Source organism: Streptosporangium lutulentum (assembly GCF_030811455.1).
GTDB classification, from domain to species: Bacteria; Actinomycetota; Actinomycetes; order Streptosporangiales; family Streptosporangiaceae; genus Streptosporangium; species Streptosporangium lutulentum.
Genome location: NZ_JAUSQU010000001.1, coordinates 4,638,122 through 4,753,464 on the forward strand (window position 1 = coordinate 4,638,122; position 115,343 = coordinate 4,753,464).

102 protein-coding genes and 1 riboswitch (1 of these 103 cut by a window edge) are annotated in these 115,343 nt (G+C 70.7%); of the genes, 23 read left to right on the plus strand and 79 right to left on the minus strand.

Annotated features, from left to right (window positions below; translation table 11 throughout):
* A protein-coding gene (gene gltB, locus J2853_RS20725; RefSeq protein ID WP_307560364.1) for a glutamate synthase large subunit crosses the window boundary here: on the minus strand, nt 1-3,527 show its 5' portion. It extends 979 nt beyond the left edge of the window; 3,527 of the gene's 4,506 nt are visible here — the first part of the coding sequence; the start codon lies at nt 3,525-3,527; its stop codon lies beyond the left edge, outside the window.
* Nucleotides 3,528-3,729: 202 nt separating this feature from the next.
* Between gltB and J2853_RS20730 the strand changes: the two genes are divergently transcribed.
* Nucleotides 3,730-5,343: a bis-aminopropyl spermidine synthase family protein gene (locus J2853_RS20730; RefSeq protein WP_307560366.1), complete on the plus strand. Its 1,614-nt coding sequence runs from the start codon at nt 3,730-3,732 to the stop codon at nt 5,341-5,343.
* A gap of 45 nt (nt 5,344-5,388) precedes the next feature.
* On the opposite strand, the gene J2853_RS20735 is transcribed toward J2853_RS20730, so the two are convergent.
* From J2853_RS20735 to J2853_RS20810, 16 genes are all read right to left on the minus strand, one after another.
* Nucleotides 5,389-6,006, minus strand: a complete 618-nt coding sequence (locus J2853_RS20735) for a hypothetical protein (RefSeq protein WP_307560367.1) — start codon at nt 6,004-6,006, stop codon at nt 5,389-5,391.
* Between the two features lie 39 nt (nt 6,007-6,045).
* Nucleotides 6,046-6,918 carry a hypothetical protein gene (locus J2853_RS20740; RefSeq protein ID WP_307560369.1) on the minus strand — a complete coding sequence of 291 codons (873 nt, stop codon included), beginning with the start codon at nt 6,916-6,918 and terminating at the stop codon, nt 6,046-6,048.
* 3 nt (nt 6,919-6,921) lie between these two features.
* A complete protein-coding gene (locus tag J2853_RS20745) occupies nt 6,922-7,626 on the minus strand; it encodes a VIT1/CCC1 transporter family protein (protein ID WP_307560371.1) in 705 nt (234 codons plus the stop codon).
* On the minus strand, nt 7,623-8,834 hold the full coding sequence (lgt, locus tag J2853_RS20750; RefSeq protein ID WP_307560373.1) for a prolipoprotein diacylglyceryl transferase: 1,212 nt from the start codon (nt 8,832-8,834) through the stop codon (nt 7,623-7,625). The genes J2853_RS20745 and lgt overlap by 4 nt, the downstream gene beginning before the upstream one ends.
* Before the next feature lie 27 nt (nt 8,835-8,861).
* Nucleotides 8,862-9,614 (minus strand): DsbA family protein, encoded by a 753-nt coding sequence (locus J2853_RS20755; protein ID WP_307560375.1) that lies wholly within the window; start codon nt 9,612-9,614, stop codon nt 8,862-8,864.
* The gene (locus J2853_RS20760; RefSeq protein WP_307560376.1) at nt 9,614-10,123 is read right to left on the minus strand and encodes a MauE/DoxX family redox-associated membrane protein; all 510 of its coding nucleotides are present in this window, start codon (nt 10,121-10,123) and stop codon (nt 9,614-9,616) included. The genes J2853_RS20755 and J2853_RS20760 overlap by 1 nt, the downstream gene beginning before the upstream one ends.
* Before the next feature lie 377 nt (nt 10,124-10,500).
* Nucleotides 10,501-11,295 (minus strand): tryptophan synthase subunit alpha, encoded by a 795-nt coding sequence (gene trpA / locus J2853_RS20765; protein WP_307560378.1) that lies wholly within the window; start codon nt 11,293-11,295, stop codon nt 10,501-10,503.
* 68 nt (nt 11,296-11,363) lie between these two features.
* Nucleotides 11,364-12,608 carry a tryptophan synthase subunit beta gene (gene trpB / locus J2853_RS20770; RefSeq protein ID WP_307560380.1) on the minus strand — a complete coding sequence of 415 codons (1,245 nt, stop codon included), beginning with the start codon at nt 12,606-12,608 and terminating at the stop codon, nt 11,364-11,366.
* 3 nt (nt 12,609-12,611) lie between these two features.
* Nucleotides 12,612-13,421, minus strand: coding sequence for an indole-3-glycerol phosphate synthase TrpC (gene trpC / locus J2853_RS20775; RefSeq protein ID WP_307560382.1), 810 nt, complete (start codon nt 13,419-13,421; stop codon nt 12,612-12,614).
* A 168-nt stretch (nt 13,422-13,589) separates the two neighbouring features.
* Nucleotides 13,590-14,066, minus strand: coding sequence for a DUF2752 domain-containing protein (locus J2853_RS20780; protein WP_307568749.1), 477 nt, complete (start codon nt 14,064-14,066; stop codon nt 13,590-13,592).
* Between the two features lie 36 nt (nt 14,067-14,102).
* Entirely contained in the window at nt 14,103-14,483 is a 381-nt protein-coding gene (locus tag J2853_RS20785; RefSeq protein ID WP_307560384.1) for a DUF4190 domain-containing protein, read from the minus strand.
* Between the two features lie 109 nt (nt 14,484-14,592).
* Complete coding sequence (locus tag J2853_RS20790; RefSeq protein WP_307560386.1) at nt 14,593-15,207, minus strand: TIGR02234 family membrane protein; 615 nt, start codon at nt 15,205-15,207, stop codon at nt 14,593-14,595.
* Entirely contained in the window at nt 15,204-15,551 is a 348-nt protein-coding gene (gene hisI / locus J2853_RS20795) for a phosphoribosyl-AMP cyclohydrolase (protein WP_307560388.1), read from the minus strand. Before hisI ends, J2853_RS20790 begins: the two co-directional genes overlap by 4 nt.
* A 158-nt stretch (nt 15,552-15,709) precedes the next feature.
* Nucleotides 15,710-16,690, minus strand: a complete 981-nt coding sequence (ppk2, locus tag J2853_RS20800; RefSeq protein WP_307560390.1) for a polyphosphate kinase 2 — start codon at nt 16,688-16,690, stop codon at nt 15,710-15,712.
* Nucleotides 16,691-16,905: 215 nt separating this feature from the next.
* The gene (locus tag J2853_RS20805) at nt 16,906-18,678 is read right to left on the minus strand and encodes an ABC transporter ATP-binding protein (protein ID WP_307560392.1); all 1,773 of its coding nucleotides are present in this window, start codon (nt 18,676-18,678) and stop codon (nt 16,906-16,908) included.
* Nucleotides 18,675-20,450 (minus strand): ABC transporter ATP-binding protein, encoded by a 1,776-nt coding sequence (locus J2853_RS20810; RefSeq protein WP_307568751.1) that lies wholly within the window; start codon nt 20,448-20,450, stop codon nt 18,675-18,677. Before J2853_RS20810 ends, J2853_RS20805 begins: the two co-directional genes overlap by 4 nt.
* Nucleotides 20,451-20,613: 163 nt before the next feature.
* Here J2853_RS20810 and J2853_RS20815 point away from each other — a divergent pair, with 163 nt between their 5' ends.
* Nucleotides 20,614-21,243 carry a TIGR03085 family metal-binding protein gene (locus J2853_RS20815; RefSeq protein WP_307560394.1) on the plus strand — a complete coding sequence of 210 codons (630 nt, stop codon included), beginning with the start codon at nt 20,614-20,616 and terminating at the stop codon, nt 21,241-21,243.
* A 20-nt stretch (nt 21,244-21,263) separates the two neighbouring features.
* Here the strand turns inward: J2853_RS20815 and J2853_RS20820 are convergent, their stop codons facing one another.
* From J2853_RS20820 to J2853_RS20835, 4 genes are read right to left on the minus strand one after another with little or no spacing between them, the layout of a single operon-like run.
* Nucleotides 21,264-22,079, minus strand: a complete 816-nt coding sequence (locus J2853_RS20820) for a DUF1295 domain-containing protein (RefSeq protein WP_307560395.1) — start codon at nt 22,077-22,079, stop codon at nt 21,264-21,266.
* A 52-nt stretch (nt 22,080-22,131) separates the two neighbouring features.
* The gene (locus J2853_RS20825) at nt 22,132-23,367 is read right to left on the minus strand and encodes a class I SAM-dependent methyltransferase (RefSeq protein ID WP_307560398.1); all 1,236 of its coding nucleotides are present in this window, start codon (nt 23,365-23,367) and stop codon (nt 22,132-22,134) included.
* On the minus strand, nt 23,364-24,038 hold the full coding sequence (locus tag J2853_RS20830) for a DUF1365 domain-containing protein (RefSeq protein WP_370879308.1): 675 nt from the start codon (nt 24,036-24,038) through the stop codon (nt 23,364-23,366). Before J2853_RS20830 ends, J2853_RS20825 begins: the two co-directional genes overlap by 4 nt.
* Nucleotides 24,032-25,270, minus strand: a complete 1,239-nt coding sequence (locus tag J2853_RS20835; RefSeq protein ID WP_307560403.1) for an NAD(P)/FAD-dependent oxidoreductase — start codon at nt 25,268-25,270, stop codon at nt 24,032-24,034. The genes J2853_RS20830 and J2853_RS20835 overlap by 7 nt, the downstream gene beginning before the upstream one ends.
* Nucleotides 25,271-25,838: 568 nt before the next feature.
* On the opposite strand from J2853_RS20835, the gene J2853_RS20840 reads away from it, so the two are divergent.
* The 3 genes from J2853_RS20840 to J2853_RS20850 all read left to right on the plus strand — a co-directional run bounded on the left by J2853_RS20840 (nt 25,839) and on the right by J2853_RS20850 (nt 29,066).
* Entirely contained in the window at nt 25,839-26,021 is a 183-nt protein-coding gene (locus tag J2853_RS20840) for a hypothetical protein (protein ID WP_307560405.1), read from the plus strand.
* A 142-nt stretch (nt 26,022-26,163) separates the two neighbouring features.
* Complete coding sequence (locus tag J2853_RS20845; RefSeq protein WP_307560407.1) at nt 26,164-27,558, plus strand: glutamine synthetase family protein; 1,395 nt, start codon at nt 26,164-26,166, stop codon at nt 27,556-27,558.
* Nucleotides 27,559-27,899: 341 nt separating this feature from the next.
* On the plus strand, nt 27,900-29,066 hold the full coding sequence (locus J2853_RS20850; RefSeq protein WP_307560409.1) for a winged helix DNA-binding domain-containing protein: 1,167 nt from the start codon (nt 27,900-27,902) through the stop codon (nt 29,064-29,066).
* A gap of 20 nt (nt 29,067-29,086) precedes the next feature.
* Here J2853_RS20850 and J2853_RS20855 read toward each other — a convergent pair whose 3' ends face one another.
* Entirely contained in the window at nt 29,087-29,668 is a 582-nt protein-coding gene (locus tag J2853_RS20855) for a TetR-like C-terminal domain-containing protein (protein WP_307560410.1), read from the minus strand.
* A gap of 90 nt (nt 29,669-29,758) precedes the next feature.
* Here J2853_RS20855 and J2853_RS20860 point away from each other — a divergent pair, with 90 nt between their 5' ends.
* Nucleotides 29,759-30,784 (plus strand): alpha/beta hydrolase family protein, encoded by a 1,026-nt coding sequence (locus J2853_RS20860; protein ID WP_307560412.1) that lies wholly within the window; start codon nt 29,759-29,761, stop codon nt 30,782-30,784.
* Nucleotides 30,781-31,512: a VC0807 family protein gene (locus tag J2853_RS20865; protein ID WP_307560414.1), complete on the plus strand. Its 732-nt coding sequence runs from the start codon at nt 30,781-30,783 to the stop codon at nt 31,510-31,512. Before J2853_RS20860 ends, J2853_RS20865 begins: the two co-directional genes overlap by 4 nt.
* A 55-nt stretch (nt 31,513-31,567) precedes the next feature.
* On the opposite strand, the gene J2853_RS20870 is transcribed toward J2853_RS20865, so the two are convergent.
* The 3 genes from J2853_RS20870 to J2853_RS20880 form a co-directional block, all read right to left on the minus strand.
* Nucleotides 31,568-32,737, minus strand: a complete 1,170-nt coding sequence (locus J2853_RS20870; RefSeq protein ID WP_307560416.1) for a zinc-dependent alcohol dehydrogenase — start codon at nt 32,735-32,737, stop codon at nt 31,568-31,570.
* Nucleotides 32,738-32,747: 10 nt separating this feature from the next.
* Nucleotides 32,748-33,404, minus strand: coding sequence for an SRPBCC family protein (locus J2853_RS20875; protein WP_307560418.1), 657 nt, complete (start codon nt 33,402-33,404; stop codon nt 32,748-32,750).
* A 91-nt stretch (nt 33,405-33,495) separates the two neighbouring features.
* On the minus strand, nt 33,496-34,761 hold the full coding sequence (locus J2853_RS20880; protein ID WP_307560420.1) for an APC family permease: 1,266 nt from the start codon (nt 34,759-34,761) through the stop codon (nt 33,496-33,498).
* Between the two features lie 217 nt (nt 34,762-34,978).
* Between J2853_RS20880 and J2853_RS20885 the strand changes: the two genes are divergently transcribed.
* A complete protein-coding gene (locus J2853_RS20885; RefSeq protein ID WP_307560422.1) occupies nt 34,979-35,806 on the plus strand; it encodes an oxidoreductase in 828 nt (275 codons plus the stop codon).
* Nucleotides 35,807-36,177: 371 nt separating this feature from the next.
* Here J2853_RS20885 and hisF read toward each other — a convergent pair whose 3' ends face one another.
* The 8 genes from hisF to hisD form a co-directional block, all read right to left on the minus strand.
* Nucleotides 36,178-36,948: an imidazole glycerol phosphate synthase subunit HisF gene (hisF, locus tag J2853_RS20890; RefSeq protein ID WP_307560424.1), complete on the minus strand. Its 771-nt coding sequence runs from the start codon at nt 36,946-36,948 to the stop codon at nt 36,178-36,180.
* An 84-nt stretch (nt 36,949-37,032) separates the two neighbouring features.
* Nucleotides 37,033-37,755, minus strand: a complete 723-nt coding sequence (priA, locus tag J2853_RS20895; protein WP_307560426.1) for a bifunctional 1-(5-phosphoribosyl)-5-((5-phosphoribosylamino)methylideneamino)imidazole-4-carboxamide isomerase/phosphoribosylanthranilate isomerase PriA — start codon at nt 37,753-37,755, stop codon at nt 37,033-37,035.
* Between the two features lie 4 nt (nt 37,756-37,759).
* On the minus strand, nt 37,760-38,101 hold the full coding sequence (locus J2853_RS20900; RefSeq protein ID WP_307560427.1) for a hypothetical protein: 342 nt from the start codon (nt 38,099-38,101) through the stop codon (nt 37,760-37,762).
* A 55-nt stretch (nt 38,102-38,156) separates the two neighbouring features.
* The gene (gene hisH, locus J2853_RS20905; protein WP_307560429.1) at nt 38,157-38,789 is read right to left on the minus strand and encodes an imidazole glycerol phosphate synthase subunit HisH; all 633 of its coding nucleotides are present in this window, start codon (nt 38,787-38,789) and stop codon (nt 38,157-38,159) included.
* Between the two features lie 7 nt (nt 38,790-38,796).
* Nucleotides 38,797-38,952: a CG2302 family histidine operon protein gene (locus J2853_RS20910; RefSeq protein WP_307560432.1), complete on the minus strand. Its 156-nt coding sequence runs from the start codon at nt 38,950-38,952 to the stop codon at nt 38,797-38,799.
* A gap of 148 nt (nt 38,953-39,100) precedes the next feature.
* Entirely contained in the window at nt 39,101-39,718 is a 618-nt protein-coding gene (hisB, locus tag J2853_RS20915) for an imidazoleglycerol-phosphate dehydratase HisB (protein ID WP_307560434.1), read from the minus strand.
* Entirely contained in the window at nt 39,715-40,785 is a 1,071-nt protein-coding gene (locus tag J2853_RS20920; RefSeq protein ID WP_307560436.1) for a histidinol-phosphate transaminase, read from the minus strand. Before J2853_RS20920 ends, hisB begins: the two co-directional genes overlap by 4 nt.
* The gene (gene hisD / locus J2853_RS20925; protein WP_307560438.1) at nt 40,782-42,089 is read right to left on the minus strand and encodes a histidinol dehydrogenase; all 1,308 of its coding nucleotides are present in this window, start codon (nt 42,087-42,089) and stop codon (nt 40,782-40,784) included. Before hisD ends, J2853_RS20920 begins: the two co-directional genes overlap by 4 nt.
* Nucleotides 42,090-42,383: 294 nt before the next feature.
* Between hisD and ybaK the strand changes: the two genes are divergently transcribed.
* Nucleotides 42,384-42,896 carry a Cys-tRNA(Pro) deacylase gene (ybaK, locus tag J2853_RS20930; protein ID WP_307560439.1) on the plus strand — a complete coding sequence of 171 codons (513 nt, stop codon included), beginning with the start codon at nt 42,384-42,386 and terminating at the stop codon, nt 42,894-42,896.
* 179 nt (nt 42,897-43,075) lie between these two features.
* The gene (locus J2853_RS20935) at nt 43,076-44,467 is read left to right on the plus strand and encodes an amidase (RefSeq protein ID WP_307560441.1); all 1,392 of its coding nucleotides are present in this window, start codon (nt 43,076-43,078) and stop codon (nt 44,465-44,467) included.
* A gap of 64 nt (nt 44,468-44,531) precedes the next feature.
* Here the strand turns inward: J2853_RS20935 and J2853_RS20940 are convergent, their stop codons facing one another.
* A complete protein-coding gene (locus J2853_RS20940) occupies nt 44,532-45,080 on the minus strand; it encodes a hypothetical protein (protein ID WP_307560442.1) in 549 nt (182 codons plus the stop codon).
* A gap of 99 nt (nt 45,081-45,179) precedes the next feature.
* Here J2853_RS20940 and murA point away from each other — a divergent pair, with 99 nt between their 5' ends.
* Both murA and J2853_RS20950 read left to right on the plus strand, forming a co-directional pair.
* Entirely contained in the window at nt 45,180-46,496 is a 1,317-nt protein-coding gene (gene murA, locus J2853_RS20945) for a UDP-N-acetylglucosamine 1-carboxyvinyltransferase (protein ID WP_307560444.1), read from the plus strand.
* A 52-nt stretch (nt 46,497-46,548) separates the two neighbouring features.
* A complete protein-coding gene (locus tag J2853_RS20950; RefSeq protein ID WP_307560446.1) occupies nt 46,549-48,765 on the plus strand; it encodes a transglycosylase domain-containing protein in 2,217 nt (738 codons plus the stop codon).
* 61 nt (nt 48,766-48,826) lie between these two features.
* Here J2853_RS20950 and J2853_RS20955 read toward each other — a convergent pair whose 3' ends face one another.
* On the minus strand, nt 48,827-49,771 hold the full coding sequence (locus J2853_RS20955) for a chorismate mutase (protein WP_307560448.1): 945 nt from the start codon (nt 49,769-49,771) through the stop codon (nt 48,827-48,829).
* A 317-nt stretch (nt 49,772-50,088) separates the two neighbouring features.
* On the opposite strand from J2853_RS20955, the gene J2853_RS20960 reads away from it, so the two are divergent.
* A complete protein-coding gene (locus J2853_RS20960) occupies nt 50,089-52,200 on the plus strand; it encodes a serine/threonine-protein kinase (RefSeq protein WP_307560450.1) in 2,112 nt (703 codons plus the stop codon).
* A 47-nt stretch (nt 52,201-52,247) separates the two neighbouring features.
* Nucleotides 52,248-54,374: a serine/threonine-protein kinase gene (locus J2853_RS20965; RefSeq protein ID WP_307560452.1), complete on the plus strand. Its 2,127-nt coding sequence runs from the start codon at nt 52,248-52,250 to the stop codon at nt 54,372-54,374.
* A gap of 40 nt (nt 54,375-54,414) precedes the next feature.
* On the opposite strand, the gene J2853_RS20970 is transcribed toward J2853_RS20965, so the two are convergent.
* Nucleotides 54,415-55,266, minus strand: a complete 852-nt coding sequence (locus J2853_RS20970; RefSeq protein ID WP_307560454.1) for a transporter substrate-binding domain-containing protein — start codon at nt 55,264-55,266, stop codon at nt 54,415-54,417.
* Nucleotides 55,267-55,661: 395 nt separating this feature from the next.
* On the opposite strand from J2853_RS20970, the gene J2853_RS20975 reads away from it, so the two are divergent.
* Complete coding sequence (locus tag J2853_RS20975) at nt 55,662-57,308, plus strand: serine/threonine-protein kinase (protein ID WP_307560456.1); 1,647 nt, start codon at nt 55,662-55,664, stop codon at nt 57,306-57,308.
* A 78-nt stretch (nt 57,309-57,386) separates the two neighbouring features.
* Here the strand turns inward: J2853_RS20975 and J2853_RS20980 are convergent, their stop codons facing one another.
* The 3 genes from J2853_RS20980 to J2853_RS20990 are packed head-to-tail and all read right to left on the minus strand — an operon-like array spanning nt 57,387 to nt 59,285.
* Nucleotides 57,387-58,316 carry an RluA family pseudouridine synthase gene (locus tag J2853_RS20980; protein WP_307560458.1) on the minus strand — a complete coding sequence of 310 codons (930 nt, stop codon included), beginning with the start codon at nt 58,314-58,316 and terminating at the stop codon, nt 57,387-57,389.
* Nucleotides 58,309-58,914: a signal peptidase II gene (locus J2853_RS20985; protein WP_307560460.1), complete on the minus strand. Its 606-nt coding sequence runs from the start codon at nt 58,912-58,914 to the stop codon at nt 58,309-58,311. The genes J2853_RS20980 and J2853_RS20985 overlap by 8 nt, the downstream gene beginning before the upstream one ends.
* Complete coding sequence (locus J2853_RS20990; protein ID WP_307568753.1) at nt 58,878-59,285, minus strand: TraR/DksA family transcriptional regulator; 408 nt, start codon at nt 59,283-59,285, stop codon at nt 58,878-58,880. Before J2853_RS20990 ends, J2853_RS20985 begins: the two co-directional genes overlap by 37 nt.
* A 471-nt stretch (nt 59,286-59,756) precedes the next feature.
* Here J2853_RS20990 and ileS point away from each other — a divergent pair, with 471 nt between their 5' ends.
* Nucleotides 59,757-62,921: an isoleucine--tRNA ligase gene (gene ileS, locus J2853_RS20995; protein ID WP_307560462.1), complete on the plus strand. Its 3,165-nt coding sequence runs from the start codon at nt 59,757-59,759 to the stop codon at nt 62,919-62,921.
* A 269-nt stretch (nt 62,922-63,190) separates the two neighbouring features.
* On the opposite strand, the gene J2853_RS21000 is transcribed toward ileS, so the two are convergent.
* The 18 genes from J2853_RS21000 to mraZ all read right to left on the minus strand — a co-directional run bounded on the left by J2853_RS21000 (nt 63,191) and on the right by mraZ (nt 84,282).
* Entirely contained in the window at nt 63,191-64,939 is a 1,749-nt protein-coding gene (locus J2853_RS21000) for a hypothetical protein (RefSeq protein WP_307560464.1), read from the minus strand.
* A 44-nt stretch (nt 64,940-64,983) separates the two neighbouring features.
* Nucleotides 64,984-65,844: a DivIVA domain-containing protein gene (locus J2853_RS21005; RefSeq protein WP_307560466.1), complete on the minus strand. Its 861-nt coding sequence runs from the start codon at nt 65,842-65,844 to the stop codon at nt 64,984-64,986.
* Nucleotides 65,845-65,956: 112 nt separating this feature from the next.
* The gene (locus J2853_RS21010) at nt 65,957-66,244 is read right to left on the minus strand and encodes a YggT family protein (RefSeq protein WP_307568754.1); all 288 of its coding nucleotides are present in this window, start codon (nt 66,242-66,244) and stop codon (nt 65,957-65,959) included.
* An 82-nt stretch (nt 66,245-66,326) separates the two neighbouring features.
* Nucleotides 66,327-66,830 carry a cell division protein SepF gene (locus J2853_RS21015; protein WP_307560468.1) on the minus strand — a complete coding sequence of 168 codons (504 nt, stop codon included), beginning with the start codon at nt 66,828-66,830 and terminating at the stop codon, nt 66,327-66,329.
* Nucleotides 66,831-66,950: 120 nt separating this feature from the next.
* Nucleotides 66,951-67,655 carry a YggS family pyridoxal phosphate-dependent enzyme gene (locus J2853_RS21020; RefSeq protein ID WP_307560469.1) on the minus strand — a complete coding sequence of 235 codons (705 nt, stop codon included), beginning with the start codon at nt 67,653-67,655 and terminating at the stop codon, nt 66,951-66,953.
* A gap of 90 nt (nt 67,656-67,745) precedes the next feature.
* Nucleotides 67,746-69,146 (minus strand): cell division protein FtsZ, encoded by a 1,401-nt coding sequence (gene ftsZ / locus J2853_RS21025; RefSeq protein ID WP_307560471.1) that lies wholly within the window; start codon nt 69,144-69,146, stop codon nt 67,746-67,748.
* A gap of 226 nt (nt 69,147-69,372) precedes the next feature.
* Nucleotides 69,373-70,041: a cell division protein FtsQ/DivIB gene (locus J2853_RS21030; protein WP_307560473.1), complete on the minus strand. Its 669-nt coding sequence runs from the start codon at nt 70,039-70,041 to the stop codon at nt 69,373-69,375.
* A gap of 40 nt (nt 70,042-70,081) precedes the next feature.
* Nucleotides 70,082-71,488 carry a UDP-N-acetylmuramate--L-alanine ligase gene (gene murC, locus J2853_RS21035; RefSeq protein ID WP_307560476.1) on the minus strand — a complete coding sequence of 469 codons (1,407 nt, stop codon included), beginning with the start codon at nt 71,486-71,488 and terminating at the stop codon, nt 70,082-70,084.
* A 102-nt stretch (nt 71,489-71,590) separates the two neighbouring features.
* Nucleotides 71,591-72,682 carry an undecaprenyldiphospho-muramoylpentapeptide beta-N-acetylglucosaminyltransferase gene (gene murG / locus J2853_RS21040; protein WP_307560478.1) on the minus strand — a complete coding sequence of 364 codons (1,092 nt, stop codon included), beginning with the start codon at nt 72,680-72,682 and terminating at the stop codon, nt 71,591-71,593.
* A 14-nt stretch (nt 72,683-72,696) separates the two neighbouring features.
* Nucleotides 72,697-73,977, minus strand: a complete 1,281-nt coding sequence (ftsW, locus tag J2853_RS21045) for a putative lipid II flippase FtsW (protein ID WP_307560480.1) — start codon at nt 73,975-73,977, stop codon at nt 72,697-72,699.
* Nucleotides 73,974-75,377: a UDP-N-acetylmuramoyl-L-alanine--D-glutamate ligase gene (gene murD, locus J2853_RS21050; protein WP_307560482.1), complete on the minus strand. Its 1,404-nt coding sequence runs from the start codon at nt 75,375-75,377 to the stop codon at nt 73,974-73,976. The genes ftsW and murD overlap by 4 nt, the downstream gene beginning before the upstream one ends.
* A gap of 51 nt (nt 75,378-75,428) precedes the next feature.
* Nucleotides 75,429-76,484, minus strand: coding sequence for a phospho-N-acetylmuramoyl-pentapeptide-transferase (gene mraY / locus J2853_RS21055; RefSeq protein ID WP_307560484.1), 1,056 nt, complete (start codon nt 76,482-76,484; stop codon nt 75,429-75,431).
* Nucleotides 76,481-77,947 carry a UDP-N-acetylmuramoyl-tripeptide--D-alanyl-D-alanine ligase gene (locus tag J2853_RS21060; RefSeq protein WP_307560486.1) on the minus strand — a complete coding sequence of 489 codons (1,467 nt, stop codon included), beginning with the start codon at nt 77,945-77,947 and terminating at the stop codon, nt 76,481-76,483. Before J2853_RS21060 ends, mraY begins: the two co-directional genes overlap by 4 nt.
* Before the next feature lie 12 nt (nt 77,948-77,959).
* The gene (locus J2853_RS21065; RefSeq protein ID WP_307568756.1) at nt 77,960-79,504 is read right to left on the minus strand and encodes a UDP-N-acetylmuramoyl-L-alanyl-D-glutamate--2,6-diaminopimelate ligase; all 1,545 of its coding nucleotides are present in this window, start codon (nt 79,502-79,504) and stop codon (nt 77,960-77,962) included.
* Nucleotides 79,505-79,544: 40 nt separating this feature from the next.
* On the minus strand, nt 79,545-81,275 hold the full coding sequence (locus J2853_RS21070) for a peptidoglycan D,D-transpeptidase FtsI family protein (RefSeq protein WP_307560488.1): 1,731 nt from the start codon (nt 81,273-81,275) through the stop codon (nt 79,545-79,547).
* Nucleotides 81,276-82,147: 872 nt separating this feature from the next.
* Complete coding sequence (gene ftsL, locus J2853_RS21075) at nt 82,148-82,576, minus strand: cell division protein FtsL (protein ID WP_307560491.1); 429 nt, start codon at nt 82,574-82,576, stop codon at nt 82,148-82,150.
* Nucleotides 82,577-82,634: 58 nt separating this feature from the next.
* Nucleotides 82,635-83,627: a 16S rRNA (cytosine(1402)-N(4))-methyltransferase RsmH gene (gene rsmH, locus J2853_RS21080; protein ID WP_307560493.1), complete on the minus strand. Its 993-nt coding sequence runs from the start codon at nt 83,625-83,627 to the stop codon at nt 82,635-82,637.
* Nucleotides 83,628-83,850: 223 nt separating this feature from the next.
* Nucleotides 83,851-84,282: a division/cell wall cluster transcriptional repressor MraZ gene (gene mraZ / locus J2853_RS21085; protein WP_307560495.1), complete on the minus strand. Its 432-nt coding sequence runs from the start codon at nt 84,280-84,282 to the stop codon at nt 83,851-83,853.
* A 474-nt stretch (nt 84,283-84,756) separates the two neighbouring features.
* On the opposite strand from mraZ, the gene J2853_RS21090 reads away from it, so the two are divergent.
* The 3 genes from J2853_RS21090 to J2853_RS21100 are packed head-to-tail and all read left to right on the plus strand — an operon-like array spanning nt 84,757 to nt 89,509.
* Nucleotides 84,757-85,806: an AAA family ATPase gene (locus J2853_RS21090; protein ID WP_370879311.1), complete on the plus strand. Its 1,050-nt coding sequence runs from the start codon at nt 84,757-84,759 to the stop codon at nt 85,804-85,806.
* Nucleotides 85,803-87,059, plus strand: coding sequence for a DUF58 domain-containing protein (locus J2853_RS21095; protein WP_307560499.1), 1,257 nt, complete (start codon nt 85,803-85,805; stop codon nt 87,057-87,059). The genes J2853_RS21090 and J2853_RS21095 overlap by 4 nt, the downstream gene beginning before the upstream one ends.
* On the plus strand, nt 87,056-89,509 hold the full coding sequence (locus tag J2853_RS21100) for a transglutaminase TgpA family protein (RefSeq protein WP_307560501.1): 2,454 nt from the start codon (nt 87,056-87,058) through the stop codon (nt 89,507-89,509). The genes J2853_RS21095 and J2853_RS21100 overlap by 4 nt, the downstream gene beginning before the upstream one ends.
* Nucleotides 89,510-89,647: 138 nt before the next feature.
* Here J2853_RS21100 and J2853_RS21105 read toward each other — a convergent pair whose 3' ends face one another.
* From J2853_RS21105 to J2853_RS21135, 7 genes are all read right to left on the minus strand, one after another.
* Nucleotides 89,648-90,046 carry an SCO2097 family morphological protein gene (locus J2853_RS21105; RefSeq protein WP_307568757.1) on the minus strand — a complete coding sequence of 133 codons (399 nt, stop codon included), beginning with the start codon at nt 90,044-90,046 and terminating at the stop codon, nt 89,648-89,650.
* 147 nt (nt 90,047-90,193) lie between these two features.
* Nucleotides 90,194-91,432: a DNA polymerase IV gene (gene dinB / locus J2853_RS21110; RefSeq protein WP_307560503.1), complete on the minus strand. Its 1,239-nt coding sequence runs from the start codon at nt 91,430-91,432 to the stop codon at nt 90,194-90,196.
* A gap of 37 nt (nt 91,433-91,469) precedes the next feature.
* Entirely contained in the window at nt 91,470-92,228 is a 759-nt protein-coding gene (locus tag J2853_RS21115; RefSeq protein ID WP_307560505.1) for a methyltransferase domain-containing protein, read from the minus strand.
* Between the two features lie 444 nt (nt 92,229-92,672).
* Complete coding sequence (nusB, locus tag J2853_RS21120; protein ID WP_307560507.1) at nt 92,673-93,083, minus strand: transcription antitermination factor NusB; 411 nt, start codon at nt 93,081-93,083, stop codon at nt 92,673-92,675.
* Nucleotides 93,083-93,643 carry an elongation factor P gene (gene efp / locus J2853_RS21125; RefSeq protein WP_307560509.1) on the minus strand — a complete coding sequence of 187 codons (561 nt, stop codon included), beginning with the start codon at nt 93,641-93,643 and terminating at the stop codon, nt 93,083-93,085. Before efp ends, nusB begins: the two co-directional genes overlap by 1 nt.
* Before the next feature lie 25 nt (nt 93,644-93,668).
* On the minus strand, nt 93,669-94,736 hold the full coding sequence (locus J2853_RS21130) for a M24 family metallopeptidase (RefSeq protein ID WP_307560511.1): 1,068 nt from the start codon (nt 94,734-94,736) through the stop codon (nt 93,669-93,671).
* 145 nt (nt 94,737-94,881) lie between these two features.
* On the minus strand, nt 94,882-95,922 hold the full coding sequence (locus J2853_RS21135) for an LLM class F420-dependent oxidoreductase (protein ID WP_307560512.1): 1,041 nt from the start codon (nt 95,920-95,922) through the stop codon (nt 94,882-94,884).
* A 172-nt stretch (nt 95,923-96,094) separates the two neighbouring features.
* On the opposite strand from J2853_RS21135, the gene J2853_RS21140 reads away from it, so the two are divergent.
* Entirely contained in the window at nt 96,095-96,982 is an 888-nt protein-coding gene (locus J2853_RS21140; RefSeq protein WP_307560514.1) for an endonuclease/exonuclease/phosphatase family protein, read from the plus strand.
* Nucleotides 96,983-97,017: 35 nt separating this feature from the next.
* On the opposite strand, the gene J2853_RS21145 is transcribed toward J2853_RS21140, so the two are convergent.
* From J2853_RS21145 to J2853_RS21160, 4 genes are read right to left on the minus strand one after another with little or no spacing between them, the layout of a single operon-like run.
* The gene (locus J2853_RS21145) at nt 97,018-97,590 is read right to left on the minus strand and encodes a nucleotidyltransferase family protein (RefSeq protein WP_307560516.1); all 573 of its coding nucleotides are present in this window, start codon (nt 97,588-97,590) and stop codon (nt 97,018-97,020) included.
* A 33-nt stretch (nt 97,591-97,623) separates the two neighbouring features.
* A complete protein-coding gene (locus J2853_RS21150) occupies nt 97,624-98,730 on the minus strand; it encodes an XdhC family protein (protein ID WP_307560518.1) in 1,107 nt (368 codons plus the stop codon).
* Nucleotides 98,723-99,871, minus strand: coding sequence for a vWA domain-containing protein (locus J2853_RS21155; RefSeq protein WP_307560520.1), 1,149 nt, complete (start codon nt 99,869-99,871; stop codon nt 98,723-98,725). The genes J2853_RS21150 and J2853_RS21155 overlap by 8 nt, the downstream gene beginning before the upstream one ends.
* Entirely contained in the window at nt 99,855-100,721 is an 867-nt protein-coding gene (locus tag J2853_RS21160) for an AAA family ATPase (RefSeq protein ID WP_307568759.1), read from the minus strand. Before J2853_RS21160 ends, J2853_RS21155 begins: the two co-directional genes overlap by 17 nt.
* A gap of 212 nt (nt 100,722-100,933) precedes the next feature.
* On the opposite strand from J2853_RS21160, the gene J2853_RS21165 reads away from it, so the two are divergent.
* Both J2853_RS21165 and J2853_RS21170 read left to right on the plus strand, forming a co-directional pair.
* Nucleotides 100,934-102,274, plus strand: a complete 1,341-nt coding sequence (locus J2853_RS21165; protein ID WP_307560522.1) for a TrkH family potassium uptake protein — start codon at nt 100,934-100,936, stop codon at nt 102,272-102,274.
* A complete protein-coding gene (locus J2853_RS21170) occupies nt 102,267-102,935 on the plus strand; it encodes a potassium channel family protein (protein ID WP_307560524.1) in 669 nt (222 codons plus the stop codon). The genes J2853_RS21165 and J2853_RS21170 overlap by 8 nt, the downstream gene beginning before the upstream one ends.
* 111 nt (nt 102,936-103,046) lie before the next feature.
* On the opposite strand, the gene J2853_RS21175 is transcribed toward J2853_RS21170, so the two are convergent.
* From J2853_RS21175 to rpe, 7 genes are all read right to left on the minus strand, one after another.
* Nucleotides 103,047-103,439 (minus strand): PH domain-containing protein, encoded by a 393-nt coding sequence (locus J2853_RS21175; RefSeq protein WP_307560526.1) that lies wholly within the window; start codon nt 103,437-103,439, stop codon nt 103,047-103,049.
* Nucleotides 103,440-103,744: 305 nt separating this feature from the next.
* Complete coding sequence (gene ribH / locus J2853_RS21180) at nt 103,745-104,215, minus strand: 6,7-dimethyl-8-ribityllumazine synthase (protein ID WP_307560528.1); 471 nt, start codon at nt 104,213-104,215, stop codon at nt 103,745-103,747.
* Nucleotides 104,212-105,426 (minus strand): bifunctional 3,4-dihydroxy-2-butanone-4-phosphate synthase/GTP cyclohydrolase II, encoded by a 1,215-nt coding sequence (locus J2853_RS21185; protein ID WP_307560530.1) that lies wholly within the window; start codon nt 105,424-105,426, stop codon nt 104,212-104,214. Before J2853_RS21185 ends, ribH begins: the two co-directional genes overlap by 4 nt.
* Nucleotides 105,423-106,085, minus strand: a complete 663-nt coding sequence (locus tag J2853_RS21190) for a nicotinamide mononucleotide transporter family protein (protein ID WP_307560532.1) — start codon at nt 106,083-106,085, stop codon at nt 105,423-105,425. Before J2853_RS21190 ends, J2853_RS21185 begins: the two co-directional genes overlap by 4 nt.
* Nucleotides 106,082-106,690, minus strand: a complete 609-nt coding sequence (locus tag J2853_RS21195) for a riboflavin synthase (RefSeq protein ID WP_307560534.1) — start codon at nt 106,688-106,690, stop codon at nt 106,082-106,084. The genes J2853_RS21190 and J2853_RS21195 overlap by 4 nt, the downstream gene beginning before the upstream one ends.
* A 385-nt stretch (nt 106,691-107,075) precedes the next feature.
* A riboswitch (FMN riboswitch) is annotated at nt 107,076-107,206 on the minus strand.
* A 177-nt stretch (nt 107,207-107,383) separates the two neighbouring features.
* Nucleotides 107,384-108,199: an oxygenase MpaB family protein gene (locus J2853_RS21200; RefSeq protein WP_307560536.1), complete on the minus strand. Its 816-nt coding sequence runs from the start codon at nt 108,197-108,199 to the stop codon at nt 107,384-107,386.
* Between the two features lie 162 nt (nt 108,200-108,361).
* The gene (rpe, locus tag J2853_RS21205; protein WP_307560537.1) at nt 108,362-109,018 is read right to left on the minus strand and encodes a ribulose-phosphate 3-epimerase; all 657 of its coding nucleotides are present in this window, start codon (nt 109,016-109,018) and stop codon (nt 108,362-108,364) included.
* Between the two features lie 401 nt (nt 109,019-109,419).
* Between rpe and J2853_RS21210 the strand changes: the two genes are divergently transcribed.
* Complete coding sequence (locus J2853_RS21210; RefSeq protein WP_307560539.1) at nt 109,420-110,031, plus strand: helix-turn-helix domain-containing protein; 612 nt, start codon at nt 109,420-109,422, stop codon at nt 110,029-110,031.
* Between the two features lie 54 nt (nt 110,032-110,085).
* Here J2853_RS21210 and asnB read toward each other — a convergent pair whose 3' ends face one another.
* The 4 genes from asnB to def all read right to left on the minus strand — a co-directional run bounded on the left by asnB (nt 110,086) and on the right by def (nt 115,263).
* Nucleotides 110,086-111,939, minus strand: coding sequence for an asparagine synthase (glutamine-hydrolyzing) (asnB, locus tag J2853_RS21215; protein WP_307560541.1), 1,854 nt, complete (start codon nt 111,937-111,939; stop codon nt 110,086-110,088).
* Between the two features lie 212 nt (nt 111,940-112,151).
* Nucleotides 112,152-113,771, minus strand: a complete 1,620-nt coding sequence (locus J2853_RS21220) for an RsmB/NOP family class I SAM-dependent RNA methyltransferase (protein ID WP_307560543.1) — start codon at nt 113,769-113,771, stop codon at nt 112,152-112,154.
* 5 nt (nt 113,772-113,776) lie between these two features.
* Nucleotides 113,777-114,706: a methionyl-tRNA formyltransferase gene (gene fmt / locus J2853_RS21225; RefSeq protein ID WP_307560544.1), complete on the minus strand. Its 930-nt coding sequence runs from the start codon at nt 114,704-114,706 to the stop codon at nt 113,777-113,779.
* Between the two features lie 5 nt (nt 114,707-114,711).
* Nucleotides 114,712-115,263: a peptide deformylase gene (gene def, locus J2853_RS21230; protein WP_307560546.1), complete on the minus strand. Its 552-nt coding sequence runs from the start codon at nt 115,261-115,263 to the stop codon at nt 114,712-114,714.
* Nucleotides 115,264-115,343 lie beyond the last annotated feature (80 nt).

Genomic DNA, 115,343 nt, shown 5'->3' on the forward strand with positions numbered 1-115,343 from the left:
TCGAGGCTGCGGAAGCCCAGCGCGGCGAGGTGCTCGCGGATCTCCTCGGCGACGAACTCGAAGAAGGTGACCACGAACTCGGGCTTGCCGGTGAACCGCTTGCGCAGTTCGGGGTTCTGGGTGGCGACGCCGACCGGGCAGGTGTCCAGATGGCACACGCGCATCATCACGCAGCCGGAGACGACCAGCGGGGCGGTGGCGAAGCCGTACTCCTCCGCGCCGAGCAGCGCGGCGACGACCACGTCCCTGCCGGTCTTGAGCTGGCCGTCCACCTGCACGGTGATCCGGTCGCGCAGGCCGTTGAGCAGCAGCGTCTGCTGGGTCTCGGCCAGGCCGAGCTCCCAGGGTGCTCCCGCGTGCTTGAGCGAGGTCAGCGGGGAGGCGCCGGTGCCTCCGTCGTGGCCGGAGATGAGCACGACGTCCGCGTGGGCCTTGGACACGCCCGCCGCGACCGTGCCGACGCCGACCTCGGCCACGAGCTTGACGTGCACCCGGGCGGCGGGGTTGGAGTTCTTGAGGTCGTGGATGAGCTGGGCGAGGTCCTCGATGGAGTAGATGTCGTGGTGCGGCGGCGGCGAGATGAGGCCGACGCCGGGGGTGGAGTGCCTGGTCTTGGCGATCCACGGGTAGACCTTGTGGCCGGGCAGCTGGCCGCCCTCACCGGGCTTGGCGCCCTGGGCCATCTTGATCTGCAGGTCGTCGGCGTTGACGAGATACTCCGAGGTCACGCCGAAGCGGCCGGAGGCCACCTGCTTGACGGCGGAGCGCCGGGCGGGGTCGTTGAGCCGCTCGGAGTCCTCGCCGCCCTCGCCGGTGTTGGACTTGCCGCCCAGCTGGTTCATCGCGATGGCGAGGGTCTCGTGCGCCTCCATCGAGATGGAGCCGTAGGACATCGCGCCGGTGGAGAACCGCTTGACGATCTCGCTGACCGGCTCGACCTCGTCGATGGGGACCGGCTCGCGGACGCCTTCCTTGAATGTGAACAGGCCGCGCAGCGTCATCAGCCTCTCGGCCTGGGAGTCCACCAGGCTGGTGTACTCCTTGAAGACCTCGTAGCGGCGTGAGCGGGTGGCGTGCTGCAGCTTGAAGACGGTCTCGGGGTTGAACAGGTGCGGCTCGCCCTCGCGGCGCCACTGGTACTCGCCGCCGACGTCCAGGCGGCGGTGGGCGTTCTCGGCCCGCGGGTAGGCCCGCTGGTGGCGGAGCGCGACCTCCTGGGCGAGGATGTCGAAGCCGACGCCGCCCAGGCGGGAGGTCGTCCCGGCGAAGCAGCGGTCGATGACGTCCTGGCCGAGGCCGAGCGCCTCGAAGATCTGCGCGCCGGTGTAGGAGGCGACCGTGGACACGCCCATCTTGGACATGACCTTCAGCACGCCCTTGCCGTACGCCTTGATGAGGTTGCGCACGGCCTTGTGCCTGTCGATCGCCAGGACGCCGGAGGTGACCATGTCCTCGACGGTCTCGATGGCGAGGTAGGGGTTGATCGCGGCCGCGCCGTACCCGACGAGGAGCGCCATGTGGTGCGCCTCGCGGGCCTCGCCGGTCTCGATGACCAGGCCGACCCTGGTGCGGGTCTTCTCGGCGATCAGGTGGTGGTGGACCGCGCCGGTGAGCATCAGCGACGGGATCGGCGCCAGGACGTCGGAGGAGCCCCGATCGGAGAGCACGAGGACCCGCGCCCCGCCCCTGATCGCCTCGGAGGCCTCGGCGCAGATCTCCTCGATGCGGTGGAGCAGTGCCTCGCCGCCGCCCCTGACCTCGTACAGGCCGGAGATCACATGCGGGTGGAAGCCGGGCAGCGCGCCCTCGTCGTTGATGTGGATGATCTTCGCGAGCTCGTCGTTGTCGATCACCGGGTAGGGCAGCACGAGCTGGCGGCAGGAGACCGGCCCCGGGTCGAGCAGGTTTCCCTCGGGGCCGAGGGTGCTGGCCAGGGAGGTGACGAGCTCCTCGCGGATGGCGTCCAGCGGCGGGTTGGTGACCTGCGCGAACAGCTGGGTGAAGTAGTCGAACAGGAGCCGGGGCTTCTCGCTGAGCACCGCGACGGGACTGTCGGTGCCCATCGAGCCGATCGGCTCGGCGCCCACCTTGGCCATCGGCGACAGGATGATGCGCAGCTCCTCCTCGGTGTAGCCGAAGGTCTGCTGGCGCTTGATCAGCGCCTCGTGGGTCGGGATCTCGTGCGCGCGGGCGGGCAGTTCCTCGAAGCGGACCAGCCCGGCGTGCAGCCAGTCGGCGTAGGGCAGCTCGGCGGCCAGCTCGGCCTTGATCTCGTCATCTTCGATGATCTTGCCGAGTTCGGTGTCGATCAGGAACATCTTGCCGGGCTGCAGGCGGCCCTTGCGGACCACGTTCTCCGGCGCGATGTCGAGCACGCCCGCCTCGGAGGCCAGCACGACCAGGCCGTCCGCGGTGACCCAGAAGCGGCCGGGGCGCAGCCCGTTACGGTCGAGGACCGCGCCGACCAGGGTGCCGTCGGAGAAGGTGATCGAGGCCGGGCCGTCCCAGGCCTCCATGAGCGTGGAGTGGAACTCGTAGAACGCCCGCCGCGCGGGGTCCATCTCGGTGTGGCCCTCCCACGCCTCGGGGATCATCATCAGCACGGCGTGCGGCAGCTTGCGCCCGGCGAGGTGGAGAAGCTCCAGCGTCTCGTCGAAGGAGGCGGTGTCGGAACCGCTCGGGTCGCAGATCGGGAAGAGCCGCGACAGGTCGCCCGGGATGTTGGCGGTTTCCAGCATCGCCTCGCGGGCGCGCATCCAGTTGCGGTTGCCCTTGACGGTGTTGATCTCGCCGTTGTGGGCGATGAAGCGGTACGGGTGCGCCAGCGGCCAGGAGGGGAAGGTGTTGGTGGAGAAGCGCGAGTGGACCAGTGAGATCGCGGTCTCATAGCGCTCGTCGCTCAGGTCGGGGAAGAACGCCTCGACCTGCAGCGGGGTGAGCATGCCCTTGTAGACGATCGTCCGGGAGCTCAGCGAGGGGAAGTAGACGTCCACCTCGTGCTCGGCGCGCTTGCGCAGGCAGAAGGCCAGCCGGTCGAGTTCGAGGCCGCTCTCGCCGTTCGGGGAGGTCACGAACAACTGCCGGAAGAACGGCATCACCGCGCGGGCGCTGGGGCCGGGAAGCGTCTCCTCGATCGGGACGTCGCGCCAGCCGAGGACCGTCAGGCCCTCCTCGGCGGCGATCTCCTCGATCATCCGCACGCCGGTCTCGCGGGCCTCGGGGTCGCTGGGCAGGAAGGCCATGCCGACCGCGTAGGCGCCCGCCGGGGGCAGAGGAAGGTCCACCACCGCGCGGAGGAAGGTGTCGGGGATCTGCGTCAGGATCCCGGCTCCGTCGCCGGTGTCCGGTTCGCTTCCCTGGGCCCCTCGATGATCGAGATTGCACAGCGCGGTCAAGGCCTTCGCGACGATGTCGTGACTACGGCGTCCGGCGACATCCGCGACCATGGCGACACCGCAGGCGTCATGCTCGTGCGAGGGGTGGTACAGGCCCTGAGGCTCGGGAAAGCCGAGGTGGGCAGCAGGCATTGAATCCCTCCCGTCGTCTTGCTTCTTTGGAACAAGCAAAGGGACGACGTTGGCCCTGCTGCGTGGTGGGTAGACATTACCGTACCCTGCCGGAAACCTGCCTACCCGGTCCGAATCGCACGAATTTAGTGCGGGTTCGCCCCAGCTCATTGAACGCCGCAGCGTGGTGAGGCATTCCGGATAGGGGCTTTAGGGTGGCCCAATGGAACCGAGTGGCCCGATGGACCCGTTGACGGCGCTCGTCGCGCGCGCGGGAGTGGACGGCAGGCGACTGCGAAACGCGCTGGCGGCGCTGGGCGACGGACGCTGGTGGACACTGGCGGATCTGGTCCGGGAGACCGCGACGTCGCGGCGGACCGTCGAGGCCCTGCTGCGCGAGGTCGAACTGGAGCGGTCCGGCGACCGGTTCCGGCTCCCCGCGCCCCCGGCGGACCTCACGGGCCCAGCCGGTCTCACGGGTCCCGCCGGTCTCACTGTGAGCAGGGCCGTACCGGCCGATCCGGTGGCGCACCTGCTCCCGGACCACGCCGACCTGGTCGCGCGGATGGACGAGCTGATCGCCAAGGCGCCTCGCGGCCGCCACACGCTGGATCACGTGGCCGCGACCGGCGACACCGTGGTCAGGCGGGCGCTGCTGCTGGACGTCCGGTTCTGGCTGGACGGCGCCCGGCTGCTGTGCGTGGGCGACCACGACCTGACCTCGCTGGCGACCGCGATGCTGCGTCCCGGGGTCGAGGTGACCGTCGTGGACCTCGACGAGCGCATCCTCGCCTACATCGCCGAACAGGCCGACCGGCTCGGGCTCGACGTACGGACCCGCTGGGCCGACCTCCGCCTCGGCCTTCCCGCGTCGGCCCGGGCCTGGGCCGACCTGGCGATCACCGACCCTCCCTACACTCCGGAGGGCGTCGGGCTGTTCGTCGCCCGCGGCGTGGAGGGGCTCCGCGACCGCGAGCAGGGCAGGATCCTGCTGGCCTACGGCGCGAGTGAGCGCACCCCGGCCCTCGCCCTCAAGGTGCAGAACGCCCTGTCCCAGCTCAACCTCGTCAACGAGGCGATCTATCCCGATTTCAACCGCTATCTCGGCGCGGAGGCCATCGGCTCGGCCGCCGACCTCTACGTCCTGCGTCCCACCACCAAGACCTGGCCCGCGGCCGCCGCCCGTGTCGACGGCTACGGCCCCGCCATCTACACCCAGGGCCCGCAGTCGGTGGAGTCCACCGGCTCCGGCCCCGCCGGCCCCTCTGAGTCCGCGCCGGCCTCCTCCCTCGGTGAGTTCACCCCCGAGGTGCTGGTCGGCGAGTGGCCGGGGGACGTGTTCCCCAAGGCCCCCAGGGCGCGTCTGACGACCTGGCTCGCCAAGCCGTACGCCAGCGACCCCTCCCGGGTGGCGATGGCCGTCCCCGCCGGGCTGGAGGCGGCGCTCCCCCGGCTCCTGCTGGCCACCCGCGCCCAGGACGTCAGGGTCACGCTGGCCGCGCCGCCCAAGGACCTGCCCGCCGACCCGCTCTCCACCGTCTACGAGCTCACCGCCGACGGATGCGCCGTCCACGCCGTACGGCTGCCGCCTCCCACCACGGACATGGGGCGGATCCTGCGCCGCATCCTGGACAACGCCCACGGCAAGCTCGCCAACACCTGGCGCGAGGCCCTCATCAGGGCCAGGGGCGATCTGACCAAGAAGCAGGCCCGGGCGATCGTCACCGCCGTCGCCCCCTGGGCCGACGACGTCACCGTCCTCGAACTGCCCGCCCACCGCCTCCAGGAGCTCCCCGCCGCGGTGGCGAGCTCGCTGACCGTGCCGTGTGAGACCTGACGGAGCCGCCGGCCGTACCGGGCGGGACGGTGGAACCGCGTTCCCTCAGAGCAGCAGCCGCCGCTGAACGGCCAGGCTGGGGCTGTCCACCGCCACCTGCGAGTAGGTCAGGTCCACCCGCTCTCCGGCCGCCGCCGGGCCGACCCAGCTCAGGGTGACGTAGTGCCCCAGGGCGCGCGCCTGGGCCCAGCTGTGGGCGCCGTCGAAACCGGCGGGCGTTCCGGGGGCGAGCCGGACGAAACCGCCGCTCTTGAAGGCGGTCACGAGCTTGTCGGCGGCGACGGAGTCGGCCAGGTTGAAGATGAGGAACTGCCCGGAGATCCTGCCGTCCGGGGTCGCGTAGTGGGCCCGCAGCACCTGGGTGCACCCGGCGACCGCCTCTTCGGCGCTTCCCCACACCGCCTGGGCGCAGTCGGTCAGTGTCTCGGTTCCCTTGACCGTGAGCGTGACCTCGCCCGCGGTCACCGACCCGCTGGGGAAGATCTCGGCGACGGTCAGCGGCTCGGGGTCGAGGGCCCGGGTGGCGATGGGGTCGTAGTGGGCCGAGGTCGGCTCGCCGCGGAAGACGGCGGCGCGCGGCTCGGGCGCGCCGCCCCGCAACCACAGGAACGCCGCCGCCCCGGCGACCACGACCAGCACGACGGCGGCGATCCACTTTCGCATGACAGACGACCCTACTGGGACAGGCGGTGCGGTGGGGGCCTAGGGGGCCGGAACCGCCTCGGGATCGGCCGCGACGACCCGGCGGAACACCGCCTTCTCCGCGCCCCTGACCGTCAGTCCCAGGGAGAGGAAGTCGTCCTTGGGACCCGGATCGGCGCCGTCCGCGCGGCCGAACCAGACCAGGCCCGCGTAGTGGCCCATGGCGTGACCGCTGCCCTCGGTGTGGCCGCCGACGGGGAAGGGGGCCTTGTCCGCCTCCAGGATCTGGGTCCAGCCGCCCCGGTGCAGGGTGGTCAGTTCCTGGACGAGCGCGTCGGCGGAGGCGGTGTCACGCAGGTTGAGCAGGGTGTACTGGGCGACGTAGCGGCCGTCGGCGCTGGCGTAGACGCCCCGGGCGGCCTGGGTGCACCCTCCCTGGGCGAGCAGGTCCACCAGCTCCTGGCCCCAGACGGCCGCCGCGCAGTCGGCGTCGAGATGGGTGCCGGCCAGCTGCAGCGTGATCCCGTCTCCCTTGAGGGTCTTCTCGGCGAAGACGTCCTTCAACGTCAGGGGCTTGGGGTCGTCCTCGCTCCGCGCGATCGGCGCGAACAGCTTGGGCGAGACCCAGCCCTTGTAGGTGTCGGGCCGGGGCTGGCCGCCGATGGCCGAGCTGGTGGCCTGTTCGGGAACGTAGCCGTTGCCGATCGCGCCGACCGCCAGGATGAACCCGAATGTGGCGACCAGCACACCGGCCACCGACCCGGCGACCACCACCAGCCGCTGCTGGAACCGGCTCAGACCCCACTCGTCGAGCAGGGGGATGCTCCAGGGCTCCGACCTGGACCTGGACCTGGACCTGGCCTTGGGTTTGGCCGGGACCGGCGCCGGGGCCGGGGCCGAGCCACGGCGGCGCTTGCGTGTGGACGTGCTCATCGGTCAGCTCCCTCCCAGGAGGTTGCCCAGAGTGAAGGTCAGGCCGGCCGCGATCACACCGACGACGAGCTGGCGCAGCCCGCTGTACCACCAGCTTCGCGCGGTCACCCGGGAGACCAGCGCGCCCGCGCCGAACAGGGCCACGCAGGAGACCACCGCCGAGGTCACCAGGCCGGTGACCCCCAGCAGGTACGGCAGGAGCGGCAGGAGCGCGCCCACGCTGAAGGCCAGGAACGAGGAGAGCGCGGCGGTCTTCGGCGAGGGCAGGTCTTCGAGGGTGACACCGAGCTCGGCGCTGGCATGTGCCTCCAGCGCCTTCACCGGGTCCAGAGAGATCTGCCTGGCCACCTCGGCCGCCACGACGGGATCGACGCCGCGGCCCTCGTAGAACTTGGCCAGTTCCTCCTGCTCCGCCTCGGGGTGGCGCTCGATCTCGCTCCGCTCGACGTCGATCTCGGCCAGGGCGAGCTCCCGCTGGCTGGCCACCGAGACGTACTCGCCGCCGGCCATGGAGAACGAGCCGGCCGCCAGGCCGGCCACCCCGGCCAGCACGATGACCCTGGTGCTGGTCGTGCCGCCGGCGACCCCCGCGATCAGGGCGAAGTTCGAGACGAGCCCGTCCATCGCGCCGAACACCGACGGCCGCAGCCAGCCGCCGTTGACATCACGATGCTCGTGATGGATCTCGGCTCGGCCCCCGGGGCTCATCGCCGCTCTTTCTCTCCTCCGGACACGGCGTCGGCCGTGACGTCTTCCTGGAGAGCGCCGTCCTTCGCGGGCACGGTGCTCTCCTTCGCCGGCGCGTCGTCCTCCGCCGGTTCGGTCACGACGACGCTCTGAGGCGTGCCTTCGGGCTCATTGGCGAGGACGTCGTGCGTTCCGGCGTCCTCGTCGGCGGGACCGGGCTCGTCGGCCTGGTCGGACGGATGCGCCGGGTCGACGGAGTTCGCGGCGCCCGGCGCGCTCGCGATCGTCTCCGGCCCCTCGTCTCTCGCCGTCCCCTCGCCGTCCTCGGGCGTGTCGGCCTGGTCGGACGGGTGCGCCGGGTCGGCGGCGGAACCCTCGATGTCCGGCGAGCCCAGGGTGGGCTCCGGCGTCGCGCCGACCGGCTCGTCGTTGGTCTTGTTCCTGGCGTACCAGAAGTAGATCATCGCGCCGATGAACACGACGATCGAGGTCCACTGGTTGAGCCGCAGGCCGAGGATGTGGTGGGCGGTGTCCACCCGCAGTCCCTCGATCCAGAACCGGCCCACGGTGTAGCCGGCGAGGTAGAGCGCGAACACCCGGCCGTGGCGCAGGGCGAACTTGCGCCCGATCCAGATCAGGGCCAGGCCCAGCGCCAGGTCCCAGAGCGATTCGTACAGGAACGTGGGGTGGTAGGTGTCCACGCCCGGCACCGTGCCCGGCCTGTCGGGGTCGATCTCCAGGCCCCACGGCAGGTCGGTGGGCCTGCCGAACAGCTCCTGGTTGAAGTAGTTGCCCCAGCGGCCGATGGCCTGGGCGATCACGATGCCGGGAGCGATGGTGTCGGCCACCGCGCTCAGGGAGATTCCCCGGTTGCGGCAGCCGAACCACACGCCCAGGGCGCCGAGCGCGACGGCGCCCCAGATGCCCAGACCGCCGTTCCAGACGTACAGCGCCTCGATCGGCTCATTGGGTGCGTTGGGACCGAAGTAGAGTTGCCAGTCGGTGATGACGTGGTAAAGACGACCACCGACCAGGCCGAACGGCACGGCCCAGACGGCGAGGTCCACGATCGTGCCGGGCTCACCGCCCCGGGCGCGCCAACGGCGCTCACCGATGACGACCGCGACGATGACGCCGAGCACGATGCACAGTGCGTAGGCCCGGAGCGGGACCACACCGAAGAGATGCCAGACCCCCTGGGAGGGGCTGGGAATCGAGGCGAGGGGCATGTCAGGTGACGTTACCGTGTTCGCAGACTACTTGGCGGCATCCAGCACGGCCTCTCGCAGCGAGGCCGGTTTGAAGGCCACATCTTCTCCCAGTTCGGTGCCGTTGAGTTTCAGTGTCGGGGTGCCCTTGAGGTTCTGGGTATCCAGGATCTTGGTGCTGTACGCGGCGTGATCGGCTGCCTTTTCCTGGCCGGTGACGCATTTCTCGAAGTCCGGGGCGGTGACCCCTGCCTCCTTGCCCCAGGCGACCAGATCGTCGATCTTGAAACCTTCCGCGGTCTCCGAAGGCTGTCCCTTGAACAGCCTGTCGTGGAATTTTATCCACGGGGTCCCGCCGGGGACGCAGCGGATCGCCGCCCCTGCCCGGACGGAGTTGCCACGCGTGACGGTCGCGGTGAAGATCGTGATCGGGTGGTAGACCACCTTGGCCTTGCCCTCGGCCGCCAGATTCTTGATCGTGGCGCCGGTGGTCTCCTCCAGCCCCTTGCACGCCGGGCACTGGAAGTCTTCGAAGACGTCCAGGACCGGCTTCTCCACGCCCGCCTTGGCCATGACGAAGGAGCCGTCCGCGGCCGCGGTGATCGGCGCGATCGCCGTGGTGGCCTGCTCGGACTCGCTGCCCTTGGCCGCGACCCACCAGCCGGCCCCCACCGCGGCCAGTGCGACCACCGCCGCCGCCGTGATGGTTACCACGCGCCTCACCCGCTCCTTCTGCCGCTGCTCCTCGCGCTGTGCCTTGACGCGGTCACGCGTCGACTGATCCCGCGCGGCCTTGCCCATCAGTGGTTCTCCTTTTCATGGGACTCCTCTCCGCCGCCCTCGATGTCGTCGTATGGTTCCTGCCCGGGGACCAGCCCCAGCGCGGAGTCGAGCGCGAACCGCCCTGGTGCGAACCAGGCGATGAGCGCGCCGAGCACGAAGAAGCCGAAGTCCCGCACGATGTCGAAGAGATAGTTGGGCTCCACTCCCGCTTTGAGCGGACCTCCGCCGCCGAAGCAGCCGCAGTCGATCCGCAGCCCGCGGGCCCACGCCGAGGCGATGCCGATGACGAAGGCCAGCATGAGCAGTGCCGCGACGATGCCCGCGACCCGAGTGAGCAGCCCGACAATCAGCAACACCCCTAGGACGATCTCCAGGATGGGCAGGCCGTAGCCGACCACCGTGGCGAGAGAGTATGGAAGTAGTTCGTATGCCTTGACCGCCTGGACAGAAAGCACCGGGGTGCCGATCTTGCCCCAACCAGCGACGATCAGCACACCCGCCAGCAACAGACGCGAGACGGTCGTCACCCAGAGTAGCGTCGAACTCACCGCACGCGACCGAAGAGGCGCGAGCTTATCGGAAGTCACAAGCACCTTCGTCTCCTATCCCGGGCGCCCGGCGCCGCCGTCCTCTGCGGGTGCCCGCTGTATCTGAAGGAAACCTCATCATGAGCTGAGTAAGCGTCGGATAAACCGGTCGGCCTAAAACAGAAGGGAGAGTGACGATGGACGGAGTACCACGATAGCAATCTGAGCACTCCAACACGTGGGGAGGGCGGAACGACACCGCCGATTCGGCCACTCAGCGTACTCGGACGCATTCCGGAGGTGACGGAAAACGGTCACTCCGCGGGAACGAAAAAATGCGGCCGTCCCGCTGGACGGCCGCATTCTCAGAGGAACGGTCAGCCGCGAACGCCCGCCGCCAGCTCGGCGCCCAGCTCGCGGACCGCGGCCAGGCCGGAGGCCTCGTCAGGGGCGTCCAGGATGCGGCGGATGAACGCCGAGCCCACGATGACGCCGTCGGCGTAGCCCGCCACCTCCGCGGCCTGCTTGCCAGTGCCGACGCCCAGCCCGACGCAGATCGGCAGCCCGGTGTGGGCGCGGGTCCGCTCGACCAGGCCCTTCGCGGCCGAGCCGACCGACTCGCGGGCCCCGGTGACGCCCATCAGCGAGGCCGCGTAGACGAAGCCGGTGCAGCTGTCGATGACGGCCTTGATGCGCGTCTCCGGAGAGCTCGGCGCGACCAGGAAGACCGTGTCGATCCCGGCCGCGGCGCTGGCCGCGCGCCAGGGCTCGGACTCCTCGGGGGTCAGGTCGGGCGTGATCGTGCCCGTCCCGCCCGCGTTCGCCAGGTCACGGGCGAAGCGCTCGGCGCCGTAGCGGTCGATGGGGTTCCAGTACGTCATGACCAGCGTGGCGGCGCCCGTCTTGGCGACGCCCTCGACCGTGCGCAGCACGTCGGCGATGCGGGTGCCGTTGGTCAGCGCCCTGTGCACGGCGTCCTGGATCGTCGGGCCGTCCATGAGCGGGTCGGAGTACGGCAGGCCGATCTCGATCACATCGCAGCCCGCCTCCACCATGGCGCTGGCGGCGGCGATCGCACCGTCCTTCGTGGGAAATCCGGCGGGCAGATAGCCGATGAGGGCGGCGCGGTCGTCCGCCTTCGCCTTGGCGAACACCGTCTGAAGAGTCGTCATCGTTGAGTTCCGTTGCGGTTCGTGGCCTCCGTCCCCTCCGGGTGGCCGGAGGGGAAGCAAGTCGGTCGTCAGAGGTTGAAGTACTTCATGGCGGTGCCCATGTCCTTGTCCCCGCGACCCGAGAGGTTGACCAGGATGGTCGCCTCCGGGCCCATCTCGCGCCCGAGCTTGAGGGCTCCCGCCAGCGCGTGCGAGGACTCGATCGCGGGGATGATGCCCTCGGTGCGGGCGAGCAGCGAGAAGGCGTCCATCGCCTCGGCGTCGGTGATGCCGTGGTAGGAGGCGCGGCCGCTGTCCTTGAGCCAGGCGTGCTCGGGGCCGACACCGGGGTAGTCGAGGCCCGCGGAGATCGAGTGGGACTCGATCGTCTGGCCCTCGTCGTCCTGCAGGACGTAGGTGCGCGAGCCGTGCAGGACCCCGACGGAGCCCGCGGTGAGCGTGAGGGCGTGCTCACCGCTCTCCAGCCCTCGGCCTCCGGCCTCATATCCGTGCAGCTGGACGCCCTCGTCGTCGAGGAAGGCGTGGAAGATGCCGATCGCGTTGGAGCCGCCGCCGACCGCCGCCGCGATCGCGTCCGGCAGCCTGCCGGTGAGCTCCAGCATCTGGCGGCGGGCCTCGACGCCGATGATGCGGGCGAAGTCGCGGACGATCTCCGGGAAGGGGTGCGGCCCGGCGATGGTGCCGAAGAGATAGTGCGTGTGGTCGACGTTGGCGACCCAGTCGCGGAAGGCCTCGTTGATCGCGTCCTTGAGGGTCTGGCTGCCGTTGGTGACCGGGACGACGGTGGCTCCGAGCAGCTTCATGCGGGCCACGTTGAGCGCCTGGCGCTCGCAGTCGACGGCCCCCATGTAGATCACGCACTCCAGGCCCATCAGGGCGGCGGCGGTCGCGGTGGCGACGCCGTGCTGGCCGGCACCGGTCTCGGCGATCACCCGGCTCTTGCCCAGCCGCTTGGTCAGCAGGGCCTGGCCGAGCACGTTGTTGATCTTGTGTGCGCCGGTGTGCGTCAGGTCCTCGCGCTTGAGGATGATCCGGGCGCCGCCCGCCTGCTCGGCGAAGCGGGGCACCTCGGTCAGCGTGGTCGGCCGCCCGGCGTAGGTGCGCAGCAGGTGATCGAACTCGCGGAGGAACGCGACGTCGTTCTTGGCCTTGTCGTATTCGGCCGCCACCTCGTCCAGCGCCGGGATGAGCGCCTCGGGCACGTATCTTCCGCCGAAGATGCCGAACTTGCCGTGAATGTCCGGGTCGTTGCCGTGGGCGCCGTTCCCGGCGAGGTCGGCGGTGCTGAGAACGGTTCCTTCTTGCGCTGTCACTGCTTACTGCCCCTCGGGTCGGGATGCGGGGTGGGCACCGGCGGTGACCAGGTCGACCACGGCGGCCCGCGGGTCCTTGCCTGTGACCAGGCTCTCGCCGACCAGGACGGCGTCGGCGCCGGCCCTGGCGTAGGCGAGGAGGTCGTGGGGCCCGCGCACGCCCGACTCGGCGATCTTGATGATGCCTTCGGGAATCTTGGGCGCCAGCTTGGCGAACACCTCGCGGTCCACCTCAAGGGTCTTGAGGTCTCGCGCGTTGATGCCGATGATCTTAGCTCCGGCGGCGAGCGCCCGGTCGAGCTCCTCTTCGGTGTGCACCTCGACCAGCGGGGTCAGCCCGATCGACTCGGCCCGCTCGATGAGCGAGACCAGCGCGTTCTGGTCCAGCGCGGCCACGATCAGCAGTGCCAGGTCCGCGCCGTAGGCACGGGCCTCCCAGAGCTGGTAGGAGGTGACGACGAAGTCCTTGCGCAGCACCGGGATGTCGACGACGGCGCGCACGGCGGCCAGATCGTCGAGGCTGCCGCCGAAGCGGCGTCTCTCGGTCAGCACACTGATGACGTGGGCGCCGCCCGACTCGTAGTCGGCGGCGAGTGCCGCCGGGTCGGCGATCGCGGCCAGCGCCCCCTTGGACGGGCTCGAACGCTTGACCTCGGCGATGACCGCCACCTGGTCGCCGCCCAGCGCCGCGTAGGCGTCACGGGGTGCGGGGGCCCGCTCGGCCCGCTCCTTGAGCTCGGCCAGCGATACGCTCTTCTGCCGCTCGGCGAGGTCGGCCCGAACCCCTTCGAGGATCTCCTCCAGCACGCTCACTTGTCCTCCTCGCGAAGCTCGGAGGTCAGGTCCGCGAACGTTGCCGTGATCATGGTTCGCTCGCTCCGCTCGCTCACGAGTAAGGTCCCTCCCGGTCGATTGCCCTGTCCCGCCGATGGTATCGGCCCAGCCGAGGTCGCCCCACCACCGGGTAACGCCTATAGGCGACTACGGAGCCAGAAATTCCCCAAAGGGAACATTTCGCACTATCCAAAATGCGATCATTAAAGTGAGAAATATCCATATATAGGCAGTACGTATAGATTTGCCGTTAAATGGCGCTCCGCGCCAGGAACGCAGTACCCAGCGTCCCCAGAGAACGGCCAGCACCGGCACCATGACCACGAGGAGCGGATTGAGCCCCAGGGCCGCGACGGGGTCGCCGTGGGCGAGGGCGTACACGCTTCGCAGCCCGCCGCAGCCGGGGCAGTAGAGCCCGGTGAGCATGAGGAACGGGCAGGTGGGGTAGTGACCGGGCTCGTTCGGGTCCACCGCGCTCACGAACGCCGTCGCGGCGAGCACCGCCGCCGCGACGCCGAGCGGCGCCAGCAGGGCCCGCGCCCGCGTCCCCCGCGACCCGGCGGCCTTCTCCGTCACCATGGCTCGGCCCAACCCCTTACGCGGCGACGACCTCTCACGGGCCACGATACCCAAGACGGGCGGGGCTCCTCCCCCGACGCCCTACAGGCTGCCCAGCCAGACCAGTCCCGCCAGCACGGCCAGCCAGCAGGCGATGCCGAAGTAGGACAGGACCAGGCCGGCGACGGCCATGCCCCGCCCCTCCTCGCCGCTCCGCTTGATCTGGCCCAGCGAGATGTGGCCGAGCACGGCGCCCACGATCGAGGTGGTACCGCACGCGAACAGCCCGGCGATGCCCATGACCAGCGCGGCGATGGCCATGCCGTTGTTGCCTCGGGGAGGCGGTGCGCCGTAGCCGTAGCCGCCATAGGGATCATGACCGCCGGGTGGCGGGCCGTACCCGCCGGAACCGTATCCACCGGGGGAGCCGTAGCCGCCACCCTGAGGTGGTCCGTAACCACCCGGCTGATTCCCATAGCTCATGAATAGCTCCCCTATATACAAGTTGCGGGCGAAATCCTAGCGAAAACATGCCGTGGACGAGGAGCCCCGCCAACCTTGTGAGGAAGTTGTGGCCGGAAAGGAAACGTCGTCAGCGCTGTTCGCCGTTCTTCGGTTCGGCGTTCTCCGATTCGGCCGTGGGATCGACGCCGTGATCGATGGCGTCCCACAGCGCGCGCTCGCTGGGAGCGCTCTGGTCGAGGGTGCCTCCCGCACCCTCGGCACGCGAGCCGGGGCGGTCGTAGCGGTCGGACATGCCGGGCCAGCGACCGCCTCTGAGAGCCGCCGTCACCCCACCGGCCAGCAGGAGCAGCCCTCCGGCCGCGGCGAGCAGCGGCCAGGCGACGACGGAGGCGACCTGCGGAGTGCCGCCCCCGACCATCGGCGCCCGATCGGCCGCGATCCGCAGCGCCTCGCCCGTGCCGCTCCCCCACCAGGCCGCGGCGATCACTCCGGCCCCGCAGAGCGCCATCACGCCCCCGATGAGTCTGCGCCACACGCCCCTGGTCGCGAGCACGGCGACCACCGCGGCGAGCGCGGCCCAGGCCGCCGGGCCGAGCACGGGAGCGAGTTCGGCGGCGGAGACCGCCACGTTCCGCGTGCCGTACGTCACGGTGAACCAGTTGCGCCCGGCGGTGAGCAGCACGAGCGCGGCGCCCGCCACGCACACGACCACCCAGGTCCACAGCGCCCGCCTGGCCGTCACGCCGTGGTCACCTCCAGCTCGTCGGCGTCGAAGCAGGTCCGGTCACCGGTGTGGCAGGCGGCGCCCGTCTGGTCGACCTTGAGCAGGATCGTGTCGCCGTCGCAGTCGAGGGCGGCGGACTTGACGTGCTGGACGTGACCGGAGGTGTCGCCCTTCACCCAGTAGGCTCCGCGGCTGCGCGACCAGTAGGTGGCCCTGCCGGACGTGAGCGTGCGATGCAGCGCCTCGTCGTCCATCCAGGCGAGCATCAGCACCTCGCCGGTGTCGTACTGCTGGACGACGGCGGGCACCAGCCCGTCGCCGGTGCGCTTCAGTCGTGCCGCGATGGCTGGGTCAAGGGACATGCCGCAATTGTGCCGCAACCAGGGAGAGGGCCGGCGTCCGGCATGGCCGGACGGGCGGATCGGGGCTCCGGGAAAACCCGCCCCGCGAGCCGCCGGGCGGCGGCGGAGGGCTACCGCCCGGCCGGGCGCGCCGGCCGAGGGCGCGATCGGCGGGTCGATCAGGCCGGCGGCGCGGACGACGATCCGGGCGCGCGGTCGTCGTCGAGCAGGTCGGTGGCGTGGACGACGATCCGGGGGTCGGGAGAGCCCACGATCTCGTGGTCCTTGTTGTCGTACTCGAACAGGCTGAGGAGGTGGCGCATGGCCTCGATCCTGGCCCGCTTCTTGTCATTGCTCTTGATCACCGTCCACGGCGACTCCTCCGTGTCGGTGTGCAGGAACATGTCCTCCTTGGCCTCGGTGTACAGCTCCCACTTGTCCAGCGACTCCAGATCCATCGGCGACAGCTTCCACTGCCGTACCGGATCGACCTGGCGGATCACGAACCGGGTGCGCTGCTCGGAGCGGGACACCGAGAACCAGAACTTCACCAGGTGGATGCCGTCACGGACGAGCATGCGCTCGAACTCGGGGGCCTGCTCCATGAACTCCAGGTATTCCTCCGGCGTGGCGAAGCCCATCACCCGCTCGACCCCGGCGCGGTTGTACCAGGACCGGTCGAAGAAGACCATCTCCCCCGCGGCCGGCAGGTGCGAGACGTAGCGCTGGAAGTACCACTGCGTGCTCTCGCGCTCGCTCGGCTTCTCCAGCGCGACCACGGTCGCCCCGCGCGGGTTGAGGTGCTCCATGAACCGCTTGATCGTGCCGCCCTTGCCCGCCGCGTCGCGCCCCTCGAACAGGACCACCAGCCGGCCGCCGGTGTCCTTTATCCAGTACTGCAGCTTGAGCAGCTCGATCTGGAGCAGACGCTTGAGCCGGTCGTACTCCGACCGGTCCATCCGCTCGTTGTAGGGATATTTCTCCCGCCAGGTGTCGACCACGCTGCCGTCCAGCCGCACCAGGACGGGATCGTCGTCGTCATCGTCCCTCACCCGCAGATTCGGCAACTCGCTGAGCAGGTCGCCGCGAGCCACGGCGGAGCGCACGTCAAGGATCGGAAACTCTCTGTCCACCGGTTCATCACCCAGCACGTTTGTCATGATTCCCACCCCTGAGACAGAATTTAGCGCTCACTTCCATGCTCTGCCTCCCCTGGGGCTCCCTAATCCTCGGCGAGGAAAGCCCATGGGAACCCCTCGGGACCGTCATGACAAAAACCTACTGAACAAGCAGGTACCGGCGAAATCGCGGGCCCCGCGCCACGACGTGGGGGCCGATCCCGGGACATCGGCCCCCGTCCCGTCGAAGACCTCCTCTAGGAGCTGCGGGCCGAGACCCAGGAGGCGTGCATGTCGGCGTAGACGCCGGGCTCCCGGACGAGCTCGGCGTGCGGGCCGCGCTGCACGATCCGGCCCCGGTCGAAGACCAGCACCTCGTCCGCCGCCTCGGCGGTGGACAGCCGGTGGGCGATGGAGACCGCGGTACGGCCCCGCGTGACGCCCTCGAGCGCCCGGGCCAGCCGCACCTCCGTCGCCGGGTCCACCGCGGAGGTGGCCTCGTCCAGCAGGAGCAGGTCCGGGTCGGCCAGGTAGGCACGGGCCAGCGCGACGAGCTGGCGCTCACCCGCCGACATCGACTCGCCGCGCTGGCCGACCCGGGTGGAGAGGTCGGCGGGCAGGCCTTCCAGCCAGTCGGTGAGCCCCAGCTCGGTCAGGGCCAGCCGGATCTCCTCGTCGGTCGCCGAGGGGCGGCCGAAGCGGATGTTCTCCGCCAGGGTGCCGTCGAACAGGAAGCCGTCCTGCGGCACCATGACGATCCGCTCGCGCAGCGAGGAGAAACGGACGGTCCGCAGGTCCTCCCCGTCCACGGTGACCCGGCCCGAGACCGGGTCCATCAGCCGGGTCAGCAGCTTGGCGAAGGTCGTCTTGCCCGAACCGGTCTCCCCCACCACGGCGATCCTGGAGCGCGGCGGGATGTTCACCGACACCTCGTGCAGCACCGGCGCGCCGCCGGGGTAGGCGAACCCGACGTCCTCGAAGGAGACCGAGATGGGACCGCGCGGCAGCTCGACGCCCTCCGTGCCCGGGTCGACGACGTCGGGCGGGGTGTCGAGCACGCCGAGGATGCGCCGCCACCCGGCGATCGCGTTCTGCGCCTCGTTGAGCACCTCGGTGGCGATCTGCAGCGGCGAGACGAACAGCGTGATCAGGAACAGGAAGGCGACCAGCCGCCCGACGGTGATGTCACCGTCAAGGCCCAGTTTCACCCCGAGCAGCACCACCCCGGCCACGGCCACCGCCGCGACGATCTCGGTCAGCGGGAAGACGGTCGCGACGATCTTCTGGGTGCGGGCCTGGGCGGCCTTGTTGGCGTCGATCGCGACGTCGAGCCGCTCCGCCGTCCGGGCCTCCGAACCGTGGGCCCTGATCACCGCCGCGCCCACGACCGACTCGCTGACCGCGGAGAGCATGTCGCCGGCACGCTCGCGGACCCGCGTGTAGGCGCCCGAGAGCCACCGCTGGAAGCGCGGCAGCGCCACCAGGAGCGGCAGGAAGCAGAGCCAGACCAGCAGGGCGAGCTGCCAGGAGTAGACGAACATCAGCACGGTGGCGACCATGAGCTGGCCCAGGGCGATGATGATCATCAATCCGCCCGACTGCATGAACACGCTGATCTGGTCCACGTCGCCGGTGACCCGGGAGACCAGGGCGCCGCGGCGCTCGGCGTTCTGGGTGAGCACCGACAGGTCGTGCACGTGCCGGAAACCGCGCACCCTGAGTGTGGCGAGGGAGGACTCGCTCACCTTGTAGAGGCGGACGTTCATCAGGTACGCGCACAGCGCGGTGAACACCACGGCCACCGCGCACAGCAGGACGGCGGTGCGGATGTAGGCCAGGTCGGGGCCCTCCCCCTTGAGCCCCGTGTCGATGGTCTGCTGGACGGCGATCGGCACGATCACCTTGCCCAGCGTCGCCACCACGGCCAGCGCGAGCGTCCCCGCCATCCCCCTGCGGAACTCCGGCGTGAGCGACAGTCCATGCCGGACGGTGGCGAGCGCCGACCGTTCGACCCCCTGCAACGAACTCACGCGCTGACCTCTTCCTCTGCGCCGAGCGCCTCGCGCTCGGCCTCTTGACGTTCGTAGGCGGTGACCAGGTTGCGGTAGCCCTCGCAGCGGAGCAGCAGCTCCTCGTGGGAGCCGCGGTCGGCGACCCGGCCCTGCTGAAGGTAGACGACCTCGTCGGCCAGGGCGATGGTGGCCATCCGGTAGGCGACGACGATCACGGTCGCGGCCTGGGCCGCGTCCCGCAGCCCGTACAGGATCCTGGCCTCGACCTGCGGGTCCACGCTGGAGGTGGCGTCGTCCAGGACAAGCAGCCGCGGCCGGCGGACCAGCGCGCGGGCCAGCGCCAGCCGCTGCCGCTGGCCGCCGGACAGCGTCGTGCCGCGCTCGCCGACCTTGGTGTCGAGCCCCGAGGGGAGCCCGCTGACGAATCCCTCGGCCTGGGCCAGGCGCAGTGCCGCCCAGACCTCCTCGTCACCGACCGGCAGGCCGAGGGTGATGTTGCCGCGCACGCTGTCGTCGAACAGGAACGTCTGCTGGGGCACCAGCGCCACCGCGTCGCTGACCCCGCCGCGCGCGACCTCGCGCAGATCCACCCCGTCCACCAGCACGGCCCCCTCCTTCGGGTCCACCAGGCGGACGAAGGTCTGGGTGAGCGTGGACTTGCCGGAACCGGTGGGGCCGACCAGCGCGACGGTGCTTCCCGGCTCGACCTTCAGGCTCACCTCGTGCAGGACGGGGAAGTCCTCGTAGGAGTAGCCGAGGTCGCGGACCTCCAGCCTGACCGGGGACGTTCCGCGCAGTGTGGCGGTGCCGTACTCCATGGAGCCCGTCGCGGCGAGCACGCCCTCGATCCGCTCGTAGCCGACGACCGCGCGGGGCAACTCGCCGAGCACCCAGCCGAGCGCGCGGATCGGGAAGGCCAGCAGGGTGAACAGGTAGGCGACCTGGACCAGGACGCCCGAGCTGATCGCGCCGCTCTCCAGCCGGAGCGCGCCGATCAGCAGCACCGCGAGCACGCCCAGCGTGGGCAGGGCCTCCAGCATCGGGTCGAACAGGCCGCGGACCCTGCCGACGGCGATGTTGGCGTCACGCAGCTCGTGGGCCTTGGCCTGGAACCTGGCGGTCTCCTCACTCTCGCGGCCGAGGGTCTTGACGACCAGGGCGCCGTCGAAGCTCTCGTGCGCGATCTCGCTGACCTCGGCGCGGAGCTGCTGGGCCCGGGTGGCCAGGGGGCTGAGCCGGCGCTGGTAGACCAGGTTCAGCACGGCGATCAGCGGGAAGATCAGGAAGCCCACCAGGGCGAGGATCGGATCGGTGATCACCATCGCGACCGCCGCGGTGACCAGCATGACGATCACGCCGACCGCCATCGGCAGTGGGGCGAGCGGCGCCCAGGCGGCCTCGGCGTCGGCACTGGCGTTGGACAGGAGCTGGCCGGTGGGATGTCTGTGGTGCCAGGCCAGCGGGAGCTTCAGGTACTGGCGGGTGACGGCCCGGCGGGAGTGGGCCTGCATCCGGTACTGCATGACCCCGGCGAGGAACCGCCGTCCGGCCACGCCCGCCGCCTTGAGGAGGGCGACGCCGAGGATGAGGGCCGTGCCGAGGGTGAGCGTGCCGGTGGTGGCCTCTCCCCGCTCGAACGCGGGCAGCACGACGTTCTCCGTGGCCCAGCCGAGCGCCCACGCGGACGCGACCGTCATGCCTCCGTACAGGGCGCTGAAGACGACGGCCGCGGTGAAGACCACCTTCTCTGTCCGGATGGCGACGCCGAGGACCCGAAGCCCTCGGCGCATGACGGCGGGAGTCACCTTGCTCGCCACTCGGGGGGTGTCCTTTCAGAGGGGGATGTTTCTACCTAAGTGACTATCACTATGGATCAAGCGCTTATTCCCGAACTCGTTACACCAAGAGCAATTCGCTCCCCGGCCGTCCGAACGACCTTGGTAAGATCGACATATGACATACGCGCGTGCCGAGCGCGCCGCGCTCGGCGACCTGCTCGCCCGGCTGGGCCCCGACGCTCCCACGCTCTGCGAGGGCTGGACCACCTTCGACCTCGCCGCCCACCTGGTTCTCCGCGAACGCCGCGTCGACGCCGCCGGCGGCATCCTGCTCAAGCCACTGGCCGGATACACCGCCAAGGTGCAGGAGTCGCTGAAGGCCACGCACGGATACGCGGGCCTCGTCGACCTCCTGCGCTCCGGCCCTTCCGGGCTCTACCGCCTGCCCGGCCTGGACCGGGCGGCCAACACCGTCGAGTTCTTCGTCCACCACGAGGACGTACGGCGCGCGCAGCGGGTCTGGGAACCGCGCGAGCTCCCCGCCGACCTCGAAGAGACCTTCTGGAAGCAGGCCCGCGGCGGCATCCGCCTGTTCCTGCGCAGGTCACCGGTCCGCGTCGCCCTGCACCGCCTCGGCGGCGGCGTCGCCGTCGGCGGCCCGAAGGACGCGCCCCAGGCCGAGGTGACCGGTACGGCGGGCGAGCTCCTGCTGTTCTGTTTCGGCCGCCAGTCCCATGCCAGGGTCGACGTCACCGGCGACGACGAGGTGGTGGCCAGGCTGATGGACGCCCCGCTGGGCGCCTGACCCGCCGGGCCCGCCCCGGCTCACCCGTCGCGCGAACGCCCCCGGTCCTCACGCGCGCCCCTGGGCGGGAGCGGGAGGAATCCGCTCGTACGGCGAACGTAGTCGGCGTAGCCGGGACGGGATTCCGACAGCTGCGCCTCCAGCAACGGCTTGCCGGTCCTGGCCACCAGGAAGTAGGTCATGAGCACCGGGGAGAGCACCGTCAGCACGCCCGGCCACCGGTCGGCGGCGATCAGGAACAGGCCCCACCACACGCAGGCGTCGCCGAAGTAGTTGGGATGGCGGGTGTAGCGCCACAGGCCGGTGTCCAGGACCTCGCCCCTGTTGCCCGGATCGGCGCGGAAGCGGGCGAGCTGCCGGTCGCCGACCGTCTCGAACACGAACCCGACCAGCCACAGGGCCGTCCCGCTCCAGACGAGCCAGGAGCTCCGGCCGAGGGCGGCCGTCTCGGACAAGGCCACCTGGACCGGAAGCGAGACGAGGAGCAGGACGACGCCCTGGGTCACGTAGACGGCGCGGATCGCGTACAGAGTGCGGCTGCCGGGGGCGCGGGCGAGCATCCGCTCGTAGCGCGGGTCCTCGCTCTCCCCGATGTTGCGCCGCCCGATGTGCAGCGCCAGCCGTACTCCCCACACGGCGGTGAGCGCCGGCACCAGCAGCCGCCTGGCCGGGTCGCCGTCGGACATCAGGAAGGACACCAGCGCGACGACCGTGAACCCGAGCCCCCAGGCCACGTCGATCACCGAGTGACGGCCCACTCTGAGCGCCACCGCCAGGGTCGCCGCGAGCAGTGCGGCGAGGGCGGCCGCGGAGGCGAGCAGGGACCACCAGGACATCACGGCCTCCTCGGCGCGGGGGGACGGGCGCGACCACGGCGAACGGGCGCGGTCACGATTCCCGCCCGAGGGTGAACTGCCAGACGTCCAGGTAGCGTGAGCGGAAACCCGCCTCCGAGTAGGCGAGGTAGAACGTCCACATGCGGTGGAAGACCTCGTCGAAGCCGAGCGCGCTCACGGCGTGGACACGCTCCAGGTAGCGTTCGCGCCAGAGCCGGAGCGTCTCGGCGTAGTCGTCGCGCAGCGAGAGCCTCCGCATGATCCGCAGCCCGCCGAGGTTCTCCTCGATCGCGGTCACCGAGGGCAGCATGCCCCCGGGAAAGATGTACTTCTGGATCCACGTGTGGGTGTTCAGGGTGGCCCTCATCCGCTCGTGCGGCATGGTGATCGTCTGGATCGCGATCCGGCCGCCGGGGGCGAGCAGTTCCTCCAGCGCGCGGAAGTAGACCGGCCAGTAGCGGGCGCCGACCGCCTCGATCATCTCGGCGCTGACGATCGCGTCGTAGACGCCGTCCACCTCCCGGTAGTCGGCCAGCAGGATCTCCACCCGGTCCGACAGCCCGGCGTCGGCGACCCTGGCGACGGCCAGCGCCCACTGCTCCTGCGACAGGGTGACGGAGGTGACCTCCGCGCCCCGCGACGCCGCCCGCAGCGCCAGTTCGCCCCAGCCGGTGCCGATCTCCAGCAGCCGGGTGCCCTGCCCCACCGCCGCCTGGTCCAGCAGCCGGTCGATCTTGGCCCGCTGGGCGCCGGCGAGCGTCTCCCACGACGCGGGCCCCTCGAACAGCGCGGCGGAGTAGGTCATGGTCTCGTCCAGGAACTCGGCGAACAGCTCGTTGGACAGGTCGTAGTGACGCGAGACGTTGCGCCGGGCGCTCTCCTCGCCGCCCAGCTCGTCCCGCGGCATCCCGCGCACGGCCAGCCGCCGCAACCGCTGCGACCACGGAGGGACGAGCGTGGGCAGCCGCTCGGCCATCACCGTGAGCACGCCGGGCAGGTCGTCGGCCTCCCAGTCGCGCGCCATGTAGGCCTCGCCGAACCCGATGAGCCCCGCGGCTCCGATCCGGCGGTAGAACGCCTCGGGGCGCGCCACCCGCATCACGGGGCCACCGGTGCCGAGCGACCGCCCGCCCGGCAGTTCCACGGTCAGGGGCAGCCGCCGTACGGCGCGCAGGAAGAGCCGTCGCGCGAGCGCGCCGCGCAGTCGTGAGGCGGGCACGGTGCCGGCGTCGGGCCAGACGGCGGCCACCCGCTCGGTCGTCGAGGTCGTCGAGGTCATCGAGGTCATCGGGGTCCTTCCGGGGGAACTGTTCTCAAACCGCGCAGATACAGGCCGATGCCCTGGCGGCGGATCCTGGCGCTGCCCACGAGGGGGGCCAGCGGGTACCTGACGGCCATCCGGTGGAGCCAGGGCCCGGTCGCCGGCCTGCGGCGTCCCCGGACTCCGGCGACGAAGGGGGGCCGTCCCGGCCTGTGCAGGACGACGGTGAGGGTGAGGCGCTCGCCGGGTTCGGGAAGGCTGAGCCGGTAACGGCCCTCCACCTCGTTGAACGGCGAGACACGGAACTCCTTGGCCACCTCGTGCTCGCCGGGGCGCAGCAGGTAGCGGTGGCGCCCGCCGTAGGTGTTGTGCACCTCGGCCACCACGGTGACGCCGTCGGCGGTGTCGCACCAGTAGACGGTCAGCGGGTTGAACACGTGGCCGAGCACGCGGGCGTTGGCGAGCATCGTGATCCGGCTCGCGGTGATCCCGTGCCCGGCGAGGAAGGCGTCGACGTTCTGCCTGATGCTCAGCGCGGGATCGCCCGCGTGGTCACGCGCGTGGAAGGCGGCCAGCAGGCGGTTGCGGGGCAGCCGGTCCAGGTCCACCAGCCACAGGTAGGAGCCGTAGCTGAAGTCGTGGCGGATCGGCGCGGCCCTGACATGCGTGATCACGCATTCGTACAGTGCGGTCACCACCGCACCCCGAGCGCCTCGGCCGCGCGGACGCCGGAGCGGCAGCCGTCCTCGTGGAATCCCCAGCCGTGGTAGGCCCCCGCGTAGACGATCACGCCGTCGTCGAGCGCGGGCAGCCGTCTCTGGGCGGCGACCGACTCGGGGGTGTAGACCGGGTGCTCGTAGGCCGTCCGGGCGATCGCGTGCTCGTCGGAGATCTCGGTGCCCAGGGTGACGAGGTGGGGCCGTGAGGTCTCCAGCCGCTGCAGGCGGTTCATGTCGTAGGTGATCCGGACCCCGGCGGCGTCCGCCGTACAGGACTCCATCCGGCAGTTCCACGAGGCCCGCGCGCGCCGCGCCCGGGGCAGCACCGACGGGTCGGTGTGCAGGACGGCGAGGTTGCGCGAGTAGCGGAACGCGCCGAGCACCTCCCGTTCGGCGGGGGTGGGCTCGGCGAGCAGGCGCAGCGCCTGGTCGGGGTGGGTGGCGACGACCGCCGCGTCGAAACGGCGGACGCCGTCGGCGTGGAGTTCCACCCCCTCCCCCGTACGGCGCAGCGCCCGGACCGGAGTGGAGGTGTGCACGGCGGTGAGGGTCTTGGCGATCTTCTCGACATAACCGCGCGAACCCCCGGTGACGGTCCGCCACCGGGGGGAGCCGGAGACGGCGAGCATCCCGTGATTGGCCAGGAACGCGAACAGGTAGCGCGCCGGATAGCGCCCGGCGACGGAGGGAGGGCACGACCAGACCGCCGACACCAGCGGGGTCGTGAAGTGGGCCGCGAAATAGGGCGAGAAGCCCGCGACGAACTCCCCCAGCGTCCGGTCGTCGTCGCGCTCCAGCGCCTCGCGCGCCAGCCGGTGGAAGCGCGGCACCTCGGCGAGCATCCTCAGGTACGGCGCGCGGGTCAGGCTGGAGGGCCGGGCGAACAGGCCCCGGGCTCCCCTGCCCCCGGCGTATTCGAGGCCGCAGCCCCCGCACGAGACCGACATGCTCATGTCGGAGGGCTGGGTCCGCACGCCCAGTTCGGCGAAGAGCCGGATGAGGTGCGGGTAGGTCCGCTCGTTGTGGACGATGAACCCGCTGTCGACCGCCAGCGTCCGGCCGCCCGCCGACGCCACGTCGTGGGTGTGGGCGTGCCCGCCGACGCGGTCGTCCGCCTCGAAGAGGACGACGTCGTCATACCTTCCCAGCACGTACGCCGCGGTGAGGCCGGCCACCCCGCTTCCGACGACGGCGATCCTGCGCCTTCCCACCTGCTCGCGCCCTCTCACGGCGCGGGCCGGGACGGCCCGCCGGCGGCCTCGCGGGAGGCGTTCCGGTGTCCCACCCGGCGGCCGGGCGAAAGGAAGGGAGCCTTCGTCTCCGGGCCGCGCCGGAGGGCGGTCCCGCGGAGCCGGGCCGGCGGCGCGGGTTCGCGGCGGGTGGAGCGACCGCCGAGGAGGGGAAGGGCGGAGGCAGATCGGGTCATTCGGGCCCCTTGGGTCGATTTGACCTCTTATTCGGAGCCTCTTGGTGTTTGGATGCCGCGGGATGGCGAGTTCTTGGGATTTTTCACATCAAGGCACGTCCGCGCGACGGGGCCGTGCCGCCGCGACCCTTCCCATGCCCGCCCGTAACGGCCGGAGCCTAGCCCTATCGGTACATCTGACAGTAAAGGTTGGACAGAAGCCCCCGGCGACCTCACGATGACGGTGTGACCTATGCCAATCCGCGCTCAGGCCATGGATCGCGGCTGCAAGACGGGTATGATCACCAGAATCCGGGAGCCACTCGGGCCGCACATGTCAAAGATCGGTAAAATATGGGTACATACGGCTGGGAATGGAACTGCGGGAGGCCCCCATGCAGGTCAAGAAGGTCCTCACCTACCTCGCGGTAGCGTTCGTGGTCTTCTATCTGTTTACCAGGCCCGCCGAGGCGGCGAGTGCGGTCAACGGAGTCTTTGATGGGATCGTGAGAGGAGCCGATCAGCTGGCTCTGTTCTTCACTCGAGTGCTCACCTGACCAGCCGGCGGTGGTTTGCCCCGCCCTGATTTGATTTATTCGGCGCTCCCGCCCGAGCCACGGGGGAGCGCGGGATCCTCCCGATGCCGAGCGACCGTGCGATGTGCTTCCACTGTCCCCATGGACGTGTTAGGCAGAGAGCATGGGCGATCGTCACGACCTCACCGGAGCTCACACTCTCGGCCCCGCGGCGGGGCGCGTCGTCGAACGCGCCGACACCGAGGGCGTCGAGCTGATCCGTTTCCTCTACGCCGACCACGGCGGTGTGATCCGGGGCAAGGCCGTCTCGCGTCCCCTGCTGGCCGAACGGCTCGACACCGGCATCGGGCACACCGTGGCGATGATGGCGATGAACATGCTCGACGAGCTTCAGGACGTCGAGCATCTCGGCCCGGTCGGCGAGGTCCGCATCGTCCCCGACCCCACCACGTTCGTCCGCCTGCCCTACGCTCCCGGCGCGGCGGCCATGCTGTCGGACCTGCGCATGCCGGACGGCTCCCCCTGGGCCGCCTGCCCGCGCACCTTCCTGCGTGAGGCCGTCGCCGCCCTGGCCGGCGCGGGTCACGCCCTCGTCGCCGCCTACGAACCCGAGTTCACCCTCGGCCACCGCGTCCCCGACCCGGCGGGCGGCCCGGACCGGCTGGTCCCCGTCGACGACAGCCTGTGCTACGCCACCACCGGTTTCAACCAGACCCACGACTACACGATGTCCCTGGTCCGCGCTCTGGAGAGCCAGGGGCTGCGGACCGAGCACTGCCACCCCGAGCTCGGCCACGGCCAGCAGGAGCTCTCGATCCACCACGCCCCCGCCCTCCGCGCCGCCGACAACCAGATGATCTACCGCGAGACGGTCCGGGGCGTCGCCACCCGGATGTCCATGTGGGCGTCCCTCGCTCCCAAACCCCTCGCCGATCAGCCGGGCAACGGCGCCCACATCCACCTCTCCCTCTGGGACCCCGAGCTCGGCGCCAACGCCTTCAGCGACCCCTCCGGCCGCTACGGCCTGTCGGCCACGGCGTACCGCTTCATCGGCGGCCTGCTCGCCCACCTTCCCGCGCTCACCGCGTTGACCTGCGGCTCGGTGAACGGCTTCCGGCGCCTGGCGCCGAGGATGTGGTCGAGCGCCCACGCCTGCTACGGCATGGACAACCGGGAGGCGGCGGTGCGGATCTGCTCCCCCACCGGCAAGGACGCCGCGGCGTCCACCAACCTGGAGTTCAAGCCCTCCGACTCCTCGGCCAACCCCTACCTGTCGCTCGGCGCCGTCATCCACGCCGGCCTGGACGGCATCCGCCGCGAGCTCGACCCCGGCGAGCCGGTCGACGTCGACCCCGCTACCCTCCCCGAAGGCAGCGTCCCCCGCCTTCCCGGCTCCCTGGACGAGGCCCTGGACGCCCTGGAGGCCGATGACGTCCTCATGAACGCCCTCGGCCCCCTCCGCGCCTCCGCCTACCTGGCCGTCAAACGCTCCGAGGCCAGGTCCTTCGCGGCCCAGGACGTCGCCTACGAGCTGTTCCACCACTTCAAGGCCTTCTGATCCCGGATGCTCGGGAGCGTCCCGGGCTCACCGCTCCGGCGAGCCCGGCGATCGATGCCGGTCGACGGCCCCCGGGCGCCCGGCCGACCCGCTGCCGGGCCACTCGCGAGGGGTCCGCGACCGGGACGGCAGTTCTCGCGCGGGGCCCATGACAGGGACGGCAGTTCGAGCAATCGCGTGAGGCGTCACCCACGGGATCCACCACGCGCGGCCATATAGGACAGAAATCGACCTGAACGGTCCCTACTCTCGATCACGTCACCCCGACGCCGCCCACCCCGGGGCGACGTGGCGGGCACACCCGCCGATCCCCCTCGTCCCCCGCCAAGGAGCCGCGCCCGATGCCCGACCACTCGACGGAAGTCCCGCGCCTCTCCTGGGCCGAGGTGTGCGCCCGGCGCCTGGAACGGCACGCGCTGTCCGCCCCCTCCGAGGACACCGGCCCCGCCGGCATCGTGGGGGCCATGGCCGGCACGCACGCGCAGGTCATGTCGGCCGCCGAACTGGCCGTCGGGCTGCGCCTCGCCGGCGCGACGCGCACCGATGTCCGTGAGGCCCTCTGGACCGAGCACAGCCTGATCAAGACGTTCGGTCCGCGCGGCACCGTTCATCTGCTCCCCGCCCGGGACCTGCCCCTGTGGATCGCGGCGCTGTCGGCCCTCCCGGTATCCCAGGTCGGCTTCTCCGACGACGTGCGAATGACCCCCGGCCAGACCGAGGAGGTCCTGGCCGCCATCGGGGACGCGTTGCGGGACGCCGAACTCACGATCGACGAGCTCGGCGAAGCGGTCGTCCGCCGTACGGGACCGTGGGCCGGAGATCTCGTCATGCCCGCGTTCCAGGGGATGTGGCCGCGCTGGCGCCAGGTCATGCACCTGGCCGGCATGCGGGGCGCCCTGTGCTTCGGCCCCGGCCGGGGGCGCAAGGTCACCTACACCGGTCCGGATCGATGGCTGCCCGGTTTCGTACCCGCCGACACGCGGGCCGCCCTGACCCATGTGGTGAAGAGCTACCTGCACGCGTACGGACCGGCCACACCACAGCGGTTCGCGCACTGGCTGAACGCCCCGGCCCGCTGGGCGAGCGATCTCTTCGCGTCACTGGCCGGCGAGCTCCAGAGGGTCGAGGTCGAAGGAGCCGCCGCGTGGGTGACGGCCGGTGACACCGCGGCGCCCTCCACCCCGCCGCGGGGCGTGCGGCTGCTCCCGTACTTCGACGGGTACGCCTACCGGGTCGGCAACCAGCCACCCGGGCTGCTCTATCCCGGCCGCGCCGCCGAACGCGTGCTGCGCGGGAACTTCCAGACCCTCCTGGTCGACGGCGTCGTCGCCGGCCTGTGGCACCAGCGCCGCTCGGGCCGCCGGATCGACATCACCGTCGAGCCTCTCGTGGACCTCACCGCCGCACAACGCGACGAGCTCGATCATCAGGGGGAACGCGTCGGAGAGATCCTTGAGGCCAGGCCGCGGCTGACCATCGGCGTCGTGACCGTGGGGGGCCATGCCTGACCCTCCGCGGCGGGTCAGGCTCACGTCTTCGCCACGAGGCTGAGCAACCTGTCGACCAGCCCTCGCGCGTGGTCGGCGCCGGCCGGGCTGTTGAAGAAGATCACGTGGAAGTAGAGCGGCGCCAGCACGACCTCCAGCAGTTCCAGCAGGGTGGGCGGGCTCTCCCCCCGGTCCCTGGCGCGGTCGAGCATGGCCTGCAGCTGCATGCCCCGTTCCAGAAGGTAGATCTGCCGGGGTTGCTCCTCTCCCTCGGCACGTGTGCCGACCATCGCGGCACGAAGGAACACCGCCCCCAGGGGACTGGCCACGTCCTCCGCCACCTGGACCGCGTAGGCCTCCAGGTCGCCTCGGAGCGTCCCGGTGTCCGCGACGGGCGACGAGGACGTCAGCCGCTCGGTGACCACGTCGTCGATCAGCGCGGCCAGGGTGCCCCAGCGCCGGTAGATCGTCGTCTGATGGACGCCGGACCGATCGGCCACCAGGGCGATGCTCAGGTCGTCCCATTCCTCCTCGCCGAGCAGGTCGACGACGGCCTGATGCACCGCCGCGCGAACGCGGGCCGTACGGCCTCCGGGGCGGCGAGCTGGTTGTTCTGCTGTCACGGTCACATACTAACGCAAAGATTCTTGCATTTAATGTGCCATCACCCTATGCTCCACCTGACGCAAGAAAACTTGCATTAAGGGGAGAGTATGCATCCGCTGGTCTTCGAGAAGGACGCCGTCTTCTGGTACGAGACGCTGCGCTCGTTCGGCCACATCGCCTACGGAGGCGCGGACTTCGGGGAGGTGGTGACGACCGCGCGACGCATCACCGAGGGTGATTACGACAGCTGGCACGACGAGTGGCGGGCCACCGCCGACAGGGTCGCCGCCCAGGCGGAACGCAGCCTGGCGGCGGGTCACGAGGTCAGCGCCCGGGACGGATTCCTGCGGGCGTCCACCTACTACCGTTCGGCCGGGTTCTTCCTGCACGGCGACCCGTCCGACCCGCGCGTCGACAGCGCCTACCTGCGCGGGGTGGAGTGCTTTCGCGCGGCGGCCGAGCTGTTGGAGATCACGGTGGAGCCGGTGTCGATCCCCTACGAGCACACCACCCTCCCCGGCTACCTCTACAGCGCGGGCGACGGCCGGACCCCCGGTCCCACGGTCGTGATGCACAACGGCTTCGACGGCAGCGCCGAGGAGATGCACTTCGTCGGCGCGGCGGCGCTGGTCGAGCGGGGATATCACGTCCTGACCTTCGACGGCCCCGGGCAGCCAGGGCCGATGCACCGCGAGGGACTGGTGTTCCGGCCGGACTGGGAGAACGTGGTCGGCCCGGTGCTCGACCACCTCCTCACGCTCCCCCAGGTCGATCCGGAGCGCGTCGCGCTGCTGGGCAACAGCATGGGAGGCCTGCTGGCGCCGCGCGCGGCGGCGTTCGACCCCCGGATCAAGGCGCTCGTCTCCCTCGACGGCGTCTACGACATGGGCATGACCGTCACCGGCGGCTTCGGCGGTGACCGCGACCGGGCGGGTGCCGTGCTGCGGGCCGAGGGGGACTTCGCCTTCCAGGGCCAGCCGGAGGCTCTGTACGAGCACCTCACCTGCCCGAAGACCTTCCTGGAGTTCACCGACGAGGAGGGAGCCGGCGCCCACTGCCAGGCGGGCGCCCAGCGGCTGGCGATGACCCGCGTCGGCGACTGGCTGGACGAGACCTTCGGGAGCGCCCGATGAGCCGGCCCGTCAGGCAGGACCACCAGGAGAGCACAATGAACCAGCCCGGCACGCGAACCCCCCAGGAGAAGGAAATGAACCGGTCCGGCAGAAGCGGGATCATCTCGGTCGTGCTGTGGGACGTCGCACCGATGATCGTCGTGTACTACGGATGCCGCGCGCTGGGCGTGAGCGAGTACGTCTCCATGCTGACGGCGGCGAGCGCCGGGTTCCTGCGCGTGGCCTACGTCGCCCTCCGGCAGCGCCGCTTCGACGGCTTCGCCGCCTTCATGGGAACCCTCTTCGGCGTGGGACTCGTCCTGTCCCTCCTGGCCGGGGACGAGAGATTCCTGATGGCCGTCAAGTCCGTCACCACCTCGGTCGCCGGTCTGATCTTCCTGGGCACCTGCGTCGCCGGCCGTCCCGCCGCCTTCGCCGTGGCCAAGCTCTTCGGCGCCGAGAACGCGGACACCGTACGGCGCTGGGAGGCCCTGTACGCCGCGGAGCCCGCCTTCCGCCGCGTCTACCTGGTGATGACCGTGGTGTGGGGCGTCGTCCTCCTCGCCGAGTCGGCCGCCCGCATCCCGCTGATCTACCTGCTGCCGGCCGACGTCATGGTCGGACTGTCATCGATCCTCCTGATAGGGACCATCGGGCTGCTCGCCCTGTGGAGCTCCTGGTACGGCAAGCGCGGCGAGCAGGCGGCGCAGCGCTTCCACTCCGGCCCGGAGGCGGTCGGCATTCCGTGAGCACGACCCCGCGGACGTCCGCCGCGGGGCCGGGATCGAGCACGTCCTGACCTCGCTACGGGGTCAGGACGATCTTGTTGCACTCGTCCTGCTTGTTCTTGAACATCTCGTAGCCGCGCGGGGCGTCCTCCAGCCTCATGCGATGGCTGATGACGAAGCTGGGATCGATGTCGCCGTTGCGGATCCGGCCCAGCAGGGGCTTCAGATACCGCTGCACGTGGCACTGGCCGCCCCTCAGTGTCAGTGACCGGTTCATCAGCGAGCCCATCGGGAACTTGTCGAGCAGGCCGCCGTAGACGCCGATCACGGAGACGGTCCCGCCGTTGCGGCAGGCCATGATCGCCTCGCGCAGGGCGTGCGGCCGCTCGGTCTCCATCCGGGTCGCCTGCTTGACCCGGTCGTAGGCGTGCACGGGGCCGGTGGGGTGGTGGGCCTCCATGCCCACCGCGTCGATGCACCCGTCCGGGCCGCGGCCCGCGGTGAGGTCCCGCAGCGCGTCGAGGACGTCGACCTCCTCGTAGTTGAGCGTCCGCGCGCCCGCCCGTTCGGCTCTCTTCAGCCGGTACGGAAAACGGTCGATGGCGATGACCTGCTCGGCCCCCATCAGGAACGCGCTGGCGACCGCGAACTGACCGACGGGTCCCGCTCCCCACACCGCGATGACGTCACCGGGCTTGATGTCGCACATCTCCGCGCCCATCCAGCCGGTGGGCAGGATGTCGGACAGGAACAGCACCTGCTCGTCCGGCAGGTCGCCCTCGATCTTGATCGGTCCCACGTCGGCGAACGGCACGCGCGCGTACTCCGCCTGGCCCCCCGGGTAGCCGCCGAGCATGTGGGAGTAACCGAAGATGCCCGCGGGGGCGTGGCCCATGAACTTCTCCGCCAGGCCCGCGTTGGGATTGGAGTTCTCGCACACCGAGAACATCTCGTGCCGGCAGGCGACGCAGTTGCCGCAGGCGATCGGAAAGGGGACGACCACCCGGTCGCCGACCCGCAGGGTCGACACCCTCGGGCCCACCTCCACCACCTCGCCCATGAACTCGTGGCCGAGGATGTCGCCCTTCTTCATGGTCGGGACGTAGCCGTCGTACAGGTGCAGGTCGGAGCCGCAGATCGCGGTCGAGGTGATGCGGACGATAGCGTCGTGGCCGTTCAGGATCCCGGGGTCGGGAACCTCCTGGACCTCGACGGTGTTCCGGCCCATCCAGCAGTTGGCCTTCATGGAATTCTCCTTACCTCACGGGCTGGGCGGGACGCTGCCTGACCTGGCGCGACGCACGGGTGCCCTCGGGGCTGCCCTCGGAACGGACCACCTCGCCGGTCTCCATGACCTGCTTGAACCGGCGCAGGTCGTCTCGCACCTGCTGCTCGGGGTGCTCGCCCAGCAGCCTGGCGAGGGCGAGGCCGGCCCTGCCGCCCGGCGGGTCGTAGATGAGGCGCACCCGCACCTCCGTACCGCGCCCGCCGGGAGCGTCGGAGAAACTCACGAAACCGCGGTTACCGGCGAGGACGCCCTTCGTGGAACGCCAGGAGATCAGCTCGCCGGAGCAGTCTTCGACGATCTCCGCCTCCCACTCGACGGTCCTCTTCAGCGGTGCTCTCGCCTTCCAGCGCGAGTGCCCGTCGCCGATCGTCTCCACCGACTCCAGGTGCGTCATGAAGCGGGGAAGTTTCTCGAAGTCGCGCCAGTACAGGTACACCTCCTCGCGAGGGCGGTTGATCGTGATGGCCGCGTGAAGATTCATCCTGCGCTCCCTCATTCCGTGCTCACGGCTCCGGTTCGCGCGTAGCGCGGTGTACAGGTCGACGGCGGCGATGCCGGCGACCGCCATCGCGACGGCGGCGACAGGCGATGTCCCACCGATTTCATAACCACACAAAGTACTCAAACAATCACATTAAGTACCCAATGCGCCCAGAACAACACCGACTATCCGAATTCTTTGGATACTCCACACCCGTCTCCCATTGGGCGACGGGTCATCGGCGGCTCAGCAGTCGCCGGGTCCCGTACAGGATCGCGCCGGCCGCGAGAACGGCGCCGCCGGAGAGCACCGCGTCCGGCGGGAGGCTGAACGCCAGCGCCACGCAGCCGGCGAGGCCCAGGACGGGAACGGCCCGGGGCGGGCGGCCTTCGCCGGGAGGCAGGGTCCAGGCGGAGGCGTTGGCGATGGCGTAGTACACCAGCACGCCGACGGAGGAGAATCCGATGGCACCACGCAGGTCACCGGCCAGCACGAGCACGGCGACGACGGCGCCGACGGCGAGCTCGGCCCGGTGCGGCACCTTGAAACGCGGATGCACGGCGGCCAGGACGGGCGGCAGGTAGCGGTCCCTGGCCATGGCCAGGGTGGTGCGGGAGACGCCGAGGATCAGCGCCAGCAACGACCCGAGGGCGGCGATCGCGGCGCCGGCCTGGACCACCGGGACCAGAGCCGGCACACCCGCGACACCGACCGCCTCGGCCAGCGGGGCGGTCGTCTCGCCCAGCCTCCGGGGGCCCAGGACCGCCAGGACGCTGACGGCCACGGCCGCGTAGACGACCAGGGTGATGCCGAGGGCGACGGGGATCGCGCGCGGGATCGTCCGGACCGGGTCGCGCACCTCCTCACCCAGGGTGGCGATGCGGGCGTAGCCGGCGAAGGCGAAGAACAACAGGCCCGCGGCCTGCAGCACCCCGCGCACGCCCGTGTCGAGGGAGATGTCCAGTCCCGCCGCCCGGGCCTGCCCGCCGGCCACGCTCGCCACCACCACGGCGGCCAGAACCAGGAGCACCACCGCGACGATCGTGCGGGTCAGCCACGCGGCCTTCCGCACCCCGGTGTAGTTCAGCGCGGTCAGGGCCACCACCGTGGCCGCGGCCACCTCCCGCTGGTGCCCCGGCCACACGTAGGCGCCCACGGTCAAGGCCATCGCCGCGCAGGAAGCGAGCTTGCCGACCACAAAACTCCAGCCGGCCAGGTAGCCCCAGAAGGGGCCCAGGCGCATCCGGCCGTAGACGTAGGTGCCGCCGGAGTCGGGATAGCGCGCCGCCAGCCGGGCGGAGGAGGTGGCGTTGCAGTAGGCCACCACCGCCGCGAGGCCCAGTCCCGGCAGCAGTCCCGATCCGGCCGCCGCCGCGGCCGGGGCGAGCGCGGAGAAGACCCCGGCGCCGATCATCGACCCCAGGCCGATCACCACCGCGTCCGCCAGGCCCAGCCGGCGCTCCAGCCTCGGCAGCCCGGGATCGGCAGATGTCCCCGCCACGGCGCCCCCCGCACTTCCAGACAGACCGGAACTCGATACCGGGCCACGATAACGGGCCGCGACGCGCGGACATCGTCCGGGACCGGCCGTGCGGGCCCCGCTCAGCGGAGCCCGCACCTATCCATAACCACCGGTTATGACCTCAGGTCTTGGACAGGCCGTCGACGCCTCCGGCAGGGTTGATCGAGCACCGAGACCGCACAACGAGGGAGAACCGATGAACAAGGTCTGGCTGATCACTGGAGCCGGCAGCGGCTTCGGCCAGGCGATCACTCAGGCGGCGGTCGCCGCCGGCGACGTCGTCATCGCGACCGCCCGCCGCGTCGCGACATTGAACGACCTGGTCACGGCGCACCCGGGCCAGGTCGAGGCGCTGCCGCTCGACGTCACCGACACCGCCGCCATCGAGGCCACGGTGCGGGACGTCGTCGACCGCCACGGACGGATCGACGTACTGGTCAACAACGCCGGCCGCAGCCACGTCGGCGCGGCCGAGGAGACCACCGACGCCGAGCTGCGCTCGCTGTTCGAGGTCCACGTCTTCGGGCCCGCCTCGCTGATCCGCGCGGTGCTGCCGCACATGCGCGACCGCCGGTCCGGGGCGATCGTGCAGTTGAGCAGCATGGGCGGCCAGATGTCCTTCGCCGGGTTCTCCGCCTACAGCGCCACCAAGTTCGCGCTTGAGGGGATGTCCGAGGCGCTGGCGGAGGAGGTTCGCCCGCTCGGCGTCAAGGTGCTGGTCGTGGAGCCGGGCGCCTTCCGCACCGCCCTGTTCGGCAACATCAGCGCCAGTGCGCAGATCTCCGACTACGCGGACACCGTCGGCCCGACCAGGCGGATGGTCGAGACCGGGCACGGCACGCAGCCCGGCGACCCGGCCAAGGCGGCGGCCGCCATCCTCACCGCGCTGGAGACCGACGAGACCCCACTGCGCCTGCCCCTGGGAGACGACGCCGTCGACGCCATCCTCGGCCACCACGACACCGTCCGCGCGGAGATCTCCGCCTGGGAGAAGGTCGCCCGCGACACCCGCCACGCGGACTGAAACCCTCCCTGCCCTGAACTCCTTTCCGCAGGGCCGCTTCAGCGACGGCGACCAACCCTCAGCCGGACCGCACGGAGGCTTCAGCGTCGGGACGCGTTCTGAGCGGCCCGAAACGGAGCGGCTACGGCTCGCACGCCGTACGGCGGGGCAGAGGGGCGCGGAGGCGGGCCGGTGTTCCGGGCGGCGTATGAAAAAGCGCAACCGCCACGCCCGCGCAGGCCGGAGGCCTGAATCACAGGACAGCAACCGAGACGGCCGCCCGGAACACCGGCCCGCCGCAGCGCAAACCACGCCCAACCACCCCCGAATCACCCGGCCGCACCCAAAACGCACCTGACCGTACTCGGCCGCGTCTCCGTACGGCGGCGAAATCAGCGGACGGGGTGGCCCGCCTGGCGGAGGGTCTCCTTGACCTCGCCGATCTTGAGCTGGCCGAAGTGGAACACCGACGCCGCCAGGACCGCGTCGGCCCCCGCCTCGACGGCCGGGGGGAAGTGCTCCAGCGAGCCCGCGCCGCCGCTGGCGATCACGGGGACCGACACGGCCCGCCGTACGGCGCGGATCATCTCCAGGTCGTAGCCGTCGCGGGTGCCGTCGCCGTCCATGGAGTTGAGCAGGATCTCCCCCGCGCCGAGCTCCTCGCCCCTGCGGGCCCACTCGACCGCGTCGATGCCGGTGCCCCGGCGACCGCCGTGGGTGGTCACCTCGAACCCGGACGGGGTCGGCGGGCCGTCCACGACCCGGCGGGCGTCCACCGACAGCACGATGCACTGCGCGCCGTACCGCTGCGACGCCTCGGTCAGCAGCTCGGGCCGGGCGATCGCCGCGGTGTTCAGGCCCACCTTGTCCGCACCCGCGCGCAGCAGCCTGTCGACGTCCTCGACCGAGCGCACGCCCCCGCCCACGGTCAGCGGGATGAACACCTGCTCGGCCGTCCGGCTGACCACGTCGTACATCGTGGACCGGTCGGAGCTGGAGGCCGTGATGTCGAGGAACGTCAGCTCGTCGGCCCCCTCGGCGTCGTAGCGGCGGGCCAGCTCCACCGGGTCTCCGGCGTCACGGAGGTTCTCGAAGTTGACGCCCTTGACCACCCGCCCGGCGTCCACGTCCAGGCAGGGAATCACTCGTACCGCGACACTCATCTACAGCTCCTCAACCACGGCAGGCCTCCGCCTCCGCCTCGACCGGCAGCGGCGGGTCACCGCGACGTCCCCTCATCACGCAACCTACGACCTCACCGCGGCGAGAGCCTCCTCAAGGGTGAACTCCTGCGCGTAGAGAGCCTTCCCCACGATCGCCCCCTCGACGCCGATCGGGACCAGCCCGGCCAGGGCACGCAGGTCGTCCAGGGAGGAGACGCCCCCGCTGGCGACCACCGGCTTGTCGGTACGGGAGCAGAACTCGCGGAGCAGCTCCAGGTTGGGGCCGAGCAGCGTGCCGTCCTTGGTGACGTCGGTGACGACGTAGCGGGGGCAGCCGTCGGCCTCAAGACGTTCGAGGACCTCCCACAGGTCGCCGCCCTCCTGGGTCCAGCCGCGGGCGGCGAGGGTGGTGCCGCGCACGTCGAGGCCGATCGCGATGCTGTCGCCGTACTCAGCGATGATCTTGGAGCACCAGGCCGGGTTCTCCAGGGCCGCGGTGCCGATGTTCACCCGGCGGCAGCCGGTGGCCAGCGCGGCCTCCAGGGAGGCGTCGTCGCGGATCCCGCCGGACATCTCCACCTTGACGTCGAGCGCGTCCACGACGGTGGCGAGCAGGTCCCGGTTCGTACCGCGGCCGAAGGCGGCGTCGAGGTCGACCAGGTGGATCCACTCGGCGCCGGCCTCCTGCCACATGAGCGCCGCGGAGAGGGGGTCGCCGTAGGAAGTCTCGGTGCCGGCCGCGCCCTGGACCAGGCGAACCGCCCGGCCGTCGGCGACGTCCACGGCGGGGAGCAGCTCTAGCGACATCTGATCAAGACCTCCGGTCGAAGACAAGGGTGACGAGAAGCGGTACAAAAAGCAGCGACAGGACGAGGACTCCGAACCGCGCGCTCCACGAGGACCACAGCAGCCAGGCGATCACTTGGACGATCATGAAAAGCACCGCCACGCCGCCGTTCTGCGCGCGGCGGCGGCGGGCGATGATGCCGCCCTGGGAGGCGATGCGAACGGGCCTGCCGGGCAGGAGGGCCGTGATCCTGCCGATCCGCCGGCGGCGCCGTGCCAGTTTGGCCTCGCGCTCGGCCTGCAGGACCGCCTGACGTGCCTGCTCGGCCTCGCGTTCGGCCCTGCGGCGGGCCCGTTCCTTGCTCATGGGGGATCCAATGGGGGGGTCGGTAAGGGAACCGCCGAAAGATCCGATCGAGGGCTCACCTTACGGTTCCGAGCCAGTTCGTGAGCAGCTGGGCTCCGGCGTCGCCCGACTTCTCGGGGTGGAACTGGGTGGCCGTCAGCGGGCCGTTCTCCACCGCCGCCACGAACGGGACGTTGTGCTCCGACCAGGTGACCAGGGGGTCGTCGAAGCCCGGTCCCGCCTGGAGCTCCCAGGTCCGCACGCCGTACGAGTGGACGAAGTAGAAGCGCGTCTCCGGATCGATCCCGGCGAACAGCACGGTGTCGGCGGGCGGCTTGACGGTGTTCCAGCCCATGTGGGGCAGGACCGGGGCGTCGAGACGCTCCACCGTGCCCGGCCACTCGCCGCAGCCCTCGGTCGTGACGCCGTGCTCGACGCCCGTCTCGAAGAGGATCTGCATGCCGACGCAGATGCCGAGAACCGGCCGCCCCGCCGCCAGGCGCCGCCCGATGACGCGCTCGCCTCGTACGGCGCGCAGCCCGGCCATGCAGGCGGCGAACGCCCCGACACCCGGGACGACGAGGCCGTCGGCCTCCATCGCCGCCGTGTAGTCGGAGGTCACCGTGACGTCGGCGCCGACCCGGGCCAGGGCCCGTTCCGCCGAGCGGAGGTTGCCCGAGCCGTAGTCGAGAACGGTTATGTTCACCATCGGAGCCTCACCACCAGAGCACCGCCGCCGTCGCCGCCAGGGCCGCGAGGGCGCCGAGCAGCAGCGCGCCCTTCTTCAGTCCCTGCTTGAAGAACGAGAAGATCCCGCCCACCAGGAAAAGGGCGATGAAGGCCATCGCCGTGGCCGCCCAGTTGCTGCTCATGCCGCCTCCCCCACCCGAAGGGACGGCCCGCCGCTCCACGGTGCGCCGCTCCACGGTGCGCCGCTCCACGGCGCGCGCGGGGACGGCCCGCCGTTCGGCGTGGCCTCCCTCGCCACCCGGAAGCCGGCGGCCCGCTCGTCGCGGCCGCTCACAGCACGCCCTTCGTGCTCGGCACGCCGGTGGCGCGGGGGTCGAGCTCGGACGCCTCGCGCAAGGCCCTGGCCAGAGCCTTGAACTGGGCCTCCACGATGTGGTGGGCGTTGCGGCCGTAAGGGACGTGGACGTGCAGGCAGATGGCGGCCTGCGCGACGAACGACTCCAGGATGTGCCTGGTCATCGTCGTGTCGTAGTCGGGGCCGATCATCGGGGCCATGCCCTCGGGCTCGCTGTGCACGAGGTACGGGCGGCCGGACAGGTCGACGGTGACCTGGGCGAGAGCCTCGTCCAGCGGGCAGGACGCGTTCCCGAACCTCCGGATGCCCGACTTGTCGCCCAGAGCCTCGCGGAACGCGGCCCCCAGGGCGATCGAGGTGTCCTCGATCGTGTGGTGGGAGTCGATGTGGAGGTCGCCCTCGGTCTTCACGGTCAGGTCGAACAGTCCGTGCTTGCCGAGCTGGTTCAGCATGTGGTCGTAGAACCCGACACCCGTGGACACGTCGACGTTTCCGGTGCCGTCGAGGTCGACCTCGACCAGCACCGAGGTCTCCTTGGTGCCACGCTCGACACGACCGCGACGCGGCGCGAACTCACCGGCGGTACTGCTCACAGGGTTCCCTCCAGGGCGGCGCGGAACGCCGCCATCTCCTTGGCCGTTCCGATGGACACTCTCAGCCATTCCGGCGGGCCCACCTCACGGATCAGCACTCCGTGCTCAAGCATGCCCTCCCAGACCGCGTGCCTATCCGGGAAACGGCCGAACAGCACGAAGTTGGCGTCCGAGTCGGCGACCGTCAGCCCCTTGCCGCGCAGCCACTCCACCGTCTCGTCCCGCTCGGCCCGCAGCATGTCGACGGTGCCGAGCAGCTCGGCCTGGTGGGCGAGCGCGACGCGCGCCGCCGTCTGGGTGAGCGTGGACAGATGGTACGGCAGGCGCACCAGGAGCAGCGCCTCGATCACCGCCGGGTCGGCGGCGAGGTAGCCGAGGCGGGTGCCCGCCATGGCGAACGCCTTGGACATCGTCCGGGTGACGATGAGCCGGGGGTTGTCCGGCAGCAGGACCAGCGCCGACGGGGTGCCGCCGCGCGCGAACTCGAAGTAGGCCTCGTCCACGACGACCATGCCAGGCGCGGCCTGGACGACCTTGGCGATCACGTCCGGGGCGAGCGCGGTGCCGGTCGGGTTGTTGGGCGAGGTGAGGAAGACGATGTCGGGCCGGTGCTCCTCGATCGCGGCGACGGCCTTGTCCGGGTCGAGCCCGAAGTCCTCCTCGCGCGCCCCGGAGATCCACTCGGTCGAGGAGCCGCCGGTGATGATCGGGTGCATCGAGTAGGACGGCTCGAAGCCCATCGCGGTGCGGCCGTGACCGCCGAAGGCCTGCAGGATCTGCTGGAGCACCTCGTTGGAGCCGTTGGCGGCCCAGACCCGCTCGACGGTCAGGTCGTGGCCGAGATAGGCGGCCAGGTCCCGGCGGAGCGCGACGGCGTCACGGTCGGGGTAGCGGTTGAGCCCCGCCGCGCCGTGCCGCACCGCCTCGGCCAGGTCGGTGACCAGGGAGGCCGAGGGGCCGTAGGGGTTCTCGTTGGTGTTGAGCCTGACCGGGACGTCGATCTGCGGGGCGCCGTACGGCGTGCGCCCCCGAAGGTCGTCCCTGATCGGCAGGTCTTCGAGCCTCACGAGGGGATCTCCCAGTCGAAACGCGCGCGGACGGCGGCGCCGTGCGCGGGAAGGTCTTCGGCGTCGGCGAGCACGCACACGTGGGCGGCCGCCTCGGCGAGGGCCTCACGGCTGTAGTCGACGACGTGGATGCCCCGCAGGAAGGTCTGCACCGACAGCCCCGAGGAGTGGCAGGCGCAGCCGCCGGTGGGCAGCACGTGGTTGGACCCGGCGAGGTAGTCGCCGAGCGAGACCGGCGCGTAGGCGCCGACGAAGACGGCCCCGGCGTTGCGCACCCTGGCGGCCAGCGCGGACGCCCCGGCGGTGTGGATCTCCAGGTGCTCGGCGGCGTAGGCGTCGACGACGCGCAGCCCGGCCTCCATGTCGTCGACGAGGAGGATGCCGGACTGGCGCCCGGCCAGGGCCTCGGTGATCCGCTCGCCGTGCTTGGTGGCGGCGACCTGGCGGGGCAGCTCCCGCTCGACGGCCTCGGCCAGCTCCTCGGAGTCGGTGACGAGGACGGCGGCGGCGATCGTGTCGTGCTCGGCCTGGCTGATGAGGTCGGCGGCGAGGTGCACCGGGTCGGCGGTGGAGTCGGCGAGGATCGCGATCTCGGTGGGGCCGGCCTCGGAGTCGATGCCGATGCGGCCCTTGAGCAGGCGCTTGGCGGCGGCGACCCAGATGTTGCCGGGGCCGGTGACCATGTCGACCGGGGCGCACTCCTCGGTGCCGTAGGCGAACATCGCCACGGCCTGGGCCCCGCCGACGGCGTGGACCTCGTCCACCCCGAGCAGCGCGCACGCGGCCAGGATGGTCGGGTGCGGCAGCCCGCCGAACTCCCGCTGCGCGGGCGAGGCGACCGCGAGGGAGGAGACCCCGGCCTCCTGGGCGGGGACCACGTTCATGACCACGCTGGAGGGGTACACCGCCCGGCCGCCGGGGACGTACAGGCCCACGCGCTCGACGGGGACCCAGCGCTCGGTGACGGTGCCGCCGGGCACGACCTGGGTGGTGACGTCGGTGCGCCGCTGGTCGCGGTGGACGAGACGGGCCCGGCGGATCGACTCCTCAAGGGCCGCCCGGATCCTCGGGTCGAGCGCCTCCAGCGCCTCGGTGACCGCCTGGACGGGGACGCGGGTGGACTCCAGCTCCACGCCGTCGAACCGGGCGGTCCACTCTCGTACGGCCGCGGCCCCGCGATGACGCACGTCGTCGCAGATCGACCGCACCTTCTCCAGGGCGGCTTCGACGTCGAGCTGGGCACGGGGCAGCACGCCGTGGAGATCCTCGGGGAGGGCTCCACGCAGGTCGGTACGGGAAATCACCCGTCCAGTCTACGGAGGGTTGGCACCCGGTCCCATCGTGTCCACCATCCGGACGCTTCATCCTTTCGTTAAACAGCGGAAAATACGGAGGGTACTCAGGCGAAGCCGTATAGTCAGCTTCGACGTTTCCTCGCCTCGCGAAATGCTCCGACGTCACGGGCACCCCAGACCGGACATTCCGTGCGACGGAGTCCCCCCTCCGTCCTGAGCGGCCGCTCGACACACGAGCGCGCTTCTTTACGTTGTAGATTCGTTCGACGTCCTACGCCGCCGGTCGTGAGTAAGCTTCGGATCGTGAGTAAGTCGAAGCGCACCGGTGGTCAGGGGACCCCGGCGACGGTGACGTTGACCCAGGCCGACGTGGATTTCACCCTTCACCCCTACGACCACGACGCCGACGCGCAGGCCTACGGCGAGGAGGCGGCCGACGCCCTCGGCGTGCCGTACGGGCAGATCTTCAAGACGCTCGTCGCCGAGGTGGAGAGCGGACTGGCCGTCGCGGTCGTGCCGGTGGCGGGCAAGCTCGACCTCAAGGCCTTCGCGGCGGCGCTGAAGAGCAAGCGGGCCGCGATGGCCGACGCGGCCAAGGTGGAACGCGTCACCGGTTACGTGGTGGGCGGCATCAGCCCGCTGGGGCAGCGCAAGCGCCTGCCGACCGTGATCGACGCCTCCGCCCTGGACTTCGAGACGATCTACTTCTCCGCCGGGCGGCGCGGGCTGCAGATCGAGACCGCCCCCTCCGAGCTGGTACGGCTCACACAGGCGATCACGGCGCCCATCGGCAAGACGGGCCAGCCTCCCCGGTGAGAGCCTCCGGAGGATCGGGCGAAGAGCTCCCGGGGACGGGCGGGCCTCCCATCGGGTATCGAGCCCGTTTCCTCAATGGTCCCGTCGAATCCCGGGCGATCCTGTCGAAGGTTGCCGACGCGCTCGACGACGGCCTTCGGCGAGACTGCGACGCAGGCCGTACCTGATCGGGGGAGCAGATGTTTTACCTGACCGCTACCGAGATGATCAAGCTGCTGCGCGCGGGGGAGGTCAGCGCGGTCGAGCTGCTCGACGCGCACCTGCGCCGGATCGAGGAGGTCAACCCGCAGGTCAACGCGATCGTCACACTGGTGGCCGACCGCGCCCGCGAGGAGGCGAGGGAGGCCGACCGTGACCTGGCGCGGGGCCACTGGCGCGGGCCGCTGCACGGGCTGCCGGTCGCGCACAAGGACCTGGCGGACACCGCGGGGATCCGCACCACATACGGCTCACCGCTCTTCGCCGACCACGTCCCCGTCAGGGACGCGCCGATCGTGCGGCGGATGCGCGAGGCCGGGGCGATCACCGTGGGCAAGACCAACACCCCGGAGTTCGGCACCGGCTCGCACACCGTGAACGAGCTGTTCGGCGCCACCCGCAACCCGTACGACCTGTCGAAGTCGGCGGGCGGCAGCAGCGGCGGGGCGGCGGCGGCACTGGCGACCGGGATGGTGGCCCTGGCCGACGGCTCGGACATGGGCGGCTCGCTGCGCAACCCGGCCTCGTTCTGCAACGTGGCGGGGCTGCGGCCGACGCCGGGCCGGGTGCCGTCGTCGTCGGCGACCGCGGCGTGGTTCACCCTCGGCGTGCCGGGGCCGATGGCCCGCACCGCCGAGGACCTGGCGCTGCTGATGAGCGCGGTGGCCGGGTTCGACGCCGCCTCTCCCCTGTCGATCACCGAGAGCGGCGCGGTCTTCGCCGAGCCGCTGGAGCTGGACGTGACCGGGCTGCGCATCGCGTGGAGCCCCGACCTGGGCGGGCTGCCGGTCGACGCGGAGACGGCGAAGGTCACGGCACAGGCCCCGGCGGTGTTCGAGAGCCTGGGCGCGCGGGTCGAACGGGTGGACCTGGACCTGTCGGACGCCGAGGACGCGTTCCGGATCTACCGGGCGTGGCACTACGCGTCGTCCTTCGGCGACCTCCCCCAGGACCGTGTGGGGGAGAACGTCCGGTGGAACGTCGAGCGGGGCCGCGAGGTGACCGGGGCGGACCTGGCGCGCGCGGAGCGGCTGCGCAGCGGCCTCTACCAGCGGATGGACGACTTCTTCCGCACCTACGACTTCCTGATCGCGCCGGTCAGCCAGGTGCCGCCGTTCCCGGTGGACGCGCCGTACGTCTCGGAGATCAACGGGCAGGCGCTGCCCGACTACCTGTCATGGATGCGCTCGGCCTACTGGATCAGCGTGCTGCACGCCCCCGCGGCGTCGGTGCCGTGCGGGTTCACCGGTGACGGACTGCCGGTCGGCGTGCAGATCGTCGGACGGCCCTTCGCCGACATGCGGGTCCTGCGCCTGGCCCACGCCTTCGAGCGGGCCACCGGGCACGGTGCGCGCAGGCCCGCCCGCCCCTGACGTCACGCCCCGGCGAACGGCGGCCCCGTGAGGAGTCCGACCGGGTCTCCCGCAGGACCTCGCGCTACCGGTCGCTGATGTCGTAGGCGGACAGCGGTCCGTAGGGGTCCTCCCCGCCGAACGGACGGCGCAGCGGCGAGTCCCGGTAGCCCGCGATGCTCTCCAGGGCGAAGAAGAGCCCGACGGCGAGCACCGGCCACGCCAGCAGCACGCCCTGAGCGGTCAGGCCCAGCGGGCCGGCGATCAGGTGCGTGGACGTCCCGGAGGCGGCGACCGTCACCGCACCGAGGTTGACCGCCCGGCCGACCAGCAGGGCGACGTACGAGCCGAGCAGGCCGCCCGCCCCCAGCCCCAGCACCACCGCGAGCGGGCGGCCCCTGCGCGACAGGCTGTAGCCGATGGCGCCGCAGGCCAGGCCGATGGCGCCGGCGATGATGGCGAACCAGCCGTCGGCCGCGATGAGCGCCTGGGTGGTGGGGTCGGCCAGCAGCGGGCCCTGGTCGGTGACGACATACGGCGGGCGCGGCGCGGCGAGCGACCACAGGACTCCGGCGATCACCCCGGCCAGGCCAAGTGCCAGCACGGTGACGGCGAAGTCACGTGCGTTCCGCAATGTGGTTCCCTTCACCCTCTGTATTGATGTGCCCGATGTTACCCACCGGCTCGCCACGCGTTACCGGAGGTTCAGACCGAGTCCGGCTACTCTGTCCAGGTGAACGAAGAGGCATGGCTGATCGAACCCTCCGGACCGCTCCGCGGTGACGTCGAGGTACGCGGTTCCAAAAACGGCGTCTCCAAGCACATGGTCGCCGCGATGCTCGGCATCGGTGAGAGCACGATCCACAACGCCCCCGACGTGGGTGAGGTCGGGATCACCGCGCAGATGCTGCGCGCGCTCGGCATCGACGTGGAGATCACCGCTGGAGAGATCATCATCTCTCAGGGGCCACAGATCAACCCCCACGTTCCGGCGGCGTTCACCGGCCTCAACCGGATCCCCATCCTGATGCTGGGCCCGCTGCTGCACCTGGCGGGCGAGGCCTTCGTGCCGCTGGTCGGCGGCGACCCGATCGGGCGCCGGCCCGTCGACTTCCACGTCGAGGCGCTGCGCGCGATGGGCGCCGAGGTCGAGGTGAGCGACACCGGCATCTACGCCAAGGCCAAGCGGCTGCGCGGGACCCGCATCGAGCTTCCCTACCCCAGCGTGGGCGCGACCGAGACGATCCTGATGTCGGCGGTGCTGGCCCAGGGCAAGACCGTGCTCAAGGGCGCGGCCATGGAGCCCGAGGTGGTGGAGCTCGCCCTGTTCCTGCAGCGCATGGGCGCGCGCATCGAGCTCAGCCCGGACCGGCGCATCGTGATCGAGGGGGTGGACCGCCTGCACGGCGCGTCCACCTGGCTGAACGGTGACCGGATCGAGGCGTTCTCCTACCTGGCGGCCGGTCTGATCACCGGCGGGCAGGTGCGGGTGCACGGCTGCCCGCAGGACCGGCTGGTCACCGCGATCACCACGCTGGCCCGGATGGGCGCCGAGATGGACATCACCGACGACTACCTGTCGGCGTCGGCGCCGAACGGGTTACGGGCGGCGGCGGTGCAGACCGACACCCACCCGGGGTTCATGACCGACTGGCAGACGCCCCTGATGGTGCTGTTCACCCAGGCCCAGGGCATGTCGGTGCTGCACGAGACGGTGTTCGAGAACCGCCTCGTCTACGTGCCCGCCCTGCAGAAGATGGGCTGCGAGATCGAGGTCTTCGACGTGTGCCTCGGCGGCCCCGCCTGCCGCTACCACGACACCAACGCCAAGCACTCGGCGGTCGTCCGCGGCGTGTCGAAGCTGAGCGGCGCCGACGTGACCCTGCCGGACATCCGGGCCGGGTTCTCCGCCGTGCTCGCGGCCGCGGCCGCGGAGGGCACCTCCACGCTGCGCGGGGTGCATCACATCGAACGGGGCTACCACCGGCCGTTCGAGCAGTTCGCCTCGCTGGGCCTGAAGATCAGTAGAGAAAAGGTGCAGGACGGGTAAGGATTCGCAATAGGGCGTTTGTAGGTGATCACCCGGTTGCACCTTACTATGCGTGACATTGCGACGCGAGGAGAGACGTAAGCCCTCCGCGTGCCTGCGCGGGCTGGTGACCTGCGGCGTACTCGGCGGGCTGCTGGCGGCGATGGCGGCCCTGCCCCTGGTCTGCACCGTGGGTCTCACCACCAACAAGGTCACGACCGCCCTCACCGACCTGCCGCCGAGCCCGCGAGAGGACCCGCTCTCCCAGCGCACCGTTCTCCTGGACCGGCGCGGCGACCAGTTCGCCCAGTTCTACAAGCAGAACCGGACCCTCGTGAGGCTCGACCAGGTCGCCCCTGTCATGCGCGACGCGATCGTGGCGATCGAGGACTCCCGGTTCTACGAGCACGCGGGCCTGGACATCAAGGGGACGCTGCGCGCGCTGGTGACCAACACCCAGGCGGGCGAGGTACGGCAGGGCGGCTCCTCCCTCACCCAGCAGCTCGTGAAGAACATCCTGGTCGAGAACTCCGAGAGCGACACCGAGCGCGCCCAGGCCCGCGCGCCGAGCATCAAGCGCAAGATCACCGAGCTGCGGTACGCGCTGGCGATGGAGAAGAAGTACAGCAAGGCCGAGATCCTGGAGCGGTATCTCAACATCGCCTACTTCGGCGCGGGGGCCTTCGGGGTGGAGGCCGCGGCCCAGCGGTTCTTCTCGATCCCGGCGTCGAAACTGTCCCTGTCGCAGGCCGCGACGCTGGCCGGCGCGGTGCGCGCGCCGTACTCGACCGACCCGTCGCTGGGCAGGCAGCGCCGCGAGCGCCTGCGGGAGCGCAGGGACCTCGTCCTGGACCGGATGGCCCAGCTCTCGCTCGCCCCCCGGCAGAAGGCCGAAGCCGCCAAGCGGCGCGCCCTGAACATCCATCTCAAACCGGAGCCGGGTGGCTGCGCCGAGAGCTCCTACCCCTACTTCTGCCTCTACGTCCATCGGGAGCTGCTGACCAACCCCGCGTTCGGCCCGAGCCGCCCGGAGCGGGAGCGGCGGCTGGCCCGGGGCGGCCTCGTGCTGCACACCACCCTGGACCCGCAGGACCAGCGGGCCGCGCAGCGTGCCATCTCCTCGCGGGTCGGCCGGCGCGACACCCAGGTCGCGGCCGAGGCCATGGTCGAGCCGGGCACCGGACGGATCAGGGCGCTGGCCGCGAGCAAGAAGTACGGCCGCGACTCCGGCAAGGACAACAACGGCCCCAGCACCACGTTCAACCTTCCCGCGGACGTGGCGCACGGCGGCGGCCAGGGTTTCCAGGCGGGGTCCACGTTCAAGATCTTCACCCTGGCGACCGCGCTGAGCAAGGGCTGGCGGTTCGACGACGGTTTCATGACGCCGGGCATGTTCGTCCCTCGCGAGGGCTTCACCGACTGTACCGGCCGGAAGGTCAACGCCCCCAAGGCCAGGATCTTCAACGCCAGCGGCGAGGGCTCGGGCGGCCCGCAGAGCATCTACACCGGCACCTGGAAGTCGGTGAACATCTTCTACATGATGCTGGAGCAGCGGGTGGGGCTGTGCTCGGTGGTCAAGACCGCCAAGGCGCTGGGGGTCGTCCGCGCCGACGGCACCCCGCTGCGGGAGGTCCCGACCTTCACCCTCGGGGTGAACGAGATGGATCCGCTGACGGTGGCGGCCTCGGTCGCCACGTTCGGCGCGCGGGGCCGCTACTGCCGCCCGATGGCCATCCTCGACATCGTCGAACGGGACGGCACTCACGTGGCGGTCCGGCCGAGCTGCAAGAGGGTGATCGACCGCGAGGTGGCCGACGCGGTGAACCACGTGCTGTCCGGGGTGTTCACCAAGGGCACCATGACGGGCCAGGGCATCGGCCGCGACGCGGCGGGCAAGACCGGCACCAACAACGGCTACACCTCGGCCTGGTTCGCCGGATACACCCCCGACCTGGCCGCCGCGGTCAGCGTGGGCGACATCCGCGGCGCCTACAAGCATCCGCTGACCGGCGTGCAGATCGGCGACGAGTACTACGGCGCGGTCCAGGGCGCCTCCCTGCCGGGACCGATCTGGGTGTCGTCGATGACCAGGGCCCTGCGCGGCGTCCCTGAGACCTCCTTCCGCCACCCGGACATGGGCCGTTTCGGCGGCGGGTTCACTCCCGGCATGAAGGAGGCGCTGGAGGCCGAACGCCGCGAGGAGGAGGGGCGCGGCGACGAGGACCGCGCCGGTGAGCGCCGTGCGCACCGCGTCGCCGGCCGGCGCCACCACATGGGGCAGCGCGGCTGAACACGGATCGAACCCGACCCCGTGGAGCTGACGCTCCGGGGATGCCGGAACGGTCCCGGGCTCACTCCGCGCGGGCGCGGCCCCGGTCGGCCGCCATCCGTTCCTCCGCGAGGTGCAGGCCCGCCTCGATGACGGCGTTCATGATGGAGGCGAGACGGTCCTCCCCGAGGCCGGGGGCGCGCCGGGCCATGTCGGCGACCAGGCGGCGCTCCCGGTCCATGTCGCGACCGGCGAAGCCGCCGACGGGCTTGAGCCGCTGGATGACGCCCGCGAGCTCGGCCCGGCGTTCCAGGAGGAGGGCGAGGGCCGCGTCGACGCGGTCGATGGCCCCGCGCGCGGCCGGCAGGGAGCCGGGGTCCTCCCTGCGGGTGACGGCTCCGACGATCTTCACGGCCTCGTGGACGGCGAGGGCCTCCCGCTCGGTGGAGCCGGGGGGCAGGAGCAGCCCGTCGGCGCCGGCGGCGATCGCGGCGGCGGCCAGGCCGGGGTCGCCGCCGAGGTCCGCCAGGACGGGGCGGCCGGACCTCTCCCGGGCGGCGCGCATCAGGGCCAGGTCGAGGGTGACCCCGCCCAGGTGTGTACGGCTGCCGCTCTCGCAGAGCACGACCCTGTCGTTGCCCTCGGCCACGCAGTAGTCGGCGACGGCCAGCCACTCCTCCAGGGTCGCGGAGGGGGCACGCTGGACGAGCACCGGAAGGCCGAGCCGGGCGACCGCGCGGACCAGCTGGAAGTCCTGCATCCAGGCCGCGCCCACCACCGCGCCGACGGCGTTCGCGGCGATCTCCGGCAGGTCGGCCGCCGAGAACGGCTCCACCAGGACGGGTCCCCGCCAGCCGGCGCGGACCGCCGCCACCGACTCGGACGCGAGGACGCGCCCGTGGTTCTCACGCAGGTTGATCCAGCGGGCGTCCGCCCCGGCGCCGCCGATCACCACGACCGGTCCGGCCCCCACCGTGAGCGTCCCGAACCTCACGACCCCGCGCTCCAGGTCTGCGGTCAACGACATCTCGGCTCCCATGGTCGGCCGGCGCGCGTCCCGCGAGCCGGCGGGTTCGTAAGAAACAGAAAAGGCAGAGACGATGCGTCTCTGCCTCGTGCCGGCTCCGGATGGGTCACTGAATCATGCTGTCACGACCGGCCCTCCGGAGCCGGCTCGATAAACCTTAAACAGCAAGTCATGCGAGCAACGATAGGCCATGCCCCCACCACCTGCCACTTACCGGACACCACGTCTCGGTATCTGGACCCCATAACCTCGTTTAAGTCGATCACTTTACTTGGCTATGAGAGTATTCGGGGGTTTAGAAGGAGGTAAGGCGGTTGATGGCCGAAGCACAGCCTGAGGGGCGCCGGGTCGCCTCCCGCTACCACCTGCTCGAAGCCATCGGCCGAGGTGGCATGGGCATCGTCTGGCGGGCCCACGACGAGTTCCTCGACCGCGAAGTCGCGATCAAGGAAGTCCGCTACGCCGACATGCTCGGCGAGGACAACCAGGAGGACTTCAATCGGCGCACCAAGCGTGAGGCGCGCGCCGCCGGGCGGCTGACCCACCCGAACGTGGTGGTGGTCCACGACGTCGTCGAGGAGGACGGGCGGCCCTGGATCGTCATGCAGCTGGTGGAGTCCCGCTCCCTCGGCAAGGTCATGCGGCAGGACGGGCCGTTGCCGCCCAAGCGGGTGGCGGAGATCGGGCTCCAGTTGCTGGACGCGCTGCGTGCCGCGCACACCCAGGGAGTGCTGCACCGTGACGTCAAGCCGGAGAACGTCCTGCTGGCCGACGACGGCCGGGTGGTCCTGACCGACTTCGGCATCGCGACGCTCGAAGCCGAGACGGCGTTGACCATGACCGGGATCGCCGGAACCCCCGCGTTCATCCCGCCTGAGCGCATCAAGGGCGCGAGCGCGCAGCGCGAGTCCGACCTGTGGTCCCTCGGGGCGACGCTGTACGCGGCCGTGGAGGGCAAGCCCCCTCACGACCGCGGCGGGGCGCTGCCGACCATGCACGCCATCCTGAACGACGAGCCCGAGCCCCCGGCCCGCGCCGGAAGGCTGGCCCCGGTTCTCGAAGGGCTGCTCCGCAAGGACCCGGCCCTGCGCATGAACTACGCCGAGGCCGAGGGGCTGCTGCGCGCGGTGGCCGAGGGCGAGGAGAAACCCGAGAAGCCCGCCAGGAAACGGCCCGCCAAGACGGCTGTCATGCCCGCCGTGGTGGCCGCCTCGGCCACGGCCGACACCGATCCGGGAGCCCGGTTCCAGGCCGACGACTTCCCCGCCACGGGGGCGAAGCTGGGCGTCGCCGTACCGGCCCCCCCGAAGCCCCCGGCTCCGCGGGAAGAACCGCGGGAGCCCGCCGCGAAGGCGCCGGTCGAGGAGGCGCCGGCCGAGGACGCGGGGCGGAAGCCCGAGGCGGAGCGGAACCCCACCCCGCCCGCACGGTCGGAGACCGTCTCACCCGAACGGCCGAAGACCGCCCCGCCGGTACAGCAGGGTCCCGTCCCCGCACCCCGGCCCGAGCCCGCCCCGTCACGGCCGGCCCCCGCTCCCGGAGGCCGGCCGAACCCCTTCCCTCCCGTCCGGCAGCCCGTCCCGGCCCCACGGCCCGAGCCCGCCCCCCGCGCGTCCGAGGGGTTCGTCCCCGAGGTTCACCAGGACGGCGCGGGGACCCTGGACCCCTCCTCCCAGATGATGACGATGACGTCGCAGGGCGGGTCGCGGACGCCGGTGAAGCGGGGCCTGCTGGTGATCCTGCCCGCCCTGCTGATCGTCGGGATGGTCGCGGGATGGCTCGGGCTGCGCAGCGGCCAGTCCACCGAGGAGCAGGCCACCGGACCGTCGCAGGCGCGCCCGGGCGGGTCGGGCGAGCCGAGTGGGTCGGGCTCGGGCGGGTCGACCGGCCCTGCCGAGACGACCCCGGAGAGCACTCCCGAGCAGAAGCCCTCGCCGGCTCCCTCACCGAGTCCCACCCCGACGAAGAAGAAGGAGGAGTCCGCGCTTCCCGCCGGCTGGCACATGCACAAGGACAGCAACGGCTTCTCCGTCGGCCTGCCCAAGGGGTGGTACGTGGCGAGCCGGAGCGGGAGGCAGGTGCGGTTCCGCGGGCCGAACGACTCGGTGAGCTACATGATGATCGAGTACGTCGACAAGGGGGGTGCCGACCCCAAGAAGGACTGGGAGAAGCAGGAGCCCTACAGCAGGGGCAACTTCCCGGGCTACAAGCGGATCCGGATCGAGAAGGTCGACTACATGGTGAAGGCCGCCGACTGGGAGTTCACCTGGAACATCAGCGCGGGCAAGGCCCGGGTGATCAACCGGGGGTTCATCGCCAACAAGGGCGGCCGGGGATACGCCATCTACTGGCACACCCTCGCCTCCGACTGGAAGAAGAACCTGCCCCTCTTCGAGGGGTTCGCCAAGACCTTCTCGTCGAAGAAGTGAGCGGCGTCTCGACCGGCGACGATTCGTGAGCTTGGGGGCAAGAGGAATTGACCGAACGGAAGGTCACGGGACGCTACCGGCTGCTCGAACCCATCGGTGAAGGCGGGATGGGCATCGTCTGGCGGGCCCACGACGAACTCCTCGACCGGGTCGTGGCGATCAAGGAGGTTCGCTACCGCGGGGTCGACGAGAAGGCACGGGCCGACCTGAACCGGCGGACGATCAGGGAGGCCAGGACCGCCGGGCGGCTCGACCATCCGTCCGTGGTCATCGTGCACGACGTGGTCGAGGAGGAGGGCCGGCCCTGGATCGTCATGCAGCTGGTCCGGTCGCGGTCGCTGGGCGCGGTCGTCCGTGAGGACGGGCCGCTGGCACCCGGCCAGGTGGCCTCGGTCGGCCTGCACGTGCTGAGCGCGCTGCGGGCGGCGCACGCCTCGGGAGTGCTGCACCGCGACGTCAAGCCGGAGAACGTCCTGCTGGCCGACGACGGCCGGGTGGTCCTGACCGACTTCGGCATCGCCGCGATGACGAACGAGACCGGGATCACCCGGACGGGCGGGATGGTCGGCACGCCGGCGTTCCTGCCCCCCGAGCGGCTCCACGGCCTGGCGGCCACCCCCCTGTCGGACCTGTGGTCCCTCGGGGCGACCCTGTACGCCGCCCTGGAGGGCCGACCGCCCTTCGAGCGTGCCACGGCCGCCGCGACCATGCAGGCCGTCCTTCAGGGCGAGCCCAGCCCCATGACGCACACCGGGCCCCTCGCCGTCGTGATCCTCGGTCTGATGTCCACGGACCCCGGCTCCCGGATGGACCCCGACCAGGCCGAGGCCCTGCTCAACCGCGTGTCCTCGGAGCAGTCCCCGGCGCAGCCCTCGGGACACCCGCCGGGGCGCTCCCCGGGGCACGGGGGTCAGGCCGTGGAGCACGAGAACCAGGCCTCCCTGCGCAGGGCCCTCCCCGACGTGGCCGGGCCGCCGGAGGACCACGGCTTCGCACCCCGCCCCACCCTGGGGTTCCCCCAGGGCGCCGCGGCACCCCGGAGCGAGCCGCCGTACGGGTCCCGGCCGCCGTACGCCGGGGAACCGGCTCCTCCGGCCGGGGCGGCCCCGGACACCTGGCACCCGCACCCGGGGCAGCCGTTCTCCGGCGCCCCCGGGCGAGGTGTGCCCGCCGAACCGGGACGGTTCGCTCACCCCGGGCAGCAGTCCCCGCGGAGTGATCCGGCACCCGGCCGGCCCTCCCCTCAGACCGGGCCGGCAGGACCGGGCCGGGCCGACCGTCCGGGTGGTCCGGCCGGACCCGGGCTGCCCGCCTACGGGGGCAATCCGACACATTCCTCGCACCAGGGCGGAACCCAGCATTCCGGGCAGTCGCCCTACGGCGGCGAACCTCCGTATCAGGGCGCGCCCGCGCACTCCGGGCAACCGCCCTACGGCACCGAGCCGTCGTATCCGGGTTCCCGCCCGCGTCAGGGGCCGCCCGGCGGCGCCGGGGGCGGGCACGCCCTCCGGCGGCCGGGGGTGGAGCGGATCGCGCTCCTGGTCGGGGTGCCCGCCCTCGTGGTGACGGTCGGAGTCGGCGGCTGGCTGCTGACCGCCGACCCCGACACCCCGTCGGACCGGGGAAGCAGGCCGGTGCCCACGACCGTGTTCCCCGACGTCACGGCCGCCGAGCCCTCCCCCCGTCCCTCGAAGACCCGCCGGACGACTCCCGCCCCGTCCTCCCCCACCCAGGCCATTCCGCCGGGCTGGCGGCTGCACAAGGACACGATGGGCTTCACCGTCGCGATGCCCAAGGGCTGGAGCGCCAAGCGGTTCTCCAACCGCGACCGGGTGGAGTTCCGCGACCCGGACTCGGACGCCTTCCTGTGGATCGAGTCGACCGAGGATTCCGAGACGGACCCGGTCAGGCACTGGCAGAAAGTCGAGAAGGCCGGGACGGCCCGGAATCTCTGGCCGGGGTACCAGCGGATCCGCATCACCTTGCTGACCTATCGCGGCGTGGCCGCCGCGGACTGGGAGTTCCTCTACGTCAAGAAGGGCGTCCGGACGCGCGTCCTCGACCGGGGGTTCCGCACGCCCTCGGGCCGGCCGTACGCGATCTACTGGGAGAGCCCCGCCTCCGAGTGGGATCCGGCGTTCTTCGACGCCTTCACGGCGACCTTCAAGCCTTGACGGCGTGGTCCGGACGCGCCTTCGAGCCGCTCCGGAGCCGCTACTGCCAGGCTCGCGCGTATCGCCGGTAGGTCCCGTCGTGCGTACGCAGGTGCACCCACTCGTCGACGTAGTTCGTGAACTCCTGATCACCGCGCGGCAGCAGGTACGCCTTCTCGGCGAAGGTGAACGGCCGGTCGGGGTGGATCGCGCACAGCGCCGGATGCAGCCGGGCCCGGTAGAGCGCCTCGCCGGCATCGGTGATCATCACGTCCGCCCGGCCGGCCACGATCTCGTCGAAGATCGTGTTGTTGTCCCGGTGCACGATGATCGTCGCGTGGTGCAGGTGCGCGCGGGCGAACGTCTCGTTCGTCCCGCCCGGGTTGACGATCACTCGTACGCCGGCCCGGTCGATCCGCGCCAGCGTGCCGTACCGGTCCTTGTCCGCGCACCGCGCGATCGGCGTCTTGCCGTCGGTCCGGTACGGCTCGCTGAACACCGCCTCGCGGGCGCGGTCCAAGGTCACCGAGATTCCGCCCATGCCGATGTCACAGCGGCCCGCGGTCAGATCCGTGAGCAGGTTCCCCCAGGTCGTGGGGGTGAACTCGGCCTTGGCGCCGAGGCTCCCCGCCAGGTCCCGCGCCATGTCGATGTCGATGCCGCTGTACGAGCCGGTCCTCGGGTCCCGGTAGGTGAACGGCCGGTAGTCACCGGTGGTGCACACGCGCAGCCTCCCGCTGTGCCGCACCTCGTCCAGCAGCGTGCCGGAGGGCGCGGGACTCGGCCGCGCCCGCTCGGCGGCGAGCCCGGCGCCCGCGGTCGTGCCGGCCAGGACGGCCAGGACGGTGACCACGACGGTGACCACGACCAGGGCCAGGGCCGACGGGACGCCGGCACGTCGTCTCACGCTCACAGGTCGCTCCTCCGCTCGCCTCTCCACCCGGCGCATGCCGTTGAGGGACAAAAGACCCGGACCGGGCCGGCCGTCCCCCGGATGACGTCCGGACCGTTCTCGGCGCGGCACGGGGAGGCTCTCACGGTGGTTTATCCGGTCAGAGCGAGTTCATGCAGGTGAGCGCCCTTCCGCGTCCCGCGGCCGGTCGCGTTCCGACCGGTCGATCACGACACGATGGCAATCAAAGATCTACGGATGGAACGCTTCCGCCGCCGACTCCTCGTAGAATGGCCTTTTCGCGCTGGGCCAAGGCCTTCGAGCCATGACAAAGGGGCGGGCCGTACCCCCACCTCTCCCACCGCCAGATACCGTGTATACGGATTGTTGACCTCATATGGGGGTACTCGAGGCACATGTCCGACTCTCAGGAGATCATCGGGGCCCGTTACCGATTGCTGGAACGCATCGGCAGCGGAGGCATGGGAACGGTCTGGCGGGCACGCGACGAGGTCCTCGGCCGGGAGGTCGCGGTCAAAGAGATCATTCCCTCTCCCGACCTGACCGGTCCCGAGCGCGAGATCTTCACCATGCGAACGCTCAGAGAGGCCCATACCGCCGGGCGGATCGGGCATCCGGGCGTCGCCACGGTCTACGACGTGATCGAGGAGAACGGGCGTCCGTGGATCGTGATGCAGCTGGTGAACTCCCGGACCCTCGGGGCCGTGGTCAGGCAGGACGGGCCGCTGCCGCCGGTGCGTGTGGCCCAGATCGGGATCGAGGTGCTCGCGGCGCTGTTCGCGGCTCAGCACGTGGGCGTCCTGCACCGCGACGTGAAGCCGGACAACGTGCTGCTCGCGGAGGACGGGCGGGCCGTGCTGACGGACTTCGGCATCGCCGTCCTCGAGGGTGACTCCTCGCTGACCAAGACCGGCTCGCTCATCGGCACCCCGGCGTTCATCGCGCCCGAACGGGCGGCCGGAGGGCCCGCGGAGTTCGCCTCCGACCTGTGGTCGCTCGGCGTGACGCTCTACGTGGCGGTCGAGGGGCGTTCCCCCTTCGAGCGGGCCCATCCGCTGGCGACGCTCAGCGCGGTCATGCACCAGCATCCGGAGCCGCTGAAACTCGCCGGTCCGCTGGGTCCGGTGATCCTCGGCCTGCTCCGCAAGGATCCGGCGGAGCGCATGTCCGCGCAGGAGGCGCAGACCCACCTCTGGTCGATCGTGAACGGGACCGCCTCGCAGTCCACCATGCCGATCGACCTCCCGGCCTCGGACTCCACCCTCGTCGCGGCCCCGGCACCGGCCGCCGTGCCGTCTTTCCCGCCGCCGGCCCCGCGGGACGCCCCCGCCCGGCCTCCGGTGGACGAGACGCCGTCGGAGGCGCCGCCCATCGCCACGGACCCCGGGCCCGTCCTGCCCCCCGGCGGGGGACGGCGGCGCCCGGTGCTGCTCGCCGTCATGGCGATGGCGGTCGCCATCGCCATGACCTCGGCCGGGATGGCATGGGTCGCCTCGAACTCTTCCACGACGAGCCCGGTGGAACCGCCGGTCTCGTCAAGCGTTCCCGCGCAGGAGCCCACCCCGAAGAGCAAGCCCGAGCAGGCGAGGCTTCCCGAACGGAACGACCCCGCACCGACCAGGACGTGGGAGGCTCCCCGCGAACCCGCCTATCGTCCCGCCCCGGGGACGTCCGAGGAGTTCAAGCCCTCCCCGTCGGGCAGACCCACGGACAAGCCCTCGGCGAAACCCTCCACGAAGCCCTCGGCGAAGCCCTCTCCGGACGAGCCCGAGGACGACCAGGGAGACGACTCGGGTGACGACTCGGGTGACGACTCGGGGAACAACCCGGGCCATAACTCGGGCGACGGTTCGGGGAACGACTCCGGAGACGGCTCCGGGGAGGGGCCGCAGGGCGGCGACCCGGGCCAGAACGCCGACCAGGGCTCGGGCCAGGACTCGAATTCGGGCACGGGCACGGGGGAGGACTCGGCGCCGAACCAGGGCGGCAACGCCGCCTCCCAGCTCGCCCCCGCGGGAGGGACGGACCCCCTCGGCTCCTGAGGCGAGGGCCGGGACGACACGACCGGCGATCCGTGGAGATCGCCGGACCGGCGCCCGGACGGCTCGGGACGGGCCGCGCTAGGAGTCTCCGCCCACGGCCTTCAGCGCGTGGGCCAGGTCTTCCGGGTAATCGGTGGTGAAGGCGACCCACTCCCCCGTCGCCGGGTGCTCGAAGGCCAGGGAGACCGCGTGCAGCCACTGCCGGGTGATGCCCAGGCGCGCGGCCAGCGTGGGGTCGGCGCCGTACATCATGTCGCCGACGCACGGGTGGCGCAGCGCCGACATGTGAACCCGGATCTGATGGGTCCGGCCCGTCTCCAGCTTGATGTCCAGCAGGGAGGCCGCGCGGAACGCCTCGATCGTGTCGTAGTGCGTGACCGACTCCTTGCCCCCGGCCACGACGGCCCAGCGGCCGTCCCCGGCGGGGTGGCGGTCGATCGGGGCGTCCACGGTGCCGCGCGACGGGTCGGGGTGACCCTGGACCAGCGCGTGATAGCGCTTTTCGACCGTGCGTTCCTTGAAGGCCCGCTTCAGGTGGGAGTAGGCGTGCTCGCTCTTGGCCACGACCATGGCGCCGGTGGTGTTGGCGTCCAGGCGGTGCACGATGCCCTGGCGCTCGGCCGCGCCGCTGGTCGCGACCCGGTGCCCGGTGCCGAGCAGGCCGCCGATCACGGTCGGCCCGGTCCAGCCGGTGGTCGGATGGGCGGCCACGCCTATGGGCTTGTTGACGACCACGATGTCGTCGTCCTCGTAGACGATCGTCATACCGGGGATCGGCTCGGCCACCGGCATCGGCGCGACGGGCGGCGGCGGCAGCGTCACCTCCAGCCACGCACCCCCCTGGACCCGGTCGGACTTGGCCGCGAGCGAGCCGTCCACGAGCACGTCACCGGCGGTGATCAACTCAGCCGCGCGGGTGCGGGAGAAGCCGAACAACCGCGACAGAGCGGCGTCGAGGCGCTCACCTTCCAGTCCCTCGGGAACCGGGAGACTCCGCTGTTCAGCCATCGTTCTTCTCTTCTCTTGTGTCGCGCGTGCCGTCGATCTGGTAGCCACGCCAGGCGAGGAAGACGGCCAGGATTCCGCCGCAGACAATCGCCGAGTCTGCCACGTTCCAGATGGCGAAGTGCCCGGGGAAGGTCTCGACGAAGTCGACGACGTGTCCCTGGAACGGCGAGGGCCTGCCGAAGCCCGACGGCCAGCGGAAGACGCGGTCGGTCAAATTGCCGAGCGCTCCGCCGAGCAGCAGGCTCAGTGTGATCGCCCACGGCAGGCTTCGCAGATTGCGCGCGGTGCGCAGAATGGCCACGACGACCGCGGCCGCGACGATCGTGAAGATGATCGTCATACCGGTGCCGATGCTGAACGCGGCCCCGGAGTTGAAAATCACTCGAAACTGGAGCACACCGGGGATGACGACGAACGGCTCTTTACCCTCAAGGGTTTTCAGCACGATCGTCTTCGTGACGAAGTCAAGGATGTAGATGATCGGGGCGATTACCGCGAGCACACCGATCCGGCGCGCCGCGAGCGGGGCGGCCGGAGCCGCCCCGTCAACGGTGTCGCCGGTCAGCGGCGCTCCTCCCGCTGCTTGCAGGCCACGCACAGCGTCGCCCTCGGAAACGCCTGAAGGCGTTCCTTGCCGATCGGCTGATGGCACGATTCGCACACTCCATAGGTCCCGGCGTCGATCCGGGCGATCGCTCGCTCGTTCTGCGCGACCAGGTCGCGTGAGTTCAGAGTAAGGGCGATCTCGCGTTCGCGTTCATATGTCCGGGCTCCGGCATCCGCCTGATCGTCGCCCGCTCCGTCGGTGACATCGCTCGAAGCGATCTCGGACTCGGACTTGGCGATCTCGCCGTTCAGTTCCTCGATCTCCGTGGCCAGTTGCGCGCGGACGTCCGCGAGCTCCTTGGCCGACCAGGTGACGACAGCACCGTTCGACGGCGGCACCACCGCGCTTTCATCAGCGCGCACAGTCGCGGCCATGTCGGCCTCCTTACTCGATCGGACCGTATCCAAAGCGGTAAACGGTGCGGGCAGCTTAGATCTCATATAACAGAACGGCAAACGACCCGCCGCAATGTTTACCACTCCCGTAACATCCGCTCCCTTCCTCCTGATTCCATCCGGGCCTCCCCCAAACCGGGAAGCTTCGGGGAGGTCCTTGCGTTATCGTTTGAGGCTGCAAGGCGTTGATGGGGACAGCTACCTCCGTACCCCCTCGCACGAGCGACCCGGGGACGGTGTGAGCCCGGGGCGAGGCACGGAGGGACGATCACCCCGGAGCCGCCGGAAGAACGGTCTCCCCGACCCAGTAGACCCGGCAGCAGAACCAAGGAAGAGGGCCTTCCCAGCGAGGAGGGCCAAGGAGGGTGGTACCGCGGGGCCCGAAGGGTCTCGTCCCTCCACGCCACTGCCCACACCAGCGTGGAGGTCCCGCTCGCCATGTCCGCCTATTTCCGTTCCCTTCCCGCGCAGGTAGATCTTCCCGCCCTCGAACACAAGGTCCTCGACCGCTGGCGGGACGGCAAGGTCTTCGAGCGCTCGGTCGAGCAGAACGCCGGCGGCCCCAACTGGGTCTTCTACGAGGGCCCGCCCACCGCCAACGGCATGCCGGGCGTGCATCACGTCGAGGCCCGCGTCTTCAAGGACCTCTTCCCCCGCTACAAGTCGATGCAGGGCTACAACGTGCCCCGCAAGGCCGGCTGGGACTGCCACGGCCTGCCCGTCGAGGTCGCCGTCGAGAAAGAACTCGGCCTGACCGGCAAGAAGGACATCGAGGCGTACGGCGTCGCCGAGTTCAACGCCCGATGCCGCGAGTCGGTGCTGCGGCACGTGGACGCCTTCGAGGCGATGACCGAGCGGATGGGCTACTGGATCGACCTGTCCCAGGCCTACCGGACGATGGACCCGGACTACATCGAGTCGGTCTGGTGGTCCCTCAAGGTCATCTTCGACAAGGACCTCCTCTCCCGCGACTTCCGGATCACGCCCTACTGCCCCCGCTGCGGCACCGGCCTGTCCGACCACGAGCTGGGCCAGCCGGGCGGCTACGAGACGGTCAGCAGCCCGTCCGTCTACGTCCGCATGCCCGCCACCTCGGGCCCGCTGGCCGAGCTCGGCGCCTCCCTGCTGATCTGGACCACCACCCCGTGGACGCTGGTCTCCAACACGGCGGTGGCCGTGCACCCCGACGTGACCTACGTCGCGGCGCGCCCGGCCGGGTCCGACGAGGTGCTGGTGGTGGCCGAGCCGCTGCTGGCCTCCGCGCTGGGCGAGGACGCCGAGGTTCTGGCCACCTTCCAGGGGACGGAGCTGGAGCACACCACCTACTCGCGCCCCTTCGACCTGATCGACATCCCCGGCGCGCACTACGTGGTGCTCGGCTACTACGTCACCACCGAGGACGGCACCGGCCTGGTCCACCAGGCGCCGGCCTTCGGCGCCGACGACCTGACGACCTGCAAGCGGTACGGCCTGCCGGTGGTCAACCCGATCGGCCCCGACGGGCGCTTCCTGGAGAACGTCCCCCAGGTCGGCGGCCAGTTCTTCAAGGACGCCGACGAGGGTCTCACCGCGGATCTGCGGGCGCGCGGCCTGCTCTACCGCGGCGGCCACTTCGAGCACAGCTACCCGCACTGCTGGCGCTGCCACACCGCGCTGCTCTACTACGCGCTCCCCGCCTGGTACATCCGCACCACCGCGATCAAGGACCAGCTCCTCGCCGAGAACGAGAAGACCAGCTGGTACCCCGAGACGATCAAGTGGGGCCGCTTCGGCGAGTGGTTGCGCAACAACGTCGACTGGTCGCTGTCGCGGTCACGGTACTGGGGCACCCCGCTGCCGCTGTGGATCTGCTCGGCCCACGAGGAGCACATCACCTGCGTCGGCTCCCTGGCCGAGCTGAGCCAGCTCTCCGGTCAGGACGTCTCCGCCCTCGACCCGCACCGTCCCTACGTCGACGACATCACGCTGCCCTGCCCCACCTGCGGCGCCGAGGCGCGCCGGGTGCCGGACGTGATCGACGCCTGGTACGACTCGGGTTCGATGCCCTTCGCCCAGTGGGGCGCCCCCCAAAAGAACGCCGACATGCTCCAGAAGGCCTACCCCGCGCAGTTCATCTGCGAGGCCACCGACCAGACGCGCGGCTGGTTCTACTCGCTGATGGCCGTCGGCACGCTGGTCTTCGACCGGTCGTCGTACGAGAACGTGCTCTGCCTGGGGCTGATCCTCGCCGACGACGGCCGCAAGATGAGCAAGCACCTGGGCAACGTGCTGGAACCGATCCCGCTGATGGACCAGCACGGCGCCGACGCGCTGCGCTGGTACATGGCCTGCGGCGGCTCGCCGTGGGCGGCCCGCCGGGTGGGGCACAGCGCCCTGGAGGAGATCGTCCGCAAGGTCCTGCTGACCTACTGGAACACGGCGTCGTTCTTCACCCTCTACGCCAACGCCGAGTCCTGGTCGCCGTCGATGCTCTCTGAGGCCCCCGCGTACGCCGAGCGCCCGCTGATCGACCGCTGGGCCCTGGCCGAGCTGCACCGTACGGTGGCCGAGGTCACCGCGTCGATGGACGACTACGACACCGCCCGGGTGGGGCGGCGGCTGATGGAGTTCCTCGACGACCTGTCCAACTGGTACGTCCGGCGCTCCCGCCGCCGGTTCTGGTCCGGCGACGTCTCGGCGTTCGCCACGCTGTACGAGTGCCTGGAGACCGTCACCCGGCTGATGTCGCCGGTCGTGCCGTTCACCACCGACTACGTCTGGGACGTGCTCCGCGACACCGACGCCCCCGTCTCGGTCCACCTGTCCACCTGGCCCACGGTCAACGGCGACCTGCTGAACGAGGCGCTGTCGGAGCAGATGGCGCTGGTCCGCCGCCTGGTGGAGCTGGGCCGTTCGGCCCGCGCCTCCAGCGGGGTGAAGACCCGCCAGCCGCTCGGCCGCGCCCTGATCGGCGCTCGCGGCTGGGCCGCGCTCTCCCCCGAGTTGCGCGAGCTGATCGCCGACGAGCTCAACGTGAAGGGTCTGGAAGACCTGTCCAGCGTTGAGTCCGACCTGGTCTCCTTCACGGTCAAGCCCAACTTCCGCGCGCTGGGCAAGCGGTTCGGCTCGCAGACCAAACTGGTCGCCGCGGCCGTCACCTCCGCCGACGCCGGGGAGCTCGCCCACGCGCTCCGCTCGGGGTCGACGGCCTCGGTGGACGCGGGCGAGCTGGGCACCGTGGAACTCACCACCGAGGACGTGATCGTCACCGAGCAGCCGAGGTCCGGCTGGGCGGTGGAGACCGGAGCGGTCGACACCGGCACCGGTGAGACCGTCGCCCTCGACCTGACCATCACCGACGACCTGCGCCGTGCGGGTCTGATCCGCGACGTCGTCCGGCTGCTCCAGGACGCCCGCAAGTCCACGGGCCTGTCCATCTCCGACCGGATCGACGTGTGGTGGTCCACCGGCGACGCGGACCTGGCCGAGGCCCTCCGCACCCAGGGCGGGACGGTGGCCGACGAGGTCCTCGCCCTGTCGCTCACCGAGGGCGCCACGAGCGACCTTCCGAGCCACCAGGACACCGACCTGGGCCTGACCTTCCAGCTCCGCCGTACCCTCTGATCCGTCGGCGGGCACGCGGGACGGACGACGGAAAGGGCCCCGGGGGAATCTCCCCCCGGGGCCCTTTCCCTGTCCTGTGTGTCCCGGCGCGGCCTCTACCGGCCACGCGCATCCCGTTTTCTCGGTCCTGCGTGTCCCGGCCGGGCCTCTACCGGCCGCGCGCATCCCGATCGGCCCGTGCCGCCCGGGACCCCCGCCCGCTCACGACGCCGGGAGCCCTTCACCCGCGGCGGAAGACCCGACCGGCGGCCCGGCGACCGTTCCCGGGTCTAGTGATCGCTCAGGCAGACCGGGCAGCCGCTCAGGCCCGCCTCCTCGGCCTCGGCCTGGGACATGGTCTCGACGCCACTGCCGCCCATGCCCTTGACGAGAGGGCAGGAGGAGTCGTGGAAGCGACGGGTTCCGGCGATGACCCTGACCGTTTCCCGCTTCGGCTCGGGCCCCGTCTCCGGGTCCTCCGGATCCGGCTGAACCCAGACGATCGGGATACCGCCGGGGGAGGTGTCGTCGTCGTCGCGGTCCTCGAACGAGACCTTCTCCTCAGCCTCGTCGGACCCGGCCGCCGAGGTGGGGCCGGCGGGGACCGGCCGCCCGGCGCGCCCGGGTGCGGTCTCGGCCGGCTCCACGGGGTCGGCGACGTCCTCCGCCGGTTCCGCGGACGCGACGGGAGCCTTCCCCTTCACCGCGGAGGACTCCTGGGGAGCCTCTCCCGTGGCGGGAGAGGTCTCGGAGGTGGCGGATCCGGGCTTGACCGGCTCAGACCGGGAGGTCTCGGGCTCGGCGGGTTCGGGTCCGGAGGTCTCGGGCTTGACCGGCTCGGATCCTGCGGCCTCGGGCCTGGGCTTCCCAGGTTCGGCCGTCTCGGATCCGGAGGCTTCGGGCGTGACCGGCTCGGTTCCGGTCGAGGCCTCGGACCGGGCCGGAGCCTCAGACCTGGCCGGCGTCTCGGCCGCCGTGGACGACCCGGACGCGGATTCGGCGGGTGACCCGGACGTGACGGGCTCGGGATCGGGATCCGCCGGGACTTCGAGGTCGGAGGCCGAAGGCGAGAACGCGTCGCGGTTGAACCAGCTGGGCGCCTCGGACTCCGCCGGGGGAATCTCCGGAACGGACGGCGACAGGAACGGGAGCGCCGGGGCGGCGGGCTGTTCGGCACGCTGCGGCGGGCTCACCGGCTCCTGAGAACGGCTCTGAGCCGAGGGCTGGGCGTAGGGCCTGGAGGGGGTGACCGCCTCGGGCCGGGGCGAGGTCTCCTGCCCGACGGGCGAGGTCTCACGACCGGCTGCCGGGCTTTCCTGCCCGGCGGGCGAACTCTCCTGCTCGGCCGGCGGGGAGACGGGCTTGTAGGGGGACGTGAACCTGGCGGTGGAGTCGTGCGGGCCGGGTTCCGGAGCGGCGCCGAGGGAACCGGACTCCTGGGAGGAGACCAGGGGCCTGGTGGGCTCCTGTGCCCCCGCGGGAGCGTCCTGTGGCCGCGTCCCGGCGGTGGAGTCGGGCAGGCACGTGGTGCAGGGCGTGAAGCCCTCTTCCCGTGCCTCCTCGCGCGTGAGCTCCTCATGATCCCTGCCGACCAGCTGCCGGCATCCCGCGACGTGATAACGCTTGCGTCCGGGGATCACCAGCACGATCGCCTCGTCGCCCGGGGAGCCCCGCCTCACGGCGGGGACGGGACCGGCCATCGGACTCAGCCGGGGCTGGGTCGCGACGGTCGCCGTCTGCTGCATGCCGCGCGGCATCATCATCGGCGGGGGGTGAGGGACGGGCTGGTTCGACATCATGTGGGGTGCGGGCATCGGCCCGGCCGGAGCCGGCCCCTTCTGGGGGAACGCCGGAGTGACCCCGGCGTGCCCGCCGGGGAACAGCTCGTGGCGGCGCAACAACGCCCCGATCACCAGGAAGACCGCGGACAGAAGACTGATCGCGATCGACCACATGACCAGATATGCCTGGCCCAACACGAATCCCGCGATGAGCAGGACGATGGCCGTGAGTACCAAACCAGCGCTGACAAGGATCACAGAAAAACTCCTGTGCGGATCATAGGGGGATGACCCGCGACACCCTAGCGTCGGTCGTTGTGAGGACCGTCAACGCCCTGGAAGGCGCCTGAATGCTGCGACGGGTCGCCACCGAACGGGTTGTTGGGGGGAACCTGCATCGGCTGCTGAACGCCCGGAGTCACGGCGTGGGACATGGCCGGAGGCCCGCTCACGATCGGGAATCCGCCGCTGCCCTCAGCCGCCACGTTCAGCTCGGCGAGCTGGTTCTCCAGGTACAGCTTCAGACGGCTGCGATACTCGCGCTCGAAGGAGCGGAGCTCCTCGACCTTGCGCTCGAGCTCGTCACGGGTCTGCACCAGAGAGCCCATGGCCTGGCGGTGCCGCTCCTGCGCGTCACGCTCAAGCGTCTCGGCGCGAGCGCGGGCGTCGCCGATGACCTGCTCGGCCTGGCGACGCGCCTTGCCGAGAATGTCGTCGGCCTCGCGACGCGCCCTGGTCACCGTCTCGTCCGCCTCCCGGCGGGCGTCGGCGATCGCCTGGTCGGCGGTCTGCTGGGCGAGGGCGAGCACGCGAGCCGCGGTGTCCATGTTGTCCTCAGCCGGGGGCATCCCCATGCCGACGGGAACAGGCTGCTGATGCTGCACCGGCTCTGGAGCGCGCATCGGCTCCGGCTGCTGCATCATCATCTCAGGTTTGGGCTCGGCGATCGGGGCGGGCGCCATGGACATGCCCATCCCGCCGGGGACCTTGCCCCGCAGGCACTCCGCCAGCTTGGCGCGGAGCTCCTCGTTCTCCTGAATGAGGCGGTCCAGTTCGGACTCCACCTCGTCCAGGAAGGCGTCCACCTCTTCCTCGTCGTAACCCGGCCTGAGTCGGGTCGTACTAAATTGCTTGTTCCGCACATCAGCGGGCGTCAGCGGCATTTCGGTCTCCTTGGCGCGCTTGGAGTCTGTCCGGAGGACGGTACTCGATCACCGAAGCGCGAACACGAGTTGGATCAAGACCAAGACCACAATGAAACGAGTCTGGTCAAGATCAGGACCACAACGAAACGAGCTGGATCAAGATCAAGACCACAATGAACAGCACTGTGAAGCTTAGGTCAAAGGCCACCGTACCCAACCGGAGTGGTGGAATGAAACGGCGGAGGAACTTGAGAGGTGGATCGGTCACGGTGTATATGGCTTCCGCCAGCACCAGGACGATCCCGGTGGGGCGCCACTGCCGTGCGAACGCCTGCACCGTCTCGAAGATCATTCTGCCGATCAGCAGAACGAGGTAGATGGACAGGACGGTGACCAAGATCCCACTAATGAGCGCCACAGTCTGCCCCTGTCTCCACTCTGTTCCGCCGACTCCGGTCCCGTCGGGGTCTGTCCGGTCGGTCACTGTTCATGGTGGAACTCTAGCTCTGGTTGAAGAACCCGCGTTCCGCGATTCGGGCCTTGTCCTCGGCGGTCACCTCAACATTGGCTGGGGACAACAGGAACACCTTGTTGGTAACACGTTCAATGCTGCCATGTAGGCCAAAGACAAGACCTGCCGCAAAATCAACAAGTCGTTTTGCGTCGCTGTCAACCATCTCGGTCAGATTCATGATGACCGGGGTGCCGTCACGGAAGTGCTCACCAATCGTGCGCGCCTCATTGTAGGTGCGGGGGTGAAGCGTCGTGATACGGGCCAGATCGGTCGTACGACGCTCCAGGACGGTCGTCGCGGGCCTCGGGGCGGGCACACCGGCTTCGGCGTCGTCCTCGCGGTCCTGGACCGCGCCGGACCTCTCCTCGCCCTCTCGCCGGGGATCGTCGAAATCTTCGTACTCGTCGTCGGAATAGCTGTCGTATCTCTCGTAGCGGTCGTCCTCCACAAGACCGAGGTAGACCGCCATCTTGCGCATCGCGCCGGCCATCGCTAGTTCTTCCTCCGTCTTACTTTGATTTGCCCGGGGCGGCAGCCATACCCCCTTGGAGCTCACCACCGTTCGACCTCTATCTGGATACGCGGACGCCAAGGCCCACTTGAAGGGACATTACCTGACGAAGGGCTTCCTGCGACCGAGCAACGCCGTACCGACACGCAGGTGTGTCGCACCATTCGCAATAGCTTGGGACATATCGCCACTCATTCCAGCCGAGATGACGTCCGCCCCAGGATGGGCGTCCCGTACGACCTGCGCGATCTCCCGCAACCTGGCGAAGGCCCTGGAGGGGTCCTCTCCCAGCGGCGCGACCGCCATCACCCCGCCCAGCCTTATCCCCCCGGCTCCGGCAATGGCCTCGGCCAGAGCCGGCACCTCCTGGGGCCGCGCGCCGCCTCGCTCCGGGCCGTCGCCCAGGGCGACCTGCACCAGGCAGGTGATCTGCCGGCCCGCCCTGAGCGCCTCCTGGCTGAGCGCGGCCACCAGGCGCGGGCGGTCCACCGAGTGGACGACATCGGAGTAGCCGATCACCGAACGGACCTTGTTGGTCTGCAGCTGGCCGACGAAATGCCAGACGAGGCCCAGGTCGGCGCACTCCCGCGCCTTGGCCGAGGCCTCCTGGTCACGGTTCTCCCCCACGTCCCCCACCCCCAGCTCGGCCAGCAGTCGCACGTCCGAGGCCGGGTATGTCTTGCTCACCGCGACGAGTGTCAGCTCCCGGCGGGTACGGCCGGCGGCCCGGCAGGCCTCGGCGATCTCCGCCTCCACCCCGGCCAGTCCGGCCGCGATCTCATCACGTCGTGTTGTTTCCGTCACGTCTCCGCCGCTCGAATACCGACAAACAGGCGGAATTCATTCTCCATGCCACGGCTGAGTGATCTGACATCCACCCAGCCGTGAGCAATGTCACTTCAGGAAGTCGGGGACGTCCAGTTCCTCTTCCTGCTCTTCGAAGATCACCGGACGCCGGCGGCCGGGATCGGGAACCCTCGCGGAGATCGAGCTCGGGTGCGAGGGCTCGGGAGCCGGGCGCGGGATCGACACCTGCGGGGAGTGCGGCTCCTCCGTACGGTGCGGCTCGGCGTGCTCCGCCGGGGGATGCGCCTGCGGAGCGGTCTGGGCCGAGTGGACCTGCTGAACCGGCTGCTGCGCGGGCTGCGCCTCCGCCGGGGCGGCCGACGGGCCCGAGACCGGCCGCACCGGCGGCGGAGCGTACTCGACCCTCGGCTCCGGACGGGGCTCGGCCTTGACCGTGGGCGGCATCGGGCGGACCGGGGGGGTCGCCGAGGCCGGCGGAACCGGGCGGGACGCCTGCTGCGGGCGGGAGGCCGGCTGGGGGACGACCGTCTTGACCTCAGCGACCGGCTCGTCGAACCCAGCCGCGATCACGGTGACGCGCACCTCGTCGCCGAGGGCGTCGTCGATGACCGTACCGAAGATGATGTTGGCGTCCGGCGCGGCCGCGTTGGAGACGAGCTGAGCCGCTTCGTTGATCTCGAAGAGCCCCAGGTCGGAACCACCGGCGATCGACAGCAGCACGCCGTGCGCGCCGTCGATGCTGGCCTCCAGCAGCGGGCTGGAGACGGCCATCTCGGCCGCCGCGACCGACCTGTCGTCGCCGCGCGCGTGGCCGATGCCCATGAGCGCCGAGCCGGCGCCGGACATGACCGACTTCACGTCGGCGAAGTCGAGGTTGATCAGACCCGGCGTGGTGATGAGATCGGTGATGCCCTGAACACCGGAGAGCAGCACCTGGTCGGCCGCCTTGAAGGCGTCCAGCACGCTCACCTGCCGGTCGGAGATCGACAGCAGCCGGTCGTTCGGGATCACGATGAGGGTGTCGACCTCCTCGCGAAGGGTCTCGATCCCCGCGTCGGCCTGCATCGCCCTGCGCCGGCCCTCGAAGCTGAAGGGCCTGGTCACCACGCCGATGGTCAGGGCGCCCAGGGAACGGGCGATGTTGGCCACCACCGGAGCTCCGCCGGTGCCCGTGCCGCCGCCCTCACCGGCGGTGACGAACACCATGTCGGCGCCCTTGATGACCTCTTCGATCTCCTCACGGTGGTCCTCGGCCGCCTTGCGCCCGACTTCGGGATTGGCTCCCGCGCCGAGGCCGCGGGTGAGTTCGCGCCCGACATCCAGCTTGACGTCGGCGTCACTCATCAGCAGCGCCTGGGCGTCGGTATTGATGGCGATGAACTCGACGCCCTTGAGTCCCTCCTCGATCATCCGGTTGACGGCGTTGACTCCGCCTCCGCCGATTCCTACAACCTTGATGACCGCGAGGTAGTTCTGCGGTGCTGCCACGACGAGGGGCCTTTCCGCTCGTTGACTTGCAATTTCATGCGGCACGGGGCCCGTGCCGTCGTTTCCAAAACCCTCACCCTCAAGTTGAGATTTAGCTTTATGTCAACCTGAGGAGTGATACGGACAGTAGGAGTTACGCTCCAGGCGGGTCAACTAACCGCGCCGCAAGCGCGCCCGGCGTGTCGCAGGCCGTCCTTATTCAGAGAACGCGCGTGATCCAATGACGTCACTTAACGGTCACAACGTCGGGCGAACTGACGTCATAGGTGTCGGCCGGACGTCTAAGCAGCGTAACAAGGATCCGCGCCTTGTCCGCCGGACGGTCTCCGCCACCCCACACGACCGTGCGGCCGTCCTTGAGACGCAGCGAGACCGTTTCGGTGGAGGGCGCGAGCACCTCCGCCACCCGCGGGGCCAGATCCCGCGGCAGGGCGCCTATGACGGTCAGCGCCGCGGCAGTCGCCGGATCGCCCGGCCCCGGGCGGTCCACCCGCAGCAGGGGAAGGGTCGGAGGCGCGACGTCCCTGATCTCGGTCACCACCCCGTGCCGGTCCATGAGCGCGAACCTGGTCCCCTCTTGTATCACCGCCACCGGCTCACGCTCCACGATCTCGACCAGCAGGGTGCCCGGCCAGCCGCGGCTGACCGTGACCGACTCGATCTGCGGGATCCTGCCGATCCGGCCCTCGACCTCGGCCACGTCCACCGTGGCCAGGGGCTTGCCGTCGGCCACCCCCGCCACCTGCTGGATCCGCTGGGCGGGAAGGCCGAGGTTGCCCACCACCTGGATCTCCCGCACCCCGAGCACCGATGAGAAGAACACCAGCCAGGCGGCGGTGCTCACCACCCCCACGGTGAGCAGGGCCAGGAAGGCCGACCGCCACACCCTTCTCATCGTCCCTCCCCTCGCGGCCCCCCGCGTCGTCCGGCGTGGGTCACCGCGCGGCCAGCTCCGCCACGATCCTGGGACCGAGCTCGGTCACGTCGCCCGCGCCCATGGTGAGCACGATGTCGCCGGGCCTGGCCCTGCCTGCCACCAGGGCGGGAACGCCCTCCCGGTGCGGCGCGTAGGCCACCCGGTCGGCGGGAAGCGGCACCTTGCCCGCAACCAGCGCCCCCGAGACCCCCGGCTCGGGATCCTCGCGGGCACCGTAGACGTCCATGACGATGGCCTCGTCGGCCAGCCCGAGGGCGGCGCCGAACTCGTCGGCGAAGAACCTGGTCCGCGAGTAGAGGTGCGGCTGGAAGACCGCGATGACCCGTCCCGTGCCCGAGAAGGAGGCCACCACGTCCCGGGCCGCGCGCAGATCCGCGGCGAGTTCGGTCGGGTGGTGGGCGTAGCTGTCGAAGACCGCGACTCCCCCGGCCTCCCCCTTGGCCTCGAAGCGGCGCTTGGCCCCGGTGAAGGCGGCCAGGCCGTCACGGATCTCGTCGAAGGACACCCCCAGCTCCGCCGCCACCGCGATGGCCGCGGCGGCGTTGAGCGCGTTGTGGCGGCCGGGGACGGCCAGCCTGACCTCCCCGTGACCGTGGACCTCGAAGGTGATGCCCAGGCCGTCGGGAGTGATCCCGCTCACCCTGAGGTCGGCGTCCTCACCCTCTCCGTACGTGATCACTCTGAGGCCGCGCGCACGGGCGATCGGGACCAGCGCGGCGGAGCCGGGGTCGTCGGCGCAGATGACCATGGTTTTGCCGACGCGCTCGACGAAACGGGCGAAGCTGTCGTAGACCGCGCGCGGATCGCCGTAGTTGTCCAGATGATCCGGCTCCACGTTGGTCACCACGGCGATGTCCGGAGCCAGCATGAGGAAGGAGCCGTCGCTCTCGTCGGCCTCGGCGACGAAGACCTCGCCCGCGCCCTCGTCGGCCCCCAGACCGGTGGTCACCAGCTGGCCTCCGACGCAGTAGGACGGGTCGGCGCCGCATTTCTGCAGCGCCACCGTGAGCATCGAGGTCGTGGTGGTCTTGCCGTGGGTCCCGGCCAGGGCGACCCCGACCCTGCCCGCCATGACGGAGGCCAGCGCGGCGGCCCTGGGGATCACCCGCAGGCCCTGGCGCAGCGCCTCGCCGAGTTCCGGGTTGGAGTCGCGGATCGCGGTGGAGACCACGACGGTGTCGATGTTCTTGATGTGCGAGGCGGCGTGGCCGAGGTGGACCCTGGCCCCCAGCTCCCGCAGTTCGTTCAGCATGTCCGAGCCGCGTGCGTCGCTGCCGGAGACCGGGACGCCACGTTTAAGCAGAATGCGGGCGATTCCCGACATTCCGGAGCCGCCGATCCCGATGAAGTGGACCCGCCCGAGATCCTCTGCCGCGACCGGATCGACCAACTTGACCAGATTCATCGGTCGCTCACCACTCCTCGTTCGGTACACGGACGGTCTCGTCCCTCAACCGGTCACCGCGCTCACCGCGCCGGGCTCCCGCCGTACTGCCCATCCGGCCGCTCACCTGCCTCTTCCCTGCTGTGCGATCCGCATCACCTGGCGGGCGAGCGTCACGTCGGCGTCCTTGCGGCCCATCCTGGACGCCGCCTCAGACATGATCACCACGCGTTCGGGATCCGACAGGATGGGCAGCACGTTCTGGATGATCCACTCCGAGGTCAGGTCGGCGTCGTCGACCATGAGACCGCCCCCGCCCTGCACGATCGGCGTGGCGTTGAGCCGCTGCTCGCCGTTGCCGTGCGGGAGCGGGATGTAGGCGGCCGGCAGGCCCACGGCGGTCAGCTCGGCACAGGTCATGGCGCCGCTCCTGCACAGGGCGAAGTCGGCGGCGGCGTAGGCCAGGTCCATCCGGTCGACGTACTGCAGCACGACGTACTGAGGGTCGCCGGGGGGCGGCTCCTCCTCGAGCGTGTTCTTCGGACCGATGACGTGCAGCACCTGCACTCCGGCCCGGCGCAGCGCGGAGGCGGCGCCCAGGGCCGCCTGGTTGAGCGACCGCGCGCCCTGGGAGCCCCCGGTGACCAGCAGCGTGGGCAGATCGGCCTCCAGGCCGAACCACGAGCGCGCCTTGTCACCCATGGACAGCCGGTCCAGCGTGACGATCTCGCGGCGAAGGGGGATCCCGACATACTGCGAGCGGGCCAGCGGGGTGTCGGGGTGGCCGGTGAACACGTGCTCGGTGAGCCGCGCGCCCAGCCGGTTGGCCAGGCCGGGCCGCGGATTGGCCTCGTGCACCACGATCGGCACCCCGCGCCGCCGTGCCGCCAGGTAGGCGGGGGTCGCCACGTAACCGCCGAACCCGACCAGCACGTCGGCCTGGACGCGGTCCATGATCCCCGCGGCCGCGTTGATGGCGCCCGCCAGGCGCCCGGGCACGCTCAGGAGCTGGGGCGTGATGGCCCTGGGCAGCGGCACGGCGGGCACGAGCTGCAGCTCGTAACCCCGCGCCGGCACCAACCGGGTCTCCAGGCCACGCTCCGTGCCGAGACAGGTGATCCCGATGTTCGGGTCAAGTTGGCGCAGCGCGTCGGCGAGAGCCAGCGCTGGTTCGATATGACCGGCCGTCCCGCCGCCGGCGAGGACCACCCTCATGCCGATCCTTTCGCTTATCGTTTTCCGCGGACCGGCCATCGTCTTCGCACCGGACCACCCAGGCCAAGCCAGCTTAGGCCCCGCGCCACCGGTCCGGGGCCATGCGCGGCGAGAGCCTCGCGCGCGCCGGGCTCATGTTTCGCGAACGAGAGCAGCATGCCGAGCGCGGCGAGGGTGGGTATCAGGGCCGACCCACCGTAGGAGACCAGCGGCAGCGGGATTCCGGTGATGGGCAGCACGCCGATGACCGCTCCGATGTTGACCATCGCCTGGCCCGCGATCCAGGCGACCGCGGCGGCCGAGGCCAGCCGGACGAACGGGTCCTTGACCCGGGTGGCCACTCGCAGCCCCGCGTAGCCGAGCAGGCCGAACAGCGCGATCACGACGAGCGTGCCCATCAGGCCGAGCTCCTCCCCGAGGATGGAGAAGATGAAGTCGCTCTCGGCGTGCGGGATCCAGCTCCACTTCTGCCTGCTGGAACCCAGGCCCAGCCCGAACCAGCCGCCGCTGCCCATGGCGATCTGTCCCTGCACCGCCTGGAAGCCCGAGGTCTGGGCGTTGCCCCACGGGTCCAGCCACCCCGTGATCCGGTCGGAGCGGTACCCCTCGGTGCTGATCATGACGATGACCGCGAGCGCCGCCACCGAGAGGATCCCGCCGAACAGCTTCAGCGGCGCGCCCACCACCCACAGCAGCGCCAGGAAGATCAGCATCAGCACCAGCGTGGTGCCGAGGTCACTTCCCAGCATGACCATGACGGCCAGGATCGCCGTACCCGGCATCAGCGGGATGAACAGGTTGCGCCACTCGATCCGGCCGTTGCGCGCCTTACGGGCCAGCAGGTCGGCCCCCCAGAGCATCAGTCCCAGCTTGGCCGGCTCGGACGGCTGCAGATAGATGGGGCCGAGGTCGATCCAGCGCTGGGCGCCGAGATGGGAGGTGCCGAGGAACAGCACCAGCACCAGCCCGAGGATCGACAGCGCCATCAGCGGGTAGCCGGCGAGCCTGAAGAACCGCGGCGGCAGATGCGCGCAGACCCACATCACCGGGATGCCGAGCGCGACCGAGATCGACTGCTTGAAGAACCAGGAGAACGGGCTTCCCGTCAGCTGCAGCGCCTCGATGCTGGAGGCCGACAGCACCATCATCAGGCCCAGCGCGAGCAGCAGGGCGCTGCATCCCAGGATCAGGTAGTAGGAGGTCAGCGGCCGGTTGAGCAGCTCACGGAAGGCGTTCAGATGCTCGCGGAACCCGTCTTGGCGGGAGGCGGTCTCCTGGTGCGCCGTCACGCTCACGCCCGTCTCCCGCCGTCCCCCGCGGCGAGCCGGTGCACGGCTCGGGCGAACGCCTCCCCCCGGGCCGGGTAGTTGGCGAACATGTCCAGAGAGGCGCCGGCCGGAGCCAGCAGCACGGTGTCTCCGGGGGCGGCGAGCCTTGCGGCTTCGGTGACGACGCGATCCATGACCCCAGTGTCTTGCCCCGACACCTCCACGACCGGAACATTCCCGGCGTGTCGCGCCAGAGCCTCGCGAATTCGCTCGCGATCGACGCCCAGGAGCACCGCGCCGCGCAGGCGCGGCGCGGCCCGCCGTACGAGCTCGTTCACGTCGGCGCCCTTGAGCTGTCCCCCGGCGACCCAGACGATCGACGGATAGGCGGCGAGCGACGCGGCGGCGGCGTGCGGGTTGGTGGCCTTGGAGTCGTCCACGTAGTCGACCTCGCCGACCCGGGCCACGTGCGCGATCCGGTGCGGGTCGGGGACGAAGTCCAGCAGGCCCCGTCGCACGGCCTCGGCCGGCACCCCGTAGGACCTGGCCATGGCCGCGGCGGCGAGCGCGTTGGCCACGTTGTGCGGCGCGAACGGCCGGATGTCGACGAACGAGGCGAGCTCCTCGGCGTTGCGCGCGGGGTCGGCCACGAACGCCCGGTCCACCAGCAGGTCCTCGACCACGCCGAGCTGGCCGGGCCCGGGGACGGCGAGGGTGAAGCTCACGCTCCGCACGGCTCCGCCGCCTTCCGTCGCGTTCCGGTACGGCTCGGCCAGGCGGGCGGCCCACTCGTCGTCGGCGTTGTGGACGACCGTCCCGGCCCGGGTGAAGATCTCGCCCTTGGCGCGGGCGTACTCCTCCATGGAACCGTGCCAGTCGAGATGGTCGGGGGCGACGTTGAGCAGGGCCGCGGTGTGCGGCGCCACGCTGGGCGAGCGGTGCAGCTGGAAGCTGGACAGCTCCACCGCCAGGACGTCCCAGGAGCCGGTGACGGCCTCCAGGACCGGGGTGCCGACGTTGCCGGCGGCGAGCGCCCTGTGCCCCGCGGCGGTCAGGATCGAGGTGAGCATCCGCACCGCGGTGGTCTTGCCGTTGGTTCCGGTCAGCGCCAGCCAGGGCGCCGCTCCGGCCGGGCGGATCCGCCAGGCGAGTTCGACCTCGCTGATCACCTCGATCCCGGCCTCCGCCGCCGCGGCGAGCAGCGGGTGGTGCGGCGGCCAGCCGGTCGTGACGACGACGGAGGTGCCCGGAGGCGGCTCGGAGGGCTCACCGAAGCGGACCTCGATCCCGAGCCCGGCCAGCTCTTCGGCCGTCGCCCTGGCGCGCTCGCCGTCCCGGCCCTCCAGGACGACCACCTTCTCGCCCCGGGCGGCCATGATCCGGGCGACGGCCGTGCCGGAGACCCCGAGGCCGGCGACGCAGATCACGCGGCCTCCCCCGCGGTCGTGGCTGCCACGCTCATCGTGTGCTCGTCTTCACTACTTGGGCATCCATTCCACGTAGAACAGTCCGAGCCCGGCGGCGGCGCAGAGGGCGGCGATGAGCCAGAAGCGCACCACGATCGTCGTCTCCGCCCAGCCCGCCAGCTCGAAGTGGTGCTGGAGTGGCGCCATCCTGAAGACCCGTTTGCCGGTCATCTTGAAGAAACCGACCTGGATGATCACCGACATCGTGATGATCACGCACATTCCGGCCAGGATGATCAGCAGGAACTGGGTACGGGTGGTGATGGCCAGCCCGGCCAGCACGCCTCCCAGGGCCAGCGAGCCCGTGTCACCCATGAAGATCTTGGCCGGCGGGGCGTTCCACCACAGGAATCCGACCAGGGCGCCGAGCACGGCGGCGGCGACCACCGCCAGGTCCAGCGGGTCCCGGACCCAGTAGCAGTTGGGACCGAGCTGGACGGTGCAGCTGTTGCGGAGCTGCCAGTTGCCGATCAGCACGTAGGAGGCCAGCACCACACCGGTGGCGCCGCTGGCCAGGCCGTCGAGGCCGTCGGTGAGGTTCACGGCGTTGGAGAAGCCCACGATCATGATGAGCACCAGGATCGTGAACCCGATGATGCCGATGGACGGGCCGAAGTCTCGCAGGAACGACAGCCGGGTCTCGGCCGGGGTGATCAGGTAGGCGTTCGGGAAGCGGGTCACCAGGACCGCGAAGACCGCGCCGATGACAAGCTGGCCCAGCGCCTTGGCGCCGCTGCGCAGACCGAGGCTGCGCTGCTTGTAGATCTTGATGAAGTCGTCGAGGAAGCCGACCGCGCCGAGACCCACCATCAGGAACAGCACCAGGATCGCGGAGACCGTGGGCGAGGTCTGACTGACCAGGTGCGCGCTGGCGAACCCGATCAGCGCCGCGATCACGATCACGGTGCCGCCCATGGTGGGGGTGCCGCGCTTGTCGTGGTGGCCGGAGGGGCCCTCCTCGCGGATGCTCTGCCCGTAGCCGCGCCTGGAGAACAGGCGAATGGCCAGCGGCGTGCCGAACATGGACAGCAGCAGACCCACCGCCGCCGCAATGATGATCTCTGTCATCGGCGGTCACCTTCGAGCAGCGCCTCGGCCACGCGTTCCAGTCCGGCCGCACGCGGCCCCTTGACGAGCACCACGTCGCCCGGGGCCAGGAGTCCCGACAACTCGGCGCCCGCGGCGGCCGCGTCGGCGACGTGTGCGATTCGCACGGTGCCCGCGGCCCCGTCTTCCCGTGTGGGACCCGCGCCGTCCGGACCCGGATCGCCGCTTCCCGGATCACCGCTCGCGGCGTCCCGGACGGCGGCCCCGGCACCGGCCAGAACCGGTTCCGCGTCGGGGCCGACGACGAACAGGCCGGTGAGACCGGCGCTCGCGGCCAGCCGGCCCAGCTCCTCGTTCAGGGCCGCGCTCTCCTCTCCCAGCTCGCGCAGGGCGGCGATGACCGCGAAGCGGCGTCGCCCGCCCGCGAGGGCGTCCAGGGTGCCGAAGGCGGCGTGCATGGACTCGGGGTTGGCGTTGTAGGCGTCGTTGATCACGGTGACCCCGTCCCGGCGGTCGGTGACCTCCATCCGCCAGCGGCTGCGAGGCTCGGCCTCCGACAGCTCCTCCGCGATGGTGGCGACCGGCAGACCCAGCTCGTAGGCGGCCGCGGCGGCGGCCAGCGCGTTCTGTACGGCGTGCTCACCGTACAGCCTGAGCCGGACGGGTGCGGCCCCCGAGGGGGTCCGCAGCGTGAAGGAGGCGCGACCTCGACCGTCGACGGTCACGTCCTCGGCCCGTACGGCCGCGCTCTCGGAGCGGCCGTACCAGGTGACCCTGGCCTCGGTGCGCTCGGCCATCGCGGCCACCAGCGGGTCGTCCGCGTTCAGTACGGCCACGCCGTCGGCGCCCAGCGCCTCGACCAGCTCTCCCTTGGCCCTGGCGATCGCCTCCTTGCCGCCGAAGACCCCCAGGTGGGCGGAGCCGACGTTGAGGACGACGCCGATCTTCGGCGGGGCGACGCGGGCGAGGTGCCTGATGTCGCCCACGTATCGGGCGCTGAGTTCCAGCACCAGGTAGCCGGTGCCCTCGTCGGCCTTCAGCACCGTGAGGGGGTGGCCGATCTCGTTGTTGAACGAGCCGGAGGGGGCCACCGTCGGGCCGATCCTGGCGGTGAGCCTGGCCAGCAGGTCTTTGGTCGTGGTCTTGCCCGCCGAGCCGGTGATGCCGATGACGGTGGTCTCCGGCAGGTCCGCGCAGACCGCGGTGGCCAGGGCCGCGAGCGCGGCCACGGTGTCGCCGACGATGATCGCGGGCGCATCGACGGGCTTGGACGCCAGCACGGCGACCGCCCCGTCGGCGATGGCCTGGGCCGCGAAGTCGTGCCCGTCGGACCGTTCGCCCTTGATGGCGACGAACAGCGACCCCGGTTCGACGGCCCGGGAGTCGATGACGACCGGACCGCGCACCACCGCGCGGGGATCGGCCATGCCCGCGAGGGCGCCCGAGGTGATCTCGGCGATCCTGGCCAGCGGCAACGGGATCATGATGCGTCTTCCCTACTCTCCATACGTGCTTCGGCGCCCGGTTCGGTTCCGCCGCCTGACGATCGCGTCGGCCACCACTTGTCTGTCGTCGAACGGGAGCACCTCGTCACCGACGTACTGCCCCTGCTCGTGACCCTTCCCGGCCACGACGACGACGTCACCGAAACCCGCCCTGCTGATCGCCAGGTCGATGGCCGCGGCGCGGTCCGGCTCAATGATCACATGTGCGCGCCCCTCCTGGGGCACGCTGAGAACTCCGTCCATCATCTCCGCGAGAATCCGCAGTGGATCCTCGGAGCGCGGATTGTCGCTGGTGAGAATAGCCACATCCGCCAGCCGTGCGGCGGCCTCCCCCATCATCGGGCGTTTGCCCCGGTCACGGTCACCGCCGCAGCCGAGCACCACGGTCAGCCCGCCCGTCGTGATCTCGCGGAGCGAGCGCAGGACCGACTCCACGGCGCCCGGCTTGTGCGAGTAGTCGACGATGGCCTGGAAATCCTCTCCCCCGGGCACCCGCTCCATCCGGCCGGGCACTCCGGCCAGCGTGCCGACACCGGCGACCGCGGTCCGCAGCGGCACCCCGGCCTCCACGAGGGCGACGACCGCGCCCAGGGAGTTGGCGACGTTGAACAGGCCCGGCAGCGAGATCGTCACGGCCTCCTCGACGCCGCCGGGACCGGCGACGCGGAAGGTGCTGCCCTCGGCTCCCAGACGCACGTCCACGGCCCGCCAGTCGGCTTCGGGCGCGCCCTCCGCCGAGAAGGTGGTCATCGGGATCTTGGCCAGGCCGAGGAGCTCGCGCCCGCGGGCGTCGTCGATGTTGACGACGCCCGCGCGGCTCATCTCGGGGGTGAACAGCCGGGCCTTGGTCGCGAAGTAGTCGTCGAAGTCCTTGTGGAAGTCCAGGTGGTCCTGGGACAGGTTGGTGAACAGCGCGACGTCGTAGAACACGGCGTCGACGCGGCCCAGCGCCAGCGCGTGGCTGGAGACCTCCATGGCGGCGGCGGTGACGCCCTGCTCGCGCATGAGGGCGAACAGGCCCTGCAGGTCGCTGGCCTCCGGTGTGGTCAGTTTCGGCATGAAGCGGAGCTCGCCGACGTGGATCTCCACTCCGCCGATCAGCCCCGCCTTGTGTCCCGCGGCCCGCAGCCCGGCCTCCAGCAGGAAACTGGTGGTGGACTTGCCGCTGGTCCCGGTGACGCCGATGACCATGACGTCGGCCGCGGGGTTGCCGTACACCCAGGCGGAGACCTGCCCGAGCAGGCGGCGCGGATCCGGCACGACGAGGACGGGCAGGCCGGTGGCGATCGCGGCCTCCCTGCCCGCCGGGTCGGTCAGGATCGCGGTGGCTCCCGCGGCGAGGGCCTGCGCGGAGAAGCCGGCGCCGTGGGAGGAGGTTCCCGGCAACGCGACGTAAAGATCTCCGCGCCGCACCTGGCGCGAGTCGATGGTGATCCCCGAGATCGCGGCCAGCGGTGCTCGCGACGTGCCCGAAGGCGCGCCGAGCAGGCTTGCTAGCCCCGAGAGCGGACGGGGTGAACTGTTGGAGGGTCGCATTGACGACGGGGGACGCACGGCGAGAGCGTACCTTCACTCATCACTCCCCGGCGCGTATCCGCACCGGGGAGGGCTGGGTTCCGGTCGGCGGGATCTTCTTGCTCTTCAAGGCGAACGTCATCACCTGCTTGAAAACCGGGGCGGCGATCTCTCCGCCGTAGTGGCCCTTCTGGGGGTCCTGGATCACTGCCAGCACCACCAGACGAGGCTTGTCCGCGGGAGCAAACCCGACAAACGTCGCGCTATATCCGCAATAGCCCTGGCATTTAGCGTCGTAGCGCATCGCGGTACCCGTCTTACCGGCCACGCGGTAGCCGTCGATGGAGGCGAGGTTGCCCGTGCCCTCCGCGCTCACCGCGGCCTCCAGCATGGAGGAGATCTCCTTCGCCGTGCGCTCGCCGACCACTCGGGTCTGCTTGGCCGGCGGCGACGGCACGAACGCGCCGTTCTCGGCGGTCGTGCCGGCCACGATCTGGGGGGCGACGCGCATTCCGCCGTTGGCGATGGTCTGGTAGACGCTGGCCGTCTGGAGTGCGGTCACCGAGACGCCCTGGCCGTAGGAGACCGTGCAGCGCTGGCTGCCCGACCACGTCTTCCAGTCCGGCAGGAGCCCCGCCTCCTCGCCCAGGAGGCCGGCGCCGGGCTTGGCGCCGAAGCCGAAGCGCTTCAGCATCTCGTACAGCCTCTGGTCTCCGATCTTCTGGGCGGCGAGGATCGTGCCGACGTTGCTGGAGGTCGCCACGATGCCGGAGAAGGTCAGCCGCTCGACGGGGTGCGGGTGGGAGTCTCTGAGGATCTGGTCCGCGCACCTGATCTGGTCGGGGACCCTGAACAAGGAGTCGGGCCGTACGGCCCCCGACTCCAGGGCTGCCGCCGCGGTGATGACCTTGTTGGTGCTGCCCGGTTCGAACACGTCCGCCACCGCCCGGTTGACCCAGTCCTTGGGAGGGGTCTTCGACCAGTTCTTCAGGTCGAGCTCGGGCGCGTTGGCCATGGCGACCACCTGGCCGGTCTGCACATCCATCACGATGGCGCTGCCCGTGCGGGCCCCGGTGGCCGTGACCTGGTCGGTGATCGCCTTCTGCGCGGCCCACTGGATGTCCCTGTCGATGGTGAGCCGTACGTCCCTGCCCTCCACCGGCGCCTTCAGGGTGCTGCGGGTCATCGGGATGTGCTGCCCCTCGCGGCCCGTCTCGATGAACTGCTCGCCGTCACGGCCCGCCAGCAGCTTGTCGTAGGTGCTCTCCAGCCCGGTCAGCCCCGTGCCCTCGTCCCCGACGAACCCCAGCAGGGTGCCCGCCAGATCGCCACCGGGATAGTCGCGCCGGTAGCGCTGCTTGGAGCCGACACCTGCGAAGTCGTGTTCCATGATCCGCTGAGCGGTGGGCGGGTCGATCGCGGCGGCCAGCTGCTCGTAGTGGCTGCTGGTGTCGGCGAGCTTGGCGGCGATGCCCTCCTTCGACTGGTTGAGCTCCTTGGCCAGGACCGTGGCCACCTGTTCGCGCTTCTTGGGATCGACCACGGAGGGATCCACGAAGATCTCGCGCGCCTCCAGGGTCAGCGCGAGCTCGTTCCCCTTGACGTCGGTGATCGAACCGCGCCGCGCGGTCAGCTTCTCGGACTGGACCCGCTGTTTGGCCGCCTGCGCCGTATAGACCTTCGAGTCGAGTCCCTGGAGCTGGATGAGCCGTCCGGCGAAGATGGACAGCACGAAGGTCATCGCGATCAGGCTGATGTTGATGCGCCTGCCGGGGTTTCCCAGGCGCAGCACCGCGGGCGGGCGCGCGGGGGGCCTCGGCGGCCTGCCGCCGGACCATCCCCCGGGGCGTGTACGGCCCGGATCGGTCGTCTGCTCGCCTGCCCGCCTCGGGGCGTGGCGAATCCGGCCCGGAGGGGTCTGCGGCTCCTCAGGACGCGTGGGACGCCCCGGCCTGCGCGGCACCTCGGGGCCCGGGGGCCTGCCGGACGAACCCGCCGTCTCCGGACGCGCGGGCCTGCGAGGAGCACCCGGCCTGTCGGCTCCCTCGGAGCGCGACCTCGCCTGCCCCTCAGGTCGCCCCGCCCTGCCCTGCCCCGGCCCGGGCACCCTGCCCGCGGGGCCCTGCCTGCGCGGCGCCGCGGGCCCTGAGGGCTTGCCGGACGCGGCGGGCCTGCCGGGCCGGTCGGACGCCGGCGGCCTGCCGGACGCACCGGGCCCGCCGGTCCTGTCGGATCCTGACGGCCTGCCGGGCCGGTCGGACGCCGGAGGCTTGCCGGACGCACCGGCCCTGCCCGCCCTGTCAGGTCCCTGGGGCTTACCGGACGCGCCGGACCTCTCGGGTCCGGGCGCCTTGCCGGATCCACCGGGCCTGCCCTGCCCGCCGGAGCCGGAGGTCTTACCGGACGCACCGGGCCGGCCCTGCCCGCCGGGGGCGGGCGGCTTCACCGGTCCGCCTGAGGCGGACGGCCTGCCGGAGGAGCCCTGTCCTCCGCGGCCCTCGGGACCCTCCGGCCGGGCCGGCCGGCCCTGGCCCGGCTTTCCCGTCGCGTCCGGACCACCGGCGCCCGGGCCGCTCGTGCGGCCGGGACCACCCGGGGCCCGGCGACCGGTGCCCCCGGCGGATCCGCCTCGGCCCGGCCCCGCGCCCCGGCCGCCGGTGTCCTTCATCGGCCCGTGCCCGGCACTGGCTCCTGCCCGGCGAGGGTCTGGCCGTCGCTGGCGACCCGGCTGTTCGGATGGCCGGGGGTGAGGATGTTCGACGTCTCCCAGTCGGGACTCTGCCCCTGCTTGCCGGCCTTGTCGGCGACCGCGCCGGGCATCTCGAACTGTCTGTTGTCGTGCTCCATCTCTTCCTTCTGCACGCGGTACTTGTTGTTCTCCGCGCGCAGCTTGCTCAGCTCGAAGGAGTCTCGGGCGAGGACGGTGTTCAGCAACAGCAGGCTGACCAGGCCACCACAGAGCAGACCGACCACGAGCAGCACGAAGGGAGCCCTCGGCGCACGTCCTGGGCGGGGCGCCGAGGCCACGACCGGTGTGGCCTTCGCGTCGACGGGCGCGGACCTGGCCGGTTCGGGCCTGTGTTTCTGCGGCATCGGACGGGGGACGCGCGCGGGCCGGGTACCGCGACTCGGCGCGGTGCGGACGTCTGACTCACTCCTCGTCAACTGCCTCACGGATCCTCTCTGCCGCCCGACACCGGGCAGAGGCCGCCCGCGGGTTGCGGGTGACCTCCTCTTCGCTCGGAAGCTCGGCTCCCTTCGTGAGAAGGGCGAACCGCGGCTGATGCGCCGGCAACGGGACGGGCAGCCCCGGAGGGCTGGTGTCCCTGGTTCGCGCCGTGATGACCTGCTTCGTCAGCCGGTCCTCAAGGGAGTGATACGCGAGCACGACCACGCGCCCGCCCAGCGTCAATGCGTCGAGCGCGGCTGGGAGCGCGCGTTCCAGCGCCGTCAACTCCGCGTTCACCTCGATCCGCAACGCCTGAAAAGTCCTTTTTGCGGGGTTGCCCCCGGTCCGTCTGGTCGCGGCGGGGATCGCCGTACGGACGATCTCCGCAAGCCGCTTGGTCGACGTTATGGCCTCCCTGGCCCTTTCCTTGATGATTAGGTTCGCGACACGCGGAGCAAATCGCTCTTCGCCGTAATTGCGGAGAATCTTGATCAGGTCGGCGGCCGAGTAGGTGTTGACGACGACCTCGGCCGTCAGCTCCTCGTCCCGGTCCATCCGCATGTCCAGCGGGGCGTCGTAGGAGTAGGCGAAACCTCGCTCGCCCTCGTCCAGCTGCGGCGAGGAGACCCCCAGGTCGAAGAGGGCGCCGTCGACACGGGGACGACCGGCCCGCGCCAGCACCTCGGTGAGTTCGTCGGAGACCGCGCGCACCAGCGTGATCCGGTCGGCGTACGGCGCGAGCCGGACCGTGGACCGTTCTATCGCGACGGGGTCGCGGTCGATCCCGATCAGATGCAGCGAGGGGTGGGCGGCGAGCAGTGCCTCCGCGTGGCCGCCGAGCCCCAGGTTGGCGTCGACCACGACGGGAGCGGGGCGGGCCAGCGCGGGAGCGAGCAGCTCCAGCACGCGATCAAGCATCACGGGCACGTGACCGCCCGGCACCTGAAGATCATGATTGTCGTTACCCGCGCGCATGAAGCGCAAACCCCCCTTTTCCGCCTCGTCCATGGACGAGCGGCGGCCGTTCATCGGTGTGTTTACTGGCCCCCACCCTCGGGGCCGTCCGGCCAGGTCCCCATCCGCACCCGCGTATCGGTCCGTCACCTGACACCGGGGAAGGTGCATCAGCTGACGGACTGGGTGGTTGCGGGTGGAGACCTCGCCGAACGACGTTTCAACCGATGAGTCGACCGTGGAGTCACAGAATCCCTGGCAGCACCTCCTCCGAGAGATCGGCAAAAGCCTGCTCTTGATCGGCCAGATAAGTGCTCCAGGCGTGTGCGTCCCAGATTTCCAGCCGGGTGTTGGCTCCGATGACCACGCAGTCGCGGCACAGGCTGGCGTATTCGCGCAAAGCCTGCGGGACGGTGATCCGGCCTTGCTTGTCGGCGACTTCGTCAGACGCGCTGGCGAAGAAGACACGGCTGTAGTCGCGGACCGCCTTGGCGGTCACCGGCGCGGTGCGCAGAGCCTGGGTAATGCGCTGGAACTCCTCTACGGGGAAAACGTAGAGGCAGCGCTCCTGGCCTTTGGTGATCACCAGACCCTCCGCCAGCTCCTCACGGTACTTCGCCGGCAGGAACAGCCGTCCCTTGTCATCAAGACGCGGGTGATGAGTGCCGAGGAACACCGGCCCCACCTCCCGTGCCTGGCGGAGCGCCAGGCATTAGTAGCCCCTGCCCTCCACTGCGCACCACCATACTCCACTTCTCTCCACCGTCAACTGATTCTGCGGGTCTTCGCGCGCTGTTTTGCCGATATTTCCCCAGCTCAGAAGGGGTGGGGCTGAGTGGAGGGGGCGAGCGCCCCCTTGCGTGTCGCGAGCCCGTCCATAAGACGACCGAATAGTCAGAAAATTTGTGAATCGGCCGCATCGTGGTGATGAGTGATGGAAAGTAGAGCCCTCCGGTCGGCGCCGGTCCCGGCTGTGCCCGGTTGTGCCCGGCCGCCTCCCGATCGCATCCGTCCGCCACCGGTCCGGGACGCCGATCGCACGAGAACGCGACGGTCATGCCACACGCCGTGTCCGTTCACCCGGAATCAGCCCTGATGCCCACATAAAGTGGCCGCTGGATCGTATAGCGCCGTAGGGTCTGTACACAGAATGAGCTATGGGCCTGCAAAGGTCCGCAATACGAACCCCCGGCGCGTAACGCCGCACCTTCATGGAGGCCTGGTGGCAGTAACCCATGACGTCTCACCGCAGCTCGATGATCTCACCGTCACCGCGCACCGGATCCGCCAGTCGATCGAATCAGTGATCGAGGGCAAGAGTGACGTCGTCCGCCTGACCTTGACCGTCCTCCTCGCCGAGGGCCATCTTCTCATCGAGGACGTGCCCGGCGTCGGCAAGACCATGCTCGCCAAGGCGCTCGCACGGTCCATCGACTGCCCGGTACGCCGCGTACAGTTCACCCCCGACCTGTTGCCCAGTGACATCACAGGGGTGAGCGCCTACAACCAGCAGACCCGGGAGTTCGAGTTCAAGCCGGGGCCGATCTTCGCCAACATCGTGGTGGGCGACGAGATCAACCGCGCCTCGCCGAAGACACAGTCGGCCCTCCTGGAGTGCATGGAGGAGCACCAGGTCACGGTCGACGGCACCACCTACGCGCTGGACACCCCCTTCATGGTGATCGCCACCCAGAACCCGATCGAGATGGAGGGCACCTATCCCCTCCCGGAGGCGCAGCGCGACCGCTTCACCGCCCGGATCGCGATGGGCTACCCCGCGCCCACGGCCGAGCTGGAGATGCTCGACGTGCACGGCGGCGCCTCACCGCTCGACAAGCTGGAGCCGGTGGCCACCACCGCCGAGATCCAGGCCCTGATCACGGCGGTGCGCGGGATCTACGTCTCGCAGGGGATCAAGAAATACGCGATCGACCTGGTGACCGCCACCAGGAACTCCCCCGACCTCCGGCTCGGCGCCTCACCGCGCTCGACCCTGCAGCTGGTCAGGGCCGCCCGTGCGCACGCCGCGCTCGCCGGCCGCGACTACGTCATCCCCGACGATCTGCAGGAGCTGTGCATCCCCGTCCTCGCCCACCGGCTGCTGCCCAGCGTCGAGGCCCAGGGACAACGCCGCATGCCCGAACAGATCATGGCCGACCTGATCAGCAGGGTGCCCGTGCCCGAGGCCCAAGCGAAGTGACCTCCGGCCTCAAGGCTCTCACCGCCCGCGGCCGGTCCTTCCTCGCATCCGGCATCGCGGCCCTGTTGTGCGCCTTCATCCTCGGTGAGCACGACCTGCTCAGGATCGGCGTGCTGATCATCTCTCTGCCGCTGCTGGCCGCCCTGGTGGTGGCCCGCACCCGCTACCGGCTGAGCTGCGCGCGCCGCCTGGACCCGCCGAGGTCCGAGCTGGGCAGCGAGTCCACCGTGACACTCCGGCTGGAGAACGTCACGAGGCTGCCGACCGGCCTGTTGATGATCGAGGACACCGTTCCCTACGCGTTGGGCGCCCGGCCCAGGTTCGTCCTGGACCGGGTGGAGTCACGAGGCATCCGGGAGATCGACTACCGGGTCCGTTCCGACCTGCGCGGCCGATTCACCATCGGACCGCTCTCCATCCGGATCAGCGATCCCTTCGGCCTGGTCGAGCTGACCAGGTCCTTCACCATCAGCGACACGCTCGTGGTGACCCCCCAGGTGACGGCGCTGCCCCACGTCCGCCTGTCCGGCGAGTGGACGGGCGGAGGCGACAGCCGTACCAGAAGCGTGGCGTCGGCCGGTGACGACGACGTCGCACCACGCGAGTACCGGCAGGGAGACGACCTGCGACGGGTGCACTGGCGCTCGACCGCGAGGTACGGCGAGCTGATGGTGCGGCGCGAGGAACAGCAATGGCAGAGCAGGGGGGCGTTGCTCCTGGACACCCGCCGCTACGCGCACCGGGGTGAGGGACCGCGCTCCTCGTTCGAGGTCGCGGTCTCGGCCGCGGCCTCCATCGGCGTGCACCTCGCCCACGAGGGTCTCGGCCTGCGCCTGGTCACCGACCAGGGGGCCGAGCACCTCACCGACACAGGACTGAGCTGGTCGCTGCTGGACACCCTGGCCGTCGTGCGGACCAGCTCGGCGCGATCGCTCGAGTACGGCGTCAGCGCGCTGCGGCAGGGCGGCGGGGACGGGCTGATCGTGGCCGTGCTCGGCGGGCTCGACCTGGAACAGGCGCAGGAACTGGGCCGGGTCAGGCACGGCAACATGACCGGCGTGGCCGTGATGCTGGACGTGGCGGGCTGGGAGCGTCCCGAACTCGGCGAGAACGAGGAATACCAGGCGGCGCAGGCGATGCTCGCGGGCATGGGCTGGCGCATCGTACGGCTGCCCTCGGGCACCTCCATCGCGTCGGTGTGGCCCGAGGCCGTACAACGCGGGCAATTCGCAATCAACAAGGGGGGCTCATGAGACTTCCCATAGCGTCGGGAGCGGCCACGGGAGCGGTCGCGATCGCGCTCTATCCCCTCTTCGAGGGCGGCAGCTGGTTCTGGACGAGTCTCGGGGTCATCCTGGTGGTGACCGGCGTCGGCGTCCTGGCCAGCCATTACACCCTGCCGAACTGGCTGGCGCCGCTGGCCCAGGCGGTCGCGGTGCTGATCTATCTGACCGTGGTGTTCACCGGTGACGAGGCCTGGGCCAAGGTGGTGCCCACCAAGGACTCGATCGTCGAACTGGGCAAGCTGCTGTCCACGGGGTTCACCGACATCCAGCGATTCGCCGCCCCGGTGCCCGAAAGCGTCGGCATCGTCCTGCTCACCTGCGGCGGCGTCGGCCTGATCGCGATCCTCGTCGACGTGCTGGCCTCCCGGCTGCGCAGGGCGGCGCTCACCGGGTTGCCGCTGCTGGCGCTGTTCACCGTTCCCGCCGCGGTCGTCGTCGAGCCGATCAGCTGGCCGGCGTTCATGATCGGGGCTCTGGGCTACCTGGGGCTGCTGGTCGCCGACGGGCGCGAACGGGTCAGCCACTGGGGCCGGGCGGTGCTGGTGCGCCGGACGCCGTCCTTCATCGCCCCGCGACCCGTCGCCGACACCGGGACCCTGCGGCTGTCCGGCAAGCGCATCGGCGTCACCGCGATCGTGCTGGCCGTCCTTCTGCCCTCGCTGCTGCCCACCCTGGAGCCGGACCCGCTGTTCGGGTTCGGCGTGGGCAACGGCAGGGGCGGCGGAGGCAACTCGGTCAGCGTCCCCAACCCGATCGTGAACCTGCGAGGCCAGCTCACGCTGCCGAACAACTCCACCGTCCTGACGTACACCATCAGTGACAACTCCCCGCGCTACCTGCGGATGTACTCCCTGGACACCTTCGACGGCGACCAGTGGACGATGTCGGAGCCGAGGGGACGCCCCGAGGACCGGACCTCGGAGGCGCCGATGCCGCCGGCTCCCGGCCAGAGCCCCTCCGTGCCCACCTCGCAGGCGACCACCACGATCACGGTGAGCGACGCGGTCAGGAGGCTGAGTTTCCTGCCCCTGCCGTACCCCGCCACCCAGGTCGCCGCCGAGGGCGACTGGCGGCCCGACCGCGACACGCTCGTGGTGTTCTCCACCACGGACACCGCCGGGGGGCTGACCTACACGGTGAACACCGCCGAGCCCAATCCCACCGCGGAGATGCTCAAGGCGGCGGGGCCCGCCCCCGCCGCGATCAACGAGCGCTACCTGGAGCTACCTGAGAACCTCCCCCGCTCGATCAGGGAACTGGCCGGGCAGGTGACGGAGCGGAACGCGAGCTCCTACGAGAAGGCGGTCCAGCTCCAGGAGTTCTTCACCAAGGAGGGCGGGTTCACCTACAGCCTGGCCACCCAGGGGAACAACGCCTCGGCCCTGGTGGACTTCCTGATCCGCAACAGGACCGGGTACTGCGAGCAGTTCGCCTCCTCGATGGCGGTGCTGGCACGGGTTCTGGGCATCCCCGCCCGGGTCGCCATCGGCTACACCAGCGGCACCAACCTCGCCGGCCAGTGGCAGGTGCGCACGCACGACTCGCACGCCTGGCCCGAGCTCTACTTCGAGGGCGCGGGATGGCTGCGGTTCGAACCCACCCCCACCGGCGGAGGCGGACAGGGCACCGCGACGTTGCCGTCCTACAGCCTGCCCGAGGTCGCCCCGGCCACCACCGACGAGCCGACCACGAGCCCCAGCTCCGGCCCCGACACCCCGGACCAGCCCGGAGGATCGGCGTCCAACCGCGGCGACGATCTGCTCGACCCCGAGTCCGGCGGGATGCCGATCGCGGTGGACGAGGGCGTGCCGCCGACCGCCAAGATCGGCATCGGGGTCGTGATCGCGTTGCTGATCGCGCTGATCCCGGGGATGCTCCGCGTGGAGCTCCGCGCCCGCCGCCGCAGGTCCTACTCCCGTGAGGTCAAGACCTCTCCGGGCGGCGCGGGTTCCCCCGGGCCCGGGGATCCGGCGGCCCCCGAGCTCGCCGACGTCGCCTCGGTCAGGATCCACCGATGGGAGCCGGCGGTGAGGGCGGCGTGGTCCGAACTCGACGACGCCCTGTGCGACTACGGCATGTCCAGGCAGTCGAGCGAAAGTCCCAGGGCACTGGCCCGGCGACTGTCCGAGCAGTACGGGTTCGACGCGGAGACCACGGCCGCGACGGCCAGGATCGCCACGGTGGTGGAGCGGATGCTCTACGCCAGGACGCCCGGCGAGATCGGCTCGCTCCACGAGGACCTCCATCGGGTACGGCGGGCGCTGGCGGCCACCGTGACCCGGGGCAGGCGGATCCGTGCGGTACTGCTGCCGCCTTCCACGCTCCGGCGGATGCGGGCGATGGGCGGGCGGCTGCTGGACGGCTTCGACAGGCTGGAGAACATCAGGTTCCGGCGGCCGGTCGGCAAGGACGCCTGAACCCGGGAGGAGCCCGGCCCGGCAGGGCAGGCGAAAGAGCCATCACGGCCAAGGATGTGGGTCACTCCCGGTCGGGAGTGACCCACATCCTCGAAGAGGACGCTCCGCCGGCTTCACAGGCGGCGGAGCTTTTCCCTGCTAGCGTTCGTCGTGACGACGGCGCCAGCGCTCTTCCACACGCTCCATGAAGCTCGGCCGGGAGCCACGGCGCCTGGCCTTGCTCTGCGGCTGATCGGACGGCGCGGCAGCGGATGCCTCACCGAACCCGTTCATCCGCTTCCAACTGGACAGACCCCACAAACACGCGGCGAGCATGACCACGAAACCGCCGACGCCGAGCGGGATGTTGATAATCACGACGCCGACCATCAGCAGGACGACACCCAGGATGAAGCCGATGGAGGCCTTCACCAGGCGACGCCTGTAATGGCTACGCGGATCACTGATCCTGACGGTATTGGCCCACTTCGGGTCCTCGGCGTAGAGGGCCTGCTCGATCTGGTCGAGCAAGCGCTGCTCGTGCTCAGAGAGCGGCACGGCGCCTCCCAAGGACAGCCCCAGGACGGGGAAGACGGTGACGGACGACACGGGGTGTCCGAACCTCGCGGTCGGTTATCCCCAGAATACGAGGCTGTAGACGTAGACGAAAGAAAACGTCCAACGTAGTCCAAACCGGAGGCGGCATCATGGGTCTATTCCATCAAACGGCGGCCTAACAAGCGACGCCGGGAGCACCGCATCGTGACCGAATCTGCGGACCGCCCTGTCCATCGCCTGTTCAGCCTCCCGCCAGCCGCTCTCACGCTCTCCCAGACCCAGTTGCCTGGTCGCCCCCTCGGCCGGGCGAAGGTTCTCCACACGCACTCCGACCAGGCGAAGTCTCACGTTTTCCAGTCCTGCCGCCGTATACAGCTCGCAGGCGGTCGCGTAGAGGACCTGGGCGACGTCCGTGGACTCGTGGAGGCTCCGGGAGCGGGAAATCGTGCTGAAATCGGCGCGCCGGAGCTTGACACTGACCGTCCGGCCGAGGTGCCCGCCCTGCCTGAGCCTGGCGGCGACCCGCTCCGAGAGGCGGAGCAACTCTTTCCGGATCTTCACGGGATCGGCGATATCTGTGGCGAATGTCTCTTCCGCGCCGATGCTCTTGTCGGGCACGTGCGGGGTCACGGGACGCTCGTCGCGCCCCCAGGCGAGTGCGGACAGATGCGCGGCCGCCGCCTGACCGAGCCCTCGCTCCAGGGTCGCGACCGGAACCGCCGCGAGATCGCCGACGGTCTTGATGCCGAGTCTCCTGAGGGACTGCTCCGTGCGCTCTCCTACGCCCCACAGAGCCGCCACGGGGAGCGGGTGGAGGAAATCAACCACCTTGTCCACGGGCACCACCAGCAGGCCGTCAGGCTTGCAATGCTGAGAGGCGAGTTTGGCCACGAACTTGCTGCCGGCCACCCCGACGGAACACGTGATCCCGTGCTCGCGCACGACCCGTTCGCGGATCATCTCGGCGATCGCGGCCGGCGGGCCGAGTCGCTTGCGGGCCCCTCCGACGTCGAGGAACGCCTCATCGGAGGCGATCGGCTCCACCTCGGGGGTGAACGTGTGAAAGATCTCCATGACGCCCCGGGAGACCTCCGAGTATTTGCCGCGGCTCGGTGGGATGATCACCGCCTGGGGGCAGAGGCGGCGGGCCCGGGTCATGGGCATCGCCGAGTGCACCCCGAATCTCCTGGCCTCGTAGGTGGCACTGAGCACGACCCCGCGCGCACCGGGTGCGCCGATGATGACGGGTGTTCCCTTGAGCTCGGGGCGCTCGCGCAGCTCGACGCTGGCGTAGAAGGCGTCCATGTCGACGTGGAGGATCGGACAGCCGGTGTCGTCGGCGCCCAGATTCGGGCCTGAGCGCGGCGTCTGCTGTTTTCTCGACACGGGATCATTCTACGGGAACACGCGTTCGATGTGCCCCTCACCGGCGACCGAGCACGTGCAGCTGGGTCGCGATGTCACGGAGCACCGGATGGGCGGCCGCCGCCTGCTCCAGGGCGATCAGGGCACGCGCGGCCCCCGGCTCGCCGTCGAGCAACCGGCTGGGCACCAGATCGGCGAAGATCCGTACGCCGTGGACCTCTCCGGGAACGAAACCGGCCACGCCGAGAAGCCGTTCGAGGCTCTCGCGGGTGAAGCGCCGCGGCGTGGGGTCACGCTCGCCCCAGCGCCCCTGCGGGTCCTCCAGGATCTGGCGGGCCTCGTCGAAGCGGCCGGCGACCGAGCGGTGCAACGCGGCGGCGACCGGGTTGGCGGCCAGCACGCTGATCACCCCGCCCTTGCGCAGCAGACCGGCCATGGCCGTCATCGCGTTGATCGGATCCTCCACGTACTCCAGCACGCTGTGACAGAGCACCAGGTCCGCGCCGTCGGCGGGGAGCAGATCACCCAGATCCGCGGCGTCGCCCTGCAGGGCGCGCACCTCGACCTCCGCCTCCGCGGCGCGGCGCTCCAGCGCGGCGAGCGAGTCGGGGCTGGAGTCGACGACCGTGACGGCATGTCCCAGATCGGCCAAGGGTACGGCGAAGCCGCCCGTTCCGCCCCCGGCGTCGACGATGTCAAGTCGATCACGGCCTGTCGTGGTCATCTGATCGGCCAGCACTGCACGCAGGACGTCCCACACGACGGCGGTCCGTACCGCCGGTGTGCCTGCCTGCCGCGAGATGCCTACGGCATGCAACTTCAGATCGCCTCCTCTTTCGGTGACGAACCCAGCCTACGCTGGACCGCCCGTGAAGCGGCCCAAGCACGATCCATACTCACTCTTGATCGAACTTTTTCCGGAGCGGGCCGATTCCGGGGAAACAAGGGTGCGAGAGGACGGCGAGCGCGGCCGGGACACCCGTCCTCCGTCACGGAGGCGAGCCCGCCGGGCGGCCTGCCCGGCGAGGGGCACGCGGACCCGGCCCACGGCTCCGATGAGACACGTGAGCACGGCCCGATCCGGTGAGGGGCACGCGGGCCCGGCCCACGGCTCCGATGAAGCACGCGAGCACGGCCCGGTCCGGTGAAGCGGCACGCGGCCCCGGCCGGACGCGGCCCGCGGCTCCGATGAGACACGCGGGCGCCCGTCGCGGCCGGGCCGCGCGTCGGGGGGACCGGCGAGACCCGCTCCCCCGGATGGCTACAGCGCCAGTGACGGCTTGAGCTGCTTGAAGCGGGCCATCAGGCCGTTGACGAACTGCGGCGACTCGTCGGTGGACAGTTCGGAGGCCAGGCCGACCCACTCGCTGATGACGACGCCCTCGGGGACGTCGGGCATCCACAGGAGCTCGTAGGTGCCGCCGCGCAGCAGGTTGCGGTCGACCGCGGGCATGCGGTCGAGCGTCCAGCCCTCGGCGTAGGTGGTGATCAGTTCGTCGATGCGCATCCGGTGCCGGCACACGCCTTCGACGATCGTGGTGGTGTATTCGTTCACGGGCGGCTCCGCCCGTTCCAGACGCTCGGCGAGAACACTGAGTGGATCTTCGCTCCGCGCCTCGGCCTCGAAGAGGATGTCCAGCGCGCGCCTGCGCGCCTTACCCCGTGCCGACATCAGGCTCGGCCGAGATAATCGCCGGTGCGGGTGTCGACCTTGACCTTCTCGCCGGTCGTGATGAACAGCGGCACCTTGATCTCGGCGCCGGTCTCCAGCTTGGCCGGCTTGGTGCCGCCGGTGGAGCGGTCGCCCTGGAGACCGGGCTCGGTCTCGGCGATGATCAGCTCGACGGCCGCGGGCAGATCGACGTAGAGGACGTTGCCCTCGTTGATCGCCAGGGTGGCCAGCATGTTCTCCAGCAGGTAGTCGGCCGAGGAGCCGACCGACGCCCTGGAGACGTTGATCATGTCGTAGTTCTCGGTGTCCATGAAGACGAAGTCGTCGCCGTCCATGTAGGAGAACTGCATCTCGCGCTTGTCGACGTTGGCCACCTCGACCTTGACGCCCGCGTTGAAGGTCTTGTCGACGACCTTGCCCGACATGACGTTCTTCAGCTTGGTGCGGACGAACGCACCACCCTTGCCGGGCTTGACGTGCTGGAACTCCACAACCGCCCAGAGCTCACCGCCATCGAGCTTGAGCACCAGGCCGTTCTTGAGGTCGTTCGTCGTCGCCACTAGTCTCTCCTGCGTACGGCCGCTCTTAAAGGACAAGCAGCTCTTTGGTCGTCCGTGTGAGAAGTTCCGGTCCCTCATCACGCGTCACGAGCGTGTCCTCGATGCGGACGCCGCCCCTGCCCGGTAGGTAAACCCCAGGCTCAACGGTGACCGGAACTCGATCCTTTAGTCTAGCGTGTTCGGGACCGGACTCTGGCTTCACCGGAGACAGGAACGGCGCCTCGTGAATCTCCAGCCCGACGCCGTGGCCGAGACCGTGCTCGAAGTACTCCCCGTACCCGGCCTCGGCGATCAGACCGCGGGAGGCGGCGTCCACGTCGTGGACGATCGCGCCGGGCCGTACGGCACGGCGACCGGCTCGCTGGGCCGCGCGGACCAGCTCGTACAGCTCGCGCTGCCACTGTGCGGGCTCGCCGAGCGCCACGGTCCTGGTCATGTCGGCGTGGTAGCCCTCGTACAGCGCCCCGAAGTCCATCGTGACCAGGTCACCGCGCTCCAGCGGCCGGTCCGTGGGCGAGTGGTGCGGGATCGAGCCGTTGGGACCGCTCGCCACGATCGTGGCGAAGGCGGGCCCGTCCGCGCCCAGCTCGATCATCCGGCACTCCAGCGCCCTGGCGATCTCCTTCTCGGTCGTCCCGGGTCTCAGGAGGGGCAGCACGTCGGTGAGGGCCCGGTCGGTGAGCTCGCACGCGGTGCGGATGAGGTCGATCTCGGCCTCGTCCTTGACCAGCCGTACCGACTCCACCGTCCCGGACAGGCGCAGCAGATCCTCGCCCAGCCGGAAGTAGTCGGCGACGGGCATGTGATCGGCCTCGACGCCGACCCTGCGAGCCCTGGAGACCAGACCTCCGGCGACGTCGCGCTCCTCGATCACCTCGATGTCGGGGCAGACCCTCCGGGCGGTCTCGGTGTAGCGGGAGTCGGTGGCCAGTGTGGCGGTGGCGTCGGCCCGGACGAGCACACCCGCGTTGGAGCTGTCCAGGCCGGTCAGGTAACGCACGTTCACACCGTGGGTGACCAGGATCGCGTCCGCCTCGTGAGCGGGGAGCAGCGCCGCCAGGTGTTCACGGCGCCGAGCGTGGGTGACGGTCATGCCTCATGCTATGTATCGGGCTCACGACGCACGACCGGATCCGTCCTCTCGCATCCGGCCGGCGCGCTGCGACCGGATGCGAGGCGCCGGTCACGGCCGGCGCGCGAGACCGGGCCCGGTTCGCCCCTCCCGCTCCGTGAGGGGGTCAGGACGCGAAGTCCTTGACCTTCTCGATGAGCCGGACGCGCTCCTCGTGCGTACGGCCGAGCGGGGTGACGTTGATGGTCGTGACCCCCGACTCCCGCATCGCCTGGAGCCGGTCGCGGACGTGCCCCTCGGAGCCGATCAGGGACATCTTCTCGAGCAGTTCCCGGGGGACGAGCGCGGCGGCCTCGTCCTTCTTGCCGTCGAGGTAGAGGTTCTGGATCTGCTCGGCCTCCTTCTCGTAGCCGTACCGGCGGGCGAGGTCGTTGTAGAAGTTCTTGCCCCTGGCGCCCATCCCGCCGATGTAGAGGGCCGCCATCGGGCGGCCCAGCTCCATCCAGCCGGACACGTCGTCGCCGATGGCCAGCGCCGCCTGGGCGATGACGTCCAGCTCGCCCAGGGCCGGGTCGCGCTTGGCCCCGCCCGCGGCGAGGGAGGAGCCCCAGACGTCGGCGGCCTTCTCCGGCATGTAGAAGATCGGCTCCCAGCCCTCGGCCAGTTCGGCGGCCAGCTCGACGTTCTTCGGGCCGATGGCGGCGACCACGATGGGGATGCGGTCGCGGACCGGGTGGTTGATGATCTTCAAGGGCTTGCCCAGGCCGGTGCCCTGGCCGGCGGGAAGCGGGACGGTGTAGTGCTTGCCCTCGTAGGTCAGGCGCTCGCGCCTCCAGACCTGTCGGCAGATCTCGATGATCTCCCGGGTACGGCCCAGCGGCGCGGTGTAGGGCACTCCGTGGAAGCCCTCGATGACCTGCGGGCCGGAGGCGCCCAGGCCGAGGGTGAAGCGGCCGTCGGAGACGTGGTCCATGCCCGCGGCGGTCATGGCCAGCAGGGCGGGGGTCCGGGAGTAGATCGGCAGGATGCCGGAGGCGATCTGCAGCCGCTCGGTCTTGGCCGCGATGTAGCCCATCTGGCTGACGGCGTCGAAGCTGTACGCCTCGGCGACGAAGACGATGTCGAGACCGGCCTTCTCGTAGTCGGCCAGCTCGGCCACCGTCTCCTTGAAGCCCCCCGAGTAGTTCAGGGCCATACCGATACGCATCGTGAGATCGTCCTTCCGCACACGCCGACGAAACCGAATGTTGTTCCGTTGTTTCGGCAACAAAGGCTATCGACTCACCACCAAAGCACCAAGCCCCACACCGCCGCCGCGCGGCCGGTAGCCTACGCATTCCGGGGGCGGGGATCCTCGGATACGGCGGACGAGGAGCCCTGTGCTGAGGCGATCGATCATCGTGGTGGCGGGGGCGCTCTCCCTGGTTCTCTGGGGGCACCGGTTCCTGCCGGAGCTCGGCGGATTCACCCCCGTACTGGAGACCCTGCTTCCCTGGCTGGGTGTCATCACGCCGATCCTGCTCGTGAGCGCGTTGTTCACCCGTTCGTGGCAGGTGGTCGTCGTGGCGTTGGTCCCCGCGACCGTGTGGGGGGTCATGTTCGGCCCCGCGCTGCTGCGCAGCCCGCCCGGCGGGCCGAGCGACGTGTCCGTCGCCACGCTCAACGTGGGAGCGACCAACGCCAGCTCGGCGCAGGCCGTGCAGTCCGTCTCGAAGGACCGCGACCTGGTCGCGGTGCAGGAGCTGACCCCGGGCGGCCCCGCCGCGAAGTTCCTCAACGACCACTTCCGGTACAACTACCGGATCGCCACGGTCGGCCTGTGGAGCCGGTTTCCGATCCTTGAGACCCGCAAGGTGGACATCGGCCTGGACTGGGCGCGGGCCCTGCGCGCGGTGGTCAAGACCCCCAAGGGGAACCTGACCGTCTACGTCATGCATCTCGCCTCCGCCCGCCCCGGCGAGACCGACCTGCGCGACGAGACCCTCGTCCAGGCCGGGAAGATCATCGACAGGGACGACAGCGAGAACCTGCTGCTGCTCGGCGACCTCAACACCGCCACCACCGACCGCAAGCGCGCGGGCCTGGTGCCGCCCCTGGAGGACGCCCAGCAGGAGGCCGGCGAGGGGTTCGGCTTCACCTGGCCGTCGTCCTTCCCCGTCACCCGCCCCGACCACATCCTCTACCGCGGCCTCACCGCCACCAGCGCCGGCGTCGAGCAGGCCGCGGGCAGCGACCACCGCGCGGCGGTCGCGTCCCTGCGCCTGTGACTCCCCCGGCGGGCGGCGCCGCGGCGCGGGAGGCCTCAGCGGGCCTGTAACGCGGCCAGGTCCTCCGGGGTGTCGATGTCCGCGGGATCGCCGATGTCGTCGCAGGGCACCATGACGACCAGCTCCGGGTGGGCGCGCAGGAACGGCCGGGCACCGGTGTCACCGGTCGCGAGCGCCGCGACCTCCTCGAAGTGCTCCCTGGCGATCAGCACCGGGTTGCGCCTCGCCCCGCCGTAGGTGGCGACGGCCACCGAGGCCCCGTCCTTCGCGGCCCGGATGAGCCGCTCCACCACCTCCGGGCCGATGAACGGCTGGTCCACCAAGGTGATCACCACGTGTTCGGCGTCGCCGGGGAGCGCGCCGAGCCCGACGCGCAGCGAGGAACCCATCCCCGAGCGCCACCCGGGATTGCTCACGGTCACCGCTCCCCGCACCTGCGCGGTGGCGGCTCCGAGCACGACGACCACCGGGTGGCAGCCGCCGTCATGGAGCAGCCGGATCCCCCGGTCCACCAGCCGCTCTCCCCGGAACTCCACCAGCGCCTTCGGCGTGCCGAGGCGCGACCCCGACCCGGCCGCCAGCAACAGTCCCGCGACTCCGGATCTCATACGGCTCTCCTCGTCTCCGTCCGACCATCGTGATCACGCGTGGGGTTCGTGCCCGTGGATCCGGCCCGAACCGTCGGTGAGCGGCTGCCCGGAGCCGCCCCAGCGCAGCTGGATCAGCTCGGCCGCGATGGAGACCGCGGTCTCCTCGGGGGTCCGAGCGCCCAGGTCGAGGCCGATCGGCGAGCGCAGCCGCTTCAGCTCCGCCTCGCTCAGGCCCGCCTGCGCGAGGCGGGCCAGCCGGTCCTCGTGCGTACGGCGTGAGCCCATCGCGCCGACGTAGCCCGCCGGGGTGCGCAGGGCCACCTCCAGCAGGGGCACGTCGAACTTCGGGTCGTGGGTGAGCACGCAGATCGCGGTCCGCTCGTCCACGGTGATCGAGCTGAGGTAGTCGTGCGGCCACTTGACGATCACCTCGTCGGCCTCGGGAAAGCGCTTGGCCGTGGTGAACACCGGCCGGGCGTCGCACACGACCACGTGGTAGCCGAGGAACTTGCCGATCCTGGCCACCGCGGCGGCGAAGTCGATCGCGCCGAAGACCAGCATCCGGGGCGGCGGGGCGAAGGAGTTCACGAAGATCGATAACTCGTCGAGGCGCCGCTCGCCCCGCGCGCCGTACCGCCGGACCCCTGTCAGCCCCTGCGCGAGCATGCCCCGGACGTCGTCGTCCACCGCCTCGTCGAGCCTGGCCACCCCCAGCGAACCCGAGGAGCGGTCCGGCCAGATCACCCGGCGCGCCCCGACCGCGCCGGGCCCCGACAGCACGGTCGCCACCGCCACCGGCTCGCGCCCCCGCACCGATTCGGCGATCGCCCCCAGTTCGGGGAAGGTCTCGCGTGATATCGGCTCGACGAACACGTCCAGGATGCCGCCACAGGTCAGGCCGACGGAGAAGGCCTCGTCGTCGCTCACGCCGTACCGCTGCAGGACCGGCTCTCCCGAGGCGAGCACCTCCTGGGCCAGCTCGTAGACGGCGCCCTCGACGCAGCCGCCCGAGACGCTGCCCTCCGCCTCGTCGCCGAGCACGGCCATGGAGGCGCCGGGCGGGCGCGGAGCGCTACGGAAGGTCTCCACCACGGTGGCCAGGCCGAACCTCTGCCCGGTCTCCCACCACTGCACGATCTGCATCAACACATCACGCATTCGCGCCTCCCAGCAACCTGGCGAGTTCTTCGAAAGCGGCCAGACTGTGCCCAGCCACAAAATCGTCAACATACGGCAGGGCGACGCTCATCCCGGCGGTGAGCGGTTGATACCCCTTCTGACCCTTGTGCGGGTTGACCCAGATCACCCGGTGCGCCGTCCGGGACAGCCGGGCCATCTCCGCGCCGAGCAGGGAGACGTCCCCCCGCTCCCATCCGTCGGAGGCGATCACCACCACCGCGCCCCCGGCGTCGTTCGACGCCAGGAACCTCCTGAGCTCCTCGCCCAGCCGGGTGCCGCCGCTCCAGTCGGGGATCGCGCGGGAGACGGCGTTCATCGCGGTGGCCGGGTCCCGGTGGCGCAGCTCGGCGGTGAGCCGGGTGAGCCGGGTACCGGCGCTGAACACCTCGGTGGCCCGGGGCTCGGACCTGACCAGCGCGTGGCCGAGGCGGAGCAGTGTGTCGGCGTAGGGGGTCATGGAGCCGCTGACGTCCACCAGCAGCACGACCCGGCGAGGTCTGGTCCTGTGCGTGCGATAGCGGAGCCTGGCGGTCTCCCCGCCCCGCCGCAGCGCCTCGCGGATCGTCGCCCTGCCGTCCAGCCCGCCCCGGTGCGACGGCTTGAACCGGCGCGACCTGCGCTGCTCACGCCCCGTCCTGAGCAGGGCGAGCAGCCGGTGCACCTCGGCCAGCTCCGCCCCGGTCATCCTGGCCACGTCCCGGTTGCGCAGCACCTCCGCCGCGCTCGCGGTCGCCGCGGGGACCGGGCTGTCGCCGCTCTCCCCCCGATCACCGGCCAGAGCCGCGGTGTGCCGGACGACGGTGACCGCCGCGGGTTTCGCACGGCCCGCGCGCAGTCCTCCGAAGTAGGCCCGGAAGACCCGGTCGTAGCGGGGCAGGTCGTCCGCCGAGGCGCACAGGGTGAACCGGCCCGCCCAGTAGGCGTCGCCGGGCCTGGCGGCGTCCAGGTGGGACAGGGCCCGCAGGAAGTTCTGGGTCCTGTCGTGGTCGGCGGGGACTCCGGCGGCGCGCAGCGTCCTGGCGAAACCGGTCATGACGGCGACCAGGTCCCCCGGGGTCACCGCCGCCGCGAGGGCTTCGGGGGCGCCGTCCCGCCGGTCGCCGTCAGCCTCGGAGATCACCGAAGAACCCGTTCCCCAGCACGGCCTCGTGGTCCTCCCGGTGCTTGAGCAGGGCGCCCAGCGTGGCGGCGGCCACGTCGGGGTCCAGCTCCCGCGCGCCGAGGGTCAGCAGCGCCTCGGTCCAGTCGAGGGTCTCGGCGATCCCGGGCGGTTTGATGAGATCGGTCTCGCGGAGCCGTCCCGTCGCCTTGGCCACCTGCTCGGCGAGGCTCTCGGAGCACGCGGGGAGCCGCCTGCGCAGGATCGCCACCTCCCGCTCGAAGGAGGGGTGTTCCAGCCAGTGGTAGAGGCAGCGTCTCTTGAGCGCGTCGTGCACCTCGCGGGTGCGGTTGGAGGTCAGCACGACCACCGGCGGCCGCTCGGCGCGGATCGTGCCGAGTTCGGGAACGGAGATCGCGAAGTCGGAGAGCACCTCCAGCAGGATCGCCTCGAACTCCACGTCGGCCCGGTCGACCTCGTCGATGAGCAGCACGGCCGGCTGGGTCTCGATCGCCCTCAGCAGCGGCCGGGCGATCAGGAACCGCCGGCCGTAGACCTCCTCCTCCAGCCGCGCGGAGTCGGTGATCCCGCCCGCCTCGGCGGCCTTCAGGTGCAGGAGCTGGCGGGCGAAGTCCCAGTCGTACAGGGCCTGGGAGGCGTCCAGCCCCTCGTAGCACTGCAGCCGGATCAGCGGCGCCTCCAGCACGGCCGCGAGGGCCCTGGCCAGCTCGGTCTTGCCGACGCCCGCCTCGCCTTCGAGCAGGAGCGGGCGGCCCATCCTCAGCGCGAGGAACGCCGCCGTGGCCAGCCCCTCGCCGGCGAGATACGCCTGCTCGTCGAGCAGCTCGGCCAGCCGGCCGGGAGAGTCCATGTCCGATGCGTCGACCGTGTGCCTCACCACCACATCAGGCTACGCCCGAATGTCCGATCAAGGATTCGGAGAACATTGACATCGGATCCGGCGCCGGACGGCAACGACCGCCCGTCGCGGGGTCGTCGCGGGGAGCGGTCCGGCCCGATCATCTTCGACGATCACTCGGACAATCTTAGATCTTGGGGCGGACAGGCGTATTCTCACCCCCTGTGAGGAACCTGGTCCGGCAGATCAACACACCGTCGAGAGTCGTCGTGGCGGCTTTCCTGGCGGTGGTCGCCATCGGCACGGCGCTGCTGTCGCTACCGGTCGCGGTCGAGGCGGGCCAGGTCACCTCGTGGCCGGCCGCCCTGTTCACCGCCACCTCGGCGGTGTGCGTGACCGGGCTGGCCGTGCACGACACCGCGGAACACTGGTCGTTCTTCGGCGAGATCGTGATCCTGGTGCTGATGCAGATCGGCGGTTTCGGGATCATGACGCTCTCCTCGATCCTCGCGGTGGTCGTCTCCGGCAGGCTGGGGCTGCGCGCCCGGCTCAACACCCAGGCCGAGACCAAGACCCTCGGCCCCGGCGACGTGCGCCGGGTGATCACGGGTGTCGCCAAGGTCACGCTGGTGGCGGAGGTCATCACCGCCACGGTGCTCTGCGCCCGCTTCATGATCGGGTACGGCGAGCCGTTCGGCCGCGCGGTCTACTACGGGATCTTCCACGCGGTCTCGGCCTTCACCAATGCCGGGTTCGCGCTCTGGCCGGACAGCATCATGAGGTTCGTCGGCGACCCGTGGATCTGTCTCCCCCTCGCGCTGGCGGTGGTCGCCGGAGGTCTCGGATTCCCCGTCTACGCCGTGCTCCGGCAGAACTGGCGCCACCCGGCCCGCTGGTCGCTGCACGCCAAGATCACACTGGGGACGACCGCCGTCCTGCTGTTCGGCGGGGCCCTGGCCATCACCGCCATCGAGTGGAACAATCCCGGCACCATGGGCGGGCTCTCCCCCGGCCTGCGGATCATGGCCGGGTTCTTCCACAGCGCCATGACGCGGAGCGGCGGCCTGAACTCGGTCGACACCTCACAGATGAGCGAGAACTCCTGGCTGATCAGCGATGTGCTGATGTTCATCGGGGCGGGCAGCGCGAGCACCGGCGGCGGCATCAAGGTGACGACGTTCGCACTTCTCGGATATGTCATCCTGGCCGAGCTGCGTGGTGAGCCGGACGTCTCGGCGGGCCGCCGCCGCATTCCCGAGCAGCTCCAACGGCAGGCGCTGACCATCGCGCTTCTGAGTGTGGCGTCGGTCGCCGTGGGCACCGTGGTGATGATGACGGTGACCCCGTTCAAGCTCGATCGCATACTGTTCGAGGTGGTTTCCGCCTTCGGCACGGTCGGCCTGTCGACGGGGGTCACCGCTGAGGCCGGTACCGCGGGGCACCTGGTCCTGACGGCCCTGATGTTCATCGGCCGGATCGGCCCGGTGACCCTCGGCGCCGCCCTGGCCCTGCACATCCAGACTCGTCGATTCCGCTATCCGGAGGAGCGTCCCCTCGTTGGTTGACAAGAAGAGCCGCGGCGACGCGGTCGTGGTGATCGGCCTCGGCCGGTTCGGCGGCTCGCTGGCGGTGGAACTCGTGGGACGCGACGTCGAGGTGCTCGGCGTGGACAACGACTCCAAGACGGTGCAGCAGCTCTCCGGGCAGCTCACCCACGTGGTGTGCGCCGACTCCACCGACCCCGACGCGCTCACGCAGCTGGGCATCGCGGAGTTCGGCCGGGCCGTGGTCGGCATCGGCACCGACATCGAGGCGAGCATCCTGACCACCTCGATCCTGAGCGATCTCGGCGTCCCGGACATCTGGGCCAAGGCGATCAGCCTGCAGCACGGCCGGATCCTGGAGCGCGTGGGCGCCCATCACGTGGTGCAGCCCGAGCACGACATGGGCGAGCGGGTCGCCCACCTGGTCACCGGCAGGATGCTCGACTACGTGGAGATCGACGAGGGTTACGCCCTGATCAAGACCAAGGCTCCCCGATGGGCCGACGGCAAGACCCTGGGCGATCTCGGCATCCGCAAGAAGTACGGGGTCACCGTGATCGGGAGCAAGAAGCCCGGCGGCGGATTCACCTACTGCACCTCCGACACGGTCATCCAGAACGGCGACACCCTCCTCGTGGCGGGCGAGACCGACAAGACCGAGCGGTTCGCCGAGGAGACCTGAGGTCCTCCCGGTCGGGTACGGCCGGCGAGCCGTACCCGACCGTACGGGCGACGCGACCGCGCCGGGGTCCGCCGCGGTCGCCGGCGGACGGGGAGCGGATACGGGAGCGGGCTAGCGCGCCTCGTCGGCCTCGCCGCGCTCCCTGATGAGCGCGGCGAGCTCGCGGACCTGCCGTACGGTCCGGTCCTTCTCCGATCCCTGCAGGCCCATGGCTCCGATCGTGACGCCGTCCGCAAAGTCGATCTTGGCCCAGGGTTCGTTGACGATCAGGGTGACCTTGAGCACCTCGGACCACTCGTAGCGGTGCACCCGAAGCGGGTTGACGACGGTGATCCCCCGCTCGTCGGCCTCCACGCGGCACCTCCCCAGCAGGTGGAGGATCCCGGCGACGAGCAGGCCGAGCACGAGCATCGCGAACTTGTCGGCGACGGTGAACGGCCGTGGCAGGAAGATCGCCAGGAGCAACGCACCGAGCACGATCGCACCCGCGAAGCCGTATGCCACGATCCGCCCCTTCAACGGTCGCCACACGACGGGCAGCTCAGGCGGAGAGACGTTCTCTGGGCTCAACTGGAGATCACGATCCTTCGGGCAGACCACCGGTCACGACGGCTGTGACGGCCACGGTGCCGAACGAAATTTACCGCACAGCGCTCGCACGATGCCCGCGGGAACCGCGCGAGCGCCGGGGCGGAGACGTCCTTCCCGCCCGTCGCGTCCGGCGACGGGCGGGAAGGGGGTCCCTGCACGGTCCCGGACCCGGCCGTCTCGCCTGGGCGCGTCCCGGGCCGGCCTCCTCGGGCGCGTCCCTAGGCCCGGAGGCCGCTCAGGATCAGCGCCGTCTCCAGGGCGGCGACCGTGGCCTCGTACCCCTTGTCCTCGTGGCTGCCGGGCAGCCCGGACCTGTCGAGGGCCTGGTCGAGGGAGTCACAGGTCAGCACGCCGTTGCCGACCGGGGTCTCCTCGTCCAGGGAGATCCGGGTCAGACCGGAGGTCACCGAGTCGCAGACGTAGTCGAAATGAGCGGTCTCACCGCGGATCACGACCCCGAGGGCGACGACCGCGTCGCACCGCCTGGCCAGGGCCTGGATCACGACCGGGATCTCCAGGGACCCGGCCACCCGGATCACGGTCGCGGTGGCCCCGCTGTCCTCGACGGCCTGTACGGCGCGGGCCACGAGCTGGTCGGTGATCTTCTCGTGCCATCGGGCGGCCACGATGCCGACGGTCAGCCCCTTGGCGTCGACCGCCTGCGCGGGGGGACGTCCGGTGCCACTCATGCGCTCTCCTCGGGAATGTCGTGGCCGAGGCGGTCGCGCTTGGCCCTCAGGTATTTCTCGTTGTACGGGTTCATCTCCACGGGCATCGGCTCCCGGCCGAGCACCTTGATCCCGTAGCCGTCCATGCCCCGCACCTTCGCCGGGTTGTTGCTCAGCAACCGGATCGACTTGACGCCCAGGTCGGCGAGGATCTGCCCCGCGTTGGAGAACTCCCGCGCGTCCACCGGCAGCCCGAGCTCAAGGTTGGCGTCCACGGTGTCGCTGCCGCCGTCCTGGAGGCCGTACGCCTTGAGTTTGGCCATCAGCCCGATCCCGCGGCCCTCGTGCCCGCGCAGGTACACGATCACCCCTCGGCCCTCGGCCGCGATGTTCGACATCGCGCGGTCGAGTTGCACGCCGCAGTCGCACCGCAGTGATCCGAACACGTCCCCGGTCAGGCATTCGGAGTGCGCCCGCACCAGGACGTTCTCCCCGTCCCCCAGCTCGCCGTAGACCAGGGCCATGTGCTCGCCGCCGTCCAGCGCGCTGGCGTAGCCGTACGCCTTCCACATCCCGTACTTGTTCGGCAGGCGCGTCTCCGCGATCCTGGCCACCATCTGCTCGGTCCGCCGCCGGTACTCCACCAGTTGCTCGATCGAGACGAGCGCGAGGTCGTGCTCGTCACAGAACTCGCGCAGCTCGGGCAGTCGCATCATCGTGCCGTCGTCGTTGACGACCTCGGCCAGCACGCCCGCCGGGCCCAGCCCGGCGAGCCTGGCCAGGTCCACGGCCGCCTCGGTGTGGCCGCGCCGGACCAGCACGCCGCCCTCGCGGTAGCGGAGCGGGAAGACGTGGCCGGGCCGCACCAGCTCGAACGGCTCGGTGGCCGAGTCGCACAGGGTGCGGATCGTCCTGGCCCGGTCCGAGGCCGAGATGCCGGTGCTCACCCCGTCACGGGCGTCCACACTGATCGTGTAGGCGGTGCGGAGGCGTTCCTTGTTGTCGTGCACCATCAGCGGCAGGCCGAGCCTGTCGAGGTCCTCGCCGCGCATCGGCACGCACACCACACCGCTGCTGTGCCGGATGGTGAAGGCCAGCAACTCCGGCGTGGCCTTGGACGCGGCGAAGATGATGTCACCCTCGTTCTCGCGGTTCTCGTCGTCGACGACCACGATGGCCTTGCCCTCGCGGACATCGGCGACCGCCCGTTCGATCGGGTCCAGCTTGATCACACCGCCTCCTTCGGAACGAGCACGGCCCTCGACCGGTACTCCTTGAGCCAGTTGAAGAATCCGACCAGGACGAGCACGAAGAAGACTCCGTACACGGCTCCCGAGACGACCAGTCCCGAGCGGAAGGCCACCGGCACGCCCACCAGGTCGACGGCCACCCAGATCAGCCAGAAGTCGACCAGCGCCCGGCTCTGGGCCCAGGTCGCGACCGCGCTGCCGACGAAGATGTAGGCGTCGGCGGCGACCAGGAAGTAGCCCTCGGGCAGCGGGGCGTGCGAACCCCAGGAGAGCCCGGCGACGAAGAAGATCACCCCGACCGCGGCCGTGCCCGCGACCATGACCCCCAGCAGCCCGAACCGCTCGCGGCTCGTGGCGGGGCGCACGGCCAGCTCCTGCCCGCCCTGGGTGCCGCGCGACCAGCGCCACCAGCCGTAGACGGCCAGCGCGCCGAACATGACCTGCTTGAGCGCGTTGCCGGTGATGTGCGCGTTGATCGAGGCGACGAGCAGCAGCACCGAGCCGACGAGTTGCACCGGCCAGGTCCAGATCGACTTGCGGATCGCCAGCAGCACGGTGGCCAGCGCGGCCACGTTCCCGATCAGGTCGGTCCACAGGACCTTGGTCCCGAGGACCTCGAATCCGGCCTCGGCCCAGTTCACGACCGGCCGTCCGGGACGTACGCGCCGATGAGCTTCTCCACGTGCTTGGCGATCACGTCGACCTCGAGGTTCACCGGGTCGCCGGGCTGCTTCGCGCCGAGGGTGGTGAGCTGCAGGGTGGTCGGGATCAGGCTGACGGCGAAGCCCTCGCCGTCCACGCTCACCACGGTCAGGCTGATGCCGTCCACCGCGATCGAGCCCTTCTCCACCACATAGCGGTTGAGCTCTCCGGGAAGCGAGATCCGGACGACCTCCCAGTGCTCGGCGGGCTCCCGCGACAGCAGCACGCCGGTCCCGTCCACGTGGCCCTGCACGATGTGACCGCCCAGACGCTGGTCCGCACGGACCGCGCGCTCAAGGTTGACGCGGGAGCCCGGCTTCAGCGCGCCGAGCGAGCTGCGGTCCAGGGTCTCCTTCATCACGTCGGCGGTGAACACCTCCCCCCGCACGTCCACCACGGTCAGGCAGACGCCGTTGACGGCGATCGAGTCGCCGTGGCCGGCGTCCGCGGTGACCGCCCTGCCCAGGATCGACATCCGCGCCGCGTCCTCGAACGGCTCGATCGCGGCGACCTCACCCAGTTCCTCAACGATTCCGGTGAACATTCACAGCTCCTTCGGGGGTACCGGCCGAGTCGCTTCCGGCGTGCACCGGGCGGCGTCGACTGGAAACAGCGTCCGTCGAGACGGCATTCCACGGGACGGCGCTCAGTGGGGCGGCGCTCAGCGAGGCGGCCCCCGACGGGACGGCCCCCACCGTGAGAGGGGCGTCAAGGATGTCGAGGCCGGCACGGCCGGCGAAGGGATGGGGATGGGGATGGGGATGGGTAGCGTCGCGCCCGTGGGCCGTACGCTCGATCACCCGGCGCGTCTGCGCCCGATCAGTCACCCGAGGTCTCCTACTTGCCAGTAGCTTTCTGCCACGGCGGGCCCCGGGGGATCACAGGTGAACACACCCATTCAGCGCAGGGTGCCCGAAGGCACTCTCCGCTCGCGCGCTTCCTCCCATCCGGACTTTAACCGTCGGTCCTGGAATTTCACCAGGTCAACCGGTCGATGGCATCGACCGGGTCGCGGACTGTAACCGCCGGTTCGGACTTTCACCGACCCCGGAGCACGCTGCTCTGTCTGGGGGTGCTCGCCGCGTCGGGCTCGCTCCCCCTCCATCAGTGTGCCACGTCCGACAAACCGGACGGGACACCCCTCTACCATACGGACCAAGCGACCGATTGGTCCAGCTTGGGCGATCCAGGCCGACAGGCTCGGGCCCGCGGGTCAGGACCGGGTGATCGAATCGGGCTAGGCGGCCCGCTCGGCCATCGCCCGCCTTGCCCGGCGGGCGTCCGGGGAGTATCTGACCGGCGCGGGAAGCAGGCCGACCCCGGTGTGCAGGGCTTTCAGGGTGGCCGTCGCCCACAGGTCGCCGAGCGGTGTGGCGGGCAGGCCGTACAGCTTGCGAGCCCAGCGCGGCAGGGTCGCGAACGCCAGCACGGTGAGCATGGGGAGCACCGGCTTGAGCGGCGTCAGATACAGCGGAAGCGGCGCGTTGAGCGACTGGCGGAGCGGGTGGGGCACCTCGGGGGCGAAGTAGAGGCCGGGCCTGCGGTCCTCGATGTAGTCGTACATCTCGCCGACCGAACCGGGGACGTCCTCGGGACGGAGACCGACGACCTCGGCGGCCCGCCGCCACTCGTCGACGAACCGGTCGGCCTCCTCGTCCGTCAGGCGCACCCCGGCCCTCCGGGCGACCGACAGGTAGGAGTCGACCTCGCCCACGTGCACCCAGAGCAGCGCGTCGGGGTCGTCGAGGCGGAAGCGCTCCCCGGTGTCGAGGTCGAGGGCGGTGAGCCGTGAGTGGATCTTCCTGACCCTGGCCCCGGCACGGGCGACCTCGGCGCGCGTGCCATAGGTGCGCACGCGGACGAACTCGGTGGTGCGGACGAAGCGGGACCACGCCTCGGCCGGATCCATCAGCGCGGAGTTCTGGGCGACGCCGCGCATCGCACGAGGGTGCAGGCCCTGCATGAGCATCGCCCGGAAGCCACCGACCAGCAGGATCGGCTCCCCCATCACCCGCCAGGTCACCGAATCCGGCCCGAACAGTCCATGGTCCATACGTCACCCCCCCGTAAGCAGGTGATTACCCCGCGAAAACGGGCTCACACACATCAGAACACCCGGAACCGCCCGACGACCAGTGCCGTGACGACAAAACAGCGTCATGGCATCGAGCCAGCGCTGGGACCCCGCGACCGCCTTCTCGCCCCAGGGGGTGGATCAGACCTTCTCGGCGAGGGCTCGCAGGCCGTCCACCGCGCGCGCCGGGTCGTCGGCCCCGTAGACGGCGTTGCCCGCCACGAAGACGTCCGCCCCGGCCTCGGCGCAGCGCTCGATCGTCTGCTCCGACACCCCGCCGTCCACCTGGAGCCAGACCTGGCCCCCGTGCTTGTCGATCAACGTGCGGGCCCGGCTGATCTTGGGCAGCACCACGTCGAGGAACTTCTGCCCGCCGAAACCGGGGTCCACGGTCATCACCAGCAGCATGTCGATCTCACCGAGCAGGTCCTCGTACGGCTCGACCGGCGTGGCCGGGTTCAGCGCGAGACCGGCGCGGGCCCCGGCGGCGCGGATCTGGCGCAGGGTGCGGATCGGAGCCTTGGCCGCCTCGGCGTGAACGGTCACGCTGCCCACCCCGGCCTCGGCGTAGGCCGGCGCCCAGCGGTCCGGATCCTCGATCATGAGGTGGCAGTCGAGCGGCGTCGAGGTCGCCTTGAGCAGGGACTCGACGACCGGAAGCCCGATGGTCAGGTTGGGCACGAAGTGGTTGTCCATGACGTCGACGTGCAGCCAGTCGGCGTTGGGAATCGCCGCGGCCGCCTCAGCGAGGCGGGCGAAGTCGGCGGACAGGATGCTGGGAGAGATCTGTACGGCCATGATGCGGTCGAGTCTATTGGGTCGCCCCCGGTCCGGCGATCCGCCTCCGGCCCCCGATCCGTCCCCGCCCCCTCGGTCCGTCTTCGGCCTCTGAGCCCGCCTCCATCCACGATCCCTCGATCCGTCTTCGGCCTCCGGGCCCGGCTCCGACCCCTCGGCCCCTCTTCGGCCCTCGGTCATCGGCTCCTCGGCAGAGGCGGAGTCGGGGACGGAGGCAGGGACGGAGGCGGAGGCGGGGACGGAGGCAGGGACGGAGGCGGAGGCGGGGACGGAGGCAGGGACGGAGGCGGAGGCGGGGACGGACGGCGGGCATCGCCGAGCTGACCGAAGCCGGGGGAACCAGCGGCTCACCTATCTAAAGAATTCTTGATAAAGACTCCTTTAGATGATGGGGTCGGACCATGGCGAAAGAAACCACCGACATCTTCGTGAACGATCCCCTGGCCCTGCGCGCGCTGGCCCACCCCATCCGGCTGGCGCTTTTGGAGGCTCTGGCCGCGGAGGAGACCGCGACGGCGACCCGTTGCGCGGAGCTGACCGGTGAGAGCGTGGCCAGCTGTTCCTATCACCTGCGAATCCTGGCCAGGCACGGCTTCATCGAGGAGGCCGCCTCTCCCGGCAGGGAGAAGCCGTGGCGCCGCACCCACCTGCGGTACGGCTTCCCCAGGGTGGCCGCCTCCCCCGAACAGGAGAGCGCCACCCTGGCGTTCGCCGAGGTGTACGTCCGCCAGGAGACGGAGCGCCTGCTCGCCTGGCACCGCGCCATGCCCGGCGAGCCCGAGGAGTGGCAGGAGGCCACCGCGACCATCGGCAGCACGCTCTGGCTGACCTCCGAGGAGGCCCATGATCTCCGTGGTGAGCTGAGCACCCTCGTCAAGCGCTACTTCCCCCGCACCGCCGACCCCGCTCTGCGCCCGCCGGGCGCCCGTACGGTCCGCTTCTTCGCGGCCACCAGCGTCCCCCCGTCCCCGCCCGCCCCGGCCTCCGACGTCTCGTCGCCGGAGCCCTTGTGACCCACGCGAACGCCGAAGCCGGCTCGGCGGTCCGGGGGGAGCGGCCGGGCGGCGTCAGACCTTGATCTGGATCTGATAGTCCTCAAGCCACTCGTTGAACTCGAGCAGACCGTCCAGCGCCGCCCGGGTTCCCTGCTGGCCTTCGTCGGAATCGGGCCGGTCGAGCCTGGCCCGTACCCCGTCGAGATCGAGCAGCGGCGCGGCGGCGAGATTCCCCCGGTCGAGCAGCCGGGCCGACTCCACCCGGAGGGCCTGCTCGTAGGAGGGGTCCTGCGTGGAGGGGTAGGGGCTCTTGCGACGTTCGAGCACCGAACGCGGCAGGATGTCCTCCGAGGCGCCACGCAGCAGGCTCTTCTCGTAGCCGTCGAAGGTCTTCAACGCCCACGGGGCGTTGAAGACGTAGTCCACCAGCCGGTGGTCGCAGAACGGCACCCGGACCTCGAGTCCGACGGCCATGCTCATGCGGTCCTTCCTGTCGAGCAGGAGCTGCACGAACCGGGTGAGGTGCAGGTAACTGATCTCCCGCATGCGCCTCTCCAGGCCGGTCTCACCGGGCAGCCGCGGCACCTCGTCCAGCGCCTGACGGTAGCTCTCCGCGATGTAGCCGGGAAGGTCCAGCTCGCGCCGCAGGTCCTCGCCGAGGATCGCGCGCAACCCGGTGAACCTCATCACGTCCCTCGCCACCAGCCACGGGAAGGTGTCGGCGTTGACCGACGCGGGATCGTGGAACCACCGGTAGCCGCCGAAGACCTCGTCGGCGGACTCACCCGACAGCGCCACCGTCGAGTGACCGCGGATCGCCTGGAAGAGCAGGTAGAGCGAGGTGTCCATGTCGCCCATACCCGTCGGCAGATCGCGCGCCCTCAGCACGGCCGTGCGGACGCCCGGGTCCATGAGGTCCGCGGAGTCCAGGACGATGTCGGTGTGCGCGGTGTGGACGTGGTCCACGACGTCGTGGGCGAACGGCGCGTCGGGGGTGGGGCGCATCTCGTCGGGCTTGAAGTTCTCGCTGTAACCGGCGAAGTCGACGGAGAACGACCGGATCTTGCCCAGTCCCTGCTTCTCGACCGCCTGCTGGGCGAGCGCGGTGACGGCGCTGGAGTCGAGACCGCCGGAGAGCAGGGTGCACAGCGGCACGTCGGAGATGGTCTGGCGGTCGACGATGTCGTCCAGCAGGCCTCGCACGGTCTTGACCGTGGTGGGAACGTCGTCGGTGTGCTCGCGGGACTCCAGCTTCCAGTAACGGCGCTTGGTCAGGCCCTCGCGGTTCACCCGGACGACCTGGCCGGGACGCACCTCGTACATCCCGCGGTAGATCCCGTTCTCCGGCGGCTTGACGAAGGAGAGCAGCGCGCGCAGCCCGTCGGCGTCGACCACGGCCGGCTGGGCGAGCGGGTTGGCGAGGATCGCCTTGGGCTCCGAGCCGAACAGCACGCCTTCCGGGGTCGGGTAGTAGTAGAGCGGCTTGATGCCCATCCGGTCACGGACGAGCAGCAGCTCCTCGCGGCGGGAGTCCCAGATCGCGAAGGCGAACATGCCGTTCAGCCTGGTGGCGAGATCCTCGCCCCACTCCAGGTAGGCCCTCAGGACGACCTCGGTGTCGCTGCGGGTGCGGAAGCGGTGGCCCCTCGCGGTCAGCTCGGTGCGCAGCTCGCGGAAGTTGTACACCTCGCCGCTGTAGATGAGGACGGCGAGCTCCCGCCCGTCCTCATCCGCGACCATGGGCTGACGGCCGCCCTCGATGTCGATGATGGCGAGCCGCCGGTGCCCCATCGCGGCGTGCGGAGCCAGCCACAGTCCTTCGTCGTCCGGTCCGCGGCAGGACATGGTCTCGGTCATGGCCTGCGCGATGTCCCGTGCCTGCCTCAGATCACGCTCGAAGTCCACCCATCCAGCGATTCCACACATCTCGACAACCCCTCGCTTGTCGGAAGTCCTTTCATCTTTCAACAACACCCGTCTGGAACGTCACATGCCGAAAAAAGAGCAAAAGTAGGACAAGTGGAAGATAGGACAACGTAACAAATCGAAGGGAGGCACTCGGTGAAGGCGCTGGAAGCCGGGTCCGATCATTGGTGATTTTACGCTCCGGCCCCCGCGAGGACCGGGCCGGAGCCCTCTCAGCGGCGGCGCAGCAGGGCGAGGAACATCCCGTCGGTGCCGTGGCGGTGAGGCCAGAACTGGGCGTGGGGGCCCTCGCCCAGGCCGTCGACCTCGGGCAGGTAGGAACGGGCGTCGAGGGCCTCGACGTCGTCGCGCCGCCGCAGGACGTCGCCGACCACGGCGGCGGTCTCGGCCAGGTGAGGCGAGCAGGTCACGTAGGCGACGACCCCGCCGGGGCGGACCGAGTCGAGGGCCGAGGTGAGCAGGTCGCGCTGGAGCCTGCCGAGGTCGGGGAGACCGCGGGGGTCGCGACGCCAGCGGGCCTCCGGCCGGCGGCGCAGGGCGCCCAGGCCCGTGCAGGGGGCGTCGACCATCACCCGGTCGAACGACCCCGGCCGCCAGGCGGGAGCCGTACCGTCGACGGTGATCACCGAGGCCTTGCGGGTGGTCTGCCAGACCAGGCGGGCGCGGTGGTACTGGAGCTCGGCGGCGAGCAGGTCGGCTCCGCCGGCGAAGGCCACAGGACCCGACGGCCCTTCGTGCCCCTCGGGGGAGCGCCCCGGCGCGCGGCCGGCTTCGTCGCCGTGGGTGGCGATGGCGTCCAGGAGACCCGCCTTGCCTCCGGGGCCGGCGCACAGGTCGAGCCAGCGGGAGTCGGCGCCCTCCACCGGGACCCGCGTCAGGGCCAGGACCACCAGCTGGCTGGCCTCGTCCTGGACGGCGGCGCGCGACTCGGCCACGGCCGGGACCGCGCCGGGGTCGCCCTCGGGCAGATAGGCCGCGTAGGGAGAGTAGCGGGCGGGCTCGGCGCCCGCGGCGAGAAGCTCCTCGACCGACGAGCGTCCGGGGCGGGCGACCAGGGTGACCCGGGGACGCTCGTTGTCGGCGGCCAGCAGGGCGGCCGTCTCGTCGAAGTCGCCGCCCACCGCGTCGCGCAGCGCGGTGACGATCCACCGGGGATGGCTGTGCGTCACGGCCAGGTTCCCGATCGGATCGTCGGCGGGGTCCGGGGCCACGATCGGGAGCCACTGCTCCAGGGAGCGGGTCGAGACCTTGCGCAGCACGGCGTTGGCGTACTTCGACGCGCCGACGCCCACGCGCATCCGAACCAGGTCGACGGTCGTGCCCACGGCGGCGTGCGGGGGCACGCGGGTCTTGAGCAGCTGGTGCACGCCGAGACGGATGGCGTCGAGCAGCGGCGGGTCCACTTTCTCCGGGGCGCGGTCGCTGCAGGCGGCGATGATCTCGTCGTAGGTGCCGAGGCCGCGCAGGGTGCCGTAGGCCAGCTCGGTCGCCAGGCCCGCGTCCCTTCCGGACAGGCGGCGCTCACGCAGCAACGCGGGCATCAGCAGGTTGGCGTAGGCGTCTCGCTCGTCGACGGCGCGCAGCAGGTCGTAGGCGGTGTTGCGGGCCGCGTCATGGACCGGCTTGGGCGGGCGGGCGCCCTTGCCTCCGGCACGCCTGCCGCCGGAGCCCTGACCGCGGGGAGCGGCTCCCTGCCCGCGTCCGCCGCCCGGAGCACCGGCGGCGCTCTGACCGCGTCCGCCCGCTCCCCGGCCTCCGGCGCCACCGCGTGAACGGCCTCCGGCCCCGCTGCCACCGCGCGGGGCATCCCCGCCGTTCCCCCGGTCATTCATGATCTCTAGGCCAGCCGATCCTCATCGGTGGGCCGCACTCCGCGGGCCCACTCTCCCGCGTTCATCAGGCGCTTGCCCTGCGGCTGCACCTCACCCAGCTCGACCGGGTGCGTGGCCGTACCGATCACAACGGAGTTCTTGGACGCCGCGATCCGGCCAGGGGCCAGTGCCGGGGCGTCGGGGGCGAGCCGTACGGGGCCGATCTTGACCCGCTGACCGCGAAACTCGGTCCAGGCGCCCGGGGCGGGCGTGCAGGCGCGGATCAGCCGGTCCACCCGCATGGCGGGCGCGGACCAGTCGACCCTGGCGTCCTCCACGCTGATCTTCGGGGCGACGCTCACCCCGTCGGCGGGCTGCGGCACGGCCTCCAGCTTGCCCTCCTCGATCCCGTCCAGGGTCGCCAGCAGCAGTCCGGCGCCGGACTCGGCGAGCCGGGCCAGCAGCTCGCCGCTGGTGTCGACGGGCCTGATCTCCTCGGTGACCACGCCGTAGACCGGGCCGGCGTCCAGCTCCTTGACGATCTGGAAGGTGGCCGCGCCCGTGATCTCGTCGCCGTGCAGCACGGCGTGCTGCACCGGAGCCGCGCCGCGCCAGGCCGGAAGCAGGGAGAAGTGGAGGTTGACCCAGCCGTGCCGCGGGATGTCCAGGGCGGCCTGCGGCAGGAGGGCGCCGTAGGCCACGACCGGGCAGCAGTCGGGGTCGAGTCGCCGGAGCCGCTCCAGGAACTCGGGGTCGCCCGCCTTGTGCGGCCGGAGGATCTCGATGCCCGCCTCCTCGGCGAGCTCGGCGACGGGACTCGGTTGGATCTTACGACCCCTGCCCGACTGGGCGTCCGGCCGGGTGACGACGGCGACGACGTCATGGCGCGGCGAATCGATCAGTGCCCGCAGCGAGGGCAGGGCGGTGTCCGGGGTTCCGGCGAAGACCAGGCGCAAGGTTCCTACAGAGCCTTCCCGTGGGTAGCGTGCGGAGAGAACTTGAACGTGGGGGTCGACGACAGCCCGCTCCACTCGGCCTCGCGGATCTCCTTCATGGCGAGCTTGCGCTGCCTGAGATCCATCCGGTCGATGAACAGCACGCCGTCCAGGTGGTCGGTCTCGTGCTGGAAGCAGCGGGCCATCAGGTCGGTGCCCTCGAGGAGGACGGGCTCGCCGTGCATGTTGAAGCCTGTCGCCACGGCCCGCACCGCCCGGGGCGTCGGGTACGACAGGCCGGGGAAGGACAGGCAGCCCTCCTCGCCCTCCTCGTCCAGCTCATCGGACAGGTCGAGGCTGGGGTTGATCAGATGGCCGAGCTGGTCGTCCACGTAATAGGTGAAGACCCGCAGGCCGACTCCGATCTGCGGCGCGGCCAGCCCCGCTCCGGGAGCCTCCATCATCGTGTCCGTGAGATCTTTGACGAGCTTGCGCAGCTCCTTGTCAAAGTCCTTCACCGGCTCGGCTGGAGTGCGCAGCACCGGGTCGCCGAAAAGGCGGATCGGCTGAATGGCCAACGGGGATCTCCTCACACTTTCCGGGGATCTCCCAGTCTAAGGGCCTGGCCGTATCCCTGGGATCCGCCGCTCACAGGCCA

What these genes read in the sequence shown, in the direction of transcription:
- J2853_RS20730 (WP_307560366.1), top strand. Translation starts at nt 3,730, where the DNA reads ATGGAACCGAGTGGCCCGATGGACCCGTTGACGGCGCTCGTCGCGCGC.
- J2853_RS20735 (WP_307560367.1), bottom strand. Translation starts at nt 6,006, where the DNA reads ATGCGAAAGTGGATCGCCGCCGTCGTGCTGGTCGTGGTCGCCGGGGCG.
- J2853_RS20740 (WP_307560369.1), bottom strand. Translation starts at nt 6,918, where the DNA reads ATGAGCACGTCCACACGCAAGCGCCGCCGTGGCTCGGCCCCGGCCCCG.
- J2853_RS20745 (WP_307560371.1), bottom strand. Translation starts at nt 7,626, where the DNA reads ATGAGCCCCGGGGGCCGAGCCGAGATCCATCACGAGCATCGTGATGTC.
- lgt (WP_307560373.1), bottom strand. Translation starts at nt 8,834, where the DNA reads ATGCCCCTCGCCTCGATTCCCAGCCCCTCCCAGGGGGTCTGGCATCTC.
- J2853_RS20755 (WP_307560375.1), bottom strand. Translation starts at nt 9,614, where the DNA reads ATGGGCAAGGCCGCGCGGGATCAGTCGACGCGTGACCGCGTCAAGGCA.
- trpA (WP_307560378.1), bottom strand. Translation starts at nt 11,295, where the DNA reads ATGACGACTCTTCAGACGGTGTTCGCCAAGGCGAAGGCGGACGACCGC.
- J2853_RS20785 (WP_307560384.1), bottom strand. Translation starts at nt 14,483, where the DNA reads ATGAGCTATGGGAATCAGCCGGGTGGTTACGGACCACCTCAGGGTGGC.
- hisI (WP_307560388.1), bottom strand. Translation starts at nt 15,551, where the DNA reads ATGTCCCTTGACCCAGCCATCGCGGCACGACTGAAGCGCACCGGCGAC.
- ppk2 (WP_307560390.1), bottom strand. Translation starts at nt 16,690, where the DNA reads ATGACAAACGTGCTGGGTGATGAACCGGTGGACAGAGAGTTTCCGATC.
- J2853_RS20810 (WP_307568751.1), bottom strand. Translation starts at nt 20,450, where the DNA reads ATGCGCCGAGGGCTTCGGGTCCTCGGCGTCGCCATCCGGACAGAGAAG.
- J2853_RS20815 (WP_307560394.1), top strand. Translation starts at nt 20,614, where the DNA reads ATGACATACGCGCGTGCCGAGCGCGCCGCGCTCGGCGACCTGCTCGCC.
- J2853_RS20820 (WP_307560395.1), bottom strand. Translation starts at nt 22,079, where the DNA reads ATGTCCTGGTGGTCCCTGCTCGCCTCCGCGGCCGCCCTCGCCGCACTG.
- J2853_RS20825 (WP_307560398.1), bottom strand. Translation starts at nt 23,367, where the DNA reads ATGACCTCGATGACCTCGACGACCTCGACGACCGAGCGGGTGGCCGCC.
- J2853_RS20840 (WP_307560405.1), top strand. Translation starts at nt 25,839, where the DNA reads ATGGAACTGCGGGAGGCCCCCATGCAGGTCAAGAAGGTCCTCACCTAC.
- J2853_RS20845 (WP_307560407.1), top strand. Translation starts at nt 26,164, where the DNA reads ATGGGCGATCGTCACGACCTCACCGGAGCTCACACTCTCGGCCCCGCG.
- J2853_RS20850 (WP_307560409.1), top strand. Translation starts at nt 27,900, where the DNA reads ATGCCCGACCACTCGACGGAAGTCCCGCGCCTCTCCTGGGCCGAGGTG.
- J2853_RS20860 (WP_307560412.1), top strand. Translation starts at nt 29,759, where the DNA reads ATGCATCCGCTGGTCTTCGAGAAGGACGCCGTCTTCTGGTACGAGACG.
- J2853_RS20865 (WP_307560414.1), top strand. Translation starts at nt 30,781, where the DNA reads ATGAGCCGGCCCGTCAGGCAGGACCACCAGGAGAGCACAATGAACCAG.
- J2853_RS20870 (WP_307560416.1), bottom strand. Translation starts at nt 32,737, where the DNA reads ATGAAGGCCAACTGCTGGATGGGCCGGAACACCGTCGAGGTCCAGGAG.
- J2853_RS20885 (WP_307560422.1), top strand. Translation starts at nt 34,979, where the DNA reads ATGAACAAGGTCTGGCTGATCACTGGAGCCGGCAGCGGCTTCGGCCAG.
- hisF (WP_307560424.1), bottom strand. Translation starts at nt 36,948, where the DNA reads ATGAGTGTCGCGGTACGAGTGATTCCCTGCCTGGACGTGGACGCCGGG.
- priA (WP_307560426.1), bottom strand. Translation starts at nt 37,755, where the DNA reads ATGTCGCTAGAGCTGCTCCCCGCCGTGGACGTCGCCGACGGCCGGGCG.
- J2853_RS20900 (WP_307560427.1), bottom strand. Translation starts at nt 38,101, where the DNA reads ATGAGCAAGGAACGGGCCCGCCGCAGGGCCGAACGCGAGGCCGAGCAG.
- hisH (WP_307560429.1), bottom strand. Translation starts at nt 38,789, where the DNA reads ATGGTGAACATAACCGTTCTCGACTACGGCTCGGGCAACCTCCGCTCG.
- J2853_RS20910 (WP_307560432.1), bottom strand. Translation starts at nt 38,952, where the DNA reads ATGAGCAGCAACTGGGCGGCCACGGCGATGGCCTTCATCGCCCTTTTC.
- J2853_RS20935 (WP_307560441.1), top strand. Translation starts at nt 43,076, where the DNA reads ATGTTTTACCTGACCGCTACCGAGATGATCAAGCTGCTGCGCGCGGGG.
- J2853_RS20955 (WP_307560448.1), bottom strand. Translation starts at nt 49,771, where the DNA reads ATGTCGTTGACCGCAGACCTGGAGCGCGGGGTCGTGAGGTTCGGGACG.
- J2853_RS20960 (WP_307560450.1), top strand. Translation starts at nt 50,089, where the DNA reads ATGGCCGAAGCACAGCCTGAGGGGCGCCGGGTCGCCTCCCGCTACCAC.
- J2853_RS20975 (WP_307560456.1), top strand. Translation starts at nt 55,662, where the DNA reads ATGTCCGACTCTCAGGAGATCATCGGGGCCCGTTACCGATTGCTGGAA.
- J2853_RS20980 (WP_307560458.1), bottom strand. Translation starts at nt 58,316, where the DNA reads ATGGCTGAACAGCGGAGTCTCCCGGTTCCCGAGGGACTGGAAGGTGAG.
- ileS (WP_307560462.1), top strand. Translation starts at nt 59,757, where the DNA reads ATGTCCGCCTATTTCCGTTCCCTTCCCGCGCAGGTAGATCTTCCCGCC.
- J2853_RS21005 (WP_307560466.1), bottom strand. Translation starts at nt 65,844, where the DNA reads ATGCCGCTGACGCCCGCTGATGTGCGGAACAAGCAATTTAGTACGACC.
- J2853_RS21015 (WP_307560468.1), bottom strand. Translation starts at nt 66,830, where the DNA reads ATGGCCGGCGCGATGCGCAAGATGGCGGTCTACCTCGGTCTTGTGGAG.
- J2853_RS21030 (WP_307560473.1), bottom strand. Translation starts at nt 70,041, where the DNA reads ATGAGAAGGGTGTGGCGGTCGGCCTTCCTGGCCCTGCTCACCGTGGGG.
- murC (WP_307560476.1), bottom strand. Translation starts at nt 71,488, where the DNA reads ATGAATCTGGTCAAGTTGGTCGATCCGGTCGCGGCAGAGGATCTCGGG.
- murG (WP_307560478.1), bottom strand. Translation starts at nt 72,682, where the DNA reads ATGAGGGTGGTCCTCGCCGGCGGCGGGACGGCCGGTCATATCGAACCA.
- mraY (WP_307560484.1), bottom strand. Translation starts at nt 76,484, where the DNA reads ATGACAGAGATCATCATTGCGGCGGCGGTGGGTCTGCTGCTGTCCATG.
- J2853_RS21060 (WP_307560486.1), bottom strand. Translation starts at nt 77,947, where the DNA reads ATGATCCCGTTGCCGCTGGCCAGGATCGCCGAGATCACCTCGGGCGCC.
- J2853_RS21065 (WP_307568756.1), bottom strand. Translation starts at nt 79,504, where the DNA reads ATGCGACCCTCCAACAGTTCACCCCGTCCGCTCTCGGGGCTAGCAAGC.
- ftsL (WP_307560491.1), bottom strand. Translation starts at nt 82,576, where the DNA reads ATGCCGCAGAAACACAGGCCCGAACCGGCCAGGTCCGCGCCCGTCGAC.
- rsmH (WP_307560493.1), bottom strand. Translation starts at nt 83,627, where the DNA reads ATGCGCGCGGGTAACGACAATCATGATCTTCAGGTGCCGGGCGGTCAC.
- J2853_RS21090 (WP_370879311.1), top strand. Translation starts at nt 84,757, where the DNA reads ATGAGCTATGGGCCTGCAAAGGTCCGCAATACGAACCCCCGGCGCGTA.
- J2853_RS21100 (WP_307560501.1), top strand. Translation starts at nt 87,056, where the DNA reads ATGAGACTTCCCATAGCGTCGGGAGCGGCCACGGGAGCGGTCGCGATC.
- nusB (WP_307560507.1), bottom strand. Translation starts at nt 93,083, where the DNA reads ATGTCGGCACGGGGTAAGGCGCGCAGGCGCGCGCTGGACATCCTCTTC.
- J2853_RS21130 (WP_307560511.1), bottom strand. Translation starts at nt 94,736, where the DNA reads ATGACCGTCACCCACGCTCGGCGCCGTGAACACCTGGCGGCGCTGCTC.
- J2853_RS21135 (WP_307560512.1), bottom strand. Translation starts at nt 95,922, where the DNA reads ATGCGTATCGGTATGGCCCTGAACTACTCGGGGGGCTTCAAGGAGACG.
- J2853_RS21145 (WP_307560516.1), bottom strand. Translation starts at nt 97,590, where the DNA reads ATGAGATCCGGAGTCGCGGGACTGTTGCTGGCGGCCGGGTCGGGGTCG.
- J2853_RS21150 (WP_307560518.1), bottom strand. Translation starts at nt 98,730, where the DNA reads ATGCGTGATGTGTTGATGCAGATCGTGCAGTGGTGGGAGACCGGGCAG.
- J2853_RS21160 (WP_307568759.1), bottom strand. Translation starts at nt 100,721, where the DNA reads ATGGACTCTCCCGGCCGGCTGGCCGAGCTGCTCGACGAGCAGGCGTAT.
- ribH (WP_307560528.1), bottom strand. Translation starts at nt 104,215, where the DNA reads ATGAGTGGCACCGGACGTCCCCCCGCGCAGGCGGTCGACGCCAAGGGG.
- J2853_RS21195 (WP_307560534.1), bottom strand. Translation starts at nt 106,690, where the DNA reads ATGTTCACCGGAATCGTTGAGGAACTGGGTGAGGTCGCCGCGATCGAG.
- J2853_RS21200 (WP_307560536.1), bottom strand. Translation starts at nt 108,199, where the DNA reads ATGGACCATGGACTGTTCGGGCCGGATTCGGTGACCTGGCGGGTGATG.
- rpe (WP_307560537.1), bottom strand. Translation starts at nt 109,018, where the DNA reads ATGGCCGTACAGATCTCTCCCAGCATCCTGTCCGCCGACTTCGCCCGC.
- J2853_RS21210 (WP_307560539.1), top strand. Translation starts at nt 109,420, where the DNA reads ATGGCGAAAGAAACCACCGACATCTTCGTGAACGATCCCCTGGCCCTG.
- asnB (WP_307560541.1), bottom strand. Translation starts at nt 111,939, where the DNA reads ATGTGTGGAATCGCTGGATGGGTGGACTTCGAGCGTGATCTGAGGCAG.
- J2853_RS21220 (WP_307560543.1), bottom strand. Translation starts at nt 113,771, where the DNA reads ATGAATGACCGGGGGAACGGCGGGGATGCCCCGCGCGGTGGCAGCGGG.